Here is a 105,193-nt window from a genome sequence, read left to right as displayed (position 1 = left end):
GCCCCAAGAGAACGACCAAAGGCGCGGCGACCCGGCTCCAAAATCTAGACAGTCTCATGGCATCAATTCAATTGAAATATTTGGTCACCGCATCTTATCGGCAGCACCCATCGATCTATAAAAAAGAAAAAAACGGCATCAATGGAATTGATATTTTTGTTTTCAATGCAGGTCCATTGAGCCACCCCGGCCTTCCAAACACGTTTGGCTATTGAGTACAGGGCGCAGTCGCACTTCGCTTGATCAGATGGCGCCGGCCAATGTGTACGCCCCGCCCCGCGCAGCGACGAGATTTCAATCGACGACCCGACGGCGCGCCGGACTACTTTTGGATGCACCGCGTAACGGCATGCTGTCCTTCGTAGCAAGAGACAAGCAACAGGGGGCACACAATGAACAAGACCGAGGCCTTGGCGGCCATGGTGGAAGTGGCACGGATCGGGCGCGGCATGACGCCTGCCGATGCACTCACGCAGCTGGGCGAGCTGATCGCGCAGGAGTCGCCGGACGATCCGGCGCATGACGTGAAGGTCGAGAAGCTGCTGCGCCTCGGCGCCTGCATCTGGTCATTGCGGCGCGGGGTGTTCCTGCCCGAGCCGCCCGGGCGCAGCGACGAAGCGGAGGCTGCGCCGGTGCAGCGACCCCGCGAGATCGCGCCCATCGGCACGGTGCCCGCGCGCGCATCGCACCCTGTCTCGCACCACCCGGTGATCCCGGCCCTGAGCACCTCGGTGCACTACGGGCTCGCGTCGGCCTTCACACCACCCGAAACTCCTCCACCACAAAGGCCGTGATCTCCGCCAGGAAGGTCTTCGCGTGCGCCATGGTGCGCTGGCCTTCGGGCGAGGCGAACGCGGCGTTCAGCGTGTCGGTGTTCTCGAACCACAGTTCCACGATGCCGTCGATCGGCAGCTCGGCGTAGCCGCAGGGCGTGCCCTTCTCGAACTCGCGCGCAACCACCACGTTCTGGCGGTAGCCGGCCACGCCGGGCATGCGGCGCACGTGGTCGGCGTGCACCTTCCATTCGCGGCGGAAGTCTTCTTCCGACTGCGCGACCGGGCGGCGCAGGGTCGAGATGCGCTTGAGCATCGCCGGCCCCGCCGACGATGCAGGCGGCGGCGCGATGACCTCGGTCTGCTCGACCGTCACGATGTGCAGCCCACCCAGGAAGTGACGCTCGTCGGCGCGGATCTCCGTCGCCAGCTCGCCGGTGTTGAAGACCGCATCGGCCTGCGCCGCCGCATCGAACTGCAGCTGCGAGAAACCATCGAAGTCCCACGGTCCGCGCGCGAAGTCGATGCCGCGCTGCAGCCGGTCGGTCACGCGGTTCTGGCGGTAAGCGCGCAGCGTGGGCAGCCGCGCGACAAGCGGGCCGTGGCGTTCGCGCCAGTGGCGGCTGAAGGCCTCGTCGGTCCAGCCGGGCTGCTTGCGGATCAGGCCCATGCGCAGGGTCGTGGTCGTGGGTTCGGTCATCGGTCGGTCTCCTTGTGGGGTGGCGCGTTCTGCGCTTCGGCGCGCGCACGCGCCAGGCCGGGCGCACGCTTGACGAGCCACACGCCGTGGCGCACGGGCCAGCGCCGGTACTGCGGATCGGCGCCGAGCGCGGCGGCCGCGTGGTGCGGCCAGTAAGGGTCGAACAGGGCTTCGCGGCCGAGCGCGACGAGGTCGGCCTGCCCGGCGGCGAGCACGGCCTCGGCCTGTTGCGCGTCGACGATCATCCCGACGGCCTGCGTGACCACGCCGGCCTCGCGCCGGATGCGCTCAGAGAAAGGCACCTGGAAGCCCAGGCCGCGCGGCACGGGCAGCGCGCGCGTCTCTTCGGTGAGGCCGCCCGAAGAGCAATCGATCACGTCGACGCCGCAGCGCTTCAGCTCGCGCGCGAGCACCACCGAGTCGTCGAGACTCCAGCCGTCGAGCGTGCCGTCCACGGCCGAGAGACGGCAGAACAGCGGCTTGCCAGCGGGCCATGCGGCGCGCACGCGCTGCGCGATTTCCAGTGCGAGCGACATGCGGTTCTCGCGGCTGCCACCGAGCGCGTCGTCGCGGTGGTTGGCATTGGGCGACAGGAAGCTCGCCACCAGGTAGCCGTGGCCGAAGTGCAGCTCGACCACGTCGAAGCCCGCCTGGTCGGCGCGCACGGTGGCATCGACAAAACGCTGCACGACCTCGGCCATGTCCGCCGCATCGAGAGCGCGCGGCGCCGACCAGCCGGGGCCGGCCGCGAGTGCGCTGGGGCCCAGGCGCTCCCAGGGTTCTTCATCGGCCGCCATGCGCGCCGGGTCGATGGCCGCCCCGCCCTCCCACAGCGGCTCGCTGCCGGCCTTGCGGCCCGCATGCGCGAGCTGCACGCCGATGGCGCTGCCTTGCGCGTGGACGAAATCGACCACGGCCTTCAGCGGTGCGATCTGGCTGTCGTTCCACAGGCCGAGGTCGGCGGTGCCGATGCGCCCGCGCGGATCGACGGCGGTGCTCTCGGTGAGGATCAGGCCCGCGCCGCCGAGCGCGAACTTGCCCAGGTGCACCAGGTGCCACGGCGTGGCATGGCCGCGCTCGGCGGCGTGCTGGCACATGGGCGAGATGACGATGCGGTTGGCCAGCGTGAGCTCGCGCAGCTGCAAGGGCTGGAACAGCAGGGGAAGAGATGAATCAGGCATGTGAAGGAATCAAGGGGCCGGCGCAGCCACGGGCCGCGTGCCGAGCCAGGTGCCGCTCATCACCGCGGCAAAGCCGAACAGGTGCCACCACGTGAGCACTTCGCCCAGCAGCAGCGCCGCGAACAGCACGCCGAACACCGGCACCCAGTAGAGAAAGACGGCCGTGCGCGCCACGCCGATGACGGAGATCGCACGGTTCCAGATGAGGTTGCCCGCGGCGGTGGCCGCGATGCCCGAGAACAGCACCAGCGCCCACGGCCACAGGCCGGGAAAGAGCTGCGCCGCGCCGAGCCGCGACGGCCCGAGCAGGGTGTGCACCACGAGCATGAACGTGCCGATGAGGTAGATGACCCAGCTGATCGACAGCGGATCGATCTGCCGCGCCAGCCGCTGCACGCCCACGCCGCCGACCGCGAAGCTCACCACCGACAGCGCGAGCATCAGGTCGCCGATGCCGGCGCTCGACAGCCCCGCGCCCGGGTGACTCAGCACCACCGCCGCCACGCCCGCGAAGCCCAGCGCCACGCCCACCATGCGGCGCGCCGTGAAGCGCTCGCCGAAGACCAGCGCGGCCATCAGCGCCGACACCAGCGGACTCAGCGCCATGATGAGCGCGCCGTTGGTGGCGGTGGAGCGCAGCAGCCCCTGCGCGAACAGGATCTGGTTGCCATAGACCATGAGGAAGGCGCAGCCCGCCATCACCGCGAGCTGCCGCGCCGTGAGCCGGGGCACGCCGCCGCGCCGCCACAGCACGATGGCGCTGAGCGCGATGCACGCCACGCCCATGCGCAGCGCCGCGAGCGGCAGCGTCTCGAAGGACGCAGTGAGCGCCTTCACGGCCGAGACGTTCACGCCCCACACGAGCATCGCGAGCAGCATCCAGCCCTGCACGGACGCGGGCGTGGCGCCGTGCGAGGGCGCAGGTTGGCTCACCTTAGCTTTCGAGCGCGTTCCACATTTCGATGTCGCGCTCGGCCGTCCAGATGCGCGGGTGCACATGGCCAGTCGCCTCGTCGTAGGCGCGGGTCACGTCGAAGGGCATGCAGTGGTCAAAGATCACCCAGTGGCCGTAGGTCGGGCGCAACGCGGCCACGGTTTCCTTGTAGATCACGTTGAGCGACTTGCCCTCGGCCACGCCGTTGTTCACCAGCGTGTAGACGTCGGAGATGAAGGCGCGCGTGGAGGCGATGGCCTTGCGCACGTCGGCGGCGTTTTCCAGTGCGGCGCCGCGGCCGGGCACCAGCTTCTCGAAACCGAAGCCGGCCAGGCGGTCCAGCGTTGTGGGCCAGTCGCGGAAGTAGCAGTCGCCCGCGTAGGCGGTGCTCTGGTATTCGACGAGGTCGCCGGCGAAGCAGATCTTCTGGTCTTCGAGGTAGGCGATGGTGTCGCCCTTGGTGTGGCCGCGGCCGACCTGCGCGATCTTCACCTCGAGCTTCTTGCCCAACCACACGCTCATCGTGCCATCGAAGGTCATGGTGGGCCAGGTGAGGCCAGCGGGCACCGACTCGACGTTGCGGAACAGGCGCGGGAAGCGGCCGATCTCGCTGGCCTTGTCCTGCTCGCCGCGCTCGACGATCAGGTCGTAGGTGTCGCGGCTGGCCAGGATCTGCTCGGCGCCTTCCTTGAAGTACGCCGACGCGCCCAGCACGCGCACCGCGTGGTAGTGGCTCAGCAGCACGTACTTGATGGGCAGCGGCGTGACTTCGCGGATGCGGCGGATCACGTCCTGCGCCATCGCGGGCGTGGCCTGGGTGTCGACCACCATCACGGCCTCGTCGCCGATGAAGACGCCGGTGTTGGGGTCGCCCTCGGCGGTGTAGGCGTAGGCGTTCTCCGAGAGGCGGGTGAACGAGACCTTCTTTTCTTCGAGGTCGGCCTGGCTGGCGAATTTCTTGGTGGTCATGAGTGGTCCTTTGATGTGAGCGATGAATTCAATGCGTACCGAGGTACGCGGACTTCACCTTGGGGTTGTCGAGCAGCTCGCGGCCGGAGCCTTCGAGCGTGATGCAGCCGGTTTCGAGCACGTAGGCGCGGTCGGCCACGCCCAGCGCCTGCTTGGCCATCTGCTCCACCAACAGGATCGTGAGACCCGAGCTGCGCAGCTGGCGGATAGCGTCGAAGATGTCCTTGATGATGAGCGGCGCCAGGCCCAGCGAGGGCTCGTCGAGCAGCAGCAGGCGCGGCTCGCTCATGAGCGCGCGGGCAATCGCGAGCATCTGCTGCTCGCCGCCCGACAGCGTGCCGGACAGTTGATGCGCGCGTTCTTTCAAGCGTGGGAAGCGCGCGAACTCGCGTTCGATGGCGCGCTCCACGAAGGCCTTGTCGCTGCGGCGCGAGTAGGCGCCCAGCATCAGGTTCTCGCGCACGGTCTGGTCGGGGAACACGCCGCGCCCCTCGGGCGACAGCGCCACGCCCAGGCCCACGCGCTGGTGCGCGGGCACGTGCGTGCAGTCCTTGCCGTCGATGAGCACGCGGCCTTCGGCCACGGGCTCCAGCCCGACGATGCTCTTGAGCAGCGTGCTCTTGCCGGCGCCGTTGGCGCCGATGATGGTGACGACCTCGCCCGCGCGCACTTCCAGGCTCACGCCCTTGACGGCCTCGATGGCGCCGTACGAGACCTTCACCGATTCGATTTTCAACATGATGGTTTCGGTCCTCTGGCTCAGGCGGGCACGGCGGCCATGTCTTCTTCGTCGTCCACGCCCAGGTAGGCCTCGACCACGCGCGGGTTCGACTGCACCTCGGCCGGCTTGCCTTCGGCGATCTTCACGCCGTAGTCGAGCACGATCACGTGGTCGGAGATCGACATCACGAGGTCCATGTGGTGCTCCACCATCAGGATGGACACGCCGCACTTTCCGATGCGCACCAGCAGTTCGCCGAGCTCGGCGGTTTCCTGCGGGTTGAGGCCGGCGGCGGGCTCGTCGAGCAGCAGCAGCTGCGGCTCGGTGGCCAGCGCGCGCGCCAGTTCCACGCGGCGCTGCAGGCCGTAGGACAGGCTGCCGGCGGGCCAGTGCGCCAGGTGGCCCAGGCCCACGAGGTCGAGCAGCTGCAGCGCGCGCTCGCGCGTGGCGCGCTCCTGCTTGCCGGCCGTGGGCCAGGCCACGAGCGACGACAGGAAGCCGTTGCTCATGCGGCTGTGCCGCCCCAGCATCACGTTGTCGAGCACCGAGAGGTCGGCGAACAGGCGCAGGTTCTGGAAGGTGCGGCCCATGCCCAGGCAGCAGATGGTGTGCGCCGGCTGGCCCACGATGTTGCGGCCCAGGAAGCGGATCACGCCCGCATCGGGTTCGACCACGCCGGTGAGCATGTTGATCATGGTGCTCTTGCCGGCGCCGTTCGGGCCGATGAGCGCATGGATGTGGCCGCGCTGCAGGCGGAACGACACGTCCTGCGCCGGCTTCACGCCGCCGTACGACTTGGTCACGCCCTGCACCACCAGCAGCTCGCCTTCGCCGCCGGGACCGATCTGCCCCGGCACGCCGTTGCCGGCCGCCCCTTCGCCGCGGTGGCGCGACTTCAGGAACCACTTGTTGAACAGGCCCACCACGCCGCCCGGCATCACGTACAGCGCGAACAGCAGCAGGAAGCCGTACAGGAAGTGCTGCGCCGAGGGCCAGCGCGCGAGCAGCGCGTCGGTCGCCGTGAGCAGCACCGCGCCCACGATGGGGCCGTACATCGAACCCGCGCCGCCGAACAGCACCAAGAGCAGGATGAAGATCGACAGGTGGAAGGTGATGAAGTCGGAGTTGATGTACTGGTTCTGCTGCGCCACGAGCGCGCCCGCGATGCCGCAGGTGACGGCCGCGACCACGAAGGCCATGACCTTGGCGCGGTACACGCGCACGCCCACCGACGACGAGGCGATCTCGTCCGCCTGCAGCGACAGCAGCGCGCGGCCGAAGCGGCCCTTCAGCAGGTTGCGCAGCAGCAGGTGCAGCGCGGCGCTGAGCACGATGCCCAGGATCACCCATTGCACGCTGCTCAGGGGCTGGCCGTTCCAGGTCAGCGGGCGGATGCCGTAGATGCCCTGCGCGCCGCCGAACACGTCGGTCCATTCGCCCACGAGCTTCTCGACCACGATGCCGAAGGCCAGCGTGACCATCGCGAGGTACGGGCCCTTCACGCGCAGCGAGGGCAGCGCGATGAGCACACCGCACACGCCAGAGACAACCGCCGCGATCACCAGCGCGAGCCACGGGCTCAGCTCGGTGCGCGAGGTGATGAGCGCGACCGCATACGCGCCGGCCGCGAACAGGCCGGCCTGGCCCAGCGATTTCTGGCCTGCGTAGCCGACCAGCACGTTCATGCCGGCGGCGCACAGGTAGTAGACGCACATCATGAAGGCGATGCGCAGGTAGTAGTCGTTGCCGGACAGCGAGACCAGGCCGCACAGCACAGCCGCCACCAGCACCACGGCGGCGGGATGGGCGAGGCGCTTCATACCTTCTCCACCGTCGAGCGGCCGAACAGGCCCGTGGGCCGGAACGCCAGCACCAGGATCACGAGCGCGAACACCGCCACCTCGCGCCACTGCGCCTGCCAGAGATTCACCATCGACTCGAGCACGCCGAGCAGGAAGCCGCCGATGACACAGCCGCGCGGGTTGCTCAGCCCACCGATCATGGCGCCCGAGAAACCCTTGAGCCCCACGGTGAGCCCCATGAACAGCGATGCCTGCGCGATGGGCGCGAGCAGAAAGCCCGACAGCCCCGCCAGCGCCGAACTGACGACGAAGGCGCCGATCATCATGGCGTTGGTGTTGATGCCCATGAGGCTGGCGACGTTGCCGTTCTGCGCCACGGCGCGCATGGCCTTGCCGATCATGGTGCGGTTCATCACGCGGTCGAAGCCGATCATCACGACCACGGCCACGCCCAGCGTCAGCAGTTCCTGCGGGCGCACGCCCACGCCGAACATGCGGATCACGGTGTCGCCCACGGGCGCGGGCACCACCACGGGCTTCGGGCCCCAGATGGCCAGGCCCACGCTCTGCAGGATGACGCCGAAGCCCAGCGTGCTCATGACCCAGGCCATGCCCGGGCGGCCCGCGAACGGGCGCACGCCGAGCACGTAGAGCAGCCAGCCCAGGAGGCCCATCACGCCGAGCGCGGCGACCAGCGCAAACAGCTGCGCGCCCGCGCCGGGCACGGCGTCGCCGAAGGTGGTGGAACTGAGCGGCTTGCCCAGCACGAGGAACAGCGCGCTCATGCCGATGAACGCACCGGCCGAGACGAACTCGCCGTGCGAGAAGTTCAGCGTCTTGGTCGTCGTGAACGTGATGCTGAATCCCAGCGCCACCAGCGCATAGGCACCGCCGACGGCGAGCCCGCTGATGAGCGCCTGCAGGAGCGCTTCAACCATGGTGTGTATCTCCGTTGCGGAACGGGGCCGTGCCCCGCTCCTTTTGGTCTCAGACGTTTATTGCTTGAAGTCAGCCGGCTTGAGCGCACCGATCAGCGCGTCGCTGTAGGGCAGCAGCTTGCCGTCCTTCCAGCGGATCCAGACCAGGTCCTTGGCCGTCAGGGCTTCGTGGTTGGTCTTGCTGAAAGGCTTCTCGTAGGTCTTGAGCACGCCCTGCACCGGCGTCTTCAGGTCTTCGAGCGCCGCACGCACGGCGGCGCCGTCGGTGCTGTTGGCCTGCTTCATGGCCTGGGCCAGCAGCAGCACCGAGTCGTAGCCGTGCAGCGCGAACGAGAACGAGCCCGGTGCCTTCAGCTTGCTGCCGATGCGGTCGAACAGCTTCTGCTGCACGGGCGTGCGCGTTTCGCTCACAGTGCGCATGAAGATCGGCTTCTCGGCCAGGGCCTTGCCGGCCGCGTCGTAGAAGGTGATGTTGTCGGCCGCCCACGAGGTGAGCGTCAGCGGGAAGTAGTTGATCTTCTCCATGCTGCGCACCAGCTGCGCGATGGGCGTGCCCTGCGCCCACACCACCACGGTGTCGACGTTGGCGGCCTTCATCTTGGACAGCTGCGAGGTCATGTCGGTGTCGCCGACGCCGAAGCGCTCGGTGGCCGCGATCTTGATGTCCTGCAGCTTGGCGATTTCTTCCATGTCCTTCAGGCCGCCCTGGCCGTAGCCGGTGGTCTCGGCCATGAGGCCCACGACCTTGGAGCCGGCCGTGTTGCGCTTCACGTAGGCCATCAGCGCAGCGACCTGCTCGCGGTCGACCATCGAGACGCGGAACATGTAGTTGTCGGCACCGGCGCTCATCGGCTTGGTGATGTCGGTGCCCGAGCCCACGTTGCCCAGCACGGGGATCTTCTTCTGGTTGGCGATGTGCTTCCAGGCCATGGCGTTGCCCGAGTTGGTGGGGCCGAACACGGCGACGACCTTCTCGTTGTCGACCAGGTCGCTCATGTTCTGGATCGACTTCGGCGGCGCCGAGACGTCGTCGCGCGTGACCAGCGTGAACTTCCGTCCGAGCGCGCCGCCGGCGGCGTTCAGGTCGGCAATGGCCGCTTCCATGCCCAGCACCGCGGCCTGGCCGCTCTGCGCCGAAGGCGAAGCCGAGAGGTCGCCGTTGTAGCCGAGCTTGATGTCTTGCGCGTAGGCGCCTGCCGAGAACGCAGCGAAGGCGGCGGTCGCGAGCAGGGTCTTGTACAGACGGATCGTTTTCATTCTTTGTCTCCTAAGGGTTGACGGACGGGGAACGGGAAATCGAAAAGGAAGAGGCGTGGCTCAGACGGCGAGGAAGCCGCCGTCCACCGGCAGCGTGATGCCGGTGACGTAGCGCGACATGTCGCTGGCCAGGAAGATCACCGGGCCCACCAGGTCTTCGGTCTGGCCGACGCGGCCCAGCGGGATGCGCGTCATGAACGACTCGAGGCGCTGCGGGTTCTCGCGCGTGGCGGCGGTCATGGGCGTCTCGATCACGCCGGGTGCCAGTGCGTTCACGCGCACGCCGGCCGGCGCGAGCTCCTGCGCCAATGACTGCGTGAGCATCTTGATCGCGCCCTTCGAGGGCGAGTAACCCAGGCTCGCGGCCTGCCCTGCATAGGCGGCGATGGAGGCGATGTTGATGATCGAGCCCTTCGTCTGCTTGAGCACGGGGATGAAGGCCAGCGTGGTGTTGAAGGTGCCGTGCACGTTCACGTCGATGGTCTTCTTCCAGTTGGCCGCGGCGTTCGGGCTGCTGGTGGTCTCGCGGATGATGATGCCGGCGTTGTTCACCAGCAGGTCGACGTGGCCGACCTCTTGCGCCACGCGCGCGGCCAGTGCCTGGCAGGCCTCGGGCGCGGTGACGTCGAGCACGAACGACCAGGCCTCGCCGCCTTCGGCGCGCACCAGTTGCGCGGTCTCGGCCACGGTGGCTTCGTTCATGTCGGTGACGACGACGCGCGCGCCCGCCTGGGCCAGGCCGAGCGCGAGCGCGCGGCCGTTGCCCTGGCCGGCGCCGGTGATCAGCGCGAGACGGCCTTCGAGCAGGCGCGGTGCGACGTGAGGAGGAAAGGGCATGGTCGGCTCCTTGGGTTGAATGCGTGCGTGCGTTGAATCGGAACGGGGTCAGGCGCCGCGCGGCACGGCCACGGCTTCGCGCTGCTCGACGTGCAGGGGCGCGGCGGCTTCGGCCTGCGCGACCTGCAGGCCTGCGACGTAGCCGAAGGTGAGCGCCGGGCCGAGCGTGATGCCCGCGCCGGGGTAGTTGCCGCCCATCACGCTGGCCGCGTCGTTGCCGACGGCGTACAGGCCCTTGATCGGCTGACGGTCGGCGTCGAGCACGCGCGTCTTCTCGTCGGTGACGAGGCCGGCGAAGGTGCCGATGTCGCCGATCACCAGCTTGATCGCGTAGTACGGCCCGTTGTCCAGCGGCGCGACGCAGGGGTTCGGCGTGACGTTGGCGTCGCCCTGGTAGCGGTTGTAGGCCTTGCTGCCCTTGCCGAAGGCGGGGTCGTCGCCGGTGCGCGCGCCTTCGTTGAACGCTTGCACGGTGGCTTCGAGTGCGGCGGGGGCGATGCCGATTTCCTTGGCCAGCTCGCCGATGCTCGCGCCGCGCTTGAGGTAGCCGGTCTTCAGGTGGCGGCCGATGGGCAGCGGCGCGGGCGCGACGCAGCCCAGGCCGTAGTCGCGCAGCGCCTTGTGGTCGCACAGCAGCCAGGCCGTGACCTCGGGCTCGCCCTCGCAGGCCTTGACCATCGCCTGCACGAAGTCGTGATACGAGTTGCCTTCGTTGCCGAAGCGCTTGCCCTTGGGCGTGACCGCGATCACGCCGGGCTTGGCGCGGTCGATGAAGTGCGGCATGACGCCCTTGCTGCCGTCGGGGCGCGTGGTGACCGAAGCCGGCACCCAGGCCGCGGCGTGCGGGATGGTGCCGTCGACGCGGCCGCCCACGGCTTCGGCCAGGCGCAGGCCGTCGCCGGTGTTCGTGGAAGGCGACGGCGAGTAATGCTCCTTGCCCGTCGGTGCGTGCGGGAACAGCTGCTTGCGGCGCTCCACGTCGTACGGGAAACCGCCGCAGGCCAACACCACGCCGCGTTTGGCGGTGATGCGCACTGTCTTGCCTTCGTGCTGCACCACGGCGCCCGAGACGCCGTCGTACTCGACCACGAGCTTCTTCACGGGCGACGAGAGCCACACGGGAATGTCCAGGTCCATCGCGGCCTTGGCCAGGCGGCCGGCCAGCGCGTTGCCGTTGGTCAGCGTCATGCCGCGGCCGTGGCGCACCACGTCCAGGAAGTGCCGGGTCAGGCGCTTGGTGACGTACCAGAACGAGGTCGGCGACTTGAAGGCCCGCATGAAGTGTTTGATCTCGGGGCCCGAGCCCAACATCATCCCGAACACCGTGAGCTCGGGCAGCGGCGGCGCCAGGTGCTTGATGCGCGCACCGAGCTCGCGGCCGTCGAACGGGCGCGTGACCATCGAACGCCCGCCGGGCTGGCCGCCGGGCGCTTCGGCGTGGTAGTCGGGGAAGACGGCCGGCATGTCGAACTGCACGCAGGTGTTGCGCGTGAAGAAGTCGATGGCCTTGGGGCCCATGTCGAGGAAGGCGCCCACGCGCGCCGCATCGAAGTGCGTCGTGGTCTCGTGCTTCATGTAGTCGAGCGCCGCACCGGGCGGCTCATGGATGCCCTGCTCCGTGGCCAGGCGCGTGCCCGGAATCCACAGCCAGCCGCCCGAGCGCGCGGTGGTGCCGCCGAAGCGCGGCTCTTTCTCGACCACCAGCACCTTCAAACCCTGCGACGCCGCCGTGACGGCGGTGGCCATGCCCGACGCGCCGCTGCCGACGACGAGGACATCGCATTCCCACGTGTTCTGTTCCATCTCTGCCTCTGTTCGCTCTCGTGTTGTGTGTACGACTTAAGTTGCGGCGGAGTGTAGGCAGCGATGTTGATATGGTCAAGTCGTTTAGTTACTATCAGATGATCAGTCATCGTCGATTGAACACGACAATATCAGTAGAAACCCTGATGGCTATACTCGCTCCCACTCTCAACCCCCACGCCGGGCGCCCCATGGAAAAGCCAAGACGTGGCATTCAATCCGTCGAAATCGGAACGCAATTGCTGGTCGCGCTCGGCCGGCACGTGGCGCCCATGGCGCTGCGCGATCTCGGCAAGGCCGCCGGCGTGCCGGTCGGCAAGGCGCACCCCTACCTGGTGAGTTTTCTGAAGGTCGGCTTCGTGGTGCAGGACGGCACCGGCCGCTACGAGCTGGGCCCGCTGGCCCTGCAGCTGGGCCTGGCCAAGCTGCAGCGGCTCGACCCGATCAAGGAAGCCTCGCCCCTCATCGAAGCGCTCGCGTCGGAGACCGAGCAGAGCATCGCGGTCGCGGTCTGGGGCAACTTCGGGCCGACCGTGGTGCGGCTGGAAGAACCGATCCACCCGCTGCACGTGAACCTGCGCACCGGCACCGTGATGTCGCTGGCCTACACGGCCACGGGCCGGCTGTTCGCGGCCTACCTGCCGCCGAAGGTGGTGGAAAAGATGATGCTCGAAGACCTGGCGCGCACGCGTCCGGCCGACGGGCGCGGCGCCAGCGAAGAGCTGTCGAAGTCGCAGATCGAAGCGCTCCTGGTCGAGACGCGGTTGCACGGCATCTCGCGCACGCTGGGCCAGCCGATTCCGGGCATCGACGCCTTCTGCGCGCCGGTGTTCGACTCGACCAACAACCTGGTGCTGGGCATCACGGCCATGGGACCCGAGGCCACCTTCGACAGCGACTGGAACGGCCGCGTGGCCGTGCCGCTGAAGGCCTGCGCACTCGAAATCTCGCGCCGCCTGGGCTTCGTGCCCACCGACGAAGCGGGCTGAACCGCCGGCCCGTGCCGTGTAGGCAGGCGCTCACGCGCTTGGTTTGCCTTATCCCGCACGCGCGGGCCGCAGACGCGGCCACCGTAGAGGCCTACCTACCTCACGGAGACCGGTCATGAAAAGCATCATCCTTTGGCTCTGCGGCGTCCCGCTGATCGTGATCATCGGGCTGAAGGTGTTCGGCATTCTCTGACCGGCCACGCGCCACGACGAACGATCCCGCTTCCTCCTCACGGCGCTTCTTGCGTCGTTACAGCGCCCCTCCCGGGGCGCTTTTTTTGCGGATCGATCCGGTCAGTGCCGCTCAGTGGGTATTGCGCCGCAGCTGCTGCACGTCTTCATGCAGCGAATGCGCCCAGCTGCGGCGCTCGCGGCTGTACGAAGGCTGCGGCTCGCCGAAGCGCACGATGGCCAAAAGCGGCGGCGCGCGCAGCGTGTTCCACACCGAGGCCAGCAGGCTGTCGTCGTCGATGTAGCGCGGCGCTTGGCTGGTCTCGCCGGTGGCGGCGTCGGCAAAGCGCAGCGCGGCCGGGATCACCGGCGCGCCCGAGGAAATCGCGGCCTGCAGCAGGTTGGCGTGGAACGGCAGCAGCCCGCGCCCGTCGCTCGTGGTGCCTTCGGGGAACACGCCGATCAGGTCGCCGCCGCGCAGCGCCTCGGTCATGTGGTGCACCACGCGCATGGCGTCGCGCCGGCGCTCGCGCTCGATGTAGAGCGTGCCCGAGCCGGTGGACAGCGTGCCGATCACCGGCCACTGCTTGACGTCCGACTTCGACACGAAGCGCACATGGCGCGCCGCATGGATGGCGGTGATGTCGAGCCACGACAGGTGGTTGCAGATGAGCAGCGCCGGCCCGTGCGCGGGCGGCTCGCCCTGCACGCGCAGCGTGACGCCCATGATCTGCAGCATGCGCGCCGACCAGGCCTGCACGCGCGCGTTGCGCTCGTCCTGCGGCAGGCGGGGGAAGGTGAAGCGGATCGTCCACCAGCCCGACAGCGCATGCGAGGCCGCATGCAGCAGGCGCCAGCCGGCCTTCAACGAGTGCAGCATCTGGACGCGGGCCCTCTTCTTCTTTTTGACGGCGTGCTGTGTGGCGGACGGCTGTCGCTCAGCCGTGCACGACGCGGCCGGCCACCAGCGTGTGGCGCGCGCGCCCCTGCATCGGGTAGCTGGAGAACGGCGTGTGCTTGCCCTGGCTGCGCAGCGCCTCGGGCACCACCTGCCATTCGAGCGACGGATCGGCGATGCACAGGTCGGCCACGCCGCCCTCGGCGATGCGGCCGATGCCGCTGGCCGCGTCGGCCGCGTTCAGCAGGCGCGCGGGCGCCGAGGTGACCACCTCGATGGCGCGCGACAGGCCCGTGCCGCTGCGCTCGCCCCACTGCAGCGCGAGCGGCAGCAGCAGTTCGAGGCCGGTGGCGCCGGGTTCGGCTTCGGCAAAGGGCAGCGTCTTGGCGTCGGCCTCGACCGGCGTGTGGTCGGACACCAGCGCGTCGATGGTGCCGTCGGCCAGCGCGGCCGAGAGCGCGTCGCGGTCGCCCTGCTGGCGCAGCGGCGGGTTCAGGCGCGCGCGGCTGTCGAAGAAGCCGATGTCGGTGTCGGCCAGGTGCAGCGAGTTGATGCTGACGTCGCAGGTGATCGGCAGGCCCTGCGCCTTGGCCTCGCGCACCAGCGCCACGCCGCGGGCGCTGGAGATGCGGCACAGGTGCACGCGCGCGCCGGTGCTCTTCATGAGCTCGATGATGGTGAAGATGGCGATCGTCTCGGCCGCCACCGGCACGCCGCCCAGGCCCAGCCGCGTGGCGAGCGCGCCGCTGGCGGCGACGCCCTTGCCCAGGTCGCGGTCCTGCGGACGCAGCCACACGGTGTAGCCGAAGGTGCTGGCGTACGACAGCGCGCGCTGCAGCACCTGCGTGTCGGCCAGCGGCACGTCGGCCTGGCCGAAACCGATGCAGCCGGCCTCGGTGAGCTCGGCCATCTCGGTGAGCACGCCGCCAGCCAGGTTGCGCGTGAGCGCGCCGAGCGGGAACAGGCGCGCGCACTGCAGCTTTTCGGCGCGGAACTTGAGCATCTCGACCAGGCCGGGCTCGTCGAGCACGGGGTCGGTGTCGGGCGGGCACACGAGGCTGGTCACGCCGCCCGCGATGGCCGCGGCCATTTCGCTTTCGAGCATGCCTTCGTGCTCGTAGCCCGGCTCGCGCAGGCGCGCGGCGAGGTCGACCAGGCCGGGGGTGACGATGCAGCCCGTGGCGTCGAGGGTGCGCTCGGGCTTGAAGCCCGCCGGTGCGCGTCCGATGCCGGCGATCTTGCCGTCGGCGATGGCGATGTCGGTGGGCTTGTCGGTGCCCGAGGCGGGGTCGACCACGCGGCCGTTGGTGATGAGGATGTTCATGCTTCGTTCCCTGCCACGATGCTCATGACGGCCATGCGAACGGCGATGCCGAAGGTGACCTGCGGAAGGATCACGCTCTGCTTGCCGTCGACCACGGCGGAGTCGATTTCGACGCCACGGTTGATCGGGCCCGGGTGCATCACGATGGCGTCGGGCTTGGCCAGCTGCAGCTTTTCCTGCGTGAGGCCGAAGGTCTTGAAGAACTCCTGCGACGAGGGCAGCAGCGCACCGCTCATGCGCTCGTTCTGCAGGCGCAGCATGATGACGACGTCGCAGTCCTTGATGCCTTCTTCGAGCGTGTGGCACACGCGCACGCCCATGCCGGCCATGTCGGCGGGCACCAGCGTCTTCGGGCCGACCACGCGCACTTCGGCGCAGCCCAGCGTGGTGAGTGCATGGATGTCCGAACGCGCCACGCGCGAGTGCAACACGTCGCCGACGATCGCGACCGTGAGGTTCGAGAAGTCTTTCTTGTAGTGGCGGATCGTGTACATGTCGAGCAGCCCCTGCGTCGGGTGCGCGTGGCGGCCGTCGCCGGCGTTCACCACGTGCACGTGCGGTGCGACGTGCTGCGCGATCAGGTACGGCGCGCCCGACTCGCTGTGGCGCACCACGAACAGGTCGGCGGCCATGGCGCTCAGGTTGGCGATGGTGTCCAGCAGCGACTCGCCCTTGGTGGCCGAGGAGCGCGCGATGTCCAGGTTGATGACGTCGGCGCTCAGGCGCTTGGCCGCGATCTCGAAGGTGGTGCGCGTGCGCGTGCTGTTCTCGAAGAACAGGTTGAACACGCTCTTGCCGCGCAGGAGCGGCACCTTCTTCACCTCGCGGTCGCTCACGCTCGTGAAGTTCGCAGCGGTGTCGAGGATGTGCGTGACGATGTCCTTGGGCAGGCCCTCGATCGACAGCAGGTGGATCAGCTCGCCGTTCTTGTTGAGCTGCGGATTTCGCTTGTAGAGCATTACTTGTTGTCCTCCACCTTGAGGCTGAAGGCGCCGTCGTCGGCGCGTGCGAGGGCTAGCAATTGGGTGTCGGGCAGCTTGAGCGTCGTTGCTGCGAAGTCGGCGGCGACGGGCAGTTCGCGGCCACCACGGTCGACCAGCACGGCGAGCCGCACACAGGCGGGGCGGCCGAAGTCGAACAGCTCGTTGAGCACGGCGCGGATGGTGCGGCCGGTGTAGAGCACGTCGTCGAGCAGCAGCACGTCGGCACCGTTCACGTCGAAGGGCAGCGCGGTCTGCGCGCTGGCCGAGAGGCCGCGGCGCGCAAAGTCGTCGCGGTGCATGGCCGACGAAATCACGCCGGGGGCACCGGCCAGGCCCAGGTCTTTCTGCAGGCGCTCGACCAGCCAGGCGCCGCCGGAGGTGATGCCCACCAGTTTCGTCTCGGGGCGCATCAGCGCCTTCACGCCGGACAGCAGCGTCGTGTAGAGCGCTTCGGCATCGGGGATTGAACTCACGGGAGACTCCTCAAAAACTGTTCCAGGATGATGCAGGCCGACGCCGCGTCGGCATCGCGGGCGCCGGAGGCCAGCGCCTCGGTGGTGCTGTAGCGCTCGTCCACCTCGAACACCTGGAGGTTGAAACGGCCGCGCAACTGGCGCGCGAACTTCTGCGCGCGGCGGGTGTTCTCGTGCGGGGCACCGTCGGGGTGGTAGGGCACGCCGACCACCAATGCGTCGGGTTGCCATTCCTTGATGCGCGCCTCGACCTGCGCAAAGCGGGCGTCGGCGCCCTCGGCCTTGATGGTGGCCTGCGGGGTCGCCGTGCGCAGCAGCCGGTTGCCGCTGGCCACGCCGGTGCGCTTGGCGCCGAAGTCGAAGGCCAGGAAGCTCTGGAAATGCGCGGGAACGGCGGCGGGGACAGGAACAGGAGCGGATGCAGGCGCGTCGGACATGACGTCGCTCATGCGTGGCCCGCGTCGGGGGACAGCGTCCAGGCTTCGAGCCCCAGCAGCATCAGCGCCTTGTCGTAACGCTTTTCCACCGGCGTATCGAAGATCACGGCCGGGTCGGCCAGCACGGTGAGCCAGCTGTTCTCGGCCAGTTCGGACTCCAGCTGGCCCTCGCCCCAGGCCGAATAGCCCAGCGAGACCAGCACCTTGCGCGGGCCGGCGCCGGTGGCCAGGGCCTCCAGCACGTCCTTGGAGGTGGTCATTTCGAGCCCGCCGGGGATGGTCATGGTCGAGGCGTAGACCGATTCCTCGGGCTTCTCGGCCTGGGTGAACACCGGCTCGTGCAGCACGAAGCCGCGCTCGGTCTGCACCGGGCCGCCCTGGAAAACGGGGGCGTCGCCCAGCTCGGGGCGGGCCAGGTGCAGCTCGATCTTCTCGAACAGCACCTTGAGGTTGATATCGCTGGGTTTGTTGATCACCAGCCCGAGCGCACCGCGCTCGCTGTGTTCGCAGAGGTAAACGACGCTGCGGTTGAAAGTTTTGTCTTCCATCCCCGGCATCGCGATCAGAAAGTGATGCGTCAGGTTCATCGGGGCAGAATCGGCAGCCATATGCCCCCGATTTTACTGGCCGTCGACAAGACCTATCCCAAAGGGCTCATGTGGTTTCGCCGGGACCTGCGGGTGGACGACAACGCGGCGCTGTACCGGGCGCTGCGGGCCTGCCGGCAGGTGGTGTGCGTTTTCGTGTTCGACCGGGCGATCCTGGACGCCCTGCCCCACGCGGACCGGCGGGTCGAATTCATCCGCGAATCGCTGGCGGAGCTCGAAGCCGAGCTGCGCGGCCTGGGCAGCGGGCTCATCGTGCGGCACGCGGTGGCCGCCGACGAGATTCCCGCGCTGGCCCACACGCTCGACGTGCAGGCGGTGTTCGCCAACCGCGACGACGAACCCGACGCCCTGGCGCGCGACGCCCGCGTGCTCGGCGCGCTGGCCAACACGGGCATCAGCTTCCACACCTTCAAGGACAGCACGGTCTTCGACCGCGACGAGGTCATGACCAAGGCCGGCCTGCCCTACACGGTGTTCACGCCGTACAAGCGGGCCTGGCTGGCGAAGGTGGATTCGTTCTTCCTGAAGTCGTACCCCGTGCGCAGCCACGCCGACGCGCTCGCCCCGCCACCGCCGGCCCTGAACGGGCCGGTGCCCACGCTGGGCGAGATCGGCTTCGAAAGCACCAACCTCCAGACGCTGGAGATCCCCACCGGCACGCGCGGCGCGGGCGCGCTGTTCGAAGACTTTTTCGAGCGCATCGACCGCTACGACGAGGCGCGCAACTTCCCCGCCGTGCGCGGGCCCAGCTACATGGGCGTGCACCTGCGCTTCGGCACGGTGTCGATCCGCCAGCTGGCCAGCGTGGCGCACCAGCTGGCGCTGCAGGGCAACACCGGGGCCGCGACCTGGCTCAGCGAGCTGGTCTGGCGCGACTTCTACTTTCAGATCCTGGCGCACTTTCCGCATGTGCACGCGAACGGCGAGTCGAAGAGCTTCCGCCCCGAGTACGACAAGATCGCCTGGCACCACGGCAAGCACGCCGACCAGCTCTTCGACGCCTGGTGCGAAGGCCGCACCGGCTATCCGCTGGTCGATGCGGCGATGCTGCAGATCCGCCAGAGCGGCTACATGCACAACCGGCTGCGCATGGTCGTGGCGAGCTTCCTGTGCAAGGACCTGGGGCTGGACTGGCGGCGCGGCGAGCGCTACTTCGCGCTGCACCTGAACGACTTCGAGCTGGCCTCGAACAACGGCGGCTGGCAATGGGCCAGCTCGACCGGCTGCGACGCCCAGCCCTACTTCCGCATCTTCAACCCCGTGACGCAGAGCGAACGCTTCGACCCCGAGGGCAAGTTCATCCGCCGCTACCTGCCGCAGCTGGCGGGCCTGTCGAGCGTGGCGATCCATGCGCCGTGGCTGGCCTCGCCGGTCGAGCTGGAGGCAGCGGGCGTCAGGCTGGGCGAGAACTACCCGAAGCCCGTGGTGGACCACGCCGAGGCGCGGGAGAAGACGATGCAGCGCTATGCGGCGGCGCGGGCCAAGGCCCTGCAAAAGCCGTAACCCAAGAGAAAGGGCCCCGAAGGGCCCTTTTCTTTTTCGCGCCGATTGCCGGCGCCGCCGAGCCTGATCAGGCCACCGCCAACGCGGCCGGCTCGCTCGTGTAGGCACGCACCAGGCGCAGCAGTTCCTCTTCCGAGTACGGCTTGCCCAGGTAGTGGTTCACGCCCAGGTCGCGGGCGTACTCGCGGTGCTTCTCGGCGATGCGCGAGGTGATCATGATGATCGGCAGCTCGGCCAGGGCCACGTCGGCGCGGATGTTGCGGGCCAGGTCGAAGCCGTCCATGCGCGGCATCTCGATGTCCGACAGCACCACGGCCGGGCGCTCCTGCTGCAGTCGCTCGAGCGCCTGCAGGCCGTCGGCCGCGAGCGACACGCGATAGCCTTCGCGCTGCAGCAGGCGCTGCGTGACGCGGCGCACAGTGATGGAGTCGTCCACCACCAGCACGAGCGGGATCTGCGGCACCACCGGAGCAAAGGCGGCCGGCGTCTGCGGCGCGCCGGTGTCCACCGAAGCGGCATGCGTCGGCGCGGCCAGCGCGGCGGTCTGGCGCGCACGCGCCTGGTCGCCATGCACCGCGGCCAGCGCCACCGGGTTGTAGATGAGCGCCACCGCACCCGAAGCCAGCACCGAGATGCCGGCCAGGCCGGGCAGCCGCGCGAGCTGCGGGCCGAGGTTCTTGACCACGACTTCCTGGTTGCCCAGCACTTCGTCCACGTGCAGGGCCACGCGCTGCGCCGCGCTTCGCACGATCACCAGCGTGTTGTTCTTGGTGGCGGCGTGCTCGCTGCGGATGGAATGCTGCAGCAGCGCGCCGGCCCAGTAGAACGGCACCTGCTCGCTGCCGAAGGCGAAGCTGTGGTTCAGGTAGGCGGCCTCGAGGTCGGCACCGCTCACGCGCTGCACGAGTTCCACGAGGTTCGACGGCACGCCGATCGACACCTCGCCCGCGCGCAGCATGACCACGTGCGTCACGGCGGTGGTCAGCGGCAGCACCAGCTTGAAGGTGGTGCCCTGGCCCGGCGTGCTGTGCGTTTCGATGCGGCCGCCGAGCGCGGCGATCTGCGCGCGCACCACGTCCATGCCGATGCCGCGGCCGGCCAGTTCGGACACCTGCCCGGCGGTGGAGAAGCCGGGCTTGAAGATCAGCTCGGTGGCTTCTTCGGGCGACAGCTCCTGGTCGGGGCCGAGCAGGCCGAGGGCGCGGGCGCGTTCGGCGATGCGCTTCTGGTCGAGGCCGGCACCGTCGTCACGGAAGCTCACCGACACGTCGTTGCCTTCGTGGTGCAGGTCGATGACGATGAGACCGCTGGCGTCCTTGCCGGCCTTCTCGCGCGCTGCCACATCCTCGATGCCGTGCGCCACGCAGTTGCGCAGCAGGTGTTCGAAGGCGGGCGTCATGCGGTCGAGCACGCCGCGGTCCATTTCGATGGAGCCGCCGACGATGTCCAGGCGCACCTGCTTGCCGGTGTCCTTCGAGGCCTGGCGCACCACGCGGTACAGGCGGTCGGAGATGCCTTCGAACTCCACCATGCGCGTACGCAGCAGGCCGCGCTGCAGTTCGCGCGTCTGGCGTGCCTGCACGCTCAGGTCGTCTTCCGTGGCCTGCACGGTCTTCTGCAAGGTGCGCTGCACGGTGGCCACGTCGTTCACCGACTCGGCCATCATGCGCGTGAGTTCCTGCACGCGGGTGAAGCGGTCGAACTCGAGCGGGTCGAAACTCTGCTGCGAGTCCTTGGCCTGTGCCAGGCGCGACTGCATCTGGCTTTCGGCCTGCACCTCGATGTCGCGCAGCTGCTGGCGCAGGCGGTCGAGGTTGCCCGTGAGGTCGGCGAGCGAACCGCGCAGCTGGCCCAGTTCGGCCTCAAGGCGCGAGCGCGTGATGATGACCTCGCCGGTCTGCGCGACCAGGCGGTCGAGCAGCTGGGTGCGGATGCGCACCGCCTGGCCCGACGCTGCACGCAGCGGCGCGAGCAGGGCCGGCGCGGGGCGCGGCAGCAGGGACGACGGGGCTTCCACGGCGGATTCGGCGGAGGCCGCTTCAGCCTGGTCGTCGTTCGCCGACTCGCGCACCTCGGGCGCCGCCTGCACGCGCTGGATGGCGGGTGCGGTCGGGCTGGCGGTGGCGATCAGCTGGGCCACTTCGACCTGGGCGGCGTCGTCGGCCGCGCGCAGGGCGTCGAAGGTGTGTTGCAGCGTGTCCAGGCGCGTGAGCAGCTTCTCGATGTCGGCCCGCTCCGCCCCCTGGGAGCCCAGGAGCTCGATCTCGGACTCCATGCGGTGCGCGCGCTCGCCCAGGCGCATGGCGCCGGCCAGCCGTGCGCTGCCCTTGAGCGTGTGCAGCGTGCGCAGCACCGAGGCGCGCGGCGCGGCGTCGTCGGGGTGGTGCGACCACTGGCGCAGCGCCTCGCCCAGCTGGGGCATCAGTTCGGCAGCCTCTTCCTCGAAGATCGGGAACAGGTCGACGTCGACCGCATCGGCCAGGTCGATGGCGTCTTCGTTGTCGTCCAGTACCACGTCGGCGAAGGCGTCGTTGGCGACGACCTGCTTGGGCAGCAGCGTCTCGAAGCGGGCCGCGGCGATCTCGGGCGGCATCGGCGCTGCGGCGATTTCGCGCAGCGCCTGCAGCGTGGCTTCGGACGGATCGCGCAGGAAGCCGACGGCGAACTGGTGCAGCAGGCGACGCAGCTCGTCGGCCGCGGCGACCAGCACGACGCCCTGTTCGCGCGTGCCGCTGCCCTGCATCTGCAGGTGCTGCAGCGCCGATTCGAGCAGGCGGGCCATGCCCGAGAGGCTGTGGAAGCCGACGGTGGCCGAGCTGCCGGCCAGCGAATGCGCCAGCGCGATGGTCGAGTCGGGCAGGCGCTCGTGGGTTTCGAGCGCCCATTCGCCGACATCGGTCGCCAGCTGGCGGGACCATTCGTCGGCTTCGTTGAGGTAGACGTTGTACAGCGCGATGCCGATGCGCAGCGGACCGATCACCTTGACCTGGTCTTCGGCGCTCGGGGCGATGGAGGACTCGGGCTCGGGAACCGCCTCGGCCAGCACGGGCTCGGGCTCCAACACAGGTTCCGGTTCGGCCACGACGGCGGCTGGCAGCTCCTCGACGACAGCAGGGACCTCGGGGGCGGCTTCGATGGCCGCCGACACAGGTTCCGGCTGCAGTTCTTCGACCGGCACTTCCAGCGCCGGCAGTTCTTCGGCCGCTTCGATGACCTCGACAGGTGCCACCGTTTCGGCGACAGGCTCAGCAGCAGCAGCCAGCGGCAGCGGCTCGGGCGCCCATTCGAGATCGGGCAGGCCCGATGCGGTCGGCACCGTCGCTGCGATTTCCGGGGCGGGCTCGGGTTCGGCGTGCGACACGGCGGGCTCAGCCGGTGCATGCGTCTTCGGGGGCGCGAGGAAATCGAAATCGTCGCCGCTGGGCAGCACGTCGAGCGGTGCGGGCGCGGTGCTCTGCTTGCCTTCGAAGTCAAGGAAGTCGGTGGAGGCGAAATCGTCGTCGGGCTCGGGTGTGACAGGCTTGGTCGGTGCGTGTGGCGCTTCTTGCGCCTGCTGCCAATCGGAGAAGTCCAACGTGGCGTCAGGGGCTGCGACATCTTGCGGCGTCAGCGAAAGGTCGGGGAGCTCAGGCAGCTCCGGCAGTGCGAGCGGCGCCGGCTCGGCGGCGATGTGGCGCGCGGCCACCGCGAGCGCTTCGGCATCGGCCACGCGCACCGGTGCGGGCACGGGCTCGCCGGCCAGCAGCGCATTCGCCACGCGGCTGAACGGTGCCGAGTGCCAGGTGCCCGCATCGCCGGCGGCGATGGCTTCGACCCACTGGCTGAAATCGCGGAGCATGCGCTCGGTGCTCGACAGCAGCTCGGGCGTGGCGTCGCGCTGGTCGGCCAGCCAGGTGTTGAGCACCTGCTCGAGCGACCAGGCGGCGTCGCCGAAGTCGGTGAGGCCGACCATGCGCGAGCTGCCCTTGAGCGTGTGGAACGCGCGGCGCAGGATGGTGAGTTCTTCGGTGTCGCCGGGACGGTTGCCCAGCGCGGCGATGGCGGCCAGGCCGTTGCCCACCACTTCGCGGGCTTCGTCCAGGAAGATGTTCTGCAGGTCGTCTTCTTCGAGCTCGGTGACCTCGGTGTCGGGCAGCGCCGACGGGCCCGTGATCTTGGTGGTCCAGCTCTCGGCCTTGCGGCTGAATTCCTCCAGCGGCGACGGCTTGGTCTTGCGGTTGGGCGTGGCCAGCGCGGCGAGCTTGGAGGCGATCTGCGCGTCGACTTCCTCGATGCTGAGCACGGGCTCGGCGGCCGGTGCGGCAGCGCCTTCGGCCGGGGCCGCGGCATCGATGGCCTGGCGGCCCATCAGCGGCTTGAGCTCGCCGGCTTCGGCGTCGAACACGAACAGGCGCTTGGCCAGTGCGGGCTGGTAGCCCAGCATGTCGATGAGGAAACCGAGCGCGCCCAGGTTGTTGCCGAGCGCGTCGAAGGTGGCCATTTCCTCGACGGGCGAGCGGTTGACCTGCAGCATCTGCTCGACGTCGTCGCGCATGCGTTGCACGGTGTGCGCGGCCTGCTCGAGCCCCAGCACCGAGAACACGCCGCGCATCTGCATGAGCTGGGTGGGCACGGTGCGCAGCAGCGGCTTTTCGGCCGGGCGGCGGAAATACTGGTCGAGCGACTTCTCGAGTTCGCTCAGGTGGCTGCGCAGCTCGTCGACCACGGTGCCCATGGTCTGGCGGTCGCTGACGCGGCGGTACAGGTCCTCCATCCACGGTTCGAGCGGCTCGGAACGGCCGCCGTCGCGCACGCGCTCGATGCGGCCGGCCAGCTGCAGCGTGCGGGCCGTGAGCTGCGGGTCGCTGGGGTCGAGGTCTTCGAGCGCGGCTTCGAGGTACAGCACCGAGGTGGCGACTTCCATCGCCAGTTCGGTGTCGGGCGGCTGGCCGGAACGCACCGAGGCGTCCACGGCATGCGTCAGCGCCTGCACCATCGGCTGGCTCGGCGGGTGCAGCTTCAGCAGCGATTCGCCGAGCTGCGCGAACGTGTCGGCCACCTGCCGCGTGCGCGTGATGTCGCCGCCCGAGAGCGCCGACCACATTTCCTTGGCGGTCTCGATGCGCTTGCGCGCCTGCGAGAGCACCAGCGGATCGAAACGGCCGAACTGCACCACGGTGTAGTCGACGCGCGGCTCCTGCGTCACGCCCCAGGCGCTGCGCACGGTGCGCAGCGTGGCGGCGTCGTCCTGCGCGCCGGGCACGGCCTGGGCGCAGAAGAAGAGCAGGTCCTGGCCGAGGCGGTCGGACACCACGCTGTCGCCGCGCGCCAGCGTGGCGTACTGCAGCAGCACGCGCGAGGCGGCGCGCTTGACGTAGGTGTCGGCGGGAATCAGGCCCAGCGCAAGGGCTTCGAAGAAGCCGGCGGCCAGCGTCCAGAAGCTCGCGACGCGCGGCAGCAGCGCACCGCGCCCGAGCCCCAGGCACAGCGCATGCAGCCGTCGCGCGGCCTGCGCGTCGCCGCTCTTGACCAGCTGCAGCACCTCGCGGTCGAGCCGCGAACGCACGGCCGGGTCATAAGCGAGCGCGGCTTGCGTGAGGGCCGGCTTGACCTCGACCCAGCGCCATGCGGTGCTCCACAGGTCCGCCGGGTGGACGCGCTCATTGCCGCCCAGCTCCAGCACGTCGCGGTACTGCGGGAACAGCGCCACCGACGACACGGCCTTGCCGGCCAGCAGTGCGCTGAGGAAATCGGTGACGGCAAAGCCGGCGCGCTCGATCTTGTGCACGGCACTCTCGGTGCAGCGCTGCGGTTCGGCGATGAAGCCCTGCACCGCGAATTCGATGGTGCCCAACACCAGTGCGGGCGAGCTGTGGCCGACCATCTGCAGCGCGCCGACGGCCTGGTGCAGTTGCTGGCGGGCCATCTGCAGCGGACCGCTCTCGGGCTCCGTGGCACTGCCCACGTCGCGCACGAAACGCCGCAGCGACTTGCCGACACCGTCGAGGGACTTCTGGATTTCTCCCAGCACCCAGGCCAGCGGCCCGAGGTCTTCGGTGGCCGGCATGTTGCCGGCAAGGGGGGCCGTGGCAGGGGTTTGAATCGACACGTGGTTGCTCGCCGTTCTTATCTATCTGTTGTCACGCGATCTTGAAACGGGCCACCGAGCGACGCAGTTCTTCGGCCATCTGCGAGAGCTCGCGCACCTGCTGGGCCGTGGTCCGCGTGCCTTCTCCGGTCTGTTCCGTCACCGCAAAAATGTGCTGGATGTTGGCGGCCACCACGTTGGCCGAATCGGCTTCGCGGGAGGCGGACTGCGAAATCTGCTCGATGAGGTCAGCGAGTCGGCGCGACACGCGGTCGATCTCGGACAGCGCGGTACCCGCGTTGTCGGACAGCTTGGCCCCTTCGACCACACCCTGCGTGGAACGCTCCATGGCGCCCACCGCGTCCTGGGTGTCGGTCTGAATCGCCTTCACCAGCGCCGAAATCTGGCGCGTGGCGTCTGCGGAGCGTTCGGCCAGTCGCTGAACTTCTTCCGCCACCACCGAGAAGCCTCGGCCGGCTTCACCGGCGGATGCCGCTTGAATGGCGGCGTTCAGGGCCAGCACGTTGGTCTGTTCGGTAATGTCCGAGATCAGCTCGGTGATTTCGCCAATCTCCTGCGACGATTCGCCCAGGCGCTTGATCCGCTTGGAGGTTTCCTGGATCTGGTCGCGGATCGAGTTCATACCGCCGATGGCGTTCTGCACGGCCTGCAGGCCCGACGATGCGGCTTGCAGCGACTGGCGCGCCACCGTGGCGGACTCTTGCGCTTGCGAGGACACGCCGTTGATTCGCTCGGCCATGGTCAGCACCGACTGGCCGGTTTCACGAATTTCGCGCAGCTGTTCGGTCGAGGCGGCGAGCAGTTCGGTCGAGGTGTTTTCCACCTGCGACGTCGTTTGCGCCACGCGGGTCGCCGTGTTCTGCACGTTGCCCACCAGCAAGCGCAGTTCTTCCACCGTGTAGTTCACCGAGTCGGCGATGGCGCCGGTGATGTCCTCGGTCACGGTCGCTTCCTGCGTCAGGTCGCCTTCGGCCACCGTTTGCAGTTCGTTCATCAGGCGAAGAATGGCGGCCTGGTTGGCGTTGTTCACGCGGCCGGCTTCTTCGGACGCCTGCTCGGCAGCCAGACGCTCGCGTTCGGCGACGGCGGCACGTTCGCGGCCTTCGCGCACCTGCACGAAACCGATGGCGCCGGCCAGAGCCAGGGCGGCCAGCGACAGCACGAACAGCAGCACGATGGTGCCGGCGCCCAGGCCGGTGCGGGCCGAGAGCTTTTCTTGCAGTTCGCCCAGCGACTTACGCAGCGGCTCGCTGTCGGTCAGGATGGACGCCTGCGCTTCGCGCGCGGCCACCAGGCCTTGCAGGTTGCCCAGAATGGCCGAAGCCTGCGTGCGCATCTGTTCGTAGGTCTTCAGGATGGCTTCGAGCTGCTGGCGGGTCTGCGGGTCTTTCGAGCCGGGGAAGCGCTGCTGCGCGTTGCCGTCGAGCAGGCCGCGGGTGGTTTCCTGGAAGGTGTTCAGGTCCTTGCCCAGCAGGAACACGGCGTCGGGGTTCACGCCTTCGACCGTGAAGAACTCGTTGGTCGACTTGCCGATGCGCTGCGTCAGCATCACGAGCTGGCCGGCGGCCGAGATCTCGGGCAGCGTGGCGTTCTGCTGCATCTTCAGCGACGCGACGGTTTCCGTCATTTCGAGCAGCGTGGACGACTGCTGGTTGATGTCGCGCAGAGCGGCACCCACCTGCGTCAGGATCTGGCGCTGGGCCAGCACGGCCTTGGCGCTGGTGTCGGCGCGGGCGACCAGCGGGTTGATCTTGTTCATCTCCTCGTCGTACTGGTTGCCGACGGCTTCCAGGCGCAAGGCGTCGTCGCCGTTGGTCAGGCCCTGCACGCGGCGCGAGAGGTCGTCGGCGCTGTCCTTCACTTCGACGAACGCCGAGGCGCTGCCGACGAGGGCCTGCGAGATCGACTTGGCCAGGCGCTGCGACTGCATCAGCGACTGGCCGGTGGCCGCCACCTGCTGCGCCAGGCGTTCCGCGCGAAGGATGGCGGAGCCGGCCACCAGCAACAGCGCCAGCACCACGATGGCCAGCATGATCGCCAGCACGCGCTGCTGCTTGGCGGGGTTGGCGCCCATGCCGCCGCCCGCGGCGGGGGCCAGCGGAACCGCTTCGAGCGTGGCCGCGTTGGCAGCCTCGACGGACGCCGGGTCGCCCAGCGCGTCGATGCCGCCGAAGCCGGTGTCGGCTGTGGCGGCGGATGCGCCCTCGCCCTTCTTGGCGAGGCGGATCGTTTTTTCGTCCGGAACCTGAACCGTGTCGACATCGTCGAGCGATATCGAACCGGAGCCGTCGACGCGGGCCTTGTCGTTCCCGTTGGTCGCGGGGAGTAATTTCTTGAACTTGTCGGCGATCGAGCTCACGGTCGGTCCTTCAGGTGGTTGCCAGTGCCATGTGCCGAAGCACTACGCACCAATACTCAAAAACTGGGGTTGCTGCGAAAGCGCCTGCAGGTTGACTTCCTGCCAGCGCTCTCCTGCTGCGTCGGTGTACAGATGCCCGTGCCAGGCCGGGGCCTCTGCGCCCGGAGCGTCGGCGGCCGTGAAGGCCTCCGCACCCCGCAACCCCGCCAGTCGATCGACCAGCAAAGCGCAGTTGACTTCGAGCAGCTCGTTGAATGCCACGAGCCGCGATTGGATGCGCGCCGCCTCGGTGGCGGCGGGGGCGCCCGGCGCACCGGACGCAAACGCCGACAGCTGCACGACGCCGTACAGGCCGCCGCGCAGGTTGGCGACGCCGAGGAACCAGGGCTCCGTGTAGGGCACGGGCTGGGGCGGCGTCCAGGGAAAGATTTCGCCGGCGTGCGCCAGCGGAAAGAGGTACTTGCCCTCACCCGCCTCGACCGCCAGCCAGCTCGCGGCCACGCCCGTGGTGCGCGCGGCCTGGAGGCGGCTCGCAAGCCGGGACTGGAAGGCGCGCAGCGCGTCGCGATTCGCCATGGAGTGCGCAGGTTCCCGCTCAGGCGAGCGCGCTGATCTTGGACATCAGATCGGCCGCGTTGACCGGCTTCACGATGTAGTCGCGTGCGCCCTGGCGCATGCCCCAGACACGATCGGTTTCCTGGTTCTTGCTGGTGCACAGGATGATCGGAATGGCGGCGTACTTCGGGTCGCGAGCGATGGCGCGCGTGAGCTGGAAGCCGTTCTGGCCGGGCATGACCACGTCCATGAGGATCAGGTCGGGGTGGTCTTCCTCGAGGCGGCGCATCGCGTCGTCGGCGTTTTCTGCCGTCTTCACGGAGAAACCGTTCTTCTGGAGGAGGTCGGTCAGGAACACCAGTTCCGTCTTGGAGTCGTCGACGACGAGGATTTTTCGAATGGGCATTACTGCACTTCCTGTTGAACAATGCCAAACTGCTGCACGGCTTGCAGCAGCTGGTCTTTGGTGAATGGCTTGGTGAGATAGTCTTGGGACCCGACCATGCGGCCGCGGGCCTTGTCGAATACGCCATCTTTCGAAGACAGCATGACGACCGGGACATTGGAGAAATGCGCGTTGCGCTTGATGATGGCGCAGGTCTGATAGCCGTCGAGGCGAGGCATCAGGATGTCGCAGAAAATCAGGTGAGGCTTGTGGTCGTTAACCTTGGAGAGCGCGTCGAAGCCGTCTTCCGCGAGAAGAACCTCGTGCCCACCCTGCTTCAGAAAAATCTCGGCACTGCGCCGGATGGTGTTGCTGTCATCGATGACCAGCACCTTGTAACCAGATCCATTCGGGCCCATTGCAAACGCTCCTGCTCATGAGACTTGGATGCCCGCCGCGCCGAACATCGACGCAGATCGCGTAGCCCTATGCCATGCTTGTCAGATCTCAACCATTTCGAAGTCTTCCTTGCGCGCACCGCACTCAGGACAGGTCCAGTTCATCGGCACATCGGCCCAGGCCGTGCCTGCCGCGATGCCGTCTTCCGGTACACCAACCGCTTCGTCATAGATCCACCCACAAATCAGGCACATCCAAGTTTTCGTGTTCATCGGAGCTTAAAGTCCTTGTTCATTAAATGCAACGAGTGTATCTATGCGTATCTCACTGGCAGACCGTAAACGTCGCGCCTATGCCACCATCCAGGGGATTTCGCTAGGCGTATGACCATCTACTTACATCCAGACGAGAACGCCCGCAAACCGGGCAATCTTAACGACCCCTCGCAGGACGACGAGGCGCTGAGCGAACGCGACCTGAATCCCCCCTGCGTGCTGGTGTTCAATGCCAGCGATCCGAGCGGCGCGGGCGGCCTGGGCGCCGACGCCCTGGCCATGGGATCGGTGGGCGCTCACATCCTGCCGGTGGTGACGGGCGCCTACGCCCGCGACACGGCCGAGATCTTCGACCACTTCGCCTTCGAGGAAGAGGCCGTGGCCGAGCAGGCGCGCTCCATCCTCGAAGACGTCGAGGTCCAGCTGATCAAGGTGGGCTTTGCCGGCACCCCCGAAGCGCTGAGCACCATCGCCGAGACCGCCGCCGACTACCCGGACGTGCCCGTGGTGGCCTACATGCCCAACCTGTCGTGGTGGGACGAGAACCTCATCGAGGCCTATCTCGACGCTTTCCGCGACCTCGTGCTGCCCCAGACCACGGTGTTGGTTGGAAACCACAGCACGCTGTGGCGCTGGCTGCTGCCCGACTGGAGCGGCGAGCGCCCGCCCGGCGCGCGCGACATCGCCAAGGCCGCCGGCGAGTTCGGCGTGCCCTACACCCTGGTCACCGGCATGGTCTTGCCCGACCAGTTCATCGACAACGTGCTGGCCTCGCCGCAGTCGGTGCTGGCCAGCGAGAAGTACGAACGGCTCGAAGCCGTCTTCGCCGGCGCCGGCGACACGCTCTCGGCCGCGCTGGCGGCCCTGCTCGCCAGCGGCACCGACCTGGTCGCGGCCACGACCGAAGCGCTCGCTTACATGGACCGCTGCCTCGACGCGGGCTTCCGCCCCGGCATGGGCCACGTGCTGCCCGACCGCCTGTTCTGGGCCGAGCCCGAGGACGACGAAGACGATGACGACGCGCCCGACACCCCCCCCGATTTCGCTTTACCCCCGCACGACACGCGACACTGATGACTGACCAGAACGACCTTCTTTTCGAGCGCGCCCGCGCCGTGATCCCCGGCGGCGTGAACTCGCCCGTGCGCGCCTTCAAGGCCGTCGGCGGCACGCCCCGTTTCATCCAGCGCGCACAAGGCGCCTATTTCTGGGACGCCAACGACAAGCGCTACATCGACTACATCGGCTCCTGGGGCCCGATGATCCTGGGCCACGGCCATCCCGCCGTGGTCGAGGCGGTGCAGAAAGCCGTGCTCGAAGGCTTCTCGTACGGCGCGCCGACCGAGCGCGAAATCGAACTGGCCGAAGCCATCCTGGCCCTGGTGCCGTCGATGGAGATGGTGCGCCTCGTGAGCTCTGGCACCGAGGCCGCGATGAGCGCGCTGCGCCTGGCGCGCGGCGCCACCGGCCGCAAGACCATCGTCAAGTTCGAAGGCTGCTACCACGGCCATGCCGACGCGCTGCTGGTGAAGGCCGGTTCCGGCCTCGCCACCTTCGGCAACCCGACCTCGGCCGGCGTGCCGCCCGAGGTGGTGCAGCACACGCTGGTGCTCGAGTACAACAACCTGCAGCAGCTCGAAGAGGCCTTCGCGCTGCACGGCAGTGACATCGCCTGCCTGATGATCGAGGCGATCGCCGGCAACATGAACTTCGTGCGCGCCACGCCCGCTTTCGCCAAGCGCTGCCGCGAGCTGTGCACGCAACACGGCGCGCTGCTGATCTTCGACGAGGTGATGACGGGCTTCCGTGTCGGCCTGCACGGCGCGCAGGGCGTGCTGGGCATCACGCCCGACCTCACGGTGCTCGGCAAGGTGATCGGCGGCGGCATGCCGCTGGCGGCCTTCGGCGGCCCGCGCGCCATCATGGAACAGCTCGCGCCGCTGGGCCCGGTCTACCAGGCCGGCACGCTGTCGGGCAACCCGGTGGCCACCGCCTGCGGCCTGGCCACGCTGAAGGAAATCTCGAAGCCCGGCTTCTACGAGGCGCTGGCGAAGAAGACCCGCACGCTGGTCGACGGCCTGAAGGCCGCCGCGGCCGCCGAGGGCCAGCCCTTCAACGCCGACAGCGAAGGCGGCATGTTCGGCTTCTTCCTGATGAACGAGCTGCCACAGAACTACGCGACGGTGATGACCACCGACAACGCGCAGTTCAACGCGCTGTTCCACGGGCTGCTCGATCGCGGCGTGTACATCGCGCCGGCACTCTATGAAGCAGGCTTCGTGAGCGCCGCGCACAGCGAGGACGACATCGCGGCCACCATCGAGGCGGCGCGCGACATCTTCCGCAAGCGCTGACGCGCGCCCTCCCCGCTCAGGCAGGGTCGACCGCTGCCACCGGCCCGGCCTCGGCTTCGAGCACCTCGGCCGCGGCCAGGCACAGGTCTTCCCGGAAGCGGTCGCTCACGAGCTGCACGCCCGTGGGCAGCCCGTGGCGCAGCCCCATCGGCACCGACAGCCCCGGCAAGCCCAGGATCGCGGTGGACAGCAGCGGGCTCTGCGCATCCAGAATCTCCCGCATCGCGGCGCTGCCGCGCTGGTCGGCATCGACCGGGAACGGATGGCGCCACGACACGGGCATCAGCAGCAGCGGATGTCGTTGAAGGAACAGCGCCCATTCACGCATCAGGCCCGTGCGCGCGGCCAGGGCGCGCATGTAGCTCACCGTGTCGAACTGCGGCGCGTGCGCGTCCATGGCGCGGTAGGCCTGGCGGATGGTGTCGTCGCCGTCGCGCATCAGTGCCTCTTCCACCAGCAGCCGGCTGTCGGCCATCGTCAACGACAGCCAGAGGTCGGCCGTCTCGCGCAGGCGCGGCGGCTGCGCAGGCTCGACACGGTAGCCGGCGCGCTCCAGCCGGCGCGCGGCGCCCTGCAAGGCATCGGCCACCTCGGGGTCGCAAGCAAAGCCGGGCAGCTCGGTGCACAGCGCCACGCTGACGGGACTGCCCGACGTGGCCGATTCCAGCGGCGCGGGCGCCCACCACGGGTCACGCACATCGCGCTGCGCCATCGCGGCAAAGGCCAGCCGCAGGTCGCGCACGCTGCGCGCCAGCGGCCCCTGCACCGACGTGAGCTGGACCACCATCGGCCGCTCACCCGCACCTGAAGGATTGAAGGCCGGCACGCGCCCGAAGCTCGGGCGCAGGCCGTACACGCCGCAGGCATAGGCCGGGTAGCGGATCGATCCGCCCTGGTCGTTGCCGTGCGCGATGGCGCCGATGCCCACCGCCACCGCCGCCGCCGCGCCACCGCTTGAACCACCCGGCGTGACGTCGGCGTCGTACGGATTCAGCGTGCGCCCGTGCGCCGCGTTGTCGGTGAACCAGCGCATCGAGAACGCGGGCGTGTTGGTGCGGCCGACCACGATCGCGCCGGCGCGCTGCAGGTTCGCCACCACGGGGCTGTCGTCCTTCGCCACGACGCTGCGGTAAGCCTCCACGCCGTTGGTGGTGGCATGCCCGCGCTGGTCGACGTTGACCTTGATGGTGACCGGCACGCCGTGCAGCGGCCCGGTCGCCTCGCCCTTCGCGAGCACGGCATCGGCCTGCGCCGCCGCGCCGAGGGCCTCGTCGGCGCAGCCGTCGACCACCGCGTTCACCCGCGGGTTGACGGCCTCCAGCCGCGCCAGGCTGCTGCGCACCGCCTCGACGCACGAGACCTCGCGCGCCTTGATGCGCTGCGCCAGGTCGGCGGCTTCCAGTTGCCAGAGTTGCATGCGTTGTCTCCTTGAGAAAAATGAAATCGATCGATCGGACGTGCGTCAGTCGCCCTTGACGCCCGCGCGCCGCACGGCGTCGGCCCAGCGCGGCTTCTCGCGCTTCATCAGCGCGCTGAGTTCCTCGGGACTCGAAGGCAATGCCTCGATCGACAGCGCGGCGTTGGCGCGCACCACGGCCGGGTCGGCCAGCGCGGTGCGCAATGCGGTGTTGAGCCGGTCGACCGTCTTGCGCGGCGTGCCCGCCGGCGCCATCAGCGCGCCCCAGGCCACCACCTCGAAACCGGGCACGCCGCTCTCGGCCACCGTCGCCACCTCGGGCAGCACGCCGGCGCGCTTCGCGCTGGTCACGGCGATCGCCTTGACCCGGCCCTGCTGGATGAACGGCAGCACCGCCGAGATGTTCTCGATGGTCACGTCGAGCTGGCCGTTGACCATGTCGCCGACCGCCTGGGTGCCGGTCTTGTAGGGCACCTGCACCATCGTCAGCCCGGTCTCGGCCTTCAGCAGCTCGCCGGTCAGGTGGCCCGCGCTGCCGATGCCGGGCGAGCCGGCCGAGAGCTTGCCGGGATGCTCGCGGCCGTAGGCGATGAGCTCCTGCAGGTTGCGCACCGGCAGGTCCTTGCGCACGATCAGCACGTAGGCGTTGCTCGAGATCAGGCCGACCGGCACCAGGTCTTTCTCGGGCGCGTAGGGCAGCTTCGAGAAGAAGGCCGGGTTGATGCTCAGCGTGACGAGGTTGCCGTAGCCGACGGTGTAGCCGTCCGGCGCGGAGGTGGCCAGCGCCTGCGTGCCGACGATGCCGCCGGCGCTGGGGCGGTTGTCCACCGCCAGGGCCTGGCCCAGCTCGCGCCCCATGGCGTCGGCCACCGGCCGCACCGCCACGTCCACGCCCGACCCGGCGGCGTAGGGCACGATGAATTTCAAGGGGCGCTCGGGAAACTGGGCTGAGGCGCCCAGGGCAACGGCGGCCAGCCCGGCCAGGACGGTGCGGCGGGTCCACGCGAATGACAGTGCAGGCACGAAGCGATCTCCTGTGAGAGTCCCGCCGCTCACCATGAGACGACCGGTGCGCAAAGTCTAGAAATCGGCCGCGCGCCGGAAAAGACAATCGCTTGTCGCGATGACAACCTGCGTTTGTCTGGGGATCACCCGGTGGCGCCGGGCGGCAGAATGCGCCGCATGAAGGACCACCAGCTCAAGGCCTGGCTGCGGCTGGCCGACACCGGCAGCATCCGCGCCGCCGCGCGCAGCCTGCACCTGAGCCAGGCGGCCGTGACCAAGGCGATCCGCGAACTCGAGGCCGAGGTCGACGCCCAACTGGTGCTGCGCAGTTCGCGCGGCATCGAGTTCACCGAGTGCGGCCGCCAGCTCACCGTGCGCGCGCGGCTGGCGCACCAGCAGCTCGAACTCGCGCGCCAGGACATCCGCATCCTGCAGGGCAGCCAGCACGGGCGCGTGGCCGTCGCCGTGACGCCGATGGTGTTCCTGGGCGTGCTGCCCGAGGTGGTGCGCGCCTTTCGCAAGGCCATGCCGCATGCGCAGCTCAAGCTCTTCGACGGCCTGATTCCCCAGGTGCTGCCGCTGCTGCGCGAAGGCACGATCGACTTCGCGGTGGCGGGCCCGGTCGCCGCGGCGCTCGACGCCGACTTCGCGTTCGAACGGCTCGACATGATCGAGATGGCGGTGCTCTGCCGGCGCGGCCATCCGCTGAACCGCGCCACGCGCTGGGAAGAAGTGGCGGGCGCCGAATGGCTGATGCACCTGGCGCCAGGCAGCCAGCACACCTTCCTGCTCGAGCAGTACGCCGCGCAGGGCCTGCCGCTGCCCGAGCACCGCATCGAGGTGGCGTCGTTCGGCGTGAGCTGGGGCCTGCTCACGCGCAGCGACGCGCTGATGGTCGGACCGGCCGGCATGCTCACCATGCCGCCGTATGCCGACCTGGTGGAGCGCGTGCCGCTCGCGATGCCGGTGCCGCCGCTGGAACTGGGCATCGTCTCGCCGCGCGGCAAGCCGCTGTCGCTGGCGGCGCTGCGGCTGGCCGAGCTGTTCCGCAAGTACCTGGCGCGGCCCGCCTGAGCGATGTCATCGTTTTCGCGATCGCCGCGTGTATATTGCGCCGGCGTTCGCGGGGCCGCTCCCACGCACGCAAACCCAAGGGAAGCCGTCATCGCAGCCACCATCGAAGCCGCGAGACAGACCAATTTCAGGATGCCCCGCCCATGACCCCCTTGCGCATGCTGCCGCTGCTGAGTGCCCTTCTCCTGCCGGGCCTCGCGCTGGCGCAGTCCTTCGAACCGAAGAACATCTGGGTCAACCCCGGCTTCTACTCGGCCCACTTCGACAGCGGCAAGGGCCTGGAAAACGCCAACCCGGGCCTGGGCTTCGAGTACCCGCTGAACGACACCTACCGCGTCACGGCCGGCACCTTCCACAACAGCAACCGGCGCCAGTCGCACTACGTCGGCCTGTACATCCTGCCCTTCGAGTTCTACGGCGTGAAGTTCGGCGCGGTGGTGGGCGGCTTCGACGGCTACCCCGACTACCGCAACGGCAACTGGTTCCCCGCGATCATTCCGACCGCCGCCATCGAGGGCAAGAACTGGGGCCTGAACATCGCCTACGTGCCGACGATCAGGAACCGGCTGTACGGCGCGATCAGCTTCCAGCTGAAGTACCGCTTCGGCACGCACGAGTAACGACGACGACAACGAAAAAGGCCAGGGCCGCGTGAGCGGCCCTGGCCTTATGTTCGAGGGCCCCGCAGGGCCGCAAGCTCAGTGGCGGAAGTGGCGCACGCCCGAGAACACCATCACCACGCCGCGTTCGTCGGCCGCATCGATCACTTCCTGGTCGCGCATCGAACCACCCGGCTGGATGACGCAGCCCGCGCCCGCGTCCACCACCACATCGAGGCCGTCGCGGAACGGGAAGAAGGCGTCGCTCGCCACCGCCGTGTCCTTCAGCGACAGGCCCGCGTGCTCGGCCTTGATGCTGGCGATGCGCGCCGAATCGAGCCGGCTCATCTGGCCGGCGCCCACGCCCATGGTCATGCCGTCGGCGCAGAACACGATCGCGTTGCTCTTGACGTACTTCGCGACCTTCCAGGCGAACAGCAGGTCTTGCAGCTGCTGCGGCGTGGGCTGCTTCTTGCTGACCACCTTGAGATCGGCCAGTGCCAGCTCGTGGTTGTCGGCGGTTTGGATCAAGAGGCCCGAGCCGACGCGCTTGACGTCCATCGCGTTGCGGCCGTTGTCCCAGTCGGTGGCGCCGCCCTGGGGCAGCGCGATCTCGAGCACGCGCACGTTGAGCTTGGCCTTGGTGGCCTGGAACACTTCCAGCGCCTCGGGCGTGTAGCCCGGTGCCATCAGCACTTCGACGAACTGCTTGTTGACGGCCTGCGCGGTGGCGAGGTCGACCGGGCGGTTGAAGGCGATGATGCCGCCGAAGGCCGAGGTCGGGTCGGTCTTGAAGGCCTTGCTGTAGGCCTCGAGCGCGTCGGCGCCCACGGCCACGCCGCAGGGGTTGGCGTGCTTCACGATCACGCAGGCGGGCACATCGAAGCTCTTCACGCATTCCCACGCGGCATCGGCGTCGGCGATGTTGTTGTAGCTGAGCTCCTTGCCCTGCAGCTGCTTGGCCGACACGAGCGAACCGGGCGCCGGGTACAGGTCGCGGTAGAACGCGGCCTGCTGGTGCGGGTTCTCGCCGTAGCGCAGGTCCTGCACCTTCACGAAGCGGCCGTTGCTCTGCGCGGGGAACAGCGAGCGCTTGGGCGCGGGCTGGCCGATGCTGGCGTCGAAGTCGATGGCCGAGAGGTAGTCGCTGATCGCGCCGTCGTAGTCGGCGATGCGGTTGAACGCGGCCACCGAGAACGCGAACTTGGTCTTGTCGCTGAGCTTGCCGTCGGCCTTGAGCTCGGCCAGCGCCACGGCGTACTGCGAAGCGTCGGTGAGCACGCCCACGTCCTTCCAGTTCTTGGCGGCGCTGCGCACCATGGCCGGGCCGCCGATGTCGATGTTCTCGATGGCGTCCTCGAGCGTGCAGCCGGGCTTGGCCACGGTGGCTTCGAACGGGTACAGGTTGACCACCAGCAGGTCGATGGTGTCGATGCCGTGCTCCTTGATGGCCGCCACGTGCGCGGGCAGGTCGCGGCGCGCCAGCAGGCCGCCGTGGATCTTCGGGTGCAGCGTCTTCACGCGGCCGTCGAGCATTTCGGGAAAGCCGGTGTGGTCGGCAACTTCGGTCACCGGCAGGCCGGCGTCGGCCAGCAGCTTGGCGGTGCCGCCGGTGGACAGCAGCTTGACGCCCAAGCCATGCAGGGCCTGCGCGAATTCAAGGATGCCGGTCTTGTCGGAAACGGAAAGGAGTGCGGTCTGAGCCATGGGATATGCCGTGGAGTTATTTCAAAAGTTTGTGCTCGACCAATTTCTTGCGGAGCGTGTTGCGGTTCAGGCCCAGCCATTGGGCGGCCCGGGACTGGTTGCCTTCGGCGCGCGTCATGACGACGTCGAGCAGGGGTTTCTCGACCACGCGCACGAGCATCTCGTACATGCCGTCGGGTTCGGTGCCCCGCAGATCGCGAAAGTAGCTGTCCAGACTGCTGCGAACGCAGTCCTCGATGTGTTTCTTGCTCATTGCTTCTTCTCTTTTTGTCTTCGCTCAATCGACGGCGCAGGCCGTCTCCTCTTCTCCCGACGGCTCCTCGTCTGCCGTCGGGGCGGGCATGCGGTCCATGCGGTCCGCAAGCCCCTGGAAATAGTCGTCGACCGCGCGCAGCTGGCCGGCGCAGTCTTCGATGGCGTTCATCCGTGCGCGGAACGCCTCGCCGTCGGGCAGCGCGCGCACATACCAGCCGATGTGCTTGCGCGCCGTGCGCACGCCGCTGAACTCGCCGTACAGCGCGTAGTGCTCCACCAGGTGATCGAGCAGCAGCCGGCGCACCTCCGCCACCAGCGGCGGCGCCAGGTGGGTGCCGGTGTCCAGGAAATGCGCGATCTCCCGGAAGATCCACGGCCGGCCCTGCGCGGCGCGGCCGATCATCACGGCGTCGGCGCCCGTGGCCGCGAGCACGTCGCGCGCCTTCTCGGGCGAGCGGATGTCGCCGTTGGCCACCACCGGCACGCGCACCGCGGCCTTCACGGCGGCGATGGTGTCGTACTCGGCGTGGCCCTTGTAGCCCTGCTCGCGCGTGCGCCCGTGCACGGTGAGCATCTGCACGCCGGCCGATTCGAAGTCGCGCGCGAGCTTCACCGCGTTGCGGTGGTCTTCGCTCCAGCCGGTGCGCATCTTGAGCGTGACCGGCACGTTGAAGGGTTGCGCCGCGTCGACCACGGCCTGGACGATCTCGAGCGCCAGCGGCTCGTCGCGCATCAGCGCCGAGCCGGCCCACTTGTTGCAGACCTTCTTGGCCGGGCAGCCCATGTTGATGTCGATGATCTGCGCGCCGCGCTCGATGTTGTAGACCGCGGCCTCGGCCATCATGGCCGCGTCGGTGCCGGCGATCTGCACCGCAATGGGGCCCGGCTCGCCGTCGTGGTTGGCGCGCCGCGACGTCTTCAGCGTGTTCCAGAGTTCCTTGCGCGAGGTGACCATCTCGCTGACCGCATAGCCCGCGCCGAGTTCGCGGCACAGCATGCGGAAGGGCCGGTCCGTCACGCCGGCCATGGGCGCGACGAACAGCCGGTTTTCCAGCGTGTGGGTGCCGATCTGCAAGGTCATGGGAAGGAGTGCTGTGCGGGTCGGCTGCTGAAAAATGAGGCACGATTGTAGCCACGTGGCATTTCAGCGACTGAAACGATTTACGCCTTTTTGCGCTTGCGACACAGGCGTAAACACCAGTATTTCGCGGGGCCTTCTCCCACGCGCTTGCGACGTGAGCGCTGCCTATACTTCGCCGACCTTATGCAAGCCTGGCTCGACGCACTCCTGGCGCTCCTCGCGCTCCCCCAGTACGGACTTTCGACGCTGTTCATCGCGGCCTTCGTGTCGGCCACGCTGCTGCCGGTGGGCTCCGAACCGATCTTGTTCGGCCTGCTGAAACTCAACCCCGAGATGTTCTGGCAGGCCATCGCCGTGGCCACCATCGGCAACACGCTGGGCGGCGCGGTCGACTGGTGGATGGGCTACGGCGCACACAAGGTGGCCGACAAGTACTCGCACTCGAAACACCACCTGCGCGTGCTCGGCTGGCTCGAGCGGCTGGGCCCGAAGGCCTGCCTGCTGAGCTGGCTGCCAATCGTGGGCGACCCGCTGTGCGCGGTCGCCGGCTGGCTCAAGCTGCCGTTCTGGCCCTGCGTGGGCTACATGGCGATCGGCAAGTTCCTGCGCTACGTGACGATGACCTACGCGCTTCTATACGTCTTTCCGTCATGAAGCGCGCGGTCGAAAAAACTCAGCTCAGCAGTTCGTAGGGGCCGCCGCGTTCCAGCGCGCGCTTGTAGGCCGGGCGCGCATGGATGCGCTCCAGGTAGGCCATGAGCTTGGGCCGCCGCGCGTCGAGCCCGCCGCGTGCCTGCGAGGCTTCGACCACGAAACTCATCTGGATATCGGCGCCCGTGAACTCATTGCCCGCGAACCACTCGCTGCGGCCGAGTTCGGCCTCCATGAAATTCAGATGGCCCGTGATGTTCGGATGAATGAAGGCCGACTTCGCCTTCGCCGCGATGGCCTTGGCGATCGGCTTGGCGAAGAAGGGCATCTTGCTCGTCTCGATGCGGTCGAACACCAGCTTGAGCAGCAGCGGCGACATCGCCGTGCCTTCGGCGAAGTGCAGCCAGTAGCGGTAACGCAAGGCTTCGGGCGAACCCGGCGCGGGCGCGAGCCGGCCCTGGCCGTAGCGCTCGATGAGCGACTCGATGATCGCGCCCGATTCCGCCAGCGTCGCGCCGTCGTCGGTCGTCACCACGGGCGACTTGCCCAGCGGATGCACGGCCTTCAGCGAAGCGGGCGCCAACATGGTCTTGGGGTCGCGCTGGTAATGGACGATCTCGTAGGGCAGCTCGAGTTCTTCGAGCAGCCAGAGCACACGTTGCGAGCGCGAGTTGTTCAGGTGATGGACAGTGAGCATGGCGAATGAAGGCCTTCCGGCAGAGGATGCAGCGGGCGCGCAGTCTAACCACAACACGCGCGGGCTTCAGGCGCCCGCTGCGACAGCGTCATCGCCTACGGCAAACCGTAGGGCCGCCTCCTACACTGACCCGGATGGCCCCTCACTTCACGCGGCGCCGCCGCACCTCGCTGTTCATCACCGGACTCTGGCTCGGCCTTGCGGCCTGCCAGGCCTGGGCACTCACGCCCGAGGAGGTGTTCCGCAAGGTCGCGCCCGCTGTCTGGACCGTGAAGGGGGAACGCGGCAACAACCAGACCGCCATCGGCAGCGCGGTGGCCGTGACCCCGGGCGCGCTGGCCACGGCCTGCCATGTGGTCGACGGTGCCGTCGCTGTCACCGCGGAGCAGGGCCCGACCACGCTGCGCATCGCCCGCATCGTGCGCGACCCCGACCCGTCACGCGACCTGTGCGTGCTCACGAGCGAAACGCCGCTGCAGTTGCCCGCCGTGCAGATCGTGCCCGCCGCCGAGTTGCGCGTCGGCCAGCGCGTGTTCGCCGTCGGCAGCCCCCATGGCCTCGAACGCACGCTGAGCGAGGGCCTGATCTCGGCGCTGCGTCCGCGCGCGCCCGGGCAACTGCCGATCGTGCAAACGTCGGCGCCCGTGTCTTCAGGCTCCAGCGGCGGCGGGTTGTTCGACACCGAGGGCCGGCTGGTCGGCGTGACCGACAGCGTGGCGCCCGGCGGCGCGAACCTTGGCTTTGCCTATCCGGCGCAATGGGTGATGGAACTGCCGCAGCGCGTGACCACGGAGCTGGCGACATGGCGCGATCTGCTGAAGACCACCGGCGTGGTGTTCGGCCCCAACGGAGAACCCGCGCCCTCCGGCCACGCCGAGCTGGCGGACCTGCAGGCCCTGCCCTCCATCGGCGCCGACCCGACCCCGGTGCGCAACGCCTACCGCCAGTTCCTGCTGCAGGCCCGGCCCCGCATCTTCCTGATCACGAGCGACCAGAAGTTCGGCACCGCGACCAACTCGGCCGCGCTGACCGAGCATCTGAAAGGCTGCACCGAACGCAAGGTGACGTGCGCCGCCTATGCGGTGGACGACACGGTGGTGTGGGGCAAGCAGAAAACCAACTGATCGACGAGGCAAGCGACAGCGAAGCCCCTTCGTGAAACACCGAGGAACCGGCTTCGCCGGGCCTCAGGTGTTGCCCCCGGTAGGGGGTTGGCGCAGCGGACACGCAGTGCCGCGCAGCCTGGGGGCGAGCTCAATTACGAGCTGAACAGGAAGTTCATCACGTCGCCATCCTTGACAACGTATTCCTTGCCTTCCGAACGCATCTTCCCCGCGTCCTTCGCGCCCTGCTCGCCCTTGAAGGCGATGTAATCGTCGAACGCGATGGTCTGGGCGCGGATGTAGCCCTTCTCGAAGTCGCCGTGGATCACGCCGGCGGCTTGCGGGCCGGTGTCGCCGATGTGGATGGTCCAGGCGCGCACTTCCTTCACGCCGGCGGTGAAGTAGGTCTGCAGGCCCAGCAGCTTGAAGGCCGCGCGGATCAGTCGGTTCAGGCCCGGCTCTTCCTGGCCGATTTCGGCCAGGAACATCTTCTTGTCTTCGTCGTCCATCTCGGCCAGGTCGGCTTCGATCTTGGCGCAGATGGCGACCACGGGCGCGCCCTGCTTGGCGGCGTACTCGCGCAGGCGGTCCAGGTAGGGGTTGTTCTCGAAACCGTCTTCCGACACGTTGCCGACGAACATCGCGGGCTTGGCGGTGATGAGCGTGAAGCTCTTCACCAGCGGCAGCTCTTCCTTCGTGAACTCGAGCGCGCGCACCGGCGTGTTCTCGTTCAGCGCAGCCTGGCAGCGTTCGAGCAGGCCGACGAGCTTCTGCGCGTCCTTGTCGCCCGAGCGGGCCACCTTGGTGTGGCGGTGCAGCGCCTTCTCGACCGTGGCGAGGTCTGCCAGGCACAGTTCGGTCTGGATCACCTCGATGTCGGAGATCGGGTCGACCTTGCCGGCCACGTGGATCACGTTCTCGTCGTCGAAGCAGCGCACCACGTTCACGGTGGCGTCGGTCTCGCGGATGTGCGCCAGGAACTTGTTGCCCAGGCCTTCACCGGTGCTGGCACCGGCCACCAGGCCGGCGATGTCGACGAACTCGACGATGGCGGGCACCACGCGCTCGGGCTTGACGATCTCGCTCAGCTGGTCGAGCCGCGGATCGGGCACTTCCACCACGCCCACGTTGGGCTCGATGGTGCAGAACGGATAGTTTTCCGCTGCGATGCCGGCCTTGGTCAACGCATTGAAAAGGGTGGATTTACCGACGTTGGGCAGGCCGACGATGCCGCATTGCAAACTCATGGGAGGTCCTCTTGGGTAACCCCCGATTTTAGGCTGACCGGGTTCTTCCCCTGGTTAGGCATCCTTCCCGCCACGCCGGCGCGCCTTTTCCGACGAGCCCGACCCTGCCCGAAAGCCCTCTGGAAGCGGCTTCGAGGGCTGAAAGGCTCAGGGTTTGACCCGACTGGCAAACGTTTGCGCAAACGTTTCCCTCGATTAACATCGGGGCCCCCGGCACAGACCGGCGTTCCGCTCTGACCCCTCATTTCAGGAGACATCCACCATGAAGTTCACCCGCCGTACCCTGCAAAGCGCTGCCGCATTGACCTTGCTGGGCGCCATCGCCGGAACGCCCGCCTTCGCGCAGGACAAGCCGAAGGTCGCGCTGGTCATGAAGTCGCTGGCCAACGAGTTCTTCCGCACCATGGAAGACGGCGCCAAGGCGCACCAGAAGGCCAACGCCGCGCAGTACACGCTGGTGGCCAACGGCATCAAGGACGAGACCGACACCGCCGCCCAGATCAAGATGGTCGAGCAGATGGTGGCGCAGAAGATCAACGCGCTGGTCATCGCGCCCGCCGATTCGAAGGCGCTGGTGCCGGTGATCAAGGCGGCCATCGACAAGGGCATCCTGGTCGTGAACATCGACAACCGGCTGGACGCCGACGCCCTGAAGGAAAAGGGCATCCAGGTGCCCTTCGTCGGCCCCGACAACCGCGCCGGCGCCAAGCTGGTGGGCGATGCGCTGGCCAAGGAGCTGAAGTCGGGCGACAAGGTCGGCATCATCGAAGGCGTGTCGACCACCTTCAATGCGCAGCAGCGCACGCTGGGCTACCAGGACGCCATGAAGGCCGGCGGCATGACCGTGGTCGGCGTGCAGTCGGGCCAGTGGGAAATCGACAAGGGCAACACCGTGGCCGCCGGCATGATGCGCGAGCACCCCGACCTGAAGGCCCTGCTGGCCGGCAACGACAGCATGGCGCTGGGCGCCGTGGCCGCCGTCAAGGCCGCGGGCAAGACCGGCAAGGTGCTGGTGGTGGGCTACGACAATATCGGCGCCATCAAGCCGATGCTGAAGGACGGCCGCGTGCTCGCCACCGCCGACCAGTTCGCCGCCAAGCAGGCGGTGTTCGGCATCGAGACCGCGCTGAAGGCCATCGCCGACAAGAAGAAGCAATCGGAAATGCCGGCTGAAGTGAAGACCGACGTGGTGCTCGTCACCAAGTCGTCGAAGTAAGCCATTCCGCTCCCCTCTAAAAAGAAGAAGACCTCGTTTTGACTGCCGCACCCGACGCCGCCATGAATCCGCCCTTACCCACCGCCGTGCTCGCCCTGAGCACGGTCGGCAAGGACTACGCGGCGCCGGTGCTCGACGGCGTTTCTCTCGAGCTGCACGCCGGCGAGGTGCTCGCGCTCACGGGCGAGAACGGCGCGGGCAAGAGCACGCTGTCGAAGATCGTCTGCGGGCTGGTGCAGCCCACGCGCGGCGGCATGCTGCTGGACGGCCAGCCCTTCGCGCCGGCCTCGCGCCGCGATGCCGAGCGCCTGGGCGTGCGCATGGTCATGCAGGAACTCGGCCTCGTCACCACGCTGTCGGTGGCCGAGAACCTGCTGCTCGACCGCCTGCCGCACAAGAGCGGTTGGATCCGCCGCGCCACGCTGCACGAACTGGCCGAGCGCCAGCTCGCCAAGATCGGCCTGGACGGCATTGACCCGGCCACGCCGGTGGCGCGGCTGGGCATCGGCCAGCAGCAGATGGTGGAGATCGCGCGCAACCTGCAGGACGACACGCGCGTGCTGGTGCTCGACGAGCCCACCGCCATGCTCACGCCGCGCGAAACCGCGCACCTGTTCGAGCAGATCGAACTGCTGAAACTGCGCGGCGTGGCGATCGTCTACGTGTCGCACCGCCTCGAAGAACTGCAGCGCATCGCCGACCGCGTGGCGGTGCTGCGCGACGGCAAGCTGGTCGACGTGCGCGCCATGGCCGGCGTGCGCGAATCCGAACTGGTGCAGCGCATGGTCGGGCGCGCGGTGCACGAACACGAAGGCCGCGCGCGTCGCGTGGCGGGCCCGGTGCTGCTGAGCGCGCGCGGCATCGGCCGAGCGCAGGTGGTGCGCGACGTCGATCTCGAACTGCGCGCGGGCGAAGTCATGGGCCTGGCCGGCCTGGTCGGCTCGGGCCGCACCGAGCTCGTGCGGCTGCTGTTCGGTGCCGACCGCGCCGACCGCGGCGAGGTCGTGCTGCACGACGGCACGCCGGCCGCGCAGCCCGTGCGGCATGCGCGCAAGGGCTGGCGCTCGCCGATGCAGGCCATTCGCGCGGGCATCGGCCTCGTGACCGAAGACCGCAAGTCGCAGGGCCTGCTGCTCACGCAGCCGATCCGCGTCAACGCCACGCTGAGCGACCTCGGCGCGATCTCGCACGCCGGCTGGCTGCGCCGCGCCAAGGAACGGCAGATTGCGCGCCGGCTGGTGGAGCTGCTGCGCATCCGCTCGCGCAGCATCGAACAACCCGTGTCCACGCTCAGCGGCGGCAACCAGCAGAAGGTGGTGTTCGCACGCTGGCTGCACCGCGAATGCAAGGTGCTGCTGCTGGACGAACCCACGCGCGGCGTGGACGTGGGCGCGCGCGCCGACCTGTACGCCGAACTCGACCGCATGACCGACGCCGGCAAGGCGCTCCTGATGGTGTCCAGCGACCTGCGCGAGCTGATGGCCATGTGCGACCGCATCGGCGTGATGAGCGCCGGCCGGCTGGTCGCCGTGTTCGAGCGCGGCGAGTGGAGCGAACAGTCGCTGCTCGCCGCCGCCTTCAGCGACGCCACGGGCCGCGTGCCCGGTTCCCCGGCGGATTCCGCCCCTTCCGCATCCGCCCCGACTTCCGCCGACGCCTGACGACCATGAACGCAGCCTCTCCCTCTTCTCCTGCTTCCGCCGCCGCCGGCAAGCCGCCGTCTGCGCTCAAGGGCCAGCTCGGCACCTACCTGGGCCTGACGGTCGTGCTGCTGGGCATGATTGCGCTCTTCGGCTCGATGAGCGAATACTTCCTCACGCGCGAAACCTTCATCTCCATCGCCAACGAGATCCCGGCGCTGGCCGTGATGGCAGTGGGCATGACCTTCGTGCTGATCATCGCGGGCATCGACCTGTCGGTGGGCTCGGTGCTCGCGCTGAGCGCGGCCGTCACGGCCGCCGCCATCCTCGAATGGAAACTCTCGGTGCCGCTGGCCGCCCTGCTCGGCCTGGCCACCGGCCTCATCTGCGGCACGGTGACGGGCGCGGTGTCGGTCGCGTGGCGGCTGCCGAGCTTCATCGTTTCGCTGGGCATGCTCGAGGCCGTGCGCGGCGGCGCCTACCTGGTCACCGACTCGCGCACGCAGTACGTGGGCGACGCCATCTCGGGCCTGGCCGCGCCGTGGATCGGCGGCATCTCGGCCGCCTTCGTGCTCGCCGTGGTGCTGGTGGCCGTGGGGCAGCTGGTGCTCACGCGCTCCGTGTTCGGTCGCCACGTGGTGGGAATCGGCACCAATGAAGAAGCCATGCGCCTGGCGGGCATCGACCCGCGGCCGATCCGCATCATCGTCTTCGCCGTGACCGGCCTCTTGGCCGGGCTCGCGGGCCTCATGCAGTCGGCCCGCCTCGAAGCGGCCGACCCGAACGCGGGCGTGGGCATCGAACTGCAGGTGATCGCGGCCGTGGTCATCGGCGGCACCAGCCTCATGGGCGGGCGCGGCTCGGTGGTCAACACCTTCTTCGGCGTGCTGATCATCGCGGTGCTCGAGGCCGGCCTGGCGCAGGTGGGCGCGAGCGAGCCGAGCAAGCGCATCATCACGGGCGCGGTGATCGTGGTGGCCGTCATCATCGACACCCTGCGCCAGCGCCGGGCCGATCGTCGACTGGCCTGAGCCTCAAGGAACCCAGAGAAAACCATGGCCACCATCAAGGACGTCGCACTCCAGGCGGGCGTTTCCGTCACCACCGTGTCGCACGTCGTCAACGACACGCGCCACGTGAGCGCCAAGGTGCGCGAGCGCGTCGAGCTGGCGATCCGCGAGCTGGGCTACGTGCCCAACGCGATGGCGCGCAGCCTCAAGAGCAACACCACCTCGACGCTGGGCATGCTGATCCCCAACAGCTCGAACCCCTACTTCGCCGAGATCGTGCGCATCGTGGAAGACCGCTGCTTCGGCGCCGGCTACACGCTGGTGCTGTGCAACACCGACGACGAGCCCCGGCGCCAGAGCGTGTACCTGCAGGTGCTGGCCGAGCGCCGCATCGACGGGCTCATCGTGGTGTCGACCGGCGCCGACGAGGACGACTCGCTCGCCACCCATCTGCGCGGCCTGCGCATTCCCACCGTGCTGGTCGACCGCGAGATCGCCGACCCCGCCTGCGACCTCGTGGAAACCGCCCACATGCAGGGCGGCCTGCTCGCGGTGCGGCACCTGCTGTCGCTGGGCCACAAGCGCATCGCCTGCATCGGCGGGCCGCTGGGCGTGACCTCGAGCGAGCAGCGCATCGAAGGCTGGCGCATGGCGCTGGCGGAAACCGGATCGGCACCGAATGCGGACGCGCTGCTGTGGCGCGGCGGCTTCACCAGCCAGGGCGGCTACGAGGCGATGCACGCCATCCTGCGCACCGAGCAGAAGCCCTCGGCCGTGTTCGTGTGCAACGACCTGATGGCCATCGGCGCGCTGCGCGCCGCACATGAAAGCGGCGTGCGCGTGCCCGACGAACTGTCCATCGTGGGCTTCGACGACATCGAACTGTCGGCCTACACCAGCCCGCCGCTCACCACCGTGGCCCAGCCCAAGGAGCGCATCGGCGCGCTGGCGGTCGACATGCTGCTGGAGCGCATGGGCGGCAAGCGCCGCGACGCGCGCAAGGTCGTGCTGCAACCCGAGCTGCGCGTGCGCGCCTCGACCGCGCGCCACGCGGGCTTTCGCGAAACCGGCGTGACGCCCGCCCCTTCCCCCACCGCCACACCTTCCAAGTCCCGCACCTCGTGAGCCTTCAGCCTCTTTCTTCCTCCACGCCACCGCGCATCGTGGTGCTCGGCAGCCTGAACATGGACATCGTGCTGCGCGTGCCCTACGCCCCGGCCGCGGGCGAAACCCTGCTGGGCCGTTCGATCGACGCCATCCCCGGCGGCAAGGGCGCCAACCAGGCCGTGAGCTGCGCACGCCAAGGCGCGCAGGTGCAGATGATCGGCTGCGTGGGCGACGACGCGCATGGCGCGGCCCTGCGCGATGCGCTCGCGCGCGACGGCATCGACACCGCCGCGCTGCGCACCGTGGCGGGCGAGCCGACCGGCACGGCGCTGATCCTCGTGGAAGACAGCGGCCAGAACCGCATCGTGATGATTCCCGGCGCCAACGCGCGCGTCGCCATCGACGCGGCCTCGCTGACGCAGCAGGTGCAGGGCGCGGCCTTCCTCGTCGCGCAGTTCGAGACCCCGATGGACCAGGTGGCACGCGCCATCAACGCCGCGCACGACGCGGGCTGCGCGGTGATGCTCAACCCCTCGCCGGTGCAAGCCATCGCCGAGGCGCTCTGGCCCCGCATCGACACGCTGGTGGTCAACGAGATCGAGGCGCAGACCCTGTCGGGCCAGAACGCCGACAGCCCCGAAGAAGCAGCGCAGGCCGGCCAGGCGCTGCGCGCGCGCGGCATCGCCCGCGTGGTCGTCACGCTGGGTTCGCGCGGCGCCGTTGCGGTCGACGCCGACGGTGCGCGCCACCATCCCGCGCCGAAGGTGCAGGCGGTCGACACCACCGCCGCCGGCGACACCTTCCTGGGCGCGCTCGCCGTGGCGCTGGGCGAAGGCCAATCGTTCGACGAGGCCGTGCGCCTGGGCATCCGCGCCGCCGCGCTGTGCATCCAGCAGCCCGGCGCCCAACCCTCCATTCCGCTGCGCGACGCCGTGCTGCGCAGCCCCCTGCCCCCCGACTGGATCACGCTGTGAAACGCTCCCCCCTGCTGCACGCCGAACTCTCCCACGTGATCGCCTCGCTGGGTCACGGCGACATGCTGGTGATCGGCGACGCCGGCCTGCCGATTCCCGACGGCCCGCGCCGCATCGACCTGGCCGTGGCGCGCGGCGTGCCGGGGATCAGCGATGTGCTGAAGGCTGTGCTGTCGGAGATGCAGGTGGAAAGCGCACTCATGGCGCGCGAAGCGCTGGAGCACTTGCCTGCCGGCACGCTGCCCGCGTGGTGCGAAGGGCAACTGGGCGTGGTGCCGCAGGTCATCTCGCACGAAGAACTGAAGCGCGTGAGCGCGCGCGCCAAGGCCGTGGTGCGCACGGGCGAATGCACGCCCTACGCGAACATCATCCTGGTCGCGGGCGTCGCATTCTGAATGGGCCTCGACGCCTCGGTCCGCTGCAACTGCTGGGAACGTGGCCTGACCCGGCCGACGCCCCTGGCATCGCGCATCGCCATCGACGAAGAGGGCTACCCCGGGTTGAAGGACGAGGACGACCCCGACTTCGGCCCGTTCTGGGAGTGGCTGCAGACATGCTGCGTCCACCCGGGCATGAAACAGGCCCACGAACACCTCGCAAACTGGCACGGCTATCGGGAGTTTCAGTACGCATTGCACCAAGCAGGCGGTGCCGAGCGCTTCCCGACGCTGTTCGACAACCTGCCGGTGGCGAATGGCGGTCTGGCCCCCGCCGCCGTGGCATCGCGCATGCTCGCGGAGCTGTCGGATTTCGAACAGTCCGCGCGCTTCGGCCAACGCTTCGTTCTGCTGGACTCGACCTCGGGCGATGAACTGCGCAGCGCCTCGGCGTCGCACCAGTTTGTGCTGACGTCCGAACTGCGTCTGGGCGTCGATGCCGAGGGCTTCTTCGTCGTGTCGGGAGACGCCGACGTGCTGTTTCGCAGCAAGCGCTTCACGCAGGCCCTGCTGGCGCCTGAAGGCTCAGACCCGGTCAGGTCGGGCCCTGCGCTTTTGACTGATCTGGATTCAGGCAGGAGCTTTCGCTGCGCGCTTGCGATGCCCGGACCCGACATTGCCTGGCCCGACGGTCGCATGCAGAACGATGCGGGTCAGTGTCGCTCCAGCTACCCGACGGCGGTTCATTTCGAGATGCGCGACCGCACGAGTGCCGACTTCAACTACATCGTCGAGCCGCTTCGGGTCTTGTGCAGCGCAGCCATCGAAACGGGAAATCCGATTCGCTGGTCGTAGAGACCACGGCGCTTACTCGAACCTGTAGTTCGCGCTCACCACCTGCCCCACCTTGAGCATGTGCTCCACGCCCTGCACCACGATGCAGTTCATGCCGAAGGTGATGCCGCCGTCCACGCGCGCGTCGGCGCGGTAGGTGCGCAACATGTCGCCGACCTCGGGGCTGCTGAGCGCGGTGGCCGGGTCGATGTCGGGAATGGGGCAGCGCGTGCAGGGCTTGACCGGGCGCAGCTCGGCCTCGCCCTCGCCGGTGGTGACGTGCAGCGCCTCGACTCGGTCTTCGTCGTGCGACTCGATACCGGCCAGCACGATGTTCGGGCGGAAGCGCTCGATGCCGACCGGGCCGTGGCCGGCCGCCGCCAGGCGCTCGTTGAGCTCGGCGATCGAGCCTTCGCTGGCCACCAGCAGCGGGAAGCCGTCGGCGAACTGGTTCAGCGCCTCGACGCCGTCGGTCCACTTCAGGCTCGACAGGCGCTGGTGCTCGGGGGCGAAGCGCACCAGGCGCAGCGCCTGCGGCTTGCCGGGCTCCGAAAGAAAGTCGCTGAACCACTGGGCCGCGATGTCGCCCATGTCGTAGGCCGCCACCTCGTCCTTCCACACGCGCACGCGCACTGGCTGCTCGACGCGGTCGAAGGCCAGGTGCAGCGCCAGCATGCCGGGCGCGCGCAGCACGACCTCGGTGTGCTTCATCTGCGGCTGGATGAGCGCCATGCGCGGCAGCTGCCGCTGGGTGACGAACTCACCCTGCGCATCGACCACCATCCAGGCCCGGTCGAACTCCAGGCCGGTTTCGGTGAGCAGCATCTCGTCGAGCTCGACGCCGGCGCACGACTTGACGGGGTACACGAACAGGCGGGCGATGGTGGCCTGGAGATCGAAAGCGGGCGGCTGCGACACGGTGGGGGTTCCTTTGAAATCGCCGGCCATTCTCCTGCATGAACGGGTATCGGCGCCCGCGCGCGAGGCAACTCCTACAATCATCCGATGGCCCTCTCACCCGAAGTTTGTATCCGCGGCGCCGGCATCGTCGGCCGCACGCTGGCGCTGCTGCTGGCGCGCGAACGCGTGCGTGTCGCGCTGGTGGTGCCGCCGGCCCCTGCGGGCAAGGAAGACATCCGGGCGTACGCGCTCAACGCGGCGTCCCGCACCATGCTCGAATCGCTGCGCGCCTGGCCCGACACGGCCCATGCCACGCCGGTGCACGAGATGCAGGTCCACGGCGACGATGGCGGCCGCGTGCAGTTCAGCGCCGCGCGCCAGAAGGTCGAGGCGCTGGCCTGGATCGTCGACGTGCCCGCGCTCGAACAGCAACTGGCCGACGCGGTGCGCTTCCAGCCCCTGATCGACGTGGTGACCGAGCCCGTGGCCGCGCCGCTCACGGTGGTGTGCGAAGGCAAGGCCAGCGCCTCGCGCGCCGCGCTGGGCGTGAGCTACGAGGTCACGCGCTACCCGCAGCACGCCATTGCCGCGCGGCTCGAGGCCGCGCACACGCACGACGGCATCGCGCGCCAGTGGTTCAACGACCGCGGCGAGGTGTTCGCCCTGCTGCCACTGGGCGGCGTGCACGGCAAGACGCTGGCGCTGGTGTGGTCGGTCGACCAGCTGCGCGTGCCCGAGCTGGTCGCGCAGGGCGTCGACGAATTCAGCGCCGCCGTGAGCGAAGCCAGCCACGGCGAGCTGGGCTCGCTGCGGCTCACGAGCGAACGCGCCGTGTGGCCGCTGTCGCGCGCCATCGCCGACCGCTGGTCCGGCACGATGCCCGGCCAGCCCACCCAATCGTGGGTGCTCGCGGGCGACGCCGCGCACACGGTGCATCCGCTGGCGGGCCAGGGCCTGAACCTCGGCCTGGCCGATGCGGCCGCGCTGGCCGAGGTGATCCGCACCCGCGACTACTGGCGCAGCGTGGGCGACGCCCGCCTGCTGCGCCGCTACGAACGCGCCCGCCGCGCCGACGTGCTGCAGATGAGCCTGGCCACCGACGGATTGCAGCAACTTTTCTCGCACAACCTGGGTCCACTGCCTGCGTTGCGCAACTGGGGCATGCGCGGTTTCGACCGCACGCGCTTCGTGAAGCACTGGATCACCGCACAAGCCATGGGCCTGAAGGCCTGACGCCCCGCGCCCACCAGCCCTCCACCTTTTTCCCGAAACCTTCCCGATGACCTTCGTCCGCCACCTTCTCGTCGCCGCCTGCGCGCTGCTCACGCTCTCCACCGCCGGCGCGGGCGAGGCCGAGATCCGCAAGAACCTGCCGACGCACATCCCGCAGCTGCCGCCCATCGAGGAAGTCACCAAGACGCCCGTGCCGGGCCTGTACGAAGTGCGCGTGAGCGGCAGCCAGCTGCTCTACACCGACGAGCAGGGCAACTACCTGCTGCAGGGCAGCCTGATCGACGCCAAGACCCGCCGCAACCTCACCGAGGAGCGCGTCGAGAAGCTCACCGCCGTCGCCTTCGACAAGCTGCCGCTGAAGGACGCGATCAAGATCGTGCGCGGCAACGGCAAGCGCAAGGTCGCGGTCTTCGAAGACCCGAACTGCGGTTATTGCAAGCGCTTCGAGAAGGACATGAAGAAGGTCGACAACGTGACCGTCTACATGTTCCTGTACCCCGTGCTCGGCCCGGATTCGACCGCCAAGTCGCGCGACATCTGGTGCAGCAAGGACCCGGGCAAGGCCTGGGCCGACTGGATGGAAGGCAACGTCAAGCCCGCCGCCGCAGGCACCAGCTGCAACGTGACGGCGCTGGAGCGCAACGTGGAGTTCGGCCGCAAGTACAACATCACCGGCACGCCCACGCTGATCTTCACCGACGGCAGCCGCGTCCCGGGCGCCATTCCCGCCGAGCAGGTCGAGAAGCAGCTCGCCGCCGCCAACTGATCCGATGGCGACGACCTCCGCTTCCCGGCGCGCAGCCGCGGCTGCAACCGCCACGCCCGCTGTGCATTGCCGCGTCGAGTGCGCCGACCTGCATGCGCGCCTGTTCGCCGTCACGCTGGCCATCGCCGCGCCCGCCGCGCAGCAGCGCGTGGCGCTGCCGGTGTGGATTCCCGGCAGCTACCTCGTGCGCGAGTTCGCCAAGAACCTGCAGGGCCTGCGCGCCACGCAGGGCCGCCGCAAGCCGGTGCTGACGCAGCTCGACAAGTGCAGCTGGCAGATCGATTGCGTGCCAGGCCAGCCGCTGGTGCTGCACTACCAGGTGTGCGCCTACGACAACTCGGTGCGCACCGCCTGGCTCGACGCCACGCGCGGCTTCTTCAACGGCACCAGCGTCTGCCTGCGTGTCGAAGGCCAGACCGAGGCGCCGCACGCGCTGGAGATCGTGCCGCCCGCGCTGCCGGCCGACGCCGCGCGCTGGTCGTGCGCCACCGCGCTCGTGCCGACGAAGGCCGACAAGCACGGCTTCGGCAGCTACCGCGCCGCCGGCTACGACGAACTGGCCGACAGCCCGGTCGAGATGGGCGCCTTCTGGAGCGCCGAGTTCGACGCCTGCGGCGTGCCGCACCGCTTCGTGATCGCGGGCGCCGCGGCCTCGTTCGACGGCGATCGCCTCATTGCCGACACCAAGGCCATCTGCGAAGCCGAGATCCGCTTCTGGCACGGCGACAAGGCCGGAAAGCGCGGCGGCCCCAAGCTGCCGATCGACCGCTACGTGTTCATGCTCAATGCGGTGGACGACGGCTACGGCGGGCTCGAGCATCGCCATTCCACCGCGCTCATCTGCAACCGCCGCGACTTGCCGCTGCGCGGCGAAAAGAAGAAGCAGCCCGAGGGCTACACCACACTGCTGGGCCTCATCAGCCACGAGTACTTCCACACCTGGAACGTCAAGCGCATGCGCCCGGCGGAGTTCGCGAGCTACGACTACAGCCGCGAGAACTACACCCAGCTGCTGTGGTTCTTCGAAGGCTTCACGAGCTACTACGACGACCTGCTGCTGCGCCGCGCCGGCCGCATCGACGACGCCGCGTACCTGCGCCTGCTCAACAAGACCATCAACCAGGTGCTGCAGACGCCCGGCCGGCTGGTGCAGCCGGTGGCCGACGCGAGCTTCGACGCCTGGGTCAAGTACTACCGCCAGGACGAGCAGACGCCCAACAGCACCGTCAGCTACTACACCAAGGGCGCGCTGGTGGCGCTGTGCTTCGACCTCACGCTGCGCCAGGAAGGCAAGGGCACGCTCGACGACGTGATGCGCCACCTCTGGACGCAAGGCAACGGCGGCCCGATCAGCGAGGCCGACATCGCCGCCGCGCTCGACGCCGTGGGCGGGCGCTCGTACGCCCCGGAACTCGCGCGCTGGGTGCATTCGACCGACGAACTCCCGCTGGCCGACCTGCTGCGCGCGCACGGCGTGGCCACGCTCGACGACCCCTCGCAACCCGCGCAGGCGCTCGGCTTGCGCGTGGCCGAAAGCGGCGGCAGCGTGCAGATCAAGGTGGTGCTGCGCGGCGGCGCCGCCGAAAAGGCCGGCTTCTCGGCCAATGACGAATGGCTCGGCATCGAACTGCCGGCCGTCGGTGGTCGCGGCAAGGGCGCGGCGCAACCCGCGCAGGCCTGGCGCCTCACGAAGCTCGACGACCTGGCGCTGTACCTCGGCGAGGCCACCAGGTGCACCGCCCTCGTCGCGCGCGACCGCCGGCTGCTGCGCCTGCCGCTCACGCTGCCGACGGGCTCGACCACGTGGCGGCTGTTCTCGCACGACGCGGCCAAGATCACGGCCTGGCTCGCCGCCAAGCCTTGATTTCTTCCGTTCAGGCCGGGTGATCGACGGCCGCCGCCAGCGGCGGCCGCACGAACAGCATCGGCTGCGGCTCGCCCACCAGCACGCAGGGCTTGCCGGTGCGGCGGCAATGGTCCTGCACGCGCCAGTAGGCACCGTGGCTCACGCAACCGGTCTGGCAGATCACGAGGTCGGCGGCGCGCAGGCCCGCCTCGAGCGCCGCGGGGTCGTCGGCCTCGTCGCCGCCGTCGTGGTGCAGGTAATGGCCACCGGCAATCTCCACGAGCTGGCGCGCCAGCGAAGGCGCCTCGGGCGCCGCTTCCGAACGGCCGACGCACAGCACCGACTTGGCCCGCAGGTCGGCCGGCACCTGCGGCCCCGGCGGCAAGGCATGGTGACGTCGGCCGCCCGGCGCCAGCAGCGCATGCAGGCGCTGGGGCAAGGCGCTGCCCCTGGCCGCGCGGGCCGCCAGTTCCTCGCGCACGATGGCAATCGCCGAGTCGCGCGCCACCAGCGCACCGCGCAGCCGCACGATCTGCGCCTCGAGCCGCTCGACCCGGGCGGCCTGCTCCACCAGCAGGCGCGAGCAACGCTCCTGCACCCGGGCATAGGCCCGCAGCAACACGGCATGTTCTTGCATCGGGAAGTCCATGGCGGCCATTCTAGATGAGAACAATTCTCAAATGAAACACCCGCGCGTCAGCGCGCCCGAAGCCTGGCTGGGTATAGTGGGACGCGTTTTTTTCCCCACCTCCCCCGGAGACAGCGACACCATGAGCTACGAAAACATCGACGTGCGGACCGAAGCAGGCAAGGTCGGCATCATCACCCTCAATCGCCCCAAGGCCCTCAATGCGCTGAACGACGCGCTGATGACCGAGCTGGGCCAGGCGCTCAAGGCCTTCGACGCCGACGACGCCATCGGCTGCATCATCCTCACGGGCAGCGAGCGCGCCTTCGCGGCCGGCGCCGACATCGCGGCGATGGCCAAGTACAGCTTCATCGACACCTACAAGGGCGACTACATCACGCGCAACTGGGAAACCATCCGCTCGATCCGCAAGCCGGTGATCGCGGCCGTGAGCGGCTTCGCACTGGGCGGCGGCTGCGAGCTGGCGATGATGTGCGACTTCATCATCGCGGCCGACAACGCCAAGTTCGGCCAGCCCGAGATCAAGATCGGCGTGATCCCCGGTGCCGGCGGCACGCAGCGCCTGCCGCGCGCGGTGGGCAAGAGCAAGGCCATGGACATGGCGCTCACCGCCCGCATGATGGACGCCGCCGAAGCCGAGCGCGCGGGCCTCGTGAGCCGCGTGGTGCCCTATGAGAAGCTGGCCGACGAAGCGCTGGGCGCCGCGCTGATCATCGCGGGCTTCTCGCAGATCGCCGTGATGGCGGCCAAGGAATCGGTCAACCGCGCCTTCGAGAGCGGCCTGAGCGACGGCGTGATGTTCGAACGCCGCCTGTTCCACGCGCTGTTCGCCACGCAGGACCAGAAGGAAGGCATGGACGCCTTCCTGGCCAAGCGCCAGCCGGATTTCAAGAACGCCTGATCCGCTGATACGCGGGCCCGGCGGCCGCAGCAGCGGTTGCCGTCAGCGGGTTCGCGACAGCGCCGTGCGCAGCGCCTCCAGCGCCTGCGCCGGCGGCGTGCCGATGGAGGCGGGGCCGCCCGGCTGCGGCGTCCACCGCACCTGGTCGCCCGCGATCTCGAGCACGGCCAGCAACGCGCCGTCGCGCCGCAGTTCGATGCGCGCCTCGACCGGCGCACCCAACTCCCCGCCCGCCACGGTGGCCGCACGCGCCACGGTGTTCACCAGCGCCGCCAGGCCTTCGGTGTCGCCGCGCGACTGGCGCGTGGTGGCGCCGGCGCGCGTGATGTCGAGGGTGGTCCAACGGTCCAGGGCCGTGAAGCCGCCGCTTGCCACGGCTTCGGTGGCTGCGCGCGGCGCCGCCTTGGCGGTGGCCGACGGAGCCGGCGCGGCTTGCACCGGTGCGGCGCGACGCTGCATGCCGGCGACATTCGCGCTGGCTCCGCCTTGCGCGGCGAGCGACGGCGCCGTCTCTGCGGACTCGCGCTGCATCGGCGCTGGCGCTGCTGGCGCTGCTGGCGCTGCTGGCGCTGCTGGCGCTGCTGGCGCTGCTGGCGCTGCTGGCGCTGCTGGCGCTGCAGGCGCTGCAGGTGCTGCAGGCGCTGCAGGTGCTACGGCCGGCGGTGCAGCTGCGTAAGGCATCGGACTCTGACCGACATCGGCCATGGGCGGCGCGGCCGGCATGGGCGCAGACGCGATGGCCGGTGCGGCGGGTGCAGGCGCAGTCACGGGCGCCGGGGCTTGCACCACTGGGGCCGCGGGCGCCGCCTTTTCCATCGCCCGTGCTTCGTCTTTCTGGACCGACGCCGCCGCCGCAGGGGCTTCGCGCCGTCGCGACGCTTCACGCGTTTCCTGCGTCTCGCGCTGCTTCAGGGTTTCTTTCGCATCGCGCGCCGCTTCGCTGCGCTGCGCAGCGGGCGGTGTCATGTCCGCCGTTGCGGCCGGTTCAGCGGCAGGCGCAGGTGCCGCGGCGACTGCCGGCGCTTCGGCCGATTGCGCAGGCGGTGCCGACGCCGGCGCGGGCGCCCCGGCCACTTGCGCCTCGCCATCGAGCCGCGCGTCGGGCACCGGCTCGCGATGCCACAGCACGGTGACGAAGGTCGCCACGAGCACGGTCGCGAAGGCCGCGTTCCACGGCATGCGCGAACGCGGACTGCCGCCGCCGAACAGGCGTCGCCACCACGGCGCGGCCTGCACCGCAGGGCCGGCCGCCGGCGCGGAGGCCGCGGCGAGGTTGTGCGCCATCTTCAGGATCGCCTCGCGCGTGTGGGCCGCGGGCACGGCGTCGCGGTCGGGCGCGTGGTCCAGCGCGCGGCGCAGCCGCGCGTCGTGCAGGTCGTGGTCGTCCATGCCGGTGCTCATGCCCGCTGCTCCAGCACCGACAGGTAGCGTTCCATGCAGCCGCGCAGCTTCTGCAGCCCGTAGCGCAGACGGCTGCGCACGGTCTCGAAGCCGATCTCCAGCCGGGCCGCGAGCGCGTCGACGGTCAGGCCGTCTTCATGGTGCAGGAGAAAAGCCGCGCGTTGCTCGGCCGGCAGTTCGTCGAGACAAGCCAGCAGCCGGCGCCCGGCGGCGCGCCAGAACGCCAGCTCTTCGGCCGACGGGTGCGCCGACAGGTCGGTGGCCCCGTGCACGCCCCGGTCGAGCGCGGGCACCGCGTCGCCGTCGTCGTCGGTCGCATGGCCATCGAGCGTCACCTCGCGCCCGCTCACGCGCAGGCGGTCCATCGCGAGGTTGTGCGCGATGGTGAAGGCCCAGGTGCGCCAGGTGGCGCCCTGCGGCGAGAAGCTGTCGCGCGCCGAGATGATCCGCACCCAGGTGTCCTGGAACACCTCGTCGGCCTGCGCGGCCAGCCGCGCGCCGAGCAGGCGCTTGACGAAGCGGAACAGGCCGCCTTCGTGGCGCGCATAGAGCACGTCGAAGGCGGCGGCATCGCCGTGGGCGTAGGCCAGCATCAACTGATCGTCGGGCATGGCGTCGCGCTCGGTGGCGGTGCGGGCAGCAGCAGAAGGGGCGCGTGGCAGCGCAGACATCGCAGGATTGTCACCCGAGCTTGTACGGCTCACGGAGGCGATCGGGGTTAAGTCGCGTTGCGATCCGACGCATTCGATTGCAGAAAAATCGACCTGAAAACGCCGGGAGTTGAACTGGGCCCAAAGCCTGGGCTATAATTTTGGGCTCGGTGCTGAATTGCACTGACGGCTCTTTAGCTCAGTCGGTTAGAGCGATGGAATCATAATCCACAGGTCCGCGGTTCGAGTCCGTGAAGAGCCACCAACACAGCCTCCCCGCCCCGGCGGAATGGCTCAAAAAGCCCTAAGTTTTCAACGACTTAGGGCTTTTTTCGTTCAGGCGTCCGATGCCGTCTCGCCCACCGGCACCCGGTCCAGCCGGAACGCCTCGGGCTCGCAGTGCACCAGGCGCCAGCCGTGGGCGCCGTGCAGCTGCAACTCGTCCACCACGTCCGTCAGCGTGCCGATGAGTTCGTTGCCCCAGAACCTGCGCGCGCCGCGCACGGGGTTGAGCATCTGCCGCAGCCGCGGAATCGACAGCACGCGCTCGGCGTTGAAGAAGAACTCCAGCGCCAGGTCGAAGGTGACCGGGTCGACGCGCTGCGTGCGGCCCGGGAAGCTCACGCTGCGGTCCATCGGCTGGAAGCTGTAGGCGCCCCACACGAGCGGCGTTGGCATCGCGCACGCCAGGCCGCGCGTTCGCAGCGACAGCAGGATGGTTCGGTAGAAGTCGTCGAACGCCGGTGCCGCTACGGGCGGGCGCCCCCGCAGGTGCCGCGTGGGCGCGGGCGCCTCCTGCGCCAGTGGAACGACCTTCGCGCCCATCAACGACAGCACGTCCGGCGCCTCCTCGCTCGCCGCCTCGGGCACGTCGGCCAGGAACAGCAGGTTCAGGCGGTCGCCCAGCGTCGCCAGTTCGTCGATGCTGGTGAAGACCAGCGGCGCCACGCCCAGCGCGCGCAGCACGCGCCGCGCGTACTCGCGCTCGCGCAGCGCATGGCCGAGCACGCCGATGCGGCGGGCGGGGCGCGCCAGGGGCTCCGAGGGTGCGGCGAAGAAGCGGCTCATGCGGGAGCCCCTTCACAGTCCGCTGCGGCAACAACATGCCCGAGGCAGTGCTTTCGGGGGCTCGGGCCGCGGTTCGCGACCCCGGTGATCAGGACCGGCATGGGTGCTCGAAATTCTCAAAAGAATGAATGAAGCCGCGTCCGCTGCGCCCGCGCTTCATGCCGCATGCGATGCGGCACAAGGCAGCGGGCCCACTGAGGCAACCCGGCGCTCACCCATCCTAGGAAGGCCCGCACGGCCCGTACATAGGACTGTTCCGAAAAGCCCCGCCTTTCGCGCCCCTCAGAGCACCTTTGCGCCGCGCAGCCAGTCCAGCAGCATGGCCGAGTCGGCGCGCATGCGCAGGTCGGCGGCCTCGGCGTCGAAGCGCGTCGTCACCTGGGCCGACTGGTTGTTGTAGTGGTCGCTCTCGGCGGTCAACACGTCGAGCAGCGTGCGCTTGCCCAGGTGGTACCACTGCTCGTAGAAGATCTTGCGCACGCGGTCGGTTTCCTGGATCAGCTCGGTGTACTCGCCGGCCCGGCTGGCCGCCGCGTCGCGCTGCTCGGCGGAGGTGCGCAGCCGGTAGGCCAGGTCGCGCGCCGAGGCCTCGGCCTTTTCCTCGCCGGCCGCCGCGCGCTCGAAGGCCGCGCGTTCCGACGCGCGCCCCGAGCCCCCCTGGAACGCGTTCCACTGCAGCGACAGGCCCGTGGACCACGGCTGCTTGTTGCCCGCCGAATCTTCCTGCGTGCTCTTGCCGACCACCCAGTTCAGCTGCGGCAGGCGGCCCGCCTTCACCGACTCCGCGTACAGGCCCGCGGCCTTCGCCTCGGCCCGCGCCTGCTGCATCGCCGGATGCTCGGCGCCCGCAATCAGGGCGTCCTGCAGCGCGACCGGGCGGATCTCCCACGCCAGGTCGGCCGGCCACTGCACCTCTTCGCCGACCAGCTTCACGAGGCTCACTTGCACCTCGCGCAGCTTGGCCACGATGGCGTCGCGGCCGGTCACGGCCTGCAGGCGGCGTGCGCGCGCCTGCGTGAGTTCGCTGGCGCGGCCGCGGTCGCTCTGCACGATCTGGCTCAGCATGTCGACCAGCTCTTCCATGCGCTTCACATAGCCTTGGCTGGCCTCGAGCGCCGCCTGGTGGCGCCGCTGTTCGAGCAGCGCCGACACGGTGTCGTACGCGATCTTCTGGCGCACCTGCTGCGCCGCCTGGTAGGCCGCCTTCGAGGTCTCGGTGCGGCTGTCGATGGTGGCGCTCAGGCGCCCCCAGTCGTACACCGGCGTGGTGATCGCGAGGTTGCCCGACGCGCTGCGCGTGCCGCTGTTGTTGGCACCGCTGCCGCCGAAGGTCGCGGACGGCGACGACACGCCCACCTGCACCTGCGGCCAACGCTGGCCCTTGGCCTGGTCGATGCCCGCTTGCGCCGTACCGATGATGGTTGGCTTGGCGTCGTCGGTGACCTGGCCCTTCTGCAGCATGCCCTGGAGCACGCCCACGTCGTCCTGCACGTTCTGGATCACGGGCTCGCTCGGCGGCACGGTGTCCACGGTGAAGTTGAACGGCTTGGTCGGCTCGCTCGTGTTGCCGGCCTTGTCGGTCGCGGTCACGGTGATGCTGTGTGCGCCGTCGGACAGGGCCGTGCCGGGCGTGAAGCTCCACGAGCCATCGGGCTTGACCGTCGTCTCGCCCAGCAGGGTCGCGCCGTCGTACACCTTGATGGTGCTGCCGGCCTTGCCCGTGCCCTGGATCTCGGGGCGCGCGTCGTCGGTGTTGCCGTTGGGGGCGATGGCGCCCTGGATCGTGCCCTGGTCGTCCATCAGCTTGCCCAGCGTCACGACGCCAGGAATGGCGTCCACCACCACGTTCAGTGCATCGCCCTGGCCGCTGCTGTTGCCGGCTTGGTCGACCACTTCGGTGGTGAAGGCGTGCTCGCCGCTGGTCAGCGGCGTGGTGGGCGTGAAGCTCCAGTCGCCGTTCTCGTCCACCAGCGCTTCGCCGATCTTGTTGCCGTTGTCGTACACGTTCACGGTGGCGCCCGGCTCGGCCTTGCCGCTGAAGGTCGGGAGGTCGTCGTCGGTGGTTTCGCCGTCCTTCAGCGCGCCCACCTTGCCACCCACGTCGTCGGTCACGACGAGGTCGGTGACCTGGCCCGGCGGCGTCGCGTCGACCACGAAGTTCCAGATGCCGGTGGCATCGCTGGTCTGGCCCACGGGGTTGGTGGCCGTGGCGGTGATGTTGTGCGTGCCGTCGGCCAGGTTGGCTTCAGGCGTGAAGCTCCACTTGCCGTTGGCGTCGGCCACGGTCTGGCCCAGCAGCTTGGTGCCGTCGTAGACCTTGATGGTGTTGCCCGCTTGCGCGGTGCCGATGATGGTCGGCCGCGCGTCGTCGGTGACGTCGCCCTTCTGCAGCATGCCCTGGTGCGGGCCCACGTCGTCCTGCACGTTCTGGATCACGGGCACGCTCGGCGGCACGCTGTCCAGGATCACGGTGTAGGGCGCGGTGGGCGCGGTGTGGTTGCCCGTGGGGTCCATCTCGATGGCGGTGAACTCGTTCTTGCCTTGCAGCAGCGGCGTGTTCACTTGCAGCGTCCACTTGCCGTCGGCCTCCACGATCGCGCGGCCGAGCTCGCGGCTTCCCGTGCTGTCCTTGACCGTCACGATGATGGTGTCGCCGGCCGTGCCGGTGCCGCTGAGCAGCGGACGGCTGTCGTCGGTCTTGCCGCCCGAGGCCACGTTGCCCGTGACTTCGCCCACGTCGTCGGCCACGCCCGTGATGGCCAGCTTGCTGGCATCGGGCGGGGTCACGTCGATCTCGAAATCGAAGGGGTCGGAGGGCTTGCTCTCGTTGCCGGCCGGGTCGCGCGCGATGACGGTGATGGAGTGGTCGCCCTCCTTCAGGTCGGTCGACGGCGTGAAGGTCCAGGCGCCGTTCTCGTCCACTTCGGTGGTGCCGATCACGGTGTCACCGTCCTTGATGACGATGGTGTCGCCCGGCGTGCCTTCGCCATGGAACTCGGGCTGGCGGTCGTCGGTGACGCCGCCCGGGGTGATGGGGCCCTGGTACTCGCCCATGTTGTCGTTGGCGCCGCCCACCTGGGGCTGCTCGGGCGGGGTGATGTCGACGACGAATTCGAACGGGTCGGAAGGCTCGCTCTCGTTGCCCGCGGGGTCGCGCTCGACGATGGTGATGGAGTGCTCGCCCTCGCTCAGGTCGGTCGGCGGCGTGAAGGTCCACACGCCGTCCCCGTTCACTTCGACGCGGCCGATTTCCTCGCCGTGGTCCTGCACGATGATGGTGTCGCCCGGGGTGCCCTGGCCGTTGAACTCGGGACGCTGGTCGTCCGTCGCGCCGCCCGGGGGCACGCGGCCCTTGATGGGGCCCACGTCGTCGATGACGGCGCCGGGGCCTTCGCTGCTGCCGCCGTTCCACTCGGGCTTGGGCGGCGGGGTGGTGTCGACGGCGAACTCGAACGGGTCCGAAGGCTCGCCTTCACGGCCGGCCGGATCGCTCTCGGTGATGGTGATGGAATGGTTGCCCTCGCTCAGGTCCTTCGGTGGCGTGAAGTGCCACGCGCCGTTGCCGTCCACAAGGGTCTTGCCGATTTCTTTGCCGTTGTCGTACATGGTGATGGTGTTGCCGGGTGTGCCGGTTCCGAAAAAATCAGGTCGCGTGTCGTCGGTCTGGCCGCCGGGTTGGATCTGGCCCTGAATGGGGCCGACGTCGTCGTAGGCACCGCCGATGCCGTCGAAGCCGGGCTTGCCGGGGGGACGCACGTCGGGCGGGGGCATCACGGGCGGAAGGCTGGGCGCGGTATCGCCGTCGCTGCCGCTGGCCGCGGCGATCGCGCCGAGGCCGAGCGCCGCCAGGCCGCCAGTCATCAGCAGGGGCAGCATGCCGCCGAAGGCGTCATTGCCGGCAGCCGCTTCGGTGCCGGCCAGGTACGGCGCACCCGCGCCGTACGAATCGCCACCCAGCGCCACGGGCGCCGACTGGCCTTCGGCCAGCGCGTAGATGTCGCCCGCGCCATCGGTGCGCGCGTAGGCGTACAGCAGACCGTCCTCGGCCACGCCGTACAGGCCCACGGGTTCGGACTGCGCGTAGTAGCCCTCGAGCACCAGGCCCGGGCTCGTCTCGCCTTCGAGCGTGATCTGCAGGTCGTTGCCCACGCGCGTGAGCGTCACGTTCTCGGGCGCGAAACCGTCATCGCCCTTGAGCACGTACTTCGCGCCCTTCTGGACCTTGATGCGGACCGGCGCCTTGCCGTTCGTTGCCGTTTCCACCGTGTGATCGATGTTCCTGCCGTTGCTGTTGACGACGACCTTCGTCTTCTTCGTTGCCATGTGATTCCTAGTGCTTGCTGAATGAAAAACGGGACCGCAGCGGCACGCGCACGCGCGGCGCCAGCTCATACGGTTTGTTGACCGATGACTTTAGGAAGACGGTCCCGTTCCACCCATCGGACGAGTCCGAAAGCGGGTGCGACAAACATAGGCACAGGGCGAAACTGTGAACAAAGCCCCCAGGAGTTCGTACAAAGCACAAGGCCCTCGCGAGCCAGCGACTCGCAAGGGCCTTGAAGAAGACAGCGCCGCAGCGCGAAGCGGTCAGCGTCCGAGGTCTTTGGCGGACACGCCGCCGATGCCCCAGTTTTCCTTGGGCATGTCGTGCAGCCACACGCGCACGTTCTCCTTCGGCGCGTCGACGGCCTCGACGATGGCGCGGGTCACTTTCTCGATCAGCGCGCGCTTCTGTTCTTCGGTGCGGCCTTCGATGAGGTAGATCTGTGCAAAGGGCATCGTGTACTCCTGTTCGGCTCTTCAGTGCTTGATGCAGATCAGACGAAACGCAGGCCCACGCTGCCCATGCCCTGCACCTTCAGCGTGACGGCATCGCCCGCCTGCACGGCCACGGCCTCGGTGATGCCGCCCGACAGGATCAGCGTGCCCGCCGGAATCTCCTCGCCGCGCGCGCCCAGGTGGTTGGCCAGCATCGCAATCGCCGCGGCCGGGTGGCCGAGCACCGCGGCGCCCGCGCCGAAGGCCACGGGCTGGCCGTTCTTCTCGAGCACGATGCCGACGGTGCGCAGGTCGACCTCGCTCGCAGGCACGGCGCGTCCGCCCACCACGAAGCGCGAGGCCGAGGTGTTGTCGGCCACCACGCTCTTCAGGTCGAACTTGAAGTCGCGGTAGCGGCTGTCGATCACCTCGATGCCCGGCAGCACGAAGTCGGTGGCCGCGAGCACGGCGCCGATGTGGCAACCCGGGCCGCTGAGCGCGCGCTTGGTGACGAACGCGATCTCGGGCTCGACCTTCGGATGGATGAGCTCGCTCACCTTGCACTCGCCGCCTTCGGGCAACGCGTAGTTGTCGGCCATGAAGCCGAAGACCGGCGTGGTCACGCCCATCTGCTTCATCTTGGCGTGCGAGGTGAGCCCGGCCTTCAGCCCGATGATGCGGTGGCCGCGCGCGAGCTTGCGGCGGCGGATCTCGTTCTGGATCGCGTAGGCGTCGTCCCAGTCCATCTCGGGATGTTCGTCGGTGATCTTGGGCGTGTCGCGCGCTTCCAGCTCACAGGTCTCCAGGTGCTCCGCGAGCGCGGCGATGGTGTTCTTGTCGAGCTTCATGCCGCGACTCCTTCCTGTGGCTGCTGCACGGCCTGGCGTGCGCGGGCCAGCGTGATGGCCGTGTCTTCGATCATGTCTTCCTGCCCGCCGACCATGCCGCGCCGGCCCAGCTCCACCAGGATCTCGCGCGCGGGCACGCCGTACTTCTTCTCGGCGCGCTTGGCGAACAGCAGGAAGCTCGAATACACGCCCGCGTAGCCCAGCGTGAGCGAGTCGCGGTCGACGCGGATCATGTGGTCCATGATCGGCACGACGCGGTCCTCGGCCACGTCCTGGATGCGGAACACATCGACGCCGGTCTCGATGCCCATGCGGTCGCACACCGCCACGAACACCTCCATCGGCGTGTTGCCCGCGCCCGCGCCCAAACCTGCGGCGGCGGCGTCGATGCGGTTGGCACCCGCCGCGACGGCCGCGACCGAGTTGGCCACGCCCATCGCGAGGTTGTGGTGGCCGTGAAAGCCCAGCTCGGTGTCGGCCTGGAGCGCCGCGCGCACCGCGCCGATGCGCGCCGTGACGTCGTCCGGCAGCATGTGGCCCGCCGAGTCGGTCACGTAGATGCAGTTGGCGCCGTAGCCTTCCATGAGCAGCGCCTGGCGCACCAGCGTCTCCGGCGAGGCCATGTGGGCCATCATGAGAAAGCCCACCGTGTCCATGCCGAGCCGGCGCGCCATGGTGATGTGCTGCTCGGACACGTCGGCCTCGGTGCAGTGCGTGGCCACGCGCACGGTGTGCACGCCCAGGCCGTGCGCCATGCGCAGGTGGTCCACGGTGCCGATGCCGGGAATCAGGAGCGCCGACACCTTGGCCTGCTTCATGAGCGGGATCACGGCGCCCAGATACGCTTCGTCGGAATGCGCGGGAAAGCCGTAGTTGACCGAGCTGCCGCCCAGGCCGTCGCCGTGCGTCACCTCGATCAGCGGCACGCCCGCTTCGTCGAGCCCGCTGGCGATGTGCGTCATCTGTTCGAGCGTCATCAGGTGGCGCTTGGGGTGCATGCCGTCGCGCAGCGTCATGTCGTGCAGGGTGACGCGGCGGCCCTTCAGATTCGTGTTCGTCGTGGTGGTCATGGGGGTGCTCCTAGGCCACGGCGGGCTCGGGTTGCGGGAGGCTGGCGAGCATCGCTTCGGCGAACATTTCGGCCGTGCGCGCCGCGGCGGCGGTCATGATGTCGAGGTTGCCGGCGTACTTGGGCAGGTAGTCGCCCAGGCCTTCGACCTCCAGGTAGATCGACACGCGGTGGCCGTCGAACACCGGTCCGTTCACGAGCTTGTAGCCCGGCACGTACTTGCGCACCTCGGCGATCATCTCGTGCACCGAGGCCGTGATGCGCGCCTCGTCGGGTGGGCCTTCGGTGAGGCAGTGCACCGTGTCGCGCATGATCAGCGGCGGCTCGGCCGGGTTGACGATGATGATCGCCTTGCCCTTGGCCGCGCCGCCCACGCGCTCGACCGCACCGGCCGTGGTGCGCGTGAACTCGTCGATGTTCTTGCGCGTGCCCGGACCGACCGAGCGGCTCGACACGGTGGCCACGATCTCGCCGTAGGCCACCGGCTGCACGCGCGACACGGCCGCCACCATCGGGATGGTGGCCTGCCCGCCGCAGGTGACCATGTTGACGTTGGCCGGCCGCGCGCCGCCCGCCATGAGCAGACTCTTCAAGTTGACCGGCGGCACGCAGAACGGCCCGATGGCCGCGGGCGTGAGGTCGATCATGAGCACGCCCAGCGCGTTGAGCTTGGCGCTGTTCTCGGCGTGCACGTAGGCGCTGGTGGCGTCGAACGCGATCTGCACGCCGTCGGCCTGCACATGCGGCAAGAGGCCGTCCACGCCCTCGGCCGTGGTCTTCAGGCCCATCTCGCGGGCACGCTTGAGGCCATCGGATTCGGGGTCGATGCCCACCATCCACACGGGTTCGAGCACCGGGCTGCGCTGCAGCTTGGCGAGCAGGTCGGTGCCGATGTTGCCGGGGCCGATCAGCGCGCACTTGATCTTGGTTGTTGTCGTCATGGGGTTGTCTCCTTCAATGGAAGCGCACCGAGCAGCCGCCGAGGCCGCCGATCGAAACGCGGAAGTTGTCGCCGGCCTTGGCGGGGAACATCGCGGCGAGCGCGCCCGACAGGATCACCTCGCCCGCCTTGAGCCCGATGCCCAGCGCACCGAGCGTGTTGGCCAGCCACGCGACCGCGTTCACCGGCGAGCCGAGCGCGGCAGCGCCCGCGCCGGTGGCGATGATTTCGCCGTTCTTCTCGAGCACCATGCCGCAGGTGGCCAGGTCGACGCGGCGCGGATCGACCGCGTGGTCGCCCAGCACGAACACGCCGCACGAGGCGTTGTCGGCCACGGTGTCGGCGATCTGGATCTTCCAGTCGCGGATGCGCGAGTCGACGATCTCGAAGCAGGGCATCACGCACTCGGTGGCGGCCAGCACATCGGCGTTGCCGATGCCGGGGCCCATGAGGTCGCGCTTGAGCAGGAAGGCGATCTCGCCCTCGGCCTTGGGCTGGATGAGCGTGGTGCTGTCGATCGACTCGCCCTCGCCGACGACCATGCCGTCGAGCAGGTAGCCGAAGTCGGGCTGGAACACGCCCAGCATGTTCATCACGGCGCGCGAGGTGACGCCGATCTTCTTGCCGACGACGCGCTCGCCAGCGTCGAGACGGCGCGCGATCATGCGCTGCTGGATGCCGTAGGCGTCGGCGATGGTGATGCCTGCGTGCCGGCTGGTGAGCGGCTCCACGACGCTGCGCTCGCGCAGCGCGTCGTAGAGCTCGTCGCCGAGCCGCTGGATGAGGGTGGGGTCCATGGTGGGTTCTGTCCTTTGCTCTGTCTCGGGTGAATCAATCAATCGGTCAATCGGCTTCGTTCAGGAAGTCGCCGACCAGGCGGGCGAAGCGCGCGCTGTGCTCGATCTGCGTCCAGTGACCGCAGCGGCCGAACACATGCAGCTGGCTGCGGGGAATCCACTGGCTCAGCGTGAGCGAGGTGGCCAGCGGGATCACCTGGTCTTCGCGGCCGTGGATCAGCAGCGTCTCGTGCGGCAGCGCACGAATGGCGGCCTCCGGGCTCGCCATGGCATCGACCCAGCGCTGGCGCGGCGCGGGGAACATCGCGCCGAAGGTCTCCTGGAAGCCGGGCCGCGTGCTGGCCTCGTAGCGCAGCTGCGCGAGCTCGTCGGTGACGAGGGCGCGGTCGAACGCGAACACGTCCATGATCCGGCGCATGTTCGCGAACGAGGGCGTGTAGCCCCACACGGCGTCGAGCCCCGGCGTGATCGCGAAGGGCACGCCCACGCTGCCCATGAGCACCAGCCGGCGCACGCGGTGCGGCGCGCGGATGGCCAGCGCCAATGCCTGCGCACCGCCGAAGGAGTTGCCCACCACGTCGGCGCGTTCGATGTCGAGCGCGTCGAGCAGGTCGATCGCCTGCTGCACCCAGGCGTCCATGGCGTAGGCCGCGCCGGGCACGCGCTCGGTGAAGCCGAAGCCGGCCATGTCGGGCGCGATCACGCGGCGCGTTTGCGCGAGCACCGGCAGCACCAGCCGCCAGTTGGCCCACGCACTCACGCCCGGGCCCGAGCCGTGGATGAAGAGCACCGGCGCGCCCTCGCCCAGGTCGTGCACGTTGGTGTGGAACGCACCCGTGCGGATGCTGTTCGCGATTTCGGGGTTGCTCACCGCCGGGCCCTCACAGCTTGATGCAAACGTTGCGCAGCTCGGTATAGAACTCGAGCGAATGCACGCCGCCTTCGCGGCCGATGCCCGACGACTTGGCACCGCCGAAGGCCGTGCGCAAATCGCGCAGGAACCAGCTGTTGACCCAGCAGATGCCGACCTGCACCTGCTTGGCCACGCGGTGGGCGCGGCCCAGGTTCTCGGTCCACACGGTGGTCGCCAGGCCGTAGTCGGTGGCGTTGGCCAGCGCGATGGCTTCTTCCTCGGTGTCGAAGGGCGCGATGTGGCAGCAGGGGCCGAAGATCTCCTCGCGGATCACCGAGGCCGTCTCGGGCAGGCCGGTCCAGATGGTGGGCTGCACCCAGTGGCCCTCGGCCAGCACGCCGGACATCGACGGCACGCCGCCGCCGGTGACGACGGTGGCGCCTTCCTTCACGGCCTTCGCGTAGTACGACAGCACCTTCTGCTGGTGCTCGCGCGAGATCAGCGGGCCGATGCCCACGCCGGCTTCTTCCGACGGCCCCGGCTTGAGCGCCTCGGCCCTGGCCTTGAGCGCCGCGACGAACTTGTCGAAGATGGGCCGCTGCACGTAGACGCGCTCGGTGCCCAGGCAGACCTGGCCGCAGTTCTCGAAGGCCGAGCGCGTGATGCCGGCCACGGCCTTTTCGAAATCGGCGTCGGCGAACACGATGCCGGCGTTCTTGCCGCCCAGCTCGAAGGACACGGGCCGCACGCCCTTGGCGGCCGCGCCCATGATGGCCTCGCCGGTGCGCGTCTCGCCCGTGAAGGTGATGCCGTCCACGCCCGGGTGCGTGGTGAGGAACTCGCCGGCCGAGTCGGGCCCGAAGCCATGCACCACGTTGTAGACGCCCGGCGGAATGCCGACCGCGTTCATCACCTCGCCCAGCAGCGTGGCGGTGGCCGGTGTTTCTTCCGAGGGCTTGACCACCACCGTGTTGCCGCAGGCCAGCGCGGGGCCGACCTTCCAGGTCATGAGCAGCAGGGGCAGGTTCCACGGGCACACGACGCCGATCACGCCCAGCGGCGAGCGCACGGCGTAGTTCAGCGCCTGCCCGCCGTCGGGCGTGGCCATCTCGAAGCTCTCGGTGGGCACGTTCTTCACGATGTCGGCAAACACCTTGAAGTTGGCCGCGCCGCGCGGGATGTCGACGTGCGAGGCCAGCGCGTGCGGCTTGCCGGTGTCGGCCATCTCGGCCGCCAGGAAGTCGTCGAAGCGCCGGTTGATCTCGTCGGCCACCGCATGCAGCAGCTCCGTGCGGCGCGCGACGCTCATGCGGCCCCACTCGCCGTTCAGTGCCGCGCGTGCGGCGCGCACGGCCGCATCGACCTCGCCGCGGCCGGCTTCGTGCACCTTGCCGATGACGCGGTTGTCCACGGGCGCGCGGTTGTCGAAGGTCTTCGTCGTGGCGACGAACTCGCCGCCGATGAAGTTCATGAACTGTTTCATCGCACCGTCTCCTTCAGGTCACCACGCTCAGGAAGTTCTCGTTGAGCTTGCGGTCGTGATAGAAGATCGCGCGCCCGAGTTCGTCGTCGGTCCACACCAGCGGCGGCTTGTCGGGATAGAAGATGTAACCGCCCGAGAACACCTCGTTGCGGTTGCCGCTCGGGTCGAAGAAGTAGATGGTTTCGCCGCGCGTGATGCCGTGGCGCGTGGGGCCGATGTCCAGCGACACGCGCTTCTTGGTGATGATGTCGGCCGCCTTGAGCACCTCGCCCCAGTTGTCGAGCAGGAACGAGGCGTGGTGGAACTTGTTCTTCTCGGGATGGCGGATGAACGCGATGTCGTGCGGCTTGGTCGAGCAGGTGAGAAAGGCCGCGATGTACATGCGCTCGGGGCCGGCCACCACGCTCTCGGCCAGCTGGAAGCCCAGCACCTCGGTGAACAGCTTCATGGTGCCGTCGAGGTCGTCGCCGTACAGCAGACAGTGGTCGAAGCGCGAGGGCGCCATGCCCTTGAGGTCGTCGGGGTAGACCTCGGGGTTCTCGTAGGGCATGCCGTTGCCGACCTTCTCCTTCTCGGCGAAGAGCTCGATGGCATGGCCGGTGGGCACGGTGAAGCGAAAGCGTTGGCCGGTGCGCAGGTGCTCGCCGGCTTCGATCCACTGCATGTCGGTGGCCAGGCCGCTGGCCTTCAGGTCGGCCGCGAGCCGGTCGAGCGTGGCGGGCGAGTCGACGCGAAAGCCCATGAAGTCCATGCCGGCCTCGTCGGCTTCGCGCAGCACGACGCTGTGGTGGTCGTGCTCGTCCCAGGCCTTGAGGTAGATGCGGCCCTGCGCATCGCGCCCGGTTTCGATCAGGCCCAGCACGTCGCGGTAGTGCGTGAGGGCGGCCCCGAGGTCGAGCACGCGCAGTTGCACGTGTCCGGGGCGAATGACGCCAGTGAGTGCCATGGAAGTCTCCTTTGGTGGGTGAGGGAAAGGTTCAGGTGGGGGAACGGGGAACGGCGGGCTGCGACGCGAGCAGTCGCCGCTCGATGCAGCGCGCCAGCTTCTCGACAGCGCGCAGGGCCAGGTCGCTCTGCGGGTACGCGCGGCACGCCAGCACGTAGCCCTGGGCTTCTTCTTCGGCGCTGACGTGGCAGCGGCTCATGCGCTCGCGGCGCACGGCGCCCGACTCGATGCGCACCTTGCACACGCCGCAGCCGCCGCCACGGCAGCCGACCGGGATGCCCTTGCGGCCCAGCTGCTCCATGCCGCCGAGCAAGGTCTGGTCGGCGCGGCACAGGTAGTGCTCGTGGGTGTTGCCGATGGCGACAGAGAAGCTCATGACCGGCTCCACGTCACAACGCCTTGAAGAGCGGGCTGCGCGGCGCTGCAGAGGCCGCATCGGCAGCGGTGAAGAATTTCTCGGTGTAGATGTCGCGCTCGAACAGGCGCCCCTGCATCAGCGTGGCGATGCAGGCCTCGGTCATCGGCGGCGGCCCGCACAGGTAGGCCTTGTGGCCGCGGAAGTCGTTCGCGAAGTGGGCCTTCAGCGCCTCGTGCGCAAAGCCGCGCGCCCCATGCCAGTCGCTGTCGGCCGGCAGGTCGGACAGCACGGGCACGTAGGTGAAGTTGGGGTGCTGCTCGGCGAGCTGCTCGAAGAGCGCGCGGTAGTACAGCTCTTCGGTGTTGCGCGCGCCCTGCACCAGCGTGATCGGCAAGGTGCAGCCTTCGGCCAGCAGGTCGAGCACCATCGACTTCGGGCTCGACAGGCCCGAGCCGCCGGCCACGAAGATCATCGGCAGGCCGGCCGACTTGCGCACGAAGAAGCGACCGTTGGGTGCGGTGAAGCGCAGGCGCTGGCCCACCTGCAGTGCGTCGTGCAGCCAGCCGGTGGCGCGGCCGTTGGGCACGCGGCGGATGTGCAACTCAACGAGATGGTCGTCGGGTGCGTTGGCGATCGAGAAGGCGCGTGCGCCCTCCACGCCCGGCACGTGCAGCATCACGTACTGGCCGGCCTGGAACGGCGCCGGCCGGTCGGTGCGCAACCACAGGCCGCGGATGGTGGGCGTGAGCATGCGGGCCTGGACCAGCTCGGCGTCGAAGTCTTCCAGCGGCAGGAACTGCGCGTCGGGGTCTTCGTCGATCTCGGCCTCGATGACCAGGTCGGCCTGCGCCATCGCGCAGCACGCGAGGATCTTGCCGTCGTCGCGCTCGAAGTCCATGAGCGCGAAGTTGGACGCGTCGCCATGCTCGCACTCGCCTTCGAGCACCTGCACCTTGCAGGTGCCGCACACGCCGTGGCCGCAGGCGTGGGGCAGCCACACGCCGGCGCGCAGGCAGGCGTCGAGCACGGTCTGTCCGTCGCGCGCCGCCACGGCCTGGCCGAGCGGCTCGATCATGATCTGGAAGCTCATGGCAAGGCCCTCCTTCCTGTGCTCAGCTGAACGAGCCGCCGATGCCCGTGAGCCCGGGCGTGCGAAAGCGCAGCGCCGACTTGTGGACCAGGCCGTTGTCGGCCAGCGACTTCGCCGCGTCGGGCGCGAAGGGTTTGCCGGAGTCGAACCATTCGACCTTCGACCAGTCGACCTTTTCGAAGTCGGGGTGGCTGCCGTACACGCCGGGCAGCACGTCGCTGACGAGCGCGCCGAAGGGCATGGCCGCGGGCAGCGGCAGGCACACGGAGGCGCAGAAGAGCAGGTGGTCTTCCCAGCCGATGTAGAGCAGGCGGTTGCCGTGGAAGCGGTCTTCGCTGTCCATGACGGTGCCGGTGTAGCCGGGGGCGAGTGCAACAACAGACATGTCGGTCTCCTTGTTTCGGGGTGAGCGCCGCCCACACCGTGCGTAGGGCACGGCGGGAGCGCGAGGTCGATGAGGGGTGGTGGGGCCGGGTGCTCAGGCCACCTTGGGCTCGGCCGCCGACAGGTCCTGCCCTGTCCAGCGTTCCCAGTTGGCCTTGTCGGGCGAGGTGTTGAACTCGCCGTTGTCGGCGCCGACGTTGATGTGGTAGTAGTCGAGCACGGCCGCCAGCGGGTTGAAGCCTTCCACCGTCGGGTCGGTGCCCTCGGGGAAGCAGTTGCCCTGGTAGATCTGGTGCACCGGCAGCCAGGCCTGCACGTACTTCTCGGGCTCGCCGTCGAACACGTCCTTGCAGCCGTCGGAGCAGAAGTGGTACTTCATGCCGTGGTAGCTGCTCTCGCGGTAGCAGATCTTGGTCGGATCGTCGGGCTCGGTGAAGGCCATCGGGATCTGGCAGGTCTGGCACAGCATGGGCAGCGTGTTGTTGAACCAGCGCCTGCCCTGCTTCTCCTGCTCGGCCAGCCACTCGAAGCGCGGGCGGTACAGGCTGTCGAAGGTCTCGGGGTACTTCTCGGCCAGCCAGCTCATCTCGTCGGGCTTGGGTGCCCAGACGTTGAAGTTGGCGGCATGGCCGTAGTTGTTGAAGATGGCCCAGGCTTCGTGCGAGATGCGGCTCTTTTCCTTCGAGGCGACCTCGTGGTACTTGGGCATGCGGATGCCGTAGCGCGCCAGGTCCTCGAACAGCGCGCCGCCGTTCTTCTCGAAGTACATCTCCCAGGCCTCGGACCAGCTCATGACGCGCTTGGGCAGCATGTAGTCCATCATCATCGCGACCAACGTGAGCAGTCGGTAGCCGCGCCAGAACCACTTGTCGACCCACTTCTGCACGATGGGCACGTTGTCCGGGTCCTGCTCGAGGATGAACTTCACCACTTCCAGGCCCAGCGTCATGTGGCGCGACTCGTCGCTCTGCGCCGAGAAGCCGAAGGTGACGGTGGCCATGTCGCCGTTGTAGGCGGCGCCGCTCATGAAGGGCATGAACAGCAGGTTGGTCAGCACGTACTCGAACGAGAACGAGATGGCGGTGATGAACTCGAAGGGCCCCGCGCTCATCGCGTCCTCGAAGTAGCTCTTGGGCACCGACAGGTACCACACCCGGTCGTGCATGTGCTGCGGGTCGTGCAGGCCGTGGAAGTACTTGTTGAAGTGGCTGATGGTGTGGAACTGCGTCTGCGCATGGCGCAGCTCGTCGATCGACTGCATCTGGCAGGCCACGCGCGCACCCACGCCGCGCAGCGAACGCCCGGCCATGGCATAGCCGCGGTGCGCCGCGTACTCCAGCGGCGAGACGCCGGTGAGGAACAGCTTGAGCGTGTTCAGGTAGCGCGGATCGCTGATGTTGAACTGGCCGTTGTTCTGCTGGAACGCATCGATGATGGCGTAGAGCTTCTTCTCCTTCTCGCCCTGGAACTTCCAGTAGGCGTCCATCGTGAGGCGGAACGGGTCTTCCCACTTGTCCCAGTCGTGGATCTTGATGCCCTCGAACTTGTCGAACGGGAACACGTCGTCCATCGACTGGTAGGTGGTCTCCCAGCCGAGGCCGCGCGTCATCATGGCGTAGCGCTCCTTCAGGCCGAGGCGCGGGGTCGTGGGGGTCTTTGCTGCTGCTTGGGTGGTCATGGCGTTGTCCTTGGTCGTGATCCGGTGAGGCCTGTGCTCAGGCGCCCCAATGGAGGGTGAATTCGTCGTCGGTCTCTTCGATGCTTCCGGACAGCGAGATCAGGCTCAGGTGCAGTTCCTGCAGGTCCCAGCGGCGCCCGACCAGGGCTTCGACGCTCTCGCGGCGGATCACGAGGCGGCCGGGCGCATCGATCTTCACCATCGCGGGGTACTCGGTGACGGTGGCCCCGGGGTTGTCGGCCACGATGGCCTCGACGATGGCGCGCGCGGCCTCGCCGGTCTGCAGCGCGATGAAGACGGGCGGTCGGGACACTTCGGCGGTGGCGGTGGTCATGGGGTGGTCTCCTTGGTTCGATCGATTCGGTCGTCAGGCGGCAGCGCCGGTGCGCACCAGGCGGGCCACGCGCGCGTCGAGCGCGGCGTGCAGCGTCTTGAGCACCTCGGCGCCTTGTGCGCCGAGCGCCAGCGCGGCCAGCGGCGCCAGCGCCTGCACGGCCTGGTCGCGCCAGCTCGCGTACCACTGCGCGAGCAGTTCGGCGTTGGCGGGCGACTCGTCGGCGGCGGTCTTCAGCGTGGCGTCGACCCAGCGCACGTTCTCGTCGAACCACTCGTTCATGAACTCGGTCAGCATCGCCAGCGCGTTGCCGGTGGCGGCGCTGTGCGCGTTCACGTAGTGGCGGTAGATCAGCGGGTACAGCAGGCCGTCAAGCACGAGGTTCTGGGCCACGAACACCTCGAACCAGTCCTTGGTGACGAACAGGTTTTCCATCAGGCGGCGCACGCCCTGCCAGGCCGGGTGCGCAAGCCAGGCCTCCTTGCCGGCGTCCAGCGCGCGGCCCGAGTTGGCGTCGATCTGCAGGCCGACGCGCGAGAGGTACTGCGCGATGCCCAGGCGGTCCATGGCCGCGTAGATGAAGGGCTGCGTGATGGCCGTGCCGTAGCCGTAGCCGCAGCAGTAGCTGTGGTTCATGTTGGCGCCCCACTCGTAGTGGCGCAGCGGCACCAGCACCTGCTGCAGCGACTCGCGCACGCCCGCATCGGCCTGGGCCAGCAGCTGGCGCTTCTCGGCGAACTCGAACTGGCGGTCGGCGCCCTCCTGCTGGCGCGCGCGGGTCATGGTGTACACGCCGTAGTAGTAGTGGCGCGGGTCCTTGAAGCTGTACCAGTCGGCCATCACGAGGGCTGTGCGGCGCTTGTCGTACAGCGCGTGCTGCGGGTCCCACAGCGGCCGGTAGTGGAAGTTGGCCGTGGGCTGCATGTCCAGCGTGGCCTCCTGGTAGCGCGAGGCCGGCTTGTCGCCGAGCCGCCGCGCCACATGCGAGAAGGTCTGGCGGATCGGCCGGATGTCCGAGGTCTTGATGTCGACTTGCACGGGGTGTCTCCTTGGTTGTCGCGGGAAAAAAATGCGGGGTCGTCAGTGGTCGATGCCGGGCGCGCCGAAGCGCCACTTCATGCGCTCGAAGTCCAGCCGCGCGCCCTCTTCGGTGCTCAGGTGGCGCACCGCGTGGCGCGCGCAGAACTCGCGGAACTGGTCGAACTGCAGCACCAGCTCCACGGCCAGCTCGGGGTCGCCGATGGCGAACTCGAACTCCACGAAGCGCGTGCCGCGCGTGCCGGTGACGCGCACGAAGCACGGCTGGCCGGTCATCTGTGCGGCGCTGCCGCTGCGGGGGTCGGGCTGCATCGAGGGCATCACTTGTTCAATCCATCAACAGGTGGACGGCACCAGCGCCGCCCGGCCTGATAAGGGCAACGGGCGTGCCAGCGTGGCTAAGTGATTGATTTGCATGGGCCCACTGCGCCTGCGGGCCCGAAGCACCGGGAAGTCCCGGATGCTGGTTTGATCATTTGCTGCAGTGCAGCTTGATCAAATGGTGAAAACCGGAAAACGCCGGCCGGCGTCCACTCAGGACGTCGGCAGGCCTTCCTTTTTCAGCCGGTAGGCCAGCTGCGGGCGCGTGATGCCCAGCAACCGCGCGGCCTGCGACAGGTTGCCCTTGGCGCGCTGCATCGCGGTCTGCATGAGACGCTGCTCGAGCGAGGCGATGTCGATGTTCTGCTCCAGCACGCGCTGGCACAGCGCATCGAGCTCGCTCGCATCCGCGCCCGAAGCCGAAACGCCCGTGGCGACCTTGCCGCTGGCGTCGAGCTGGTTGTCGGGCGGCGCGCCCGGCGGCTGCATCCACAGGTGGCAGGCCTCGATGTCGCCGTGGTCGGGCGCCAGCAGCACGGCGCGCTCGATCACGTTCTCGAGCTCGCGGATGTTGCCGGGCCAGGCGTGCTTGTGCACGTCGAGCGCGGCCTTGTCGGTCAGGCCGCGCAGCTTCTTGCCGTACAGCGCGCTGTACTTCTCGACGAAGCGCGCCACCAGCGCCGGGATGTCGGCGGTGCGCTCGCGCAGCGGCGGAATCTGGATCGGGAAGGTGTTGAGCCGGTAGAACAGGTCGGTGCGGAACTTGCCGGCCTGCATGGCCTGCTGCAGGTTGACGTTGGTGGCGGCCACGATGCGCACGTCGACCTTGGTCGGCTGCTCGGCGCCCAGGCGCTCGACCTCGCCGGTCTGCAGCACGCGCAGCAGCTTGACCTGCGCGGCCAGCGGCAGGTCGCCCACCTCGTCCAGAAACAGGGTGCCGCCGTGGGCGCGTTCGAAGCGCCCGGCGCGCGCATGGTAGGCGCCGGTGTAGGCGCCCTTTTCAACGCCGAACAGCTCGGCCTCGATCAGGTCGGCCGGGATCGCCGCGCAGTTGACGGCAATGAAGGGCTGCTTGCCGCGCGGCCCGTTGTCGTGCAGCCAGCGAGCGAACACTTCCTTGCCCACGCCGGTCTCGCCGAGCAGCAGCACGGTGATGGCGCTGTCGACCGCGCTGCGCATGAGTTCGAAGGCGGCGCGAAAACCCGGCGACACGCCGACCAGCTTCTGGTCGTACTCGCGGCGCGGCTGCAGGCGGCGCAGGTGCTGCAGGCCGAGGTTGAAGTCGATGAGCTTCTCGGCCACATGGTGCTGGCGGAAGTACTCCAGGTAGTGCTCGTCGTTCCACGCCTCGGCCGGTTGGCCGACGATGCGGCAGCGGCTGTCGCCCATGCTGGTGCATTCGACTTCCTTGAACACCACGAGCCGCCCCATGAAGGCGGTGGTGTAGCCCGAGGCATAGCCGATCTGCGACCAGCACTGCGGGTCTTCCCCGTAGCCGAAGTCGGCCACGTGGGCTTCGCATTCCCAGGAGTTCTCCCAGAGGAATTCGCCGTAGAAATGCTTGGTGGCCACGTCGAGGTCGACCTGCACCTTCTGCACCGAGACGATGCCCTCGATGGAATGCAGGCGCGGCCCGAGCATGAAGGCGTCTTCGGCGCGCATGCCGGCAAGGCGCTCGCGCACGGCCACCTCGCCGTCGCGCAGGCCGGAAGCAAAACCCATGCGCACCAGCAGGCCGCGCGCACGCTCGATGCCCAGCGAGTCGAGCAGTTCGCGGCGCAGTTCGGCGAAGGCCCGGGCATGCATGAGCAGCATGCGCTGCTCGTCCAGCCAGATGTGGCCCGAGCCGGCGCTGAAGCGCAGGAGAGAAAGAAGTTCTCCCACCATGTCCCCTTTACTTGTCTGGAATCCGTTCCTCCTACATTCTCCTGCAAGGACGGACGACAAGGCTGCTCAATCAACAGGCAACGTGGTGCGAAGCCGCGCCAATGCTCGCTCTGCTGGCTCGCCTCCTCAGGCAACCCACAGAGTTATGCACAGAAAGAACGAACAACTGTCATCAAGTTGACTTGGCTGCGACGTAGCCCTTGAACTGCTCGCGCAGCTTGGTCTTCAGCAGCTTGCCGGTGGCTGTATGCGGCAGGCTGTCGACGAAAGCCACGTCGTCGGGCAGCCACCACTTGGCCACGCGCTGCGAAAGAAAAGTGAGCAGTTCCTCGCCCGTGACCTCTGCGCCTGCACGCTTCACGACGATCAGCAGGGGCCGCTCCTGCCACTTCGGATGCGCGATGCCGATCACCGCGGCCTCGGCCACGGCGGGGTGCGCGCTGGCCGCGTTCTCCAGGTCGATCGACGAGATCCACTCGCCGCCCGACTTGATGACGTCCTTGGCGCGGTCGACCAGCTGCACATAACCGTCGGCGTCGATGTTGGCCACGTCGCCGGTCGGAAAGAAGCCCTCGGCGTCGAGCACGTCGCCGCCTTCGCTGCGGAAGTAACCGCTCGCAATCCACGGACCGCGCACATGCAGGTGGCCGAAGGCCACGCCGTCGTGCGGCAGGCGCTGGCCGTTCTCGTCGACGATCTTGAGCTCCACGCCCCACACGCCACGGCCCTGGCGCATCTTGACCGTGGTCTGCTCATCTTTCGGGAGCGCGAGGTGCTTGGGCAGCAGGTTGCCGATCACGCCGATGGGGCTGGTCTCGGTCATGCCCCAGCCTTGCACGAAGTCGGCGCCGAAGTCGCGCTCGAAGCGCTCGATCATGGCGCGCGGCGTGGCAGCGCCGCCCACGCCAATGCGCTTGAGGCCGATGGCGCGGGTGTCGATCTCGGGGTGGGCGTCGAAGTACTGGAACAGCATGAGCCACACGGTGGGCACCGCCTGCGAGAAGCTCACCTTCTCGTCGCGCATGAGTTCGTACAGGCTCTGGCCGTCCAGGTGCGGGCCTGGCATGACGAGCTTGGCACCCACCATCGGCGCCGAGTACGGCATGCCCCAGGCGTTGGCATGGAACATGGGCACGGCCAGCAGCAGCGTCATCTGCGAGCACACGCCGAAGGTGTCGGGCGCGCATTCCATCAGCGAATGCAGCACGGTGGAGCGGTGCGAATACAGCACGCCCTTGGGGTTGCCCGTGGTGCCCGAGGTGTAGCAAAGCGACGAGGCGGTGCGCTCGTCGAACTCGGGCCAGGTGTAGTCCTCGCTCTGCGCGCCGATGAGCTCGTCGTAGCACAGCAGGTTCGGCACGTCGATGCTCGGCATGTGGGCGCGGTCGGTCATGGCGACGAAGGCGCGCACGCTCTTGAGCTTGGGCGCGAGCTTCTCGACCAGCGGCGCAAAGCTGGTGTCGAAGAACAGCACCTTGTCTTCGGCGTGGTTGACGATGTAGTCGATCTGCTCCGGAAAGAGCCGCGGGTTCACCGTGTGCAGCACCGCGCCCGAGCCCGACACACCGTAGTACAGCGCCAGGTGCCGGTACGTGTTCCACGCCAGCGTGCCCACGCGGTCGCCGGGCGCCACGCCCAGCGCCTTCATCGCATTGGCCACCTGCTTGGAGCGCCGCTGCACCTCGCGGTAGTTGGTGCGGTGCACCGGGCCTTCGACGGTGCGACCGACGATCTCGACGTGAGGGTGGAAGGTGGCCGCGTGGTCGATCAGCGACGAGATCAGCAGCGGGCGGTCCTGCATCAGTCCGAACATGGTGGTGTGTCTCCTGTGGTTCTTTTGAGCGTGCGTCTGCGAAGGCTACTTCACGGCAATCGAATCGCCCATGGGCTCGAACTCCTTGCCGTTGAACTGCACCAGCTGCAGCGTGTTGAACGGGAAGTAGTCGGTGGCCGAGGTGTTCAGCGCAATGCCCGGCAGCAGCATGCCGGTGCGCATGTTCTTGAGCGTGGTGGCCTGCTTGAGCACGTTCTCGCGCGTGAGGTTGTCGCCCGAGGCCTTGAGCACGGTCTCCATGGCCTGCGCCACGCCGTAGCCGTACACGCCGGCGGCGTTGTTCACGTCTTCGTTGGGTGCGTACTTCTTCATGAAGGCCAGGAACTCCTGCGTGGCCGGGTCGTTGGCCCAGCGCGGCTGCGCGGCGTCCTTGAAGAAGGCCATGGCCATGATGCCCTTCGACTTTTCGAGGCCCGCGGGCTCCAGCGTCATCTTCACGTAGGCCGACACGTAGGTGAGGTACTGCTGCTTGGGCTTCCAGCCGATGTCCCAGGCCTTGCGGATGGCCTGCGCGGCAAAGCGCGCGGTGGCGAAGTTGACGAACACATCGGCGCCCGACGACTGCAGCTTGATGATCTGCGAATCGACCGTCGGGTCGGCCACCTCGAACGAGGCCTCGGCCACCACCATCGAGGCCTTGTCGCCCAGGCCCTTCTTCAGGCCCTTGAGCAGGTCCTTGCCGAAGTCGTCGTTCTGGTAGAGCACGGCGATCTTCGCGTTGGGCATCGTCTTCAGGATGTTCTTCGCGTAGAGGCTGCCCTCGCCCTCGTAGCTGGGCATGTAGGGCGTGGTCCAGGGGTAGGCCTTGGGGTCGTTGAAGCGGTCGGCGCCCACGCCCAGGAACAGGTGCGGCACCTTCTTGGCGTTCATGTAGCGCTGGATCGCGGCATTGGAGGCCGAGCCCAGGTTGCCGTACACGGCGAGCACTTCGTCCTGCTCGACCAGCTTGCGCACCACCTCGGTGGTGCGCGGCGGCGTGTACTGGTCGTCGTAGCTGATGAGCGTCACCTTGCGGCCGTTGATGCCGCCCTTGTCGTTCACCATCTTGAAGTAGGCCTCGTTGACCTTGCCGACGATGCCGTACGACGACACCGGGCCGCTGTAGGGCATGGCCATGCCGAGCTTGATCTCGGTGTCGGAGGCGCCGGTGTCGTACTTCTTCTGCGCGAGGGCCGCGCCGGCGGTGAACAGGAGGGCCGCGCCGCCCAGGGCGGCGGCCAGTCGAACGATGGAGGTCATGGAAACTTCAGTGGAAACAAAAAGGGGAAATGAACAGCGGGCCGACAGCGCGGCCCGCGTGACGTCGATCAATCGCCGAGCACCTTGCCGAACGGCTCGTAGCGCGTGCCGTTGAAACGCACCAGCTGCATGCGCTCGATCGGGTAGAAGTCCGTCGGCGAGGTCTTCACCTCGATGCCCGGGTAGAGCATCGGCGGGCTGTACTGCAGGTTGGCCGCCACCTTCATGATGTTGGCGCGCGTGAGGTCGTCGCCCGCCTTGCGCAGCACCTGCTCCAGCGTCTGCGCCGACGAGTAGCCCAGCACGTTGAGCGAATCGCTCAGGTCGCCCGAGGGGTAGTACTTGCTGAACCAGGTCTTGTAGTCCTCGTACTCCTTGGCGCCCTTCCACATGTCGTCGGCCGGGTCGCGCAGGTAGGTGGCCGAGATCACGCCCACCGCGTTCTCGGGGCCCGCCGGCTTGATCACCGCCGACACCGACACCGACACGCTCGACAAATACTGCGTGGGCTTCCAGCCGATGTCGGCCGCCTTGCGGATCGCCTGCGCCGCGAACTTGGGCGTGGTGATGCTGAAGAAGGTGTCGGCGCCCGAGGCCTTCAGGTTGACCATCTGGCTGTCGATGGTCGGGTCGGTCACCTCGTAGGTCGACTGCGCCACGATCATCGTCTTGGCCTTGTCGCCCAGCGCCTCCAGAAAGCCCTTCAGGAAGTCCTTGCCGAAGTCGTCGTTCTGCATGAGCACGGCGATCTTCGCGTTGGGCTTGGTCGAGAGGATGTGCTGCGCGTAGATCTTGCCTTCGGTCTGGTACGTGGGCTGCCAGCCCATGGTCCAGGGGAAGGCCTTCGGGTCGCCGAAGCGCGTGGCGCCCGTGGCCACGAACAGCTGCGGCACCTTCTTGGCGTTCATGTAGCGCTGGATGGCCAGGTTGTGCGCCGTGCCCAGCGGGCCGAAGAGCACCAGCACCTCGTCTTGCTCCACCAGCTTGCGCGCCTGCTCCACCGTCTTGGAGGGGTTGTAGGCATCGTCCAGCGAGATGAACGTGACCTTGCGGCCGTTGATGCCGCCCTCGGCATTGAGCTTGGCGAAGTAGCCCGCCGCCGCCTTGCCGATGGTGCCGTAGGCCGACACCGGGCCCGAGTACGGGACGATGTGGCCGATCTTGATCTCGGTGTCGCTCGCGCCCGGGTCGTAGCGCTTCTGGGCCTGCGCCGTGAAGGCCGTGGCGAGGCCGAGCGTGGCGGCCAGGCCTGCGCCGAGCAGGCGGCGGCGCGTGCCGGGGCGGGCGGAAAAGAGGGAACGTGTCATGGTGTTGTCTCCGTCGTTCTCGTGAAAAAGAAGCTGCGGCCGCGGGCCTCTTGCCGGCCTCGTGTCGGTCTCTTGCGGACCTCGTGCGGCGTTCGGGCTGGATGGTAGGCAGCACCCCCTGCGCGTCACATCGTCGGAACGGACGATTGAGAGCGGCTGAGGGTTGCCCCTAGCATGGGTCTCGACACGGAGACACACCCACCGCCGCGCAACGCGGCGCGCACCGAAGGCAAGCACCGCATGGACCTCACGCTCAATCCCCGCTACGAAGCCTTTCGCGACGAGCTGCGCGCGTTCCTGGCCATGCACGGCCACCGCTCGGCCTTCGCGCGCACCGCCGAACGCCCCGACGCCGACGCCCTCGCGTGGCAGCGCCTGCTGCTGGACCACGGCTACGCCGGCCGCACCGTGCCGCGTGAGTACGGGGGCCACGGCGCGGCGCCCGACGTCATGGCGTCGCACCTCATCACCGAGGAGTTCGCGCGCGCCGGCGTGGCGCCACCGCTGGGCAACCAGGGCATCTCGATGCTGGTGCCCACCTTGCTCGAGCTGGGCAGCGAGGCGCAGCGGCGCGAATGGATCGGCCCCACGCTGCGCGGCGAGGTGGTCTGGTGCCAGGGCTACTCCGAGCCCGGCGCGGGCTCCGACCTGGCCTCGCTGCAGACGCGCGCCACCGAAGACGGCGGCGACTTCGTCATCAACGGCCAGAAGATCTGGACCTCGACCGCGCACGTGGCCGACATGATCTTCTGCCTCGTGCGCACCGAACCCGGCGCCGCGAAGCATGCGGGCATCAGCTACCTGCTGTTCTCCATGAAGACGCCCGGCATCGAGGTGCGCCCGCTGAAGACCATGACGGGCCACGCCGAGTTCAACGAGGTCTTCTTCACCGACGTGCGCGTGCCGCAGCACCAGATCGTGGGCCAGCGCGGCGACGGCTGGAAGGTGGCCAACGCCACGCTCAAGCACGAGCGCGGCTCGCTCGGCAACCCCAACCTCACGACCCAGCGCTACCAGGAACTCGCCACGCTGATGCAAGCCGAGACCGTCGACGGCACGCGCCTCATCGACCAGCCCGTGCTCCGCGACCGCCTCATGCGGCTGCAGGGCCAGGTGCTGGCGCAGAAGTGCCACGGCCTGCGGCTGCTCACGGCCGCGGCCACCGGCGAAGACCCGGGCCTGGCCGCGCTGGTCGTGAAGCTGCAGGGCTGCGAGCTGCGCCACCAGCTGGCCGCGCTCGCCATCGACGCACTGGGCGAGCTGGGCCTCCTGATGCCCGGCAGCGCGCACCTGCGCGCCCAGGCGCTCTGGCAGGAGCGCTACATGTTCGACCTGGGTCTGATCATCGGCGGCGGCACCGCGCAGATCCAGAAAAACATCATCGCGGAGCGCGGGCTCGACATGCCGCGCGAACCGCGTCTTGCCTGATCGACTGGAAGGAACTGCTCCATGGAATTCGCCCTCTCCGCCGACCAGAAGCTGCTGCAGGACAGCCTGCGCCGCGCGCTCGAACGCGCCTGCCCGCTCGACCGTGTGCGCCGCGTCGCGGCCGACGACCTGCCGCTGGACCGCGAGGTCTGGCGCACGCTGTGCGAGGTCGGCGTGCCGGCCCTGCTCGTGCCCGAGGCCTTCGGCGGGCTCGGCCTGTCGCTGCTCGACGCCGCGCTGGCCGCCGAAGAGCTGGGTCGCCATGTCGCTCCCACGCCCTTTCTCGGCACTGCCGTGCTCGCACCGCTCGCGCTGCGCGAAGCCGGCAGCGCGGCGCAGCAGGATGAATGGCTGCCGCGCCTGGCGGCAGGCGAATGCATCGCCGGCGTGGCCATCGCCGAAGCCGTGGCCGGCGCACGCGATGGCGCCGGCGTGACGGCCAATGCCAACGGCACGCTCGACGGCAGCGCGCTCTTCGTGCTCGACGCGGGCGCCGCCGATGTGTTCATCGTGGCCGACCGCGCGGGTGGCCTGTACCTCGTGCGCGCCGATGCACAAGGCCTCACGCGCGGTGCGCTGCGCAGCATCGACGCCACGCGCCCGCTCGGCGAACTTCACTTCGCACAGGTGAAGGCTGAGCGGCTTCCCAACGCCAGCCCCGCCACACTCTCGCGCCTGCGCAGCGCGGGCTGGGCCCTGCTCGCCGCCGACACGCTCGGCGCGGGCGAAGCCATGATCGGCCAGGCCGTGGCCTACGCCAAGGAGCGCCGCCAGTTCGGCCGCGTGATCGGTTCCTTCCAGGCCGTGAAGCACCTGTGCGCCGAGATGGCCGCCGCACTGGAACCCGGTCGCGCCCTCGTCTGGTACGCGGCGCATGCCTTCGACGCACTGCCCGAAGAAGCGGCGCTGCTCGCCGCCCATGCCAAGTCGCACCTGAGCGAGACTGGCACCTTCGTCGCCCGCACCGCCACCGAGGTGCACGGCGGCATGGGCATCACCGACCTGCTGGGCCTGCACTACTGGTTCAAGCGCATCGGCTTCAACCGCCAGCTGCTCGGCGGGCCCGAGCGCGTGCGCCACCTGGCCGCCGAAATGCAGGGCCTCGTCGCCGCATGACCTCCCAACCCATGACCACCACATCACCCGCCCCCCGCATGCTCGAAGGCCTGCGCATCGTCGACCTCACCACGGTGATCTTCGGCCCCTACTGCACGCAGATCCTCGCGGACCTCGGCGCCGAGGTGATCAAGGTCGAGCCGCCTGAGGGCGACAGCATACGCATCATCGGCACGCCGCCCGTCACGCCGCTGATGAGCCCCGTGCACCTGCGGCTGAACCGCGGCAAGCGCTCGGTCGACTGGGACCTGAAGAGCGAGGACGGCCGCGCCGCGATGCGTCGCCTCATCGAGACCAGCGACATCTTCATCCACAACGTGCGCAGCGACGCCATCGCGCGCGCGGGCCTGTCGTACGACGACGTGCGCGCCATCCGCCCCGACATCGTCTACGTGCACTGCACCGGCTTCGACCAGCGCGGGCCGTACGCCGCGCTGCAGGCCTACGACGACATCATCCAGGCGGCTTCGGGCATCGCCTCGCTGCCGCCCAAGGTCGACGGCAACCCGCAGCCGCGCTACGTGCCGATGACCATGGCCGACAAGGTCTCGGGCCTGCACGCCGCGTACGCCGTGCTCGCCGCCGTGGTGCACCGGCTGCGCACCGGCGAGGGCCAGCAGGTGGAGGTGCCAATGTTCGAGTCGCTCGCCAGCTTCAACCTGGTGGAGCACCTGTGCGACAAGACCTTCGTGCCGCCCACCGGCCCCGCGCTGTACCCGCGCCAGATCGACCCCATGCGCCAGCCCATGCGCACGCGCGACGGCTACATCGCCATTGCGCCCTACCTGGACGACCGCTGGCTGCGCTTCTTCGAGGCCGCCGGCCACCCCGAGGTGCTCGAAGCGCCCGAGCTGGCCGACAAGGCCCTGCGCCGCAAGCACATGAGCCGCATGTACGAGGCCGCCGCCGCCATCCTGCCCGAGCGCACCACGGCCGAATGGCTCGACATTTTGAAAAAGGCCAACGTGCCCGCGATGCGCGTGAACGACATCGCCGACCTGCCCGACGACCCGCAGCTGCAGGCCGCCGGCCTTTTCCGACAGCGCACGCACCCGACCGAAGGCGCGTATCTTGAAGTGCGCCCGCCGGTGCGCTTCTCGGGCTATGCCTACGCCGACCTGTCGCACGCCGCGACGCCCGGCCAGCACAGCGCCGAAGTGGCGCGCGAGCTGGGCGTGACCCTCATGAACGAACGAAAGAACGCCGCATGACCATGACTGTCTACGACGCCGTCGCAAGCCGCCGCTCGGTGCGCGAATTTCTCGACCGCCCCGTGCCCGCCGACACGATCCGCCGCGTGCTGCAGGCCGCGCTGCGCGCACCCTCGGGCGGCAACCTGCAACCGTGGCACCTGCATGTGGTGGGCGGCGAGCGGCTGGACGACCTCAAAGCCCTCATGCGCACCCGCGTGCAGGAAACGCCCGGCGGAGAAGGCAGCGAGTACGACATCTATCCGCGCGAGCTGGTCGCCCCGTACCGCGATCGCCGCTTTGCCGTGGGCGAGGCGATGTACGCGCGCCTGGGCATTCCGCGCGAGGACAAGGCCGCGCGCCTGAAATGGTTTGCGCGCAACTTCCAGTTCTTCGGCGCGCCGCTCGCGCTCTTCTGCACCGTGGATCGCCGCATGGGCCCGCCGCAGTGGTCCGACCTGGGGATGATGTTGCAGAACGTGATGCTGCTGCTGCGCGCAGAGGGCCTCGATAGCTGCCCGCAGGAGTGCTGGGCCATCTACCCGCAGACCATCGGCCGCTTCATCGACCTGCCACCCGAACGCATGCTCTTCACCGGCATGGCCATCGGTTATGCCGACCGCGACAAGCCCCTCGACGCGCTCGAGACCGAGCGTGCGCCGCTGGACGACGTCGCCGAGTTCATCGGCATCTGAAGAAAGCAGTTGCACATGGACGATTGGGAAAGCGCCTGGGCGCCGATGGTGGCGCGCGTGGGCGAAGACTTTGCGAACGGCGTTATCCGCTGGGGCGTCGACATGATCGAGGCCGGCGCGGTGCGCCGCTATGTCGAGGTGCTGGAGTTCGACTGCCCGCTGCATCAAGGCCCAGATGCAGTGGCGCCATCGACCAGCCTCGCCAGCCTCACGCTGCCGCCGATGTGGGCCCCGGGCCAGCCGCCCGTGTTCACCAGCGACGCGCGCAACGCCGAGCCCGAGCGCAGCCCGCTCAAGGGCACGCGCCCCGAAGGGATGCCGTCCACCACCGCCTACATGGCGACCGACTACGAGGTCGACTACCTGCAACCCGCGCGCCTGGGCGACCGCCTGGGCCGGCGCGGCAACCGGCTCGTGCGCTGCGAGCCCAAGGCAACCAAGGTGGGAAAAGGCGCCTTCACGACGTGGGAGTACGACATCGTGAACCAGCGCGAAGAGGTCGTGGCCCGCTGCCGCTTCGGCATGTACCACTACCTGCCGCACTAGCGAACAGCCCCCCCGATTCAGTGCGGCCTCCCGCACTGGCGCGCTGCCACCCGTGCGCAGGGCACTGGGTGCTTCCCGCAGCGAAATCAAGGAGGAGGCCGCAGGCCGGGGGACATTCGCGGAGGGAAGTACCCGGTGACCTGTGCACGCGCCCTGAACAACGAAAGCAGAGCAACAAGATGAACTGGCAAGAGCAACGCCACTGGAACGAAGTCAACGAGGGCGACCCCTTGAACCCCGTGCCCTTCCCCCTCACCGTCTACCGCCTCGTGATGGCCGCCGGCGCCAACCGCGACTTCAACGCCATCCACCACAACACCGAGCACGCCCAATCGACCGGCGCCCCCGAGATGTACGCCAACGTGATGCTGCTGCAGGGCATGTGGGAGCGTGCCATTCGCGAGTACATCGGCACGGCCGGTGTGCTGCATGCCATCCGCGGATTTCGCATGAAGTCGTTCAACACCGCGGGCGACACCGTCACCGTGCGCGGCCAGGTCGAGCGCAAGTGGATCGACGACAGCGCCGACGCCGCGCATCGCCATCGCCTCGACCTTCGCCTGTGGAGCGAGAACCGCCACGGCGTGTCCGTCGGCCCCGGCCTGGCCGTCGTGAGCCTGCCACTCTGACATCACACCCAGACAGAAAAACCATCGGAGACAAGACAGACATGTACAGCAGCAGATTCACCCGCCGCCAAGCCCTCGCGCTGGCCGCCGCCCTGGTCACGAGCAGCGCCTTCGCGCAGCAGCCAACCTGGCCCGACAAACCCATCCGCATGATCGTTCCCTACGCGGCAGGCGGCGGCACCGACGTGTTCGCGCGCATCGTCGCCGAGGGCCTGGGCAAGCGGCTCGGCCAGAGCGTCATCGTCGACAACCGCCCCGGCGGCAACGGGCAGATCGGCATCACCGCCGTGCAGCGCGCACCGGCCGACGGCTACACCGTGCTGTTCTCGCTCACCTCGATCATCCAGAACCCGCTGCTGTACCCCAACGCCGGCTTCGATCCGTTCAAGGACTTCGTGCCCGTGTCGGAAGCGGGCCGCCTGCCCATCGTCTTCACCGTGAGCAACAAGCTCGGCGTCGACACCCTCGACGGCTTCGTCAAGCTCGCGCGCGCCGCGCCCGGCAAGTACTCGTACGGCTCCTACGGCAACGGATCGAGCGCCCACCTGTACGCCGAAGTGTTGCAGGACGCCGCGGGCATCCAGCTGCTGCACGTGCCCTACAAGGGCGAAGCGCCGGCCATCACCGACCTGCTCGGCGGCACCGTCGACGCCGTGTTCGTCTCGGCCAAGGGCGTGGGCCCGCACGTCGCGGCCGGCAAGGCGAAGTCGATCGCCGTGGTCGGCACCGCACGCGCCCCGCTCGCGGCCGGCGTGCCCACCTTCAAGGAACAGGGCTTCGCCGGCATGGAGTCGGTCGGCTGGTTCGGCATCTACCTGCCCGCAGGCACGCCGCAGCCCATCGCGCAGCGCCTGTCGACCGAAGTGGCCCAGGTGGTGCAAAGCCCCGAGCAGGCCGCGCGCATCGAAGGCCTGGGCGTGATCCCGGTCGGCAGCACGCCCGCGCAGCTCACCGCCACCATGCGCGCCGACCATGCGCGGTGGAAGCAGGTGATCCAGGCCAAGAACATCAAGCTCGATTGAGACCGCACGCCATGACACGTCTTTCTTCTTCCACGCTCGGCTTCGCACTGGCTGCCTTGCTCTCGCTGCCCGCCGCCGCGCAACAGCCACCCGCCGACTACCCCTCGCAACCCGTCACGCTCGTCGTGCCCTTCCCCGCCGGCGGCATCACCGACAACATCGCGCGGCTGGTCGCGCAGGAACTCGGCACCGCCTGGGGCAAGCCCGTCGTCGTCGACAACCGCGTGGGCGCCAGCGGCACCATCGGCGCCGCTGCCGTCGCGCGCGCCCCGAAGGACGGCCACACAGCCCTCTTCACCATCACCACGCACGTGCAGATGCCCGCGCTGCAGCGCAAGCTCTCGTACGACGCGGTGAAAGACTTCGCGGCCGTGTCGCAGATCGGCATCTCGACCTCGGCCCTGGTCGTGACGCCCGACGTGCCCGCCAAGACGCTGGCCGAACTCGTCACGCTGCTCAAGGCCGAGCCCGGCAAGTACTCGTACGGCTCGACCGGCGTGGCGACCACCTCGCACATCTACGGCGAGCTGTTCAAGAAAGAAGCTGGCGTCGACATGCCGCACGTGCCCTACAAGGGCGCCGCACCCATGGTGACCGACCTGCTCGGCGGCCACATCCGCGTGGCCGTGCTCGACACCGGCACCGCCCTGCCCTACCTGCAAAGCGGCAAGCTGCGCGCGCTGGCGGCACTGGGCACGCAGCGCTCGGCCACGCTGCCGCAGGTGCCGACCTTCCAGCAGGCGGGCTACGCGGGCTTCGAGCCCTATGCGTGGATTGCGCTCTTCCTGCCGGCCGGCACGCCGCAGCCGCGCGTGGACAAGATGTCGAAGGCCGTCGCCGCCATCATCGCCAAGCCCGAGGTGCAAAAGAAGATGCGCGACATGAACATCGAACCCGTGGGCAGCACGGCCGCCGAGTTCGCCGTGGTGCTGCGCCAGGACGCCGACACCTGGAAGCGCGTGATCGACAAGACCGGCATCCGCCTGGAGGACTGACCGATGACGCCCCCTCCCCTTTTTCGCGGCGCCCTCGAAGGCGTCAAGGTGCTCGACCTGTCGTCCGTGGTGCTCGGCCCGCTGGCCAGCCAGATGCTGGCCGACATGGGCGCCGACGTCATCAAGGTCGAGGCGCCGCAGGGCGACCTGGCCCGCTCGGTCGGGCCCGCGCGCCACAAGGGCATGTCGTCGCTGTACCTGTCGTGCAACCGGAACAAGCGCAGCCTCGTGCTCGACCTGAAGCAACCCGCCGCGCGCGAGGTGCTCGACGCGCTGGTGCGCGGCAGCGACGTGCTCGTGCATTCGGTGCGCACCGACGCAGCGGCACGCATCGGCATCGACGCGGCGCGGCTGCATGCGCTCAACCCGCGGCTGGTGAGCGCGCACGTCAAGGGCTTCTCGGACGAAGGGCCGTACGCGGGCCTGCCGGCCTTCGACGACATCATCCAGGCGGCCTCGGGCCTGGCGCAGCTGCAATCGATCTACACCGGCGAGCCGCGCTACATGCCCGCGCTCGTGGCCGACAAGACCACGGCGCTGTACGCAGCGTATGCCATCGTCACCGCGCTGTTCCACCGCGAACGCAGCGGCCAGGGGCAGGCGGTCGACGTGCCGATGTTCGAGACCATGACCGCCTTCAACATGGTGGAGCACCTGTGGGGCCACACCTTCCAGCCGCCCATCGACGACATGGTCTACGGCTCGATCCGCTCGGGCGTGCGCAAGCCCTTTCGCACGGCCGACGGCTACATCGCGCTGGTGCCCTACACCGACGCGCAGTGGCTGCGCTTCTTCGAAGTGGTGGGCCGGCCCGAGCTGCGCGAGGACGAACGCTTTGCCACGCTGGCCGCGCGCGTGCGCAACCACACGGTGGTGTTCGGCGAACTCGAACGCGCCACCGGCGCGCGCACCACGGCCGAATGGGTGTCTGCTTTCCGCCAGGCCGACATTCCGGCGATGCCGATCCAGACGCTGCAGCAGCTGCCCGACGATCCGCAACTGAAAGCCAGCGGCCTGTGGCACGACGCCGAGCACCCGACCGAAGGCACGCTGCGCTTTCCCGGCGTGCCGTTCACGCTGTCGGCCACGCCGGGCGGTGTGCAGCGGCTCGCGCCGTCGCTGGGAGAGCACACGGACGAGGTGCTGGGGGAGTTCGGGTTCGAACGCGCGGCGGTCGATGCACTGGTGACCGCCGGCGTGGTGGCGCGGGCCTGAGGTCTATTCGAGCTTCAGGTTCATGTCCTTGATGAGCCGCGACCACAGCAGGTTCTCTCTGCGCACCGCCGCCATCAACTCACCCGGCCCTTCACCCGAAGGCTCCAGCCCCAGGCCGATCATGCGTTCCTGCAGATCAGGCTGCGCCACGGCCTGGCGCACCGCGCCGGCGAGCTTGTCGATGGCCGGCTGCGGCGTGCCGGTGGGCGCGAAGAAGCCCCAGAAGCCGCCGTGCTCGTAGCCCTTGAAGCCCTGCTCGGTGAAGGTGGGAATCTGCGGCGCGAGCGGCATGCGACGCGTGCCGAACACGCCCAGCAATTTCGCGCGGCCCGACTTCGCGTGCGGCAGCGCCTCGCCCATGGTGACGAAGCCGCCCTGCACCTGGCCGCCGAGGATGTCGATCATCAGCGGCGCACCGCCCTTGTAGGGCACGTGCGTCATCTGCAGGCCTTCGTCGCGCATCAGCTTCTCGCCGTAGAGGTGGCCCGACGAGCCCTGCCCCGCCGAGCCGAAGCTCAGCTTGCCGGGCTGCGCCTTGGCCATGGCGACGAACTCGCGCATGCTCTTCGCGGGCACGCCCTCGCCCACCGCGAACACGAGCAGGCCGTAGTTCGACAGCGACACGGGCGCGAAGTCCTTGAACACGTCGTAGCCGGGCTTGGCCATCAGCAGCGGCGCGAGCACGAAGGAGTTGACGGCGAACAGCAGCGTGTGGCCGTCGGCCGGCGCCTTGGCCACGAAGGACGCGGCGATGGCGCCGTTGGCGCCGGGCTTGGGGTCGATGAGCACCGGCTGGCCCAGCGGCTTGGCGATGCGTTCGCCGATGGTGCGCGCGATGCCGTCGACCAGCCCGCCGGCGGCCGACGACACGATCACCTTGATCGGCTGGGTCGGGTAGGCGTCGGCCGCCTGCGCCTTCGGCAGGGCTCCGAGCGCAGGGGCCAGCAGTCCGCTCGCGCCCCATTGCGCGAATCGACGTCGTTGCAGCATGGAAAAAGTCTCCTGTTGGTTTTCTTGACGATGAAAGTCGTTCAGCCCGCCGCGCCCCACACGGCCAGCGCATCGAGCGCCTCGACCGTGCGGCCATCCACCCGCAGCGGGTTGACTTCGAGCGAGACCAGTTCGGGGCCGAGCGCGAGCGCCGCGTTGCCGATGGCGGCCACGGCTTCGGCGATGGCGTCGCGGTCGGCCGCGGGCGCGCCGCGCCAGCCGTCGAGCAGGCGCGCACCGCGCAGCTCGGCCAGCATGTCCTTCACCTCGGCGGGCGTCACGGGCAGCAGGCGCAGGCTGGTGTCGCGCAGCGCCTCGACCCAGATGCCGCCGAGCCCCACGGCCAGCGCCGGGCCCCACTGCGGATCGCGCACGGTGCCGACGAACAGTTCGAGCCCGCCCTGACGCATCGGCGCGACGAGGATGCCGTCGATCTCGGCCTCGGGCCGCGCCGCGCGCACGCGCGCATCCATCGCCTGCCAGGCGGCGCGCACCGCGTCGGCACCCTGCAGGTTCAGCGCCACGCCGCCGACCTCGGTCTTGTGCGCGATCTGCGCCGAGGCGATCTTCAGCACGACCGGGCCGCCGAGTTCCTGTGCAATGCGCGCGGCCTCGTCGGCGCTGCGCGACAGCCGCACGGGCACCACGGGCACGCCGCGCTGCGAGAGCCAGTCGAGCGTTTCGCGCTCCGAACGCAACGGCTGCGAGGGTGGCGTGGCCGGCACAGCAGCAGCGACACCTTGCGCGTCCTGACGCCGGCGCAGCGTTTCGGACCAGCGATGCACCGCACCCGCCGCGCTCATCGCGTGGTGGATGCCGCAGGCGATGTGGCGGATGCCGGTCTCGGCGATGAGCTCGCGCGACCGCTCGCTCACCTGCATCACGTAGTGGCTGCAGACGATGGCCGGCACCGGGCTGGCGGCCAGGCCGCGCGCCACTTGCGCCAACACGGCGCGGTTCAGCGGCGTGTCGTTGGCCGGCGCGTTGGGCACGTCGGCCACGACGATGGCGGCGCCCAGCGCGGGGTCGCGCACCAACGCTTCGAGGGCATTGCCGAACAGCTCGGGCTGCAGCATGGCCGCGCCGGTCACGTCCAGCGGGTTCTGCGGCGTGCCGTAGCCCGGCAGCACCTCGCGCAGCGCGGCCTCGGTGCTGGGCGCAAGCGGCGTGAGCGCCAGGCCTTCTTCCTCGGCGCGCTCGGCAAAGATCTCGCACATGCCGCCCGACATCGACACGGCCGCCAGCCCGCCGGCCGCGAAGGGCCCGGTCATGCTGGCGAAGGCGGCGGTGAACACCAGGTCTTCGATGGAGCGCACGCGCATCAGGCCCAGGCGCTGGCACATGGCGTCGAACACGCGGTCGTCGCCCACCAGCGAGCCGGTGTGGGCCTGCGCGGCCTGCGCCGTGATCTCGCTGCTGCCCATCTTCAGCACCACGATGGGCTTGGCCACGGCCAGCGCGCGCTCGGCCGCGGCGGCAAAGCGCTGCGGGTCACGCACGGTCTCGGCGAACACGGCGATGGAACGCGTGTGCTCGTCGTCCACCAGGTAGTCGATGACCTCGGCGATGTCGATGTCCGACTCGTTGCCGGTCGACACCATGCGGCTCAGGCCGATGCCGTGCACCTGCGCCATGAACGACAGCTGCCCCGCGAGCGCGCCGCTTTGCGACACGATGCCCAGCGTGCCCGCCGGCAGCGGCTCGCGCAGCGAAGCGGTCCACACGGCCGAGCGGTCGACGAAGTTGACGAAGCCCAGGCAGTTCGGCCCGAGGATGCGCAGGCCGCGCGACCGCGCCTTGGCCGTGAGCTGGCGCTGGCGCTCGCGGCCCTCCTCCCCGGCTTCGGCGAAGCCCGAGCTCAGCAGCACGGCGTTGCCGATGCCCGCGCGCTGCAGGTCGGCCAGCGCGTCGTCGAGCGCATCGGCCGGCACCATGAGCAATGCGGTGTCGACCGGCTCGCCGATGGCCTCGGCCGAGGTGGCCGCCGCCATGCCGTGAAAGCTGCCGCCGCGCCGGTTCACCGGGTAGAGCTGGCCCGCGTAGCCCAGCGTGCGCAGGCTGGCGAGCGCCGCGTTGGACCACACCGAGCGCTCGGTGGCGCCGACGAAGGCGATGGCCTTGGGGTGGAGGAAGCAGTGAAGAGAAGAAGAGGACGAAGAAGTCATGGCAGCAGGAGGGAAGGTCGGATTCAGTCGTCGAGCTTGATGCGCAGGTCGCTCACGAAGCGCTTCTCGTCGGCGTAGGTCTTGTGCGCCCAGGCCGTGTAGGCGGGGCTGTCCATGTAGAACCTGACGTAGTCGTTCAAGTCGAGCGTGCGCAGGAACTCGGGGTCGTCCACGGCCTTGCGGAAGGCCTCCTGCAGCGCCTGCACCACCTTCGGGTCCATGCCGCGCGGGCCGGCGATGCCCCACGAGCCGTTGGCCACCACGTCGTAGCCGAGTTCCTTCACGGTCGGCACGTTCAGCCGCGTGGGCGAGCGCGCTTCGTTGAAGGTGGCCAGCAGGCGCACGCGCCCGCCCGCCACGGCGGCGCCGAAGCCGGCCTCGGAGACCGCGTCCACATGGCCGCCCATGAGCGCGTTGTACAGCTCGGCCGCGCCCTTGAAGGGAATGAAGTTGAACTTCACGCCGGCCAGCGCGGCCAGCCGCTCCATCGACACGTGCGAGGTGCCGCCGCGCCCGGTGGTGCCGTACGACACCTCGCCCGGCTTGGCCTTGCCCGCGGCCAGCAGCGCGTTCAGGTCTTTCCACGGCGCGTCCTGGCGCACCGTGATGCCCAGCGTGGCGGCCGTCACGTTGGCCACGTAGGTGAAGTCGGTGGCCGGGTCGTAGCTCACCTTCTGCAGGTGCGGCAGCCGGTACAGCGAACTCAGCATGAGCGAGAGCGTGTAGCCGTCGGGCGCGGCCTTGCGCGCCATGGTGGTCGGCGCCAGCGTGGCGGCCACGCCGGGCTGGTTGAGGATCACGATCTGCTGCTTCAGCTCGCGCGAGGCCGCCAGCGCCAGCGCACGCGCCTGAACGTCGGTGGCGCCGCCCGCGGGGTACGGCACCAGCAGCGTGATCGGCTGCTTGCCGAACAGGCCCTGGGCGCGCGCCAGGAAGGGCAGCGCGGTGCCCGCGGCGGCGAGCGCCGCGCCGTGGATCAGGCGGCGGCGCGCCGGGTCGGTCGGGAAGGAATGCATGGCTTGTCTCCGGTCGGTCGAACAGTCGAATCGTTCGTTCTTCGGCGATGGTCGCGCGCAGCCCTTGGCCGGTCACCGTCGCTTCGGACGACTTTGGCCGCCAGGGCGCTTTCGATCCCGTCGCTTCCGACGATGCCGGCGCGGCGCGTCCCTTCCATACTCGGCGCACAACAACGAACCGACCGACGGAGACCGCAGTCCATGGACCTCACCCAGCCCCTGCACAAGGCCCTGCAGGAACGCCCCGGCGCCACCGCCCTCGTGTGCGGCGAGCGCCGCAGCACCTTTGCCCAGTTCGTCGACCGCGTGGCGCGGCTCGCGGCCGTGCTGCAGTCGCTAGGCCTGCAACCCGGCGACCGCGTGGGCCTGTTGGCGCTGAACTCCGACCGCTACGTGGAGTACCTCTACGCCACCTGGTGGGCGGGCGGCGTGATCAACCCGGTCAACATCCGCTGGAGCGCGCGCGAGGTCGCGTACTCGCTGGATGACTGCGACACGCGCATCCTCCTGTCCGACGCGCACTTCGGCGCCGTGGCGCAGCAGCAGCGCGAACTCTCGCGCTCGCTGAAGACGCTGGTGCATTTCGGCGACGGCCCCGCGCCCGACGGCATGGCCGACGCCGAAGCCCTCATGGCGCAGGCGCAGCCCGTGCCCGACGCGCGGCGCGGCGGCGCCGACCTGGCCGCCGTGATGTACACCGGCGGCACCACCGGCCTGCCCAAGGGCGTGATGCTCACGCACGGCAACCTCTACACCGGCCAGCTCTCGGCCAACATGGCCGCCACGCGCCCCGCCGAAGCCGTGGGCCTGAACATGGCGCCCATGTTCCACGTGGGCGGCACCGGCCTCACGCTGCAGCTGATGATGCGGCTGTGCACGCAGGTCATCATTCCGGCCTTCGACGAAGTGAAGGTGCTCGAGGCGATCCAGAACGAGCGCGCCAGCGAGACCTTCATGGTGCCCACCATGCTCAAGCGGCTCATCGAGCACCCGCGCTTCGGCGAGTTCGACACCACGCCGCTGCAGCTGGTGCTGTACGGCGCCGCGCCCATCGACGATGCGCTGCTGCTGCAGGCCATCGACAAGCTGCCGCGCGCGGGCTTCTGCCAGCTCTACGGCATGACCGAGCTGTCGCCCGTGGTCACCGTGCTGCCCACGTGGTGCCACCACCCCGACCAGCCGGCCGCGCGCCGCCGCTCGGCCGGGCGGCCCGTGCCCATCGCCGAAGTGCGCATCGTCGATGCCGAAGGCCGGCCCGTGCCGAACGGCACCGTCGGCGAGATCGCCGCGCGCGGGCCGATGGTGATGGCCGGCTACTGGAACAAGCCCGAGCAGACCGCCGAGGTGCTCCGCGATGGCTGGATGCACACCGGCGACGGCGGCGTGATGGACACCGACGGTTTCGTCTACGTGGTCGACCGGCTCAAGGACATGATCGTGAGCGGCGGCGAGAACATCTACTCGGCCGAGGTCGAGAACGCCATCACCCAGCTGCCGCAGGTCTCGATGTGCGCCGTGGTCGGCGTGCCCGACGACCAGTGGGGCGAGCGCGTGCATGCCGTGGTCGTGCTGCGCGCCGGCGAAGCCCTGAGCGCCGAGGCGCTGGTGGCGCACTGCAAGACGCTGATCGCCGGCTACAAGTGCCCGCGCAGCGTGGAGTTCCGCGAAGAGATTCCGCTGTCGCCGGCGGGGAAGATGCTCAAGTACAAGCTGCGCGAGCCGCACTGGGAAGGGCGCGCGCGCAAGGTGGGGTGACGCGCCGGCGGGTGTGTCTGGGTGTGTACGGGTGTGTTTCACCTGCTTGGGGTATGGTGGCGGGCCGCCACCTGCACCCACTGCGACATGCACCGCCGCCTCCTCGCTCTCGCCCTGCCCTGCTTTCTGCTCCTTGGCCTGTCGCCCGCCTTTGCGAACGGCAGCCTGCAGTGCGACGGCCGGCCGTACGCGGTCGAGATCCAGTTCAGCCTCTCGACCGGCCAGCTGACCGAGCTGATCGTGGCGAACACCGCCTCCGATGCCGGCGAGACCGAACGCTTCAGCCTGCAGCAGCGCTTCGTCGACCATCGCCGCCAGTTCATGCGCGCGCGCGGCACCGGCCTGGACCGTCCGCAAGTGGCCGTGGCGCTGCGCGTGGCCGGCGCGACGGGCACGCTCAGCTACCGCGGCACGCAATACGAGCTGCGCTGCAACTGGACCGCGCTGGGCTGACCCACCCTGTCGTGCGTTCACGCTTCGCATGCCGCAAGACCGCACCCTTCTCTATGCCGGACGCGGGTTCGAGGTGGCGCATGTGCGCCTGCACGCGCCGCAGGGGCCGGCGTGGAGCGACCTGTACACCGTGGCCTCGCCGCGCGTCGTCTTCCCCATCGGGCGCACGCGGCTCGACGTGCGCTCGGGCGAGCACACCTGGTTGACCGACGCGCTCACCGCCATCCGCTTCGGCGACGCCACCGCCTATCGGCTGCGGCCCGAGACCGCAACCGTGCGGCACAGCCTCGTGGTCAGCGGCCAGGCATCGGTGAGCCCGGCCCACGGTGAAAGCGCGGCGGGCGTGAGCGTCTGCCTGCTGACGCCGCAGGCGCTGTACCGCATGCACGCGGCACGGCGCCAGTTGCCGGACACCGACAGCGCACAGGCCGCGGCCCTGGTGGCCGCGCTCGTCGCCGAGCTGGGCAGCGCGCCGCACCAGGCGCCCTGGCATGGCGCCGTCGCGCGCGCACGGCAGCTGCTGCTGGCCGAAGGCGGCGGCCCGGGCGCGCGGCCTCCGCTCTCGCTGGACGAACTGGCCGAGGCCGTGTCGCGCTCGCCCTTTCACCTGGCGCGGCGCTTTCGCCAGCAGACCGGCCTGAGCCTGCACCAGTACCGCCAGCACCTGCGACTGGCCTCGGCGATGGAGCGGCTGGCCGACGGCGAGCGCGACCTCGCCGGCCTCGCGCACGACCTGGGCTACTGCAGCCAAAGCCACCTGGGCGCCGTGTTCCGGCGCGGCGTCGGCGTCACGCTCGGCGAGGCCCGCCGCGTGCTCGGGCCGGCCGGCGCACCCGCACGAATCTGATAGCTTTCGCGCCGCCCGGGCCACAGACTGGCCCGATGACGACATCGCCTCGCACCCTCTGGACCGGCGCACTCGCCGCGCTGGCCGCCGCCCTCATCGGCAGCGCCTGGCAGCTGCTGTCGCGCCACGGCGTGACCGCCACCGCGCTCGGGCCGATGGACCTCGCGCTGCTGCGCTACGGCATTCCCGCGCTGCTGCTCAGCCCGCTGTGGCTGCGCGGCAGGCTCGTGCCGCCGGGCGCATCGCGCGGCGCGCTCGTGCTGCTCGTCGTCGGCAGCGGCCTGCCCTTCGGCCTGCTGGTGCTGGCCGGCGCGCAGTGGGCGCCCGCCAGCCACATGGGCATCTTCATGGCCGGCAGCCTGCCGCTCTTCACCGCGCTGGGCGCGTGGGTCTACCGGGGCGAGCGCGTGCACGGCCTGCGCCTGCTCGGGCTGGTGGGCATCGCCGTCGGCATGGCCGTGTTCGCGGCGGGCAGCTTCGGCGAGGGCCTGCGCCAGCAGCACTGGCGCGGCGACCTGCTCTTTCTGCTGGCGGCCTTGCTGTGGACCGTCTACTCCCTGGCCTTCGGCCGCTGCGGCATGAGCGCGTGGCAGGGCGCGGCCTTCGTCAACGGTGCGTCGACCTTGCTGCTGTTGCCGCTGCTGTGGCTCGCCGGCCCGCCGCGCCTGTTCGCCGCGCCATGGACCGACATCGCGATGCAGGCCGCAGGCCAGGGCGTGGTCGCCGGCCTGCTGGGGCTGGTCGTCTACGGCGTGGCGATCACGCGGCTGGGCGCCGCACGCGCCGCACTGTCGTCCGCGCTCGTGCCCGTGCTGACCACGCTCGGCGCGGCGTGGTGGATGAACGAGCCCGTCACGCGCCCCGCGCTGCTGGCGCTGTCGTTCGTGGTGCCCGGCGTCGTGCTCGCGAGCGGCGCGTTGCGGTGGCGGGTGCCGGTGCCACGCGACAACGAACGACAGGCCCCGGGGCAGAATGCGGCGGCGTCCTTGCCCACTTCCGAAAGCACTCGCCCATGAAGAAAAAGATGAATCGCCTTCGCACCGCCGCGCTCGTGGCCGCCTCGTTCGCGTCGCTCTTCGCCTTCTGCGGCGCGAGCTGGGCGCAGCGACCGGAGCCGCAGCAACAGCCGCAAGCACAGCAGCAACAACCGCTGCACCGCAGCGTCGTGCGCGTGCCCACGCCCTTCGTCGAGAACGGCGCGCCCGTCACGCTCGAGATGGTCATCTACAAGCCCGAGGGTCCCGGCCCGTTCCCCACGGTCGTGTTCAACCACGGCTCCACCGGCATCGGCAACGACCCGGCCTTGTTCAAGCAGACCTGGGCCCCCGAGCGAACCGCCCGCTGGTTCACGCAGCGCGGCTGGCTCATCGCCTATCCACAGCGGCGCGGACGCGGCCAGTCGGACGGCCTGTACGACGAAGGCTTCACCGCCAAGCGCGAGCACTACAGCTGCGAACCGGCCATCGCCCTGGCCGGCTTCGATCGCGCCGTGGCCGACCTCGACGCCGCCGTCGCGTGGCTGCAGCGCGACCCCGACGTCGACACCCGCCGCATGGAAATCGCAGGCCACTCGCGCGGTGGCATCCTTGCCGTGGCCTACGCGGGCCTGCACCCCGACATGTTCCAGGGCGTCATCAACTTCGTCGGTGGCTGGATGGGCGACAAGTGCCCCGGCAACGCCGCCGACGCCATCAACCCCGCCACCTTCCGCCGCGGCGCGGCCTTTGCCAAGCCCACGCTGTGGCTCTACGGCGAGAACGACCCGTTCTATGCGATGTCGCACAGCCGCAAGAACTTCGAAGCCTTTCGCGACGCGGGCGGCAAGGGGCGCTTCGAGAGCTTCACGTTGGAGGGCGGTGCGAGCGGGCACGGGCTGCTCGGGCAGCAGGGGTTGTGGGGGAAAGAGGTGGAGGCGTATCTCGCGGCGCCTTGAGGTGGTGCGGCACCGTCGTGCGCTAACGACGCAGATCGGCGGCTGCGGCGTTCAGTTGCGCGATGAAGTCGGGCAGCGGAATGCGCGGGCCCAGGCTTCCGTCTTTCGCGGGGAACGCAACGCAGAGCTGGTCCCGGCCTTCCTCGCGATCGAGCAGCAGCAAGAACTGGCCGTCGAAACTCAGTTCCGCGACGAGGTGCTCGTGCGCCGTGTCGCTCAGGATGGTCGTTTCCCATTTCTCGTTTTTCATGTCTGCTTTGCGGATGAAAGGTGACGATGCCGTGTGCTGCGGGTTGAGGTTCAGCAGGGCCGGATGATAGGTCTGCAGGTCTGTAAATCCACCCTCGCACGAGCAGCACTGGCCATGGCTATACTGCGCCGGTCACGTCAACACAGGGCGTGATCGGGCTTGGACTCCCGTTGAAATCACTGCGACGTAAAAGCCGCAGCCACCCCGCAGGGTCTGCGGCTTTGTCGTTCGTGCTTCCTGTTTAGGCGGCTCGATGGGCGGGCGCGAGCCCGGCCGGTTTCACGCAAGTGGTTTCCCGGTAGTCCAACCCGTCGAGCCGCCGCCCCCGCTTGGACTCGGGTGCGTCGGTTTCAGCAAACCGAAACCCTTGGAGGCCATTCATGGCTGCATCTGCATCTCCCCGCGCGTGCGCGCACGCGTCTTCGCTTTCTGCATCTTCTGAAACCGCCAATGCCGAATCGCTCGCGCTGCAGGCGTGTGATGACGTCGACAGTCTGCATGCGGTGCAACGCGCCTACGCGTGCATCGAGAAGCTCATCGTTCCGCAGCGTGTGGGGGAGACGGAGGAAGGTAAGCGTCCCGTGAACCCATCTTGAATCAGCGTTAGGAGCAAAGGATGCTCGTGTCCACTAATACTTGGTGGACACGTGAACACTATCTCTCCTCAGCACACAGGCGATCGGCGGCGCCGCCGCCTGCACAGCGACGAATTCAAGGCCAACGCCGTTGCGCTGGCTGCGCAGCCCGGCATGTCGATGGCGGCTGTGGCGATGTCTCTCGGTATCAATGCGAACCTGTTGCGTCGCTGGGTGCGTGACGTGGAGATCCAGCCGCGTAGGCCCGAGCCAATTGATGTACCGAAGGCACTGCCTGGTGCCGCCCCAAACCCGGGAGTCAGCGGATTCGTGCCTGTGCAGTTGCCCGCGCCGGCTGAGACGCCTGCGCCTCCCGGCGACATCCGCATGGAGGTGCGTCGCGGCGCCGTGCACGTCGTGGTGACCTGGCCAGCCGCACTGGCCAGCGAGTGCGGTGCCTGGCTGCGAGATCTGCTGCGGTGATCAAGGTCGAGGCCCTCTGGTTGGCCGTCGAACCGCTGGACATGCGATCGGGCACCGAAGCTGCGCTGGCGCGGGTCGTGCATGTCTTCGGTGCCGCCAGACCCTACCACGCCTATTTGTTCGCCAACCGCCGTGCCAACCGGATGAAGGTTCTGGTGCACGACGGCATCGGGATCTGGCTGGCAGCCCGACGGCTGCACCAGGGCAAGTTCTTCTGGCCCCACGACGCCGCGCCCACGCTCAGCCTGAGCCGCCCCCAGTTCGACGCCTTGGTGCTGGGCCTGCCCTGGCAGCGCGTCGGCGAAGCCGGTGTGATCCACGTGATCTAGCGCAATTGCCGAAGTTGCTGATGTTCACCCCGGTGTCCTGGCGCATCATCACCTTCCGTGAGCGACACGGCCACCAACCTCGACCACCTGGATGCGCAGCAACTGCGCGAGATGGTGCGCTCGCTGATGGGCCGGGTGGAGGCCGGTGACCTGGAGATCGATCGGCGCGACCGCGAGATCGCGTTCAAGCAGGCCACCATCGACAAGCTCACGCACGAGATGGCCGTGCTCAAGCGGCTGAAGTTCGCCTCGAAGTCGGAAGCCTTCACCGCTGAGCAGAGGAATCTGCTTGAGGACACCCTCGACGCAGACCTGGCGGTGATGGAGTTGGAGTTGGAGCAGCTCACACAGGCCAAGGCTGTACCGCAGGGCAAGCAGCAGCCCAAGCGCCAGGCGCTTCCTTCCCATTTACCGCGTCGCGAGATCCACCACGAGCCTCACAACGTAACCTGCGCGTGTGGCTGCGTGCTCAAACGCATCGGTGAGGACGTCGCCGAGAAGCTCGACTACCAGCCCGGCGTGTTCACGGTGGAGCGCCACGTCCGCGGCAAGTGGGTGTGCGCCCGATGCGAGACGCTGATCCAGGCGCCGGTAGCGCCCCACATCATCGACAAGGGCATCCCGACAGCCGGGCTGCTCGCGCAGGTGTTGGTGGCGAAGTACCTTGATCACCTACCGCTGTACAGGCAGGAAGCCATCTTCGGCCGAGCGGGCCTCGCGATCCCTCGCTCGACGCTGGCCGCTTGGGTGGGCCAGTGCGGCGTTCACCTGCAGCCGCTGGTGGATGCACTCAGAAGCGAGATGCTCCGTAGTCAGGTGCTCCATGCGGACGAAACCCCCGTGGCCATGCTCAAGCCCGGCCACGGCAAGACGCATCGCGCGTACCTCTGGAGCTACTGCACGACGGCCTATGACGCACTACCCGCAGTGGTGTTCGACTTCGCCGACAGCCGCGGCGGACAGCACGCCCGGGCCTTCCTTCGGCTTGGCGGCGAGAACGGCTGGCGCGGCACCCTCGTGTGCGATGACTTCTCCGGCTACAAGGCGTGCTTCGAGCTGGGCGTCACCGAGGCCGGCTGCTTGGCGCATGCCAGGCGCAAGTTCCATGAGCTGTGTGCCAACCACGGCAGCCCGATCGGCGAGCGGGCCCTGAAGTTCTTCGGCGAGCTCTACGAGGTCGAGCGGGTCGTTGCCGAGTTGGCGCCGGAAGACCGCGGGCGCGTGCGCCAGGAGCGCTCACGCAAAGTGGCCAATGCGCTGCATCAATGGCTCACCGCGCAGCGTCAGAAGGTGCCCGAGGGCTCGGCGACTGCCAAGGCCATCGACTACAGCCTGAAGCGCTGGCTGGCACTCACGCGCTACATCGACGACGCGGATCTGCCCGCCGACAACAACCGGGTGGAGAACCAGATCCGGCCGATCGCGCTTGGAAGACAGAACTGGCTGTTCGCCGGTAGCTTGCGTGCTGGCAAGCGAGCCGCGGCGGTGATGAGCTTGATCCACTCGGCTAGGCTCAACGGGCTCGATCCCTACGCCTACCTGCGCGACGTACTAGAGCAGCTGCCGACGCACCCGGCTAGTCGGACCGCTGAGCTTCTGCCGCATCGGTGGCAGTGCCAGTCTCGCGATAGGATGACTCAATGAACAAGTCTGAAATCGAGAGGGAATTCTGGCGACTGTGTCAGATCGTCGACTCTGCGGACACCGTGGAAGCCGGCGTCCCCGATCTCGAGCCGCATCTGCTCGACATCTTGAACTTCGTCAATGCGAATCTCGATCAGCGAGAAGTGTTTGTTCGGTGCTTCTGCGCGCTAGTCGATGGCTCGCGAACTTACACAGATTGGATCGTGCTGTTCTGCATGCGAGAGCTCAGGTGGCAGGAGGTTCGTGATGCTGCGAATCTGCGGTTCGAACTCGCAGGCGGCACCAATGCCCCGAGGCTAATGAACTGGATCAGCCATATCAACTGGGCTTACGACGACGCTCCTTGGGAGGATGCGGCCTTCTTCCTCTACTTCTGGCAGAAAGAGCATCCGGGCGCACCTTGGCCGTGTCGGCCTCCCGGTTGATTCCTGAGGTTGTGCCGATTCATCTGACTTTGCCGGCCGCCAACCAGGCAACTGATGGCGACAGCCTGATCTACAGCTGTTGTCAAGGCGGGATCACCGTGCGCTTACGGAGGAAGTCTTTCCGACGCGGACTGAATTGGGGGCATTGGTGCGGCTGGTGAATGAGGAGCTGTTGCGACGGATCGAAGCGGCCGATGCCACGACTCAATCACTGCGTGCAGCTCTTGGTGAAGGCGGTGTGCAATGAACGCCTCGCGTTCCACCTCGACCGCGCGCGCGAATGTCAGTGCTGCGGTATGCCAGCAGATCAACTCAATCGCGAAACGGCGGCGGCGATTTCTGCCTCGCTCTTTGACAGGAACTGCTCGAACTCACGCATCCAGTCGTCTAGCGCTGGCTGAACACTCTCAGTCCACTGAATCTTCGCAAGAGGCCCTATCACCAGCACCGTACCGTCTTCTTTGCACACGTCAGATTCAATCGCCATCTGCTTGTCGTCGCCCCGGATATCCACCGTGATCGCGAGCTCTTCGCCATCAACACTCCGCCGGAAGGCCAGGTACGCCCTGAGCAAGAACGCTTCATTGCTGGTACATCTCACATCGCGAATCACGGATGAATCGCGCATCTCAATCTTCCCCGCGAACGTGGACAGTGTGGTGTGAAGACGAAGCCACAGGGCCTCAATGAGGGCTCCACGGGCGTGCAGCCTCTCGCGGCTCACGACAACTCCCAACGACGCAAAAAGCGGGGAGAACTTCTTCGACATCTCATCGTCCCGTTGCAAGGTCCCGCGATCAGCGTAGAGCGACCGTTCTGTGTCGAGATCGATAGATTCAATATCGTAGTCACCACTTTCCCAGATGGTGATTCGACCTATCGCTGTCGGTACATCAACATCCAGGCGTGCCGATGGATTGGCTGAAGGCTCGCTTTCGGTCAGTCGCATGTCGATGTTCTTTGGCCCCCGGGCTCGGTCTGCCTGAACCGTTTGAGCCCAGTCCACGAATCTTCTCAGCATCATTCTTCCAATGTGGGCACTCTGGCTCGCTCCTCGGAGCAGACCTCTGTCCGGTGCCGGTTCATCACTGTTCTTTGCCACTTCCCGCTTTGGCGCTCAGGGTGCCTGTTGATTTCCATGGAATCCTGACCCGCGATTTCCATCGAATATTGACCCACCCTCTTTGCGAGCCAGCCGGCTCAC

General features: G+C 68.7%; 99 protein-coding genes and 1 tRNA gene. 41 read left to right on the top strand and 59 right to left on the bottom strand.

Annotation, left to right across the window (positions count from 1 at the left end; translation table 11 throughout):
- Positions 1-215, top strand: a 215-nt coding sequence (locus AC07Y4_RS10765; RefSeq protein ID WP_495274518.1) for a hypothetical protein, incomplete at its 5' end; no start/stop codon positions are given.
- Positions 216-392: 177 nt separating this feature from the next.
- The gene (locus tag AC07Y4_RS10760) at positions 393-794 is read left to right on the top strand and encodes a hypothetical protein (protein ID WP_447747098.1); all 402 of its coding nucleotides are present in this window, start codon (positions 393-395) and stop codon (positions 792-794) included.
- Here the strand turns inward: AC07Y4_RS10760 and AC07Y4_RS10755 are convergent.
- The 10 genes from AC07Y4_RS10755 to AC07Y4_RS10710 are packed head-to-tail and all read right to left on the bottom strand — an operon-like array spanning position 757 to position 11,915.
- Positions 757-1,473, bottom strand: coding sequence for an EthD domain-containing protein (locus AC07Y4_RS10755; protein ID WP_495274517.1), 717 nt, complete (start codon positions 1,471-1,473; stop codon positions 757-759). The two genes, AC07Y4_RS10760 and AC07Y4_RS10755, sit on opposite strands and share 38 nt — an antisense overlap.
- Positions 1,470-2,654: an NADH:flavin oxidoreductase/NADH oxidase gene (locus AC07Y4_RS10750; RefSeq protein WP_495274516.1), complete on the bottom strand. Its 1,185-nt coding sequence runs from the start codon at positions 2,652-2,654 to the stop codon at positions 1,470-1,472. Before AC07Y4_RS10750 ends, AC07Y4_RS10755 begins: the two co-directional genes overlap by 4 nt.
- A 9-nt stretch (positions 2,655-2,663) precedes the next feature.
- Positions 2,664-3,587 (bottom strand): DMT family transporter, encoded by a 924-nt coding sequence (locus AC07Y4_RS10745; RefSeq protein WP_495274515.1) that lies wholly within the window; start codon positions 3,585-3,587, stop codon positions 2,664-2,666.
- Between the two features lies 1 nt (position 3,588).
- Positions 3,589-4,557: an MBL fold metallo-hydrolase gene (locus AC07Y4_RS10740; RefSeq protein WP_095746773.1), complete on the bottom strand. Its 969-nt coding sequence runs from the start codon at positions 4,555-4,557 to the stop codon at positions 3,589-3,591.
- A gap of 28 nt (positions 4,558-4,585) precedes the next feature.
- Positions 4,586-5,296 (bottom strand): ABC transporter ATP-binding protein, encoded by a 711-nt coding sequence (locus tag AC07Y4_RS10735; protein ID WP_492730914.1) that lies wholly within the window; start codon positions 5,294-5,296, stop codon positions 4,586-4,588.
- Between the two features lie 20 nt (positions 5,297-5,316).
- On the bottom strand, positions 5,317-7,098 hold the full coding sequence (locus AC07Y4_RS10730; RefSeq protein WP_495274514.1) for a branched-chain amino acid ABC transporter ATP-binding protein/permease: 1,782 nt from the start codon (positions 7,096-7,098) through the stop codon (positions 5,317-5,319).
- Positions 7,095-8,018 (bottom strand): branched-chain amino acid ABC transporter permease, encoded by a 924-nt coding sequence (locus AC07Y4_RS10725; RefSeq protein ID WP_062469725.1) that lies wholly within the window; start codon positions 8,016-8,018, stop codon positions 7,095-7,097. The genes AC07Y4_RS10730 and AC07Y4_RS10725 overlap by 4 nt, the downstream gene beginning before the upstream one ends.
- A gap of 57 nt (positions 8,019-8,075) precedes the next feature.
- Positions 8,076-9,275 carry an ABC transporter substrate-binding protein gene (locus AC07Y4_RS10720; protein ID WP_062469728.1) on the bottom strand — a complete coding sequence of 400 codons (1,200 nt, stop codon included), beginning with the start codon at positions 9,273-9,275 and terminating at the stop codon, positions 8,076-8,078.
- A gap of 60 nt (positions 9,276-9,335) precedes the next feature.
- Positions 9,336-10,112, bottom strand: coding sequence for an SDR family NAD(P)-dependent oxidoreductase (locus AC07Y4_RS10715; RefSeq protein ID WP_062469731.1), 777 nt, complete (start codon positions 10,110-10,112; stop codon positions 9,336-9,338).
- 48 nt (positions 10,113-10,160) lie between these two features.
- Positions 10,161-11,915 carry an FAD-dependent oxidoreductase gene (locus AC07Y4_RS10710; protein ID WP_495274513.1) on the bottom strand — a complete coding sequence of 585 codons (1,755 nt, stop codon included), beginning with the start codon at positions 11,913-11,915 and terminating at the stop codon, positions 10,161-10,163.
- A gap of 191 nt (positions 11,916-12,106) precedes the next feature.
- Here AC07Y4_RS10710 and AC07Y4_RS10705 point away from each other — a divergent pair, with 191 nt between their 5' ends.
- Positions 12,107-12,904 (top strand): IclR family transcriptional regulator, encoded by a 798-nt coding sequence (locus tag AC07Y4_RS10705; RefSeq protein ID WP_070062752.1) that lies wholly within the window; start codon positions 12,107-12,109, stop codon positions 12,902-12,904.
- A 304-nt stretch (positions 12,905-13,208) separates the two neighbouring features.
- Here the strand turns inward: AC07Y4_RS10705 and AC07Y4_RS10700 are convergent, their stop codons facing one another.
- From AC07Y4_RS10700 to AC07Y4_RS10675, 6 genes are read right to left on the bottom strand one after another with little or no spacing between them, the layout of a single operon-like run.
- Positions 13,209-13,955, bottom strand: coding sequence for a lysophospholipid acyltransferase family protein (locus AC07Y4_RS10700; protein ID WP_095948045.1), 747 nt, complete (start codon positions 13,953-13,955; stop codon positions 13,209-13,211).
- Positions 13,956-14,013: 58 nt separating this feature from the next.
- Positions 14,014-15,297, bottom strand: a complete 1,284-nt coding sequence (locus AC07Y4_RS10695) for a dihydroorotase (RefSeq protein WP_495274512.1) — start codon at positions 15,295-15,297, stop codon at positions 14,014-14,016.
- On the bottom strand, positions 15,294-16,256 hold the full coding sequence (locus tag AC07Y4_RS10690) for an aspartate carbamoyltransferase catalytic subunit (protein ID WP_056577783.1): 963 nt from the start codon (positions 16,254-16,256) through the stop codon (positions 15,294-15,296). The genes AC07Y4_RS10695 and AC07Y4_RS10690 overlap by 4 nt, the downstream gene beginning before the upstream one ends.
- Positions 16,256-16,753: a bifunctional pyr operon transcriptional regulator/uracil phosphoribosyltransferase PyrR gene (pyrR, locus tag AC07Y4_RS10685; RefSeq protein ID WP_056577781.1), complete on the bottom strand. Its 498-nt coding sequence runs from the start codon at positions 16,751-16,753 to the stop codon at positions 16,256-16,258. The genes AC07Y4_RS10690 and pyrR overlap by 1 nt, the downstream gene beginning before the upstream one ends.
- Positions 16,750-17,202, bottom strand: coding sequence for a Holliday junction resolvase RuvX (ruvX, locus tag AC07Y4_RS10680; protein WP_495274511.1), 453 nt, complete (start codon positions 17,200-17,202; stop codon positions 16,750-16,752). Before ruvX ends, pyrR begins: the two co-directional genes overlap by 4 nt.
- Positions 17,199-17,798, bottom strand: coding sequence for a YqgE/AlgH family protein (locus AC07Y4_RS10675; protein ID WP_095948042.1), 600 nt, complete (start codon positions 17,796-17,798; stop codon positions 17,199-17,201). The genes ruvX and AC07Y4_RS10675 overlap by 4 nt, the downstream gene beginning before the upstream one ends.
- On the opposite strand from AC07Y4_RS10675, the gene AC07Y4_RS10670 reads away from it, so the two are divergent.
- On the top strand, positions 17,799-19,301 hold the full coding sequence (locus AC07Y4_RS10670) for a cryptochrome/photolyase family protein (RefSeq protein WP_495274510.1): 1,503 nt from the start codon (positions 17,799-17,801) through the stop codon (positions 19,299-19,301).
- A 67-nt stretch (positions 19,302-19,368) separates the two neighbouring features.
- Here AC07Y4_RS10670 and AC07Y4_RS10665 read toward each other — a convergent pair whose 3' ends face one another.
- From AC07Y4_RS10665 to AC07Y4_RS10640, 6 genes are all read right to left on the bottom strand, one after another.
- Complete coding sequence (locus AC07Y4_RS10665) at positions 19,369-25,389, bottom strand: hybrid sensor histidine kinase/response regulator (protein WP_495274509.1); 6,021 nt, start codon at positions 25,387-25,389, stop codon at positions 19,369-19,371.
- A 31-nt stretch (positions 25,390-25,420) separates the two neighbouring features.
- Positions 25,421-27,748, bottom strand: coding sequence for a methyl-accepting chemotaxis protein (locus tag AC07Y4_RS10660; RefSeq protein ID WP_095948039.1), 2,328 nt, complete (start codon positions 27,746-27,748; stop codon positions 25,421-25,423).
- Between the two features lie 42 nt (positions 27,749-27,790).
- The gene (locus tag AC07Y4_RS10655) at positions 27,791-28,324 is read right to left on the bottom strand and encodes a chemotaxis protein CheW (protein WP_062479111.1); all 534 of its coding nucleotides are present in this window, start codon (positions 28,322-28,324) and stop codon (positions 27,791-27,793) included.
- A 19-nt stretch (positions 28,325-28,343) separates the two neighbouring features.
- On the bottom strand, positions 28,344-28,709 hold the full coding sequence (locus AC07Y4_RS10650) for a response regulator (RefSeq protein ID WP_062479114.1): 366 nt from the start codon (positions 28,707-28,709) through the stop codon (positions 28,344-28,346).
- Positions 28,709-29,107 (bottom strand): response regulator, encoded by a 399-nt coding sequence (locus AC07Y4_RS10645; RefSeq protein WP_021012487.1) that lies wholly within the window; start codon positions 29,105-29,107, stop codon positions 28,709-28,711. Before AC07Y4_RS10645 ends, AC07Y4_RS10650 begins: the two co-directional genes overlap by 1 nt.
- An 81-nt stretch (positions 29,108-29,188) precedes the next feature.
- Positions 29,189-29,359 (bottom strand): rubredoxin, encoded by a 171-nt coding sequence (locus tag AC07Y4_RS10640; RefSeq protein ID WP_007838397.1) that lies wholly within the window; start codon positions 29,357-29,359, stop codon positions 29,189-29,191.
- Positions 29,360-29,470: 111 nt separating this feature from the next.
- Here AC07Y4_RS10640 and thiD point away from each other — a divergent pair, with 111 nt between their 5' ends.
- Complete coding sequence (gene thiD, locus AC07Y4_RS10635) at positions 29,471-30,436, top strand: bifunctional hydroxymethylpyrimidine kinase/phosphomethylpyrimidine kinase (RefSeq protein ID WP_495274508.1); 966 nt, start codon at positions 29,471-29,473, stop codon at positions 30,434-30,436.
- Positions 30,436-31,716, top strand: coding sequence for a glutamate-1-semialdehyde 2,1-aminomutase (gene hemL, locus AC07Y4_RS10630; RefSeq protein WP_495274507.1), 1,281 nt, complete (start codon positions 30,436-30,438; stop codon positions 31,714-31,716). Before thiD ends, hemL begins: the two co-directional genes overlap by 1 nt.
- A 16-nt stretch (positions 31,717-31,732) precedes the next feature.
- On the opposite strand, the gene AC07Y4_RS10625 is transcribed toward hemL, so the two are convergent.
- Complete coding sequence (locus tag AC07Y4_RS10625) at positions 31,733-33,133, bottom strand: amidase family protein (protein WP_495274506.1); 1,401 nt, start codon at positions 33,131-33,133, stop codon at positions 31,733-31,735.
- A gap of 45 nt (positions 33,134-33,178) precedes the next feature.
- Positions 33,179-34,156, bottom strand: coding sequence for a Bug family tripartite tricarboxylate transporter substrate binding protein (locus tag AC07Y4_RS10620; RefSeq protein ID WP_255221165.1), 978 nt, complete (start codon positions 34,154-34,156; stop codon positions 33,179-33,181).
- Positions 34,157-34,315: 159 nt separating this feature from the next.
- Here AC07Y4_RS10620 and AC07Y4_RS10615 point away from each other — a divergent pair, with 159 nt between their 5' ends.
- The gene (locus AC07Y4_RS10615; protein ID WP_062479122.1) at positions 34,316-35,212 is read left to right on the top strand and encodes a LysR substrate-binding domain-containing protein; all 897 of its coding nucleotides are present in this window, start codon (positions 34,316-34,318) and stop codon (positions 35,210-35,212) included.
- Between the two features lie 143 nt (positions 35,213-35,355).
- Positions 35,356-35,832, top strand: a complete 477-nt coding sequence (locus tag AC07Y4_RS10610; RefSeq protein ID WP_062479124.1) for a hypothetical protein — start codon at positions 35,356-35,358, stop codon at positions 35,830-35,832.
- 78 nt (positions 35,833-35,910) lie between these two features.
- Here AC07Y4_RS10610 and purH read toward each other — a convergent pair whose 3' ends face one another.
- Genes purH through dusB form a run of 3 tightly spaced genes read right to left on the bottom strand, consistent with a single transcriptional unit; the run spans position 35,911 to position 38,854 of the window.
- Positions 35,911-37,518, bottom strand: a complete 1,608-nt coding sequence (purH, locus tag AC07Y4_RS10605) for a bifunctional phosphoribosylaminoimidazolecarboxamide formyltransferase/IMP cyclohydrolase (protein ID WP_495274505.1) — start codon at positions 37,516-37,518, stop codon at positions 35,911-35,913.
- A 16-nt stretch (positions 37,519-37,534) separates the two neighbouring features.
- A complete protein-coding gene (locus tag AC07Y4_RS10600; protein WP_056577757.1) occupies positions 37,535-37,771 on the bottom strand; it encodes a Fis family transcriptional regulator in 237 nt (78 codons plus the stop codon).
- A gap of 24 nt (positions 37,772-37,795) precedes the next feature.
- Entirely contained in the window at positions 37,796-38,854 is a 1,059-nt protein-coding gene (gene dusB / locus AC07Y4_RS10595; protein ID WP_492742619.1) for a tRNA dihydrouridine synthase DusB, read from the bottom strand.
- A gap of 183 nt (positions 38,855-39,037) precedes the next feature.
- Here dusB and AC07Y4_RS10590 point away from each other — a divergent pair, with 183 nt between their 5' ends.
- Positions 39,038-39,508, top strand: coding sequence for a YqaA family protein (locus AC07Y4_RS10590; RefSeq protein WP_056577751.1), 471 nt, complete (start codon positions 39,038-39,040; stop codon positions 39,506-39,508).
- Between the two features lie 19 nt (positions 39,509-39,527).
- On the opposite strand, the gene AC07Y4_RS10585 is transcribed toward AC07Y4_RS10590, so the two are convergent.
- Positions 39,528-40,202, bottom strand: a complete 675-nt coding sequence (locus tag AC07Y4_RS10585) for a glutathione S-transferase (protein WP_070062765.1) — start codon at positions 40,200-40,202, stop codon at positions 39,528-39,530.
- 134 nt (positions 40,203-40,336) lie between these two features.
- On the opposite strand from AC07Y4_RS10585, the gene AC07Y4_RS10580 reads away from it, so the two are divergent.
- Complete coding sequence (locus tag AC07Y4_RS10580) at positions 40,337-41,326, top strand: trypsin-like peptidase domain-containing protein (RefSeq protein ID WP_495274504.1); 990 nt, start codon at positions 40,337-40,339, stop codon at positions 41,324-41,326.
- 134 nt (positions 41,327-41,460) lie between these two features.
- Here AC07Y4_RS10580 and ychF read toward each other — a convergent pair whose 3' ends face one another.
- Positions 41,461-42,552, bottom strand: a complete 1,092-nt coding sequence (ychF, locus tag AC07Y4_RS10575) for a redox-regulated ATPase YchF (RefSeq protein WP_062479140.1) — start codon at positions 42,550-42,552, stop codon at positions 41,461-41,463.
- Between the two features lie 262 nt (positions 42,553-42,814).
- On the opposite strand from ychF, the gene AC07Y4_RS10570 reads away from it, so the two are divergent.
- The 7 genes from AC07Y4_RS10570 to AC07Y4_RS10540 all read left to right on the top strand — a co-directional run bounded on the left by AC07Y4_RS10570 (position 42,815) and on the right by AC07Y4_RS10540 (position 49,731).
- On the top strand, positions 42,815-43,768 hold the full coding sequence (locus AC07Y4_RS10570) for a sugar ABC transporter substrate-binding protein (RefSeq protein ID WP_062479141.1): 954 nt from the start codon (positions 42,815-42,817) through the stop codon (positions 43,766-43,768).
- A gap of 62 nt (positions 43,769-43,830) precedes the next feature.
- Positions 43,831-45,429 (top strand): sugar ABC transporter ATP-binding protein, encoded by a 1,599-nt coding sequence (locus AC07Y4_RS10565; protein ID WP_495274521.1) that lies wholly within the window; start codon positions 43,831-43,833, stop codon positions 45,427-45,429.
- Positions 45,430-45,434: 5 nt separating this feature from the next.
- Complete coding sequence (locus tag AC07Y4_RS10560) at positions 45,435-46,439, top strand: ABC transporter permease (protein ID WP_062482008.1); 1,005 nt, start codon at positions 45,435-45,437, stop codon at positions 46,437-46,439.
- 24 nt (positions 46,440-46,463) lie between these two features.
- Positions 46,464-47,543, top strand: coding sequence for a LacI family DNA-binding transcriptional regulator (locus AC07Y4_RS10555; RefSeq protein WP_495274503.1), 1,080 nt, complete (start codon positions 46,464-46,466; stop codon positions 47,541-47,543).
- Complete coding sequence (gene rbsK / locus AC07Y4_RS10550) at positions 47,540-48,499, top strand: ribokinase (protein ID WP_495274502.1); 960 nt, start codon at positions 47,540-47,542, stop codon at positions 48,497-48,499. The genes AC07Y4_RS10555 and rbsK overlap by 4 nt, the downstream gene beginning before the upstream one ends.
- The gene (gene rbsD, locus AC07Y4_RS10545; protein WP_495274501.1) at positions 48,496-48,894 is read left to right on the top strand and encodes a D-ribose pyranase; all 399 of its coding nucleotides are present in this window, start codon (positions 48,496-48,498) and stop codon (positions 48,892-48,894) included. The genes rbsK and rbsD overlap by 4 nt, the downstream gene beginning before the upstream one ends.
- A complete protein-coding gene (locus AC07Y4_RS10540) occupies positions 48,895-49,731 on the top strand; it encodes a hypothetical protein (RefSeq protein ID WP_495274500.1) in 837 nt (278 codons plus the stop codon). It begins immediately after the preceding gene.
- Between the two features lie 12 nt (positions 49,732-49,743).
- Here the strand turns inward: AC07Y4_RS10540 and AC07Y4_RS10535 are convergent, their stop codons facing one another.
- The gene (locus AC07Y4_RS10535) at positions 49,744-50,658 is read right to left on the bottom strand and encodes an MOSC domain-containing protein (RefSeq protein WP_495274499.1); all 915 of its coding nucleotides are present in this window, start codon (positions 50,656-50,658) and stop codon (positions 49,744-49,746) included.
- Positions 50,659-50,715: 57 nt separating this feature from the next.
- Between AC07Y4_RS10535 and AC07Y4_RS10530 the strand changes: the two genes are divergently transcribed.
- Genes AC07Y4_RS10530 through AC07Y4_RS10520 form a run of 3 tightly spaced genes read left to right on the top strand, consistent with a single transcriptional unit; the run spans position 50,716 to position 54,473 of the window.
- Complete coding sequence (locus tag AC07Y4_RS10530; protein ID WP_495274498.1) at positions 50,716-51,843, top strand: FAD-dependent monooxygenase; 1,128 nt, start codon at positions 50,716-50,718, stop codon at positions 51,841-51,843.
- A gap of 46 nt (positions 51,844-51,889) precedes the next feature.
- The gene (locus tag AC07Y4_RS10525) at positions 51,890-52,609 is read left to right on the top strand and encodes a DsbC family protein (protein ID WP_495274497.1); all 720 of its coding nucleotides are present in this window, start codon (positions 51,890-51,892) and stop codon (positions 52,607-52,609) included.
- 4 nt (positions 52,610-52,613) lie between these two features.
- Positions 52,614-54,473, top strand: coding sequence for a M61 family metallopeptidase (locus tag AC07Y4_RS10520; RefSeq protein WP_495274496.1), 1,860 nt, complete (start codon positions 52,614-52,616; stop codon positions 54,471-54,473).
- 10 nt (positions 54,474-54,483) lie between these two features.
- On the opposite strand, the gene AC07Y4_RS10515 is transcribed toward AC07Y4_RS10520, so the two are convergent.
- Positions 54,484-55,092: a DUF2325 domain-containing protein gene (locus tag AC07Y4_RS10515; RefSeq protein WP_495274495.1), complete on the bottom strand. Its 609-nt coding sequence runs from the start codon at positions 55,090-55,092 to the stop codon at positions 54,484-54,486.
- Positions 55,093-55,225: 133 nt separating this feature from the next.
- Between AC07Y4_RS10515 and AC07Y4_RS10510 the strand changes: the two genes are divergently transcribed.
- The gene (locus AC07Y4_RS10510) at positions 55,226-56,005 is read left to right on the top strand and encodes an enoyl-CoA hydratase (protein WP_159272885.1); all 780 of its coding nucleotides are present in this window, start codon (positions 55,226-55,228) and stop codon (positions 56,003-56,005) included.
- Between the two features lie 42 nt (positions 56,006-56,047).
- On the opposite strand, the gene AC07Y4_RS10505 is transcribed toward AC07Y4_RS10510, so the two are convergent.
- Together AC07Y4_RS10505 and AC07Y4_RS10500 are read right to left on the bottom strand one after the other, a co-directional pair.
- On the bottom strand, positions 56,048-57,406 hold the full coding sequence (locus tag AC07Y4_RS10505; RefSeq protein ID WP_495274494.1) for a hypothetical protein: 1,359 nt from the start codon (positions 57,404-57,406) through the stop codon (positions 56,048-56,050).
- A complete protein-coding gene (locus AC07Y4_RS10500) occupies positions 57,403-58,077 on the bottom strand; it encodes a sigma-70 family RNA polymerase sigma factor (protein WP_062475124.1) in 675 nt (224 codons plus the stop codon). Before AC07Y4_RS10500 ends, AC07Y4_RS10505 begins: the two co-directional genes overlap by 4 nt.
- A gap of 167 nt (positions 58,078-58,244) precedes the next feature.
- Between AC07Y4_RS10500 and AC07Y4_RS10495 the strand changes: the two genes are divergently transcribed.
- Positions 58,245-58,321, top strand: a tRNA-Met gene (locus AC07Y4_RS10495).
- A 71-nt stretch (positions 58,322-58,392) separates the two neighbouring features.
- On the opposite strand, the gene AC07Y4_RS10490 is transcribed toward AC07Y4_RS10495, so the two are convergent.
- From AC07Y4_RS10490 to AC07Y4_RS10390, 21 genes are all read right to left on the bottom strand, one after another.
- Positions 58,393-59,124 (bottom strand): hypothetical protein, encoded by a 732-nt coding sequence (locus tag AC07Y4_RS10490; protein WP_495274493.1) that lies wholly within the window; start codon positions 59,122-59,124, stop codon positions 58,393-58,395.
- Positions 59,125-59,406: 282 nt separating this feature from the next.
- Positions 59,407-63,447 (bottom strand): Ig-like domain-containing protein, encoded by a 4,041-nt coding sequence (locus AC07Y4_RS10485; protein WP_495274492.1) that lies wholly within the window; start codon positions 63,445-63,447, stop codon positions 59,407-59,409.
- Positions 63,448-63,711: 264 nt separating this feature from the next.
- Complete coding sequence (gene thmT, locus AC07Y4_RS10480; protein WP_062475127.1) at positions 63,712-63,903, bottom strand: 2-hydroxymuconate tautomerase; 192 nt, start codon at positions 63,901-63,903, stop codon at positions 63,712-63,714.
- A gap of 38 nt (positions 63,904-63,941) precedes the next feature.
- Complete coding sequence (dmpH, locus tag AC07Y4_RS10475; RefSeq protein WP_095746803.1) at positions 63,942-64,730, bottom strand: 2-oxo-3-hexenedioate decarboxylase; 789 nt, start codon at positions 64,728-64,730, stop codon at positions 63,942-63,944.
- Complete coding sequence (dmpG, locus tag AC07Y4_RS10470; protein WP_495274491.1) at positions 64,727-65,800, bottom strand: 4-hydroxy-2-oxovalerate aldolase; 1,074 nt, start codon at positions 65,798-65,800, stop codon at positions 64,727-64,729. Before dmpG ends, dmpH begins: the two co-directional genes overlap by 4 nt.
- A gap of 10 nt (positions 65,801-65,810) precedes the next feature.
- The gene (locus tag AC07Y4_RS10465) at positions 65,811-66,740 is read right to left on the bottom strand and encodes an acetaldehyde dehydrogenase (acetylating) (RefSeq protein ID WP_492737758.1); all 930 of its coding nucleotides are present in this window, start codon (positions 66,738-66,740) and stop codon (positions 65,811-65,813) included.
- 13 nt (positions 66,741-66,753) lie between these two features.
- Positions 66,754-67,536 carry a 2-oxopent-4-enoate hydratase gene (dmpE, locus tag AC07Y4_RS10460; protein WP_495274490.1) on the bottom strand — a complete coding sequence of 261 codons (783 nt, stop codon included), beginning with the start codon at positions 67,534-67,536 and terminating at the stop codon, positions 66,754-66,756.
- A gap of 46 nt (positions 67,537-67,582) precedes the next feature.
- On the bottom strand, positions 67,583-68,407 hold the full coding sequence (locus AC07Y4_RS10455) for an alpha/beta fold hydrolase (protein ID WP_495274489.1): 825 nt from the start codon (positions 68,405-68,407) through the stop codon (positions 67,583-67,585).
- Between the two features lie 10 nt (positions 68,408-68,417).
- Positions 68,418-69,872: a 2-hydroxymuconic semialdehyde dehydrogenase gene (locus AC07Y4_RS10450; protein ID WP_495274488.1), complete on the bottom strand. Its 1,455-nt coding sequence runs from the start codon at positions 69,870-69,872 to the stop codon at positions 68,418-68,420.
- A gap of 13 nt (positions 69,873-69,885) precedes the next feature.
- Positions 69,886-70,818, bottom strand: a complete 933-nt coding sequence (locus tag AC07Y4_RS10445) for a catechol 2,3-dioxygenase (protein WP_492698646.1) — start codon at positions 70,816-70,818, stop codon at positions 69,886-69,888.
- Positions 70,819-70,849: 31 nt separating this feature from the next.
- Positions 70,850-71,194, bottom strand: a complete 345-nt coding sequence (locus AC07Y4_RS10440; protein ID WP_495274487.1) for a 2Fe-2S iron-sulfur cluster binding domain-containing protein — start codon at positions 71,192-71,194, stop codon at positions 70,850-70,852.
- 13 nt (positions 71,195-71,207) lie between these two features.
- Positions 71,208-72,266, bottom strand: a complete 1,059-nt coding sequence (locus AC07Y4_RS10435; protein WP_495274486.1) for an NADH:ubiquinone reductase (Na(+)-transporting) subunit F — start codon at positions 72,264-72,266, stop codon at positions 71,208-71,210.
- Between the two features lie 22 nt (positions 72,267-72,288).
- Complete coding sequence (locus AC07Y4_RS10430; RefSeq protein ID WP_495274485.1) at positions 72,289-72,651, bottom strand: phenol hydroxylase subunit P4; 363 nt, start codon at positions 72,649-72,651, stop codon at positions 72,289-72,291.
- Positions 72,652-72,744: 93 nt separating this feature from the next.
- Entirely contained in the window at positions 72,745-74,328 is a 1,584-nt protein-coding gene (locus tag AC07Y4_RS10425; RefSeq protein WP_495274484.1) for an aromatic/alkene/methane monooxygenase hydroxylase/oxygenase subunit alpha, read from the bottom strand.
- 37 nt (positions 74,329-74,365) lie between these two features.
- On the bottom strand, positions 74,366-74,662 hold the full coding sequence (locus AC07Y4_RS10420; RefSeq protein WP_174250302.1) for an MmoB/DmpM family protein: 297 nt from the start codon (positions 74,660-74,662) through the stop codon (positions 74,366-74,368).
- Positions 74,663-74,695: 33 nt separating this feature from the next.
- The gene (locus tag AC07Y4_RS10415) at positions 74,696-75,700 is read right to left on the bottom strand and encodes an aromatic/alkene monooxygenase hydroxylase subunit beta (protein ID WP_495274483.1); all 1,005 of its coding nucleotides are present in this window, start codon (positions 75,698-75,700) and stop codon (positions 74,696-74,698) included.
- A gap of 42 nt (positions 75,701-75,742) precedes the next feature.
- Positions 75,743-76,012: a phenol hydroxylase subunit gene (locus AC07Y4_RS10410; protein WP_174250303.1), complete on the bottom strand. Its 270-nt coding sequence runs from the start codon at positions 76,010-76,012 to the stop codon at positions 75,743-75,745.
- 222 nt (positions 76,013-76,234) lie between these two features.
- Positions 76,235-77,908 carry a sigma 54-interacting transcriptional regulator gene (locus tag AC07Y4_RS10405; RefSeq protein ID WP_495274482.1) on the bottom strand — a complete coding sequence of 558 codons (1,674 nt, stop codon included), beginning with the start codon at positions 77,906-77,908 and terminating at the stop codon, positions 76,235-76,237.
- Positions 77,909-78,080: 172 nt separating this feature from the next.
- Entirely contained in the window at positions 78,081-79,721 is a 1,641-nt protein-coding gene (locus AC07Y4_RS10400; RefSeq protein WP_495274481.1) for a 3-(methylthio)propionyl-CoA ligase, read from the bottom strand.
- Between the two features lie 45 nt (positions 79,722-79,766).
- Positions 79,767-80,981 carry an ABC transporter substrate-binding protein gene (locus AC07Y4_RS10395; protein WP_062475166.1) on the bottom strand — a complete coding sequence of 405 codons (1,215 nt, stop codon included), beginning with the start codon at positions 80,979-80,981 and terminating at the stop codon, positions 79,767-79,769.
- 68 nt (positions 80,982-81,049) lie between these two features.
- Positions 81,050-82,288 carry an ABC transporter substrate-binding protein gene (locus tag AC07Y4_RS10390; RefSeq protein WP_495262384.1) on the bottom strand — a complete coding sequence of 413 codons (1,239 nt, stop codon included), beginning with the start codon at positions 82,286-82,288 and terminating at the stop codon, positions 81,050-81,052.
- A 174-nt stretch (positions 82,289-82,462) separates the two neighbouring features.
- Here AC07Y4_RS10390 and AC07Y4_RS10385 point away from each other — a divergent pair, with 174 nt between their 5' ends.
- From AC07Y4_RS10385 to AC07Y4_RS10345, 9 genes are all read left to right on the top strand, one after another.
- Positions 82,463-83,716, top strand: a complete 1,254-nt coding sequence (locus AC07Y4_RS10385) for an acyl-CoA dehydrogenase family protein (protein ID WP_495274480.1) — start codon at positions 82,463-82,465, stop codon at positions 83,714-83,716.
- Positions 83,717-83,737: 21 nt separating this feature from the next.
- A complete protein-coding gene (locus AC07Y4_RS10380; protein WP_495274479.1) occupies positions 83,738-84,832 on the top strand; it encodes an acyl-CoA dehydrogenase family protein in 1,095 nt (364 codons plus the stop codon).
- Positions 84,833-84,843: 11 nt separating this feature from the next.
- Positions 84,844-86,043: a CaiB/BaiF CoA transferase family protein gene (locus AC07Y4_RS10375; RefSeq protein ID WP_495274478.1), complete on the top strand. Its 1,200-nt coding sequence runs from the start codon at positions 84,844-84,846 to the stop codon at positions 86,041-86,043.
- 2 nt (positions 86,044-86,045) lie between these two features.
- Positions 86,046-86,717, top strand: a complete 672-nt coding sequence (locus AC07Y4_RS10370; RefSeq protein WP_495274520.1) for a nitroreductase — start codon at positions 86,046-86,048, stop codon at positions 86,715-86,717.
- A 15-nt stretch (positions 86,718-86,732) separates the two neighbouring features.
- Positions 86,733-87,263: a hypothetical protein gene (locus AC07Y4_RS10365; RefSeq protein ID WP_495274477.1), complete on the top strand. Its 531-nt coding sequence runs from the start codon at positions 86,733-86,735 to the stop codon at positions 87,261-87,263.
- Positions 87,264-87,442: 179 nt separating this feature from the next.
- Complete coding sequence (locus AC07Y4_RS10360; protein ID WP_495274476.1) at positions 87,443-87,892, top strand: hotdog family protein; 450 nt, start codon at positions 87,443-87,445, stop codon at positions 87,890-87,892.
- Positions 87,893-87,933: 41 nt separating this feature from the next.
- Positions 87,934-88,914, top strand: a complete 981-nt coding sequence (locus AC07Y4_RS10355) for a Bug family tripartite tricarboxylate transporter substrate binding protein (RefSeq protein WP_495274475.1) — start codon at positions 87,934-87,936, stop codon at positions 88,912-88,914.
- A gap of 11 nt (positions 88,915-88,925) precedes the next feature.
- Complete coding sequence (locus tag AC07Y4_RS10350; protein ID WP_354344647.1) at positions 88,926-89,909, top strand: Bug family tripartite tricarboxylate transporter substrate binding protein; 984 nt, start codon at positions 88,926-88,928, stop codon at positions 89,907-89,909.
- Positions 89,910-89,912: 3 nt separating this feature from the next.
- Positions 89,913-91,124, top strand: coding sequence for a CaiB/BaiF CoA transferase family protein (locus AC07Y4_RS10345; protein ID WP_495274474.1), 1,212 nt, complete (start codon positions 89,913-89,915; stop codon positions 91,122-91,124).
- A gap of 3 nt (positions 91,125-91,127) precedes the next feature.
- Here AC07Y4_RS10345 and AC07Y4_RS10340 read toward each other — a convergent pair whose 3' ends face one another.
- Genes AC07Y4_RS10340 through AC07Y4_RS10330 form a run of 3 tightly spaced genes read right to left on the bottom strand, consistent with a single transcriptional unit; the run spans position 91,128 to position 95,295 of the window.
- Positions 91,128-92,114 carry a Bug family tripartite tricarboxylate transporter substrate binding protein gene (locus AC07Y4_RS10340; protein WP_139704328.1) on the bottom strand — a complete coding sequence of 329 codons (987 nt, stop codon included), beginning with the start codon at positions 92,112-92,114 and terminating at the stop codon, positions 91,128-91,130.
- Positions 92,115-92,155: 41 nt separating this feature from the next.
- Positions 92,156-94,279, bottom strand: a complete 2,124-nt coding sequence (locus tag AC07Y4_RS10335) for an acetate--CoA ligase family protein (protein WP_495274473.1) — start codon at positions 94,277-94,279, stop codon at positions 92,156-92,158.
- A 23-nt stretch (positions 94,280-94,302) separates the two neighbouring features.
- Entirely contained in the window at positions 94,303-95,295 is a 993-nt protein-coding gene (locus AC07Y4_RS10330; protein ID WP_487850210.1) for a tripartite tricarboxylate transporter substrate binding protein, read from the bottom strand.
- A gap of 201 nt (positions 95,296-95,496) precedes the next feature.
- On the opposite strand from AC07Y4_RS10330, the gene AC07Y4_RS10325 reads away from it, so the two are divergent.
- The 5 genes from AC07Y4_RS10325 (at position 95,497) to AC07Y4_RS10305 (ending at position 100,283) form a co-directional block, all read left to right on the top strand.
- On the top strand, positions 95,497-97,050 hold the full coding sequence (locus tag AC07Y4_RS10325; protein ID WP_487850211.1) for a long-chain-fatty-acid--CoA ligase: 1,554 nt from the start codon (positions 95,497-95,499) through the stop codon (positions 97,048-97,050).
- Positions 97,051-97,137: 87 nt separating this feature from the next.
- The gene (locus AC07Y4_RS10320) at positions 97,138-97,503 is read left to right on the top strand and encodes a hypothetical protein (RefSeq protein ID WP_062475198.1); all 366 of its coding nucleotides are present in this window, start codon (positions 97,138-97,140) and stop codon (positions 97,501-97,503) included.
- A gap of 28 nt (positions 97,504-97,531) precedes the next feature.
- Positions 97,532-98,350 carry a helix-turn-helix transcriptional regulator gene (locus AC07Y4_RS10315; protein WP_487850212.1) on the top strand — a complete coding sequence of 273 codons (819 nt, stop codon included), beginning with the start codon at positions 97,532-97,534 and terminating at the stop codon, positions 98,348-98,350.
- A 35-nt stretch (positions 98,351-98,385) separates the two neighbouring features.
- Positions 98,386-99,366 (top strand): DMT family transporter, encoded by a 981-nt coding sequence (locus AC07Y4_RS10310; protein WP_487850213.1) that lies wholly within the window; start codon positions 98,386-98,388, stop codon positions 99,364-99,366.
- A gap of 8 nt (positions 99,367-99,374) precedes the next feature.
- Positions 99,375-100,283, top strand: a complete 909-nt coding sequence (locus tag AC07Y4_RS10305) for an alpha/beta hydrolase family protein (protein ID WP_487850214.1) — start codon at positions 99,375-99,377, stop codon at positions 100,281-100,283.
- Between the two features lie 22 nt (positions 100,284-100,305).
- Here the strand turns inward: AC07Y4_RS10305 and AC07Y4_RS10300 are convergent, their stop codons facing one another.
- Positions 100,306-100,533: a hypothetical protein gene (locus AC07Y4_RS10300; protein ID WP_487850215.1), complete on the bottom strand. Its 228-nt coding sequence runs from the start codon at positions 100,531-100,533 to the stop codon at positions 100,306-100,308.
- Between the two features lie 380 nt (positions 100,534-100,913).
- On the opposite strand from AC07Y4_RS10300, the gene AC07Y4_RS10295 reads away from it, so the two are divergent.
- The 5 genes from AC07Y4_RS10295 (at position 100,914) to AC07Y4_RS10275 (ending at position 103,989) form a co-directional block, all read left to right on the top strand.
- The gene (locus tag AC07Y4_RS10295; RefSeq protein ID WP_495274472.1) at positions 100,914-101,129 is read left to right on the top strand and encodes a hypothetical protein; all 216 of its coding nucleotides are present in this window, start codon (positions 100,914-100,916) and stop codon (positions 101,127-101,129) included.
- A 51-nt stretch (positions 101,130-101,180) separates the two neighbouring features.
- Positions 101,181-101,591, top strand: a complete 411-nt coding sequence (locus AC07Y4_RS10290) for a transposase (protein ID WP_495274471.1) — start codon at positions 101,181-101,183, stop codon at positions 101,589-101,591.
- Positions 101,588-101,920 carry an IS66 family insertion sequence element accessory protein TnpB gene (tnpB, locus tag AC07Y4_RS10285; RefSeq protein WP_495274470.1) on the top strand — a complete coding sequence of 111 codons (333 nt, stop codon included), beginning with the start codon at positions 101,588-101,590 and terminating at the stop codon, positions 101,918-101,920. The genes AC07Y4_RS10290 and tnpB overlap by 4 nt, the downstream gene beginning before the upstream one ends.
- A 111-nt stretch (positions 101,921-102,031) precedes the next feature.
- Positions 102,032-103,564, top strand: coding sequence for an IS66 family transposase (tnpC, locus tag AC07Y4_RS10280; RefSeq protein ID WP_495274519.1), 1,533 nt, complete (start codon positions 102,032-102,034; stop codon positions 103,562-103,564).
- Entirely contained in the window at positions 103,561-103,989 is a 429-nt protein-coding gene (locus tag AC07Y4_RS10275) for a hypothetical protein (RefSeq protein ID WP_081269829.1), read from the top strand. The genes tnpC and AC07Y4_RS10275 overlap by 4 nt, the downstream gene beginning before the upstream one ends.
- A 307-nt stretch (positions 103,990-104,296) precedes the next feature.
- Here AC07Y4_RS10275 and AC07Y4_RS10270 read toward each other — a convergent pair whose 3' ends face one another.
- Positions 104,297-105,010, bottom strand: coding sequence for an immunity protein TriTu family protein (locus AC07Y4_RS10270; protein ID WP_495274469.1), 714 nt, complete (start codon positions 105,008-105,010; stop codon positions 104,297-104,299).
- Positions 105,011-105,193 lie beyond the last annotated feature (183 nt).

Source organism: Variovorax sp. GW460-12-1-14-LB1 (assembly GCF_059423605.1).
The sequence above is the reverse complement of the archived record's forward strand: the minus strand, read 5'-3'. Positions and strand labels throughout refer to the sequence as shown.

Coding starts and splice junctions, on each gene's coding strand:
- AC07Y4_RS10760 (WP_447747098.1), top strand. CDS start 393: ATGAACAAGACCGAGGCCTTGGCGGCCATGGTGGAAGTGGCACGGATC.
- AC07Y4_RS10755 (WP_495274517.1), bottom strand. CDS start 1,473: ATGACCGAACCCACGACCACGACCCTGCGCATGGGCCTGATCCGCAAG.
- AC07Y4_RS10750 (WP_495274516.1), bottom strand. CDS start 2,654: ATGCCTGATTCATCTCTTCCCCTGCTGTTCCAGCCCTTGCAGCTGCGC.
- AC07Y4_RS10740 (WP_095746773.1), bottom strand. CDS start 4,557: ATGACCACCAAGAAATTCGCCAGCCAGGCCGACCTCGAAGAAAAGAAG.
- AC07Y4_RS10735 (WP_492730914.1), bottom strand. CDS start 5,296: ATGTTGAAAATCGAATCGGTGAAGGTCTCGTACGGCGCCATCGAGGCC.
- AC07Y4_RS10730 (WP_495274514.1), bottom strand. CDS start 7,098: ATGAAGCGCCTCGCCCATCCCGCCGCCGTGGTGCTGGTGGCGGCTGTG.
- AC07Y4_RS10725 (WP_062469725.1), bottom strand. CDS start 8,018: ATGGTTGAAGCGCTCCTGCAGGCGCTCATCAGCGGGCTCGCCGTCGGC.
- AC07Y4_RS10720 (WP_062469728.1), bottom strand. CDS start 9,275: ATGAAAACGATCCGTCTGTACAAGACCCTGCTCGCGACCGCCGCCTTC.
- AC07Y4_RS10715 (WP_062469731.1), bottom strand. CDS start 10,112: ATGCCCTTTCCTCCTCACGTCGCACCGCGCCTGCTCGAAGGCCGTCTC.
- AC07Y4_RS10710 (WP_495274513.1), bottom strand. CDS start 11,915: ATGGAACAGAACACGTGGGAATGCGATGTCCTCGTCGTCGGCAGCGGC.
- AC07Y4_RS10705 (WP_070062752.1), top strand. CDS start 12,107: ATGGAAAAGCCAAGACGTGGCATTCAATCCGTCGAAATCGGAACGCAA.
- AC07Y4_RS10700 (WP_095948045.1), bottom strand. CDS start 13,955: ATGCTGCACTCGTTGAAGGCCGGCTGGCGCCTGCTGCATGCGGCCTCG.
- AC07Y4_RS10695 (WP_495274512.1), bottom strand. CDS start 15,297: ATGAACATCCTCATCACCAACGGCCGCGTGGTCGACCCCGCCTCGGGC.
- AC07Y4_RS10690 (WP_056577783.1), bottom strand. CDS start 16,256: ATGCTCTACAAGCGAAATCCGCAGCTCAACAAGAACGGCGAGCTGATC.
- ruvX (WP_495274511.1), bottom strand. CDS start 17,202: ATGAGCGACGTCATGTCCGACGCGCCTGCATCCGCTCCTGTTCCTGTC.
- AC07Y4_RS10675 (WP_095948042.1), bottom strand. CDS start 17,798: ATGGCTGCCGATTCTGCCCCGATGAACCTGACGCATCACTTTCTGATC.
- AC07Y4_RS10670 (WP_495274510.1), top strand. CDS start 17,799: ATGCCCCCGATTTTACTGGCCGTCGACAAGACCTATCCCAAAGGGCTC.
- AC07Y4_RS10655 (WP_062479111.1), bottom strand. CDS start 28,324: ATGGCGAATCGCGACGCGCTGCGCGCCTTCCAGTCCCGGCTTGCGAGC.
- AC07Y4_RS10650 (WP_062479114.1), bottom strand. CDS start 28,709: ATGCCCATTCGAAAAATCCTCGTCGTCGACGACTCCAAGACGGAACTG.
- AC07Y4_RS10645 (WP_021012487.1), bottom strand. CDS start 29,107: ATGGGCCCGAATGGATCTGGTTACAAGGTGCTGGTCATCGATGACAGC.
- AC07Y4_RS10640 (WP_007838397.1), bottom strand. CDS start 29,359: ATGAACACGAAAACTTGGATGTGCCTGATTTGTGGGTGGATCTATGAC.
- thiD (WP_495274508.1), top strand. CDS start 29,471: ATGACCATCTACTTACATCCAGACGAGAACGCCCGCAAACCGGGCAAT.
- hemL (WP_495274507.1), top strand. CDS start 30,436: ATGACTGACCAGAACGACCTTCTTTTCGAGCGCGCCCGCGCCGTGATC.
- AC07Y4_RS10625 (WP_495274506.1), bottom strand. CDS start 33,133: ATGCAACTCTGGCAACTGGAAGCCGCCGACCTGGCGCAGCGCATCAAG.
- AC07Y4_RS10615 (WP_062479122.1), top strand. CDS start 34,316: ATGAAGGACCACCAGCTCAAGGCCTGGCTGCGGCTGGCCGACACCGGC.
- AC07Y4_RS10610 (WP_062479124.1), top strand. CDS start 35,356: ATGACCCCCTTGCGCATGCTGCCGCTGCTGAGTGCCCTTCTCCTGCCG.
- purH (WP_495274505.1), bottom strand. CDS start 37,518: ATGGCTCAGACCGCACTCCTTTCCGTTTCCGACAAGACCGGCATCCTT.
- AC07Y4_RS10600 (WP_056577757.1), bottom strand. CDS start 37,771: ATGAGCAAGAAACACATCGAGGACTGCGTTCGCAGCAGTCTGGACAGC.
- dusB (WP_492742619.1), bottom strand. CDS start 38,854: ATGACCTTGCAGATCGGCACCCACACGCTGGAAAACCGGCTGTTCGTC.
- AC07Y4_RS10590 (WP_056577751.1), top strand. CDS start 39,038: ATGCAAGCCTGGCTCGACGCACTCCTGGCGCTCCTCGCGCTCCCCCAG.
- AC07Y4_RS10585 (WP_070062765.1), bottom strand. CDS start 40,202: ATGCTCACTGTCCATCACCTGAACAACTCGCGCTCGCAACGTGTGCTC.
- AC07Y4_RS10580 (WP_495274504.1), top strand. CDS start 40,337: ATGGCCCCTCACTTCACGCGGCGCCGCCGCACCTCGCTGTTCATCACC.
- ychF (WP_062479140.1), bottom strand. CDS start 42,552: ATGAGTTTGCAATGCGGCATCGTCGGCCTGCCCAACGTCGGTAAATCC.
- AC07Y4_RS10570 (WP_062479141.1), top strand. CDS start 42,815: ATGAAGTTCACCCGCCGTACCCTGCAAAGCGCTGCCGCATTGACCTTG.
- AC07Y4_RS10565 (WP_495274521.1), top strand. CDS start 43,831: ATGAATCCGCCCTTACCCACCGCCGTGCTCGCCCTGAGCACGGTCGGC.
- AC07Y4_RS10560 (WP_062482008.1), top strand. CDS start 45,435: ATGAACGCAGCCTCTCCCTCTTCTCCTGCTTCCGCCGCCGCCGGCAAG.
- AC07Y4_RS10555 (WP_495274503.1), top strand. CDS start 46,464: ATGGCCACCATCAAGGACGTCGCACTCCAGGCGGGCGTTTCCGTCACC.
- AC07Y4_RS10540 (WP_495274500.1), top strand. CDS start 48,895: ATGGGCCTCGACGCCTCGGTCCGCTGCAACTGCTGGGAACGTGGCCTG.
- AC07Y4_RS10535 (WP_495274499.1), bottom strand. CDS start 50,658: ATGGCCGGCGATTTCAAAGGAACCCCCACCGTGTCGCAGCCGCCCGCT.
- AC07Y4_RS10530 (WP_495274498.1), top strand. CDS start 50,716: ATGGCCCTCTCACCCGAAGTTTGTATCCGCGGCGCCGGCATCGTCGGC.
- AC07Y4_RS10525 (WP_495274497.1), top strand. CDS start 51,890: ATGACCTTCGTCCGCCACCTTCTCGTCGCCGCCTGCGCGCTGCTCACG.
- AC07Y4_RS10520 (WP_495274496.1), top strand. CDS start 52,614: ATGGCGACGACCTCCGCTTCCCGGCGCGCAGCCGCGGCTGCAACCGCC.
- AC07Y4_RS10515 (WP_495274495.1), bottom strand. CDS start 55,092: ATGCAAGAACATGCCGTGTTGCTGCGGGCCTATGCCCGGGTGCAGGAG.
- AC07Y4_RS10510 (WP_159272885.1), top strand. CDS start 55,226: ATGAGCTACGAAAACATCGACGTGCGGACCGAAGCAGGCAAGGTCGGC.
- AC07Y4_RS10505 (WP_495274494.1), bottom strand. CDS start 57,406: ATGAGCACCGGCATGGACGACCACGACCTGCACGACGCGCGGCTGCGC.
- AC07Y4_RS10500 (WP_062475124.1), bottom strand. CDS start 58,077: ATGTCTGCGCTGCCACGCGCCCCTTCTGCTGCTGCCCGCACCGCCACC.
- AC07Y4_RS10490 (WP_495274493.1), bottom strand. CDS start 59,124: ATGAGCCGCTTCTTCGCCGCACCCTCGGAGCCCCTGGCGCGCCCCGCC.
- AC07Y4_RS10485 (WP_495274492.1), bottom strand. CDS start 63,447: ATGGCAACGAAGAAGACGAAGGTCGTCGTCAACAGCAACGGCAGGAAC.
- thmT (WP_062475127.1), bottom strand. CDS start 63,903: ATGCCCTTTGCACAGATCTACCTCATCGAAGGCCGCACCGAAGAACAG.
- dmpH (WP_095746803.1), bottom strand. CDS start 64,730: ATGAAGCTCGACAAGAACACCATCGCCGCGCTCGCGGAGCACCTGGAG.
- dmpG (WP_495274491.1), bottom strand. CDS start 65,800: ATGACCACCACGACGAACACGAATCTGAAGGGCCGCCGCGTCACCCTG.
- AC07Y4_RS10465 (WP_492737758.1), bottom strand. CDS start 66,740: ATGACGACAACAACCAAGATCAAGTGCGCGCTGATCGGCCCCGGCAAC.
- dmpE (WP_495274490.1), bottom strand. CDS start 67,536: ATGGACCCCACCCTCATCCAGCGGCTCGGCGACGAGCTCTACGACGCG.
- AC07Y4_RS10450 (WP_495274488.1), bottom strand. CDS start 69,872: ATGAAACAGTTCATGAACTTCATCGGCGGCGAGTTCGTCGCCACGACG.
- AC07Y4_RS10445 (WP_492698646.1), bottom strand. CDS start 70,818: ATGGCACTCACTGGCGTCATTCGCCCCGGACACGTGCAACTGCGCGTG.
- AC07Y4_RS10440 (WP_495274487.1), bottom strand. CDS start 71,194: ATGAGCTTCTCTGTCGCCATCGGCAACACCCACGAGCACTACCTGTGC.
- AC07Y4_RS10435 (WP_495274486.1), bottom strand. CDS start 72,266: ATGAGCTTCCAGATCATGATCGAGCCGCTCGGCCAGGCCGTGGCGGCG.
- AC07Y4_RS10430 (WP_495274485.1), bottom strand. CDS start 72,651: ATGTCTGTTGTTGCACTCGCCCCCGGCTACACCGGCACCGTCATGGAC.
- AC07Y4_RS10425 (WP_495274484.1), bottom strand. CDS start 74,328: ATGACCACCCAAGCAGCAGCAAAGACCCCCACGACCCCGCGCCTCGGC.
- AC07Y4_RS10420 (WP_174250302.1), bottom strand. CDS start 74,662: ATGACCACCGCCACCGCCGAAGTGTCCCGACCGCCCGTCTTCATCGCG.
- AC07Y4_RS10410 (WP_174250303.1), bottom strand. CDS start 76,012: ATGCAGCCCGACCCCCGCAGCGGCAGCGCCGCACAGATGACCGGCCAG.
- AC07Y4_RS10405 (WP_495274482.1), bottom strand. CDS start 77,908: ATGGTGGGAGAACTTCTTTCTCTCCTGCGCTTCAGCGCCGGCTCGGGC.
- AC07Y4_RS10400 (WP_495274481.1), bottom strand. CDS start 79,721: ATGTTCGGACTGATGCAGGACCGCCCGCTGCTGATCTCGTCGCTGATC.
- AC07Y4_RS10395 (WP_062475166.1), bottom strand. CDS start 80,981: ATGACCTCCATCGTTCGACTGGCCGCCGCCCTGGGCGGCGCGGCCCTC.
- AC07Y4_RS10390 (WP_495262384.1), bottom strand. CDS start 82,288: ATGACACGTTCCCTCTTTTCCGCCCGCCCCGGCACGCGCCGCCGCCTG.
- AC07Y4_RS10385 (WP_495274480.1), top strand. CDS start 82,463: ATGGGTCTCGACACGGAGACACACCCACCGCCGCGCAACGCGGCGCGC.
- AC07Y4_RS10380 (WP_495274479.1), top strand. CDS start 83,738: ATGGAATTCGCCCTCTCCGCCGACCAGAAGCTGCTGCAGGACAGCCTG.
- AC07Y4_RS10375 (WP_495274478.1), top strand. CDS start 84,844: ATGACCACCACATCACCCGCCCCCCGCATGCTCGAAGGCCTGCGCATC.
- AC07Y4_RS10370 (WP_495274520.1), top strand. CDS start 86,046: ATGACTGTCTACGACGCCGTCGCAAGCCGCCGCTCGGTGCGCGAATTT.
- AC07Y4_RS10365 (WP_495274477.1), top strand. CDS start 86,733: ATGGACGATTGGGAAAGCGCCTGGGCGCCGATGGTGGCGCGCGTGGGC.
- AC07Y4_RS10360 (WP_495274476.1), top strand. CDS start 87,443: ATGAACTGGCAAGAGCAACGCCACTGGAACGAAGTCAACGAGGGCGAC.
- AC07Y4_RS10355 (WP_495274475.1), top strand. CDS start 87,934: ATGTACAGCAGCAGATTCACCCGCCGCCAAGCCCTCGCGCTGGCCGCC.
- AC07Y4_RS10350 (WP_354344647.1), top strand. CDS start 88,926: ATGACACGTCTTTCTTCTTCCACGCTCGGCTTCGCACTGGCTGCCTTG.
- AC07Y4_RS10345 (WP_495274474.1), top strand. CDS start 89,913: ATGACGCCCCCTCCCCTTTTTCGCGGCGCCCTCGAAGGCGTCAAGGTG.
- AC07Y4_RS10340 (WP_139704328.1), bottom strand. CDS start 92,114: ATGCTGCAACGACGTCGATTCGCGCAATGGGGCGCGAGCGGACTGCTG.
- AC07Y4_RS10335 (WP_495274473.1), bottom strand. CDS start 94,279: ATGACTTCTTCGTCCTCTTCTTCTCTTCACTGCTTCCTCCACCCCAAG.
- AC07Y4_RS10330 (WP_487850210.1), bottom strand. CDS start 95,295: ATGCATTCCTTCCCGACCGACCCGGCGCGCCGCCGCCTGATCCACGGC.
- AC07Y4_RS10325 (WP_487850211.1), top strand. CDS start 95,497: ATGGACCTCACCCAGCCCCTGCACAAGGCCCTGCAGGAACGCCCCGGC.
- AC07Y4_RS10320 (WP_062475198.1), top strand. CDS start 97,138: ATGCACCGCCGCCTCCTCGCTCTCGCCCTGCCCTGCTTTCTGCTCCTT.
- AC07Y4_RS10315 (WP_487850212.1), top strand. CDS start 97,532: ATGCCGCAAGACCGCACCCTTCTCTATGCCGGACGCGGGTTCGAGGTG.
- AC07Y4_RS10310 (WP_487850213.1), top strand. CDS start 98,386: ATGACGACATCGCCTCGCACCCTCTGGACCGGCGCACTCGCCGCGCTG.
- AC07Y4_RS10305 (WP_487850214.1), top strand. CDS start 99,375: ATGAATCGCCTTCGCACCGCCGCGCTCGTGGCCGCCTCGTTCGCGTCG.
- AC07Y4_RS10300 (WP_487850215.1), bottom strand. CDS start 100,533: ATGAAAAACGAGAAATGGGAAACGACCATCCTGAGCGACACGGCGCAC.
- AC07Y4_RS10295 (WP_495274472.1), top strand. CDS start 100,914: ATGGCTGCATCTGCATCTCCCCGCGCGTGCGCGCACGCGTCTTCGCTT.
- tnpC (WP_495274519.1), top strand. CDS start 102,032: ATGGTGCGCTCGCTGATGGGCCGGGTGGAGGCCGGTGACCTGGAGATC.
- AC07Y4_RS10275 (WP_081269829.1), top strand. CDS start 103,561: ATGAACAAGTCTGAAATCGAGAGGGAATTCTGGCGACTGTGTCAGATC.
- AC07Y4_RS10270 (WP_495274469.1), bottom strand. CDS start 105,010: ATGCTGAGAAGATTCGTGGACTGGGCTCAAACGGTTCAGGCAGACCGA.